This window comes from Trichocoleus sp. FACHB-591, assembly GCF_014695845.1.
Lineage (GTDB): Bacteria > Cyanobacteriota > Cyanobacteriia > FACHB-46 > FACHB-46 > Trichocoleus.
Genome location: NZ_JACJPA010000032.1, coordinates 1 through 112116, shown reverse-complemented (window position 1 = coordinate 112116; position 112116 = coordinate 1). Strand labels below are relative to the sequence as shown.

General features: G+C 48.9%; 113 protein-coding genes, 1 tRNA gene and 1 rRNA gene (1 of these 115 only partly in view). 50 read left to right on the top strand and 65 right to left on the bottom strand.

Annotated features, from left to right (window positions below):
* Positions 1 to 1303, bottom strand: partial view of an asparagine--tRNA ligase gene (asnS, locus tag H6F90_RS05700; protein WP_199295739.1) — the 5' portion only. Its footprint begins 92 nt before the window's first position; the window shows 1303 of its 1395 coding nt (coding positions 1–1303); the start codon lies at positions 1301 to 1303; its stop codon lies off the left edge, out of view.
* Positions 1304 to 1325: 22 nt separating this feature from the next.
* Positions 1326 to 1751 carry a TRAFs-binding domain-containing protein gene (locus H6F90_RS05695; RefSeq protein ID WP_190550984.1) on the bottom strand — a complete coding sequence of 142 codons (426 nt, stop codon included), beginning with the start codon at positions 1749 to 1751 and terminating at the stop codon, positions 1326 to 1328.
* A gap of 61 nt (positions 1752 to 1812) precedes the next feature.
* On the opposite strand from H6F90_RS05695, the gene H6F90_RS05690 reads away from it, so the two are divergent.
* Complete coding sequence (locus tag H6F90_RS05690) at positions 1813 to 2157, top strand: DUF6439 family protein (protein WP_190550981.1); 345 nt, start codon at positions 1813 to 1815, stop codon at positions 2155 to 2157.
* 45 nt (positions 2158 to 2202) lie between these two features.
* On the opposite strand, the gene H6F90_RS05685 is transcribed toward H6F90_RS05690, so the two are convergent.
* From H6F90_RS05685 to H6F90_RS05650, 8 genes are all read right to left on the bottom strand, one after another.
* Positions 2203 to 2475 carry a hypothetical protein gene (locus H6F90_RS05685; protein WP_190550979.1) on the bottom strand — a complete coding sequence of 91 codons (273 nt, stop codon included), beginning with the start codon at positions 2473 to 2475 and terminating at the stop codon, positions 2203 to 2205.
* 161 nt (positions 2476 to 2636) lie between these two features.
* Entirely contained in the window at positions 2637 to 3086 is a 450-nt protein-coding gene (locus H6F90_RS05680) for an ATP-binding protein (RefSeq protein WP_190550977.1), read from the bottom strand.
* Between the two features lie 386 nt (positions 3087 to 3472).
* On the bottom strand, positions 3473 to 4729 hold the full coding sequence (locus H6F90_RS05675; RefSeq protein WP_190550976.1) for a glycosyltransferase: 1257 nt from the start codon (positions 4727 to 4729) through the stop codon (positions 3473 to 3475).
* Positions 4730 to 4856: 127 nt separating this feature from the next.
* The gene (locus H6F90_RS05670) at positions 4857 to 5540 is read right to left on the bottom strand and encodes a PEP-CTERM sorting domain-containing protein (RefSeq protein ID WP_190431123.1); all 684 of its coding nucleotides are present in this window, start codon (positions 5538 to 5540) and stop codon (positions 4857 to 4859) included.
* Positions 5541 to 6280: 740 nt separating this feature from the next.
* Entirely contained in the window at positions 6281 to 7018 is a 738-nt protein-coding gene (nblB, locus tag H6F90_RS05665; protein WP_370587954.1) for a phycobilisome degradation protein NblB, read from the bottom strand.
* Between the two features lie 13 nt (positions 7019 to 7031).
* Positions 7032 to 7496, bottom strand: coding sequence for a CBS domain-containing protein (locus H6F90_RS05660; RefSeq protein WP_190550974.1), 465 nt, complete (start codon positions 7494 to 7496; stop codon positions 7032 to 7034).
* 219 nt (positions 7497 to 7715) lie between these two features.
* Positions 7716 to 9236 (bottom strand): S-layer homology domain-containing protein, encoded by a 1521-nt coding sequence (locus H6F90_RS31410; RefSeq protein ID WP_190550972.1) that lies wholly within the window; start codon positions 9234 to 9236, stop codon positions 7716 to 7718.
* 66 nt (positions 9237 to 9302) lie between these two features.
* Positions 9303 to 10823: a hypothetical protein gene (locus H6F90_RS05650; RefSeq protein WP_190550970.1), complete on the bottom strand. Its 1521-nt coding sequence runs from the start codon at positions 10821 to 10823 to the stop codon at positions 9303 to 9305.
* A gap of 198 nt (positions 10824 to 11021) precedes the next feature.
* On the opposite strand from H6F90_RS05650, the gene H6F90_RS05645 reads away from it, so the two are divergent.
* The gene (locus H6F90_RS05645) at positions 11022 to 11183 is read left to right on the top strand and encodes a hypothetical protein (RefSeq protein WP_190550968.1); all 162 of its coding nucleotides are present in this window, start codon (positions 11022 to 11024) and stop codon (positions 11181 to 11183) included.
* 308 nt (positions 11184 to 11491) lie between these two features.
* On the opposite strand, the gene bioF is transcribed toward H6F90_RS05645, so the two are convergent.
* The 4 genes from bioF to H6F90_RS05625 form a co-directional block, all read right to left on the bottom strand.
* Entirely contained in the window at positions 11492 to 12679 is a 1188-nt protein-coding gene (gene bioF / locus H6F90_RS05640; RefSeq protein ID WP_190550966.1) for an 8-amino-7-oxononanoate synthase, read from the bottom strand.
* Between the two features lie 22 nt (positions 12680 to 12701).
* Positions 12702 to 13151, bottom strand: coding sequence for a hypothetical protein (locus H6F90_RS05635; RefSeq protein ID WP_190550964.1), 450 nt, complete (start codon positions 13149 to 13151; stop codon positions 12702 to 12704).
* 126 nt (positions 13152 to 13277) lie between these two features.
* Positions 13278 to 13646 carry a DUF1823 family protein gene (locus H6F90_RS05630; protein WP_190550962.1) on the bottom strand — a complete coding sequence of 123 codons (369 nt, stop codon included), beginning with the start codon at positions 13644 to 13646 and terminating at the stop codon, positions 13278 to 13280.
* 250 nt (positions 13647 to 13896) lie between these two features.
* Positions 13897 to 14385 carry an orange carotenoid protein N-terminal domain-containing protein gene (locus H6F90_RS05625; RefSeq protein WP_190431115.1) on the bottom strand — a complete coding sequence of 163 codons (489 nt, stop codon included), beginning with the start codon at positions 14383 to 14385 and terminating at the stop codon, positions 13897 to 13899.
* A 233-nt stretch (positions 14386 to 14618) separates the two neighbouring features.
* Here H6F90_RS05625 and H6F90_RS05620 point away from each other — a divergent pair, with 233 nt between their 5' ends.
* The gene (locus tag H6F90_RS05620; protein ID WP_190550960.1) at positions 14619 to 14903 is read left to right on the top strand and encodes an acylphosphatase; all 285 of its coding nucleotides are present in this window, start codon (positions 14619 to 14621) and stop codon (positions 14901 to 14903) included.
* A 12-nt stretch (positions 14904 to 14915) separates the two neighbouring features.
* On the opposite strand, the gene ggt is transcribed toward H6F90_RS05620, so the two are convergent.
* Both ggt and H6F90_RS05610 read right to left on the bottom strand, forming a co-directional pair.
* Complete coding sequence (gene ggt / locus H6F90_RS05615) at positions 14916 to 16466, bottom strand: gamma-glutamyltransferase (RefSeq protein ID WP_190550958.1); 1551 nt, start codon at positions 16464 to 16466, stop codon at positions 14916 to 14918.
* A 3-nt stretch (positions 16467 to 16469) separates the two neighbouring features.
* Positions 16470 to 17711: a TetR family transcriptional regulator gene (locus H6F90_RS05610; protein WP_190550956.1), complete on the bottom strand. Its 1242-nt coding sequence runs from the start codon at positions 17709 to 17711 to the stop codon at positions 16470 to 16472.
* Positions 17712 to 17907: 196 nt separating this feature from the next.
* Between H6F90_RS05610 and H6F90_RS05605 the strand changes: the two genes are divergently transcribed.
* Positions 17908 to 18762: a fatty acid desaturase gene (locus H6F90_RS05605; RefSeq protein ID WP_190550954.1), complete on the top strand. Its 855-nt coding sequence runs from the start codon at positions 17908 to 17910 to the stop codon at positions 18760 to 18762.
* 117 nt (positions 18763 to 18879) lie between these two features.
* Positions 18880 to 19506: an HNH endonuclease gene (locus tag H6F90_RS05600; protein ID WP_190550952.1), complete on the top strand. Its 627-nt coding sequence runs from the start codon at positions 18880 to 18882 to the stop codon at positions 19504 to 19506.
* 50 nt (positions 19507 to 19556) lie between these two features.
* On the opposite strand, the gene H6F90_RS05595 is transcribed toward H6F90_RS05600, so the two are convergent.
* The 3 genes from H6F90_RS05595 to H6F90_RS05585 all read right to left on the bottom strand — a co-directional run bounded on the left by H6F90_RS05595 (position 19557) and on the right by H6F90_RS05585 (position 23503).
* Positions 19557 to 21029, bottom strand: coding sequence for a class I SAM-dependent methyltransferase (locus H6F90_RS05595; RefSeq protein WP_190550950.1), 1473 nt, complete (start codon positions 21027 to 21029; stop codon positions 19557 to 19559).
* Positions 21030 to 21171: 142 nt separating this feature from the next.
* Complete coding sequence (locus H6F90_RS05590; protein ID WP_190550948.1) at positions 21172 to 22338, bottom strand: pyridoxal phosphate-dependent aminotransferase; 1167 nt, start codon at positions 22336 to 22338, stop codon at positions 21172 to 21174.
* An 82-nt stretch (positions 22339 to 22420) separates the two neighbouring features.
* Positions 22421 to 23503, bottom strand: coding sequence for a class I fructose-bisphosphate aldolase (locus H6F90_RS05585; protein WP_190550946.1), 1083 nt, complete (start codon positions 23501 to 23503; stop codon positions 22421 to 22423).
* A 319-nt stretch (positions 23504 to 23822) separates the two neighbouring features.
* On the opposite strand from H6F90_RS05585, the gene H6F90_RS05580 reads away from it, so the two are divergent.
* From H6F90_RS05580 to H6F90_RS05545, 8 genes are all read left to right on the top strand, one after another.
* Complete coding sequence (locus H6F90_RS05580) at positions 23823 to 26045, top strand: phosphoketolase (RefSeq protein ID WP_190550945.1); 2223 nt, start codon at positions 23823 to 23825, stop codon at positions 26043 to 26045.
* Between the two features lie 75 nt (positions 26046 to 26120).
* Complete coding sequence (locus H6F90_RS05575) at positions 26121 to 26768, top strand: hypothetical protein (protein ID WP_190550943.1); 648 nt, start codon at positions 26121 to 26123, stop codon at positions 26766 to 26768.
* Positions 26769 to 26770: 2 nt separating this feature from the next.
* Positions 26771 to 28096 (top strand): four-carbon acid sugar kinase family protein, encoded by a 1326-nt coding sequence (locus tag H6F90_RS05570; RefSeq protein WP_190550941.1) that lies wholly within the window; start codon positions 26771 to 26773, stop codon positions 28094 to 28096.
* An 89-nt stretch (positions 28097 to 28185) separates the two neighbouring features.
* Positions 28186 to 29199 carry a septum site-determining protein MinC gene (gene minC, locus H6F90_RS05565; RefSeq protein ID WP_190550939.1) on the top strand — a complete coding sequence of 338 codons (1014 nt, stop codon included), beginning with the start codon at positions 28186 to 28188 and terminating at the stop codon, positions 29197 to 29199.
* Between the two features lie 190 nt (positions 29200 to 29389).
* Positions 29390 to 30196: a septum site-determining protein MinD gene (gene minD / locus H6F90_RS05560; RefSeq protein WP_190431103.1), complete on the top strand. Its 807-nt coding sequence runs from the start codon at positions 29390 to 29392 to the stop codon at positions 30194 to 30196.
* A 113-nt stretch (positions 30197 to 30309) separates the two neighbouring features.
* Positions 30310 to 30591, top strand: a complete 282-nt coding sequence (minE, locus tag H6F90_RS05555) for a cell division topological specificity factor MinE (protein ID WP_190431102.1) — start codon at positions 30310 to 30312, stop codon at positions 30589 to 30591.
* Positions 30588 to 31103 (top strand): ferredoxin, encoded by a 516-nt coding sequence (locus H6F90_RS05550; RefSeq protein WP_242024346.1) that lies wholly within the window; start codon positions 30588 to 30590, stop codon positions 31101 to 31103. Before minE ends, H6F90_RS05550 begins: the two co-directional genes overlap by 4 nt.
* A gap of 390 nt (positions 31104 to 31493) precedes the next feature.
* A complete protein-coding gene (locus H6F90_RS05545) occupies positions 31494 to 32141 on the top strand; it encodes a response regulator transcription factor (RefSeq protein ID WP_190431100.1) in 648 nt (215 codons plus the stop codon).
* A 107-nt stretch (positions 32142 to 32248) separates the two neighbouring features.
* On the opposite strand, the gene H6F90_RS05540 is transcribed toward H6F90_RS05545, so the two are convergent.
* The 5 genes from H6F90_RS05540 to H6F90_RS05520 all read right to left on the bottom strand — a co-directional run bounded on the left by H6F90_RS05540 (position 32249) and on the right by H6F90_RS05520 (position 36062).
* Complete coding sequence (locus tag H6F90_RS05540) at positions 32249 to 32608, bottom strand: NIL domain-containing protein (RefSeq protein ID WP_242024345.1); 360 nt, start codon at positions 32606 to 32608, stop codon at positions 32249 to 32251.
* Complete coding sequence (locus H6F90_RS05535) at positions 32608 to 32973, bottom strand: NIL domain-containing protein (protein WP_190550937.1); 366 nt, start codon at positions 32971 to 32973, stop codon at positions 32608 to 32610. The genes H6F90_RS05540 and H6F90_RS05535 overlap by 1 nt, the downstream gene beginning before the upstream one ends.
* 10 nt (positions 32974 to 32983) lie before the next feature.
* On the bottom strand, positions 32984 to 33865 hold the full coding sequence (cysW, locus tag H6F90_RS05530) for a sulfate ABC transporter permease subunit CysW (RefSeq protein ID WP_190550935.1): 882 nt from the start codon (positions 33863 to 33865) through the stop codon (positions 32984 to 32986).
* Positions 33855 to 34715 carry a sulfate ABC transporter permease subunit CysT gene (gene cysT / locus H6F90_RS05525; RefSeq protein WP_190550933.1) on the bottom strand — a complete coding sequence of 287 codons (861 nt, stop codon included), beginning with the start codon at positions 34713 to 34715 and terminating at the stop codon, positions 33855 to 33857. The genes cysW and cysT overlap by 11 nt, the downstream gene beginning before the upstream one ends.
* Before the next feature lie 153 nt (positions 34716 to 34868).
* The gene (locus H6F90_RS05520; protein ID WP_190550931.1) at positions 34869 to 36062 is read right to left on the bottom strand and encodes a sulfate ABC transporter substrate-binding protein; all 1194 of its coding nucleotides are present in this window, start codon (positions 36060 to 36062) and stop codon (positions 34869 to 34871) included.
* A 193-nt stretch (positions 36063 to 36255) separates the two neighbouring features.
* Between H6F90_RS05520 and H6F90_RS05515 the strand changes: the two genes are divergently transcribed.
* Positions 36256 to 36328 (top strand) — tRNA-Thr (locus H6F90_RS05515).
* A 78-nt stretch (positions 36329 to 36406) separates the two neighbouring features.
* On the opposite strand, the gene H6F90_RS05510 is transcribed toward H6F90_RS05515, so the two are convergent.
* Both H6F90_RS05510 and H6F90_RS05505 read right to left on the bottom strand, forming a co-directional pair.
* Positions 36407 to 37516: a PAS domain-containing protein gene (locus tag H6F90_RS05510; protein WP_190550929.1), complete on the bottom strand. Its 1110-nt coding sequence runs from the start codon at positions 37514 to 37516 to the stop codon at positions 36407 to 36409.
* A 281-nt stretch (positions 37517 to 37797) separates the two neighbouring features.
* Positions 37798 to 39012 (bottom strand): acetamidase/formamidase family protein, encoded by a 1215-nt coding sequence (locus tag H6F90_RS05505; protein WP_190550927.1) that lies wholly within the window; start codon positions 39010 to 39012, stop codon positions 37798 to 37800.
* A gap of 258 nt (positions 39013 to 39270) precedes the next feature.
* Here H6F90_RS05505 and H6F90_RS05500 point away from each other — a divergent pair, with 258 nt between their 5' ends.
* On the top strand, positions 39271 to 39981 hold the full coding sequence (locus tag H6F90_RS05500) for a DUF4397 domain-containing protein (RefSeq protein ID WP_190550925.1): 711 nt from the start codon (positions 39271 to 39273) through the stop codon (positions 39979 to 39981).
* A gap of 20 nt (positions 39982 to 40001) precedes the next feature.
* Here the strand turns inward: H6F90_RS05500 and H6F90_RS05495 are convergent, their stop codons facing one another.
* Positions 40002 to 41543, bottom strand: a complete 1542-nt coding sequence (locus tag H6F90_RS05495) for a SagB/ThcOx family dehydrogenase (protein ID WP_190550923.1) — start codon at positions 41541 to 41543, stop codon at positions 40002 to 40004.
* A gap of 424 nt (positions 41544 to 41967) precedes the next feature.
* Here H6F90_RS05495 and H6F90_RS05490 point away from each other — a divergent pair, with 424 nt between their 5' ends.
* Both H6F90_RS05490 and nfi read left to right on the top strand, forming a co-directional pair.
* On the top strand, positions 41968 to 42507 hold the full coding sequence (locus tag H6F90_RS05490) for a pentapeptide repeat-containing protein (protein WP_190550921.1): 540 nt from the start codon (positions 41968 to 41970) through the stop codon (positions 42505 to 42507).
* The gene (gene nfi, locus H6F90_RS05485) at positions 42504 to 43163 is read left to right on the top strand and encodes a deoxyribonuclease V (protein WP_190550919.1); all 660 of its coding nucleotides are present in this window, start codon (positions 42504 to 42506) and stop codon (positions 43161 to 43163) included. The genes H6F90_RS05490 and nfi overlap by 4 nt, the downstream gene beginning before the upstream one ends.
* A gap of 30 nt (positions 43164 to 43193) precedes the next feature.
* On the opposite strand, the gene H6F90_RS05480 is transcribed toward nfi, so the two are convergent.
* On the bottom strand, positions 43194 to 43484 hold the full coding sequence (locus H6F90_RS05480; RefSeq protein ID WP_190550917.1) for a hypothetical protein: 291 nt from the start codon (positions 43482 to 43484) through the stop codon (positions 43194 to 43196).
* 455 nt (positions 43485 to 43939) lie between these two features.
* Here H6F90_RS05480 and cynS point away from each other — a divergent pair, with 455 nt between their 5' ends.
* Complete coding sequence (gene cynS, locus H6F90_RS05475) at positions 43940 to 44380, top strand: cyanase (RefSeq protein WP_190550915.1); 441 nt, start codon at positions 43940 to 43942, stop codon at positions 44378 to 44380.
* A gap of 104 nt (positions 44381 to 44484) precedes the next feature.
* Positions 44485 to 45471: a cation diffusion facilitator family transporter gene (locus H6F90_RS05470; RefSeq protein ID WP_190550913.1), complete on the top strand. Its 987-nt coding sequence runs from the start codon at positions 44485 to 44487 to the stop codon at positions 45469 to 45471.
* Here H6F90_RS05470 and H6F90_RS05465 read toward each other — a convergent pair.
* Positions 45430 to 46416, bottom strand: coding sequence for a cyclopropane-fatty-acyl-phospholipid synthase family protein (locus H6F90_RS05465; protein WP_206756157.1), 987 nt, complete (start codon positions 46414 to 46416; stop codon positions 45430 to 45432). The genes H6F90_RS05470 and H6F90_RS05465 overlap by 42 nt on opposite strands.
* A gap of 230 nt (positions 46417 to 46646) precedes the next feature.
* Between H6F90_RS05465 and xth the strand changes: the two genes are divergently transcribed.
* Complete coding sequence (xth, locus tag H6F90_RS05460) at positions 46647 to 47453, top strand: exodeoxyribonuclease III (protein WP_190550911.1); 807 nt, start codon at positions 46647 to 46649, stop codon at positions 47451 to 47453.
* Between the two features lie 70 nt (positions 47454 to 47523).
* The gene (locus tag H6F90_RS05455; protein ID WP_190550909.1) at positions 47524 to 48411 is read left to right on the top strand and encodes an SDR family oxidoreductase; all 888 of its coding nucleotides are present in this window, start codon (positions 47524 to 47526) and stop codon (positions 48409 to 48411) included.
* 90 nt (positions 48412 to 48501) lie between these two features.
* Here H6F90_RS05455 and H6F90_RS05450 read toward each other — a convergent pair whose 3' ends face one another.
* Positions 48502 to 53124 (bottom strand): ELWxxDGT repeat protein, encoded by a 4623-nt coding sequence (locus H6F90_RS05450; RefSeq protein WP_190550907.1) that lies wholly within the window; start codon positions 53122 to 53124, stop codon positions 48502 to 48504.
* 418 nt (positions 53125 to 53542) lie between these two features.
* Entirely contained in the window at positions 53543 to 54319 is a 777-nt protein-coding gene (locus H6F90_RS05445; RefSeq protein WP_190550905.1) for a TIGR00297 family protein, read from the bottom strand.
* A 354-nt stretch (positions 54320 to 54673) separates the two neighbouring features.
* On the opposite strand from H6F90_RS05445, the gene H6F90_RS05440 reads away from it, so the two are divergent.
* The 3 genes from H6F90_RS05440 to H6F90_RS31400 all read left to right on the top strand — a co-directional run bounded on the left by H6F90_RS05440 (position 54674) and on the right by H6F90_RS31400 (position 56337).
* Positions 54674 to 55666 carry an FkbM family methyltransferase gene (locus H6F90_RS05440; protein ID WP_190550903.1) on the top strand — a complete coding sequence of 331 codons (993 nt, stop codon included), beginning with the start codon at positions 54674 to 54676 and terminating at the stop codon, positions 55664 to 55666.
* A gap of 229 nt (positions 55667 to 55895) precedes the next feature.
* Positions 55896 to 56156 carry a transposase gene (locus H6F90_RS31405; RefSeq protein ID WP_190550901.1) on the top strand — a complete coding sequence of 87 codons (261 nt, stop codon included), beginning with the start codon at positions 55896 to 55898 and terminating at the stop codon, positions 56154 to 56156.
* Positions 56157 to 56160: 4 nt separating this feature from the next.
* Complete coding sequence (locus tag H6F90_RS31400) at positions 56161 to 56337, top strand: transposase (RefSeq protein WP_190550900.1); 177 nt, start codon at positions 56161 to 56163, stop codon at positions 56335 to 56337.
* A gap of 71 nt (positions 56338 to 56408) precedes the next feature.
* Here H6F90_RS31400 and H6F90_RS05425 read toward each other — a convergent pair whose 3' ends face one another.
* From H6F90_RS05425 to H6F90_RS05410, 4 genes are all read right to left on the bottom strand, one after another.
* On the bottom strand, positions 56409 to 56597 hold the full coding sequence (locus tag H6F90_RS05425) for a hypothetical protein (protein WP_190550898.1): 189 nt from the start codon (positions 56595 to 56597) through the stop codon (positions 56409 to 56411).
* A gap of 55 nt (positions 56598 to 56652) precedes the next feature.
* Positions 56653 to 58044, bottom strand: coding sequence for a tRNA uridine-5-carboxymethylaminomethyl(34) synthesis GTPase MnmE (gene mnmE / locus H6F90_RS05420; protein WP_190550896.1), 1392 nt, complete (start codon positions 58042 to 58044; stop codon positions 56653 to 56655).
* Between the two features lie 57 nt (positions 58045 to 58101).
* Positions 58102 to 59895: an NACHT domain-containing protein gene (locus tag H6F90_RS05415; protein WP_190550894.1), complete on the bottom strand. Its 1794-nt coding sequence runs from the start codon at positions 59893 to 59895 to the stop codon at positions 58102 to 58104.
* A 140-nt stretch (positions 59896 to 60035) separates the two neighbouring features.
* On the bottom strand, positions 60036 to 60527 hold the full coding sequence (locus H6F90_RS05410) for a hypothetical protein (RefSeq protein ID WP_190550892.1): 492 nt from the start codon (positions 60525 to 60527) through the stop codon (positions 60036 to 60038).
* Positions 60528 to 60654: 127 nt separating this feature from the next.
* Here H6F90_RS05410 and H6F90_RS05405 point away from each other — a divergent pair, with 127 nt between their 5' ends.
* Together H6F90_RS05405 and H6F90_RS05400 are read left to right on the top strand one after the other, a co-directional pair.
* On the top strand, positions 60655 to 61740 hold the full coding sequence (locus tag H6F90_RS05405) for a mechanosensitive ion channel family protein (protein ID WP_190550889.1): 1086 nt from the start codon (positions 60655 to 60657) through the stop codon (positions 61738 to 61740).
* 6 nt (positions 61741 to 61746) lie between these two features.
* A complete protein-coding gene (locus tag H6F90_RS05400) occupies positions 61747 to 62853 on the top strand; it encodes a mechanosensitive ion channel family protein (RefSeq protein WP_190550887.1) in 1107 nt (368 codons plus the stop codon).
* Positions 62854 to 62875: 22 nt separating this feature from the next.
* Here the strand turns inward: H6F90_RS05400 and H6F90_RS05395 are convergent, their stop codons facing one another.
* Positions 62876 to 64312, bottom strand: a complete 1437-nt coding sequence (locus H6F90_RS05395) for a YdiU family protein (RefSeq protein WP_190550885.1) — start codon at positions 64310 to 64312, stop codon at positions 62876 to 62878.
* Positions 64313 to 64401: 89 nt separating this feature from the next.
* Positions 64402 to 66651: a bifunctional (p)ppGpp synthetase/guanosine-3',5'-bis(diphosphate) 3'-pyrophosphohydrolase gene (locus H6F90_RS05390; RefSeq protein ID WP_190550883.1), complete on the bottom strand. Its 2250-nt coding sequence runs from the start codon at positions 66649 to 66651 to the stop codon at positions 64402 to 64404.
* Positions 66652 to 67035: 384 nt separating this feature from the next.
* Between H6F90_RS05390 and patD the strand changes: the two genes are divergently transcribed.
* The 4 genes from patD (at position 67036) to H6F90_RS05370 (ending at position 70356) form a co-directional block, all read left to right on the top strand.
* Positions 67036 to 67407, top strand: a complete 372-nt coding sequence (gene patD / locus H6F90_RS05385) for a heterocyst frequency control protein PatD (RefSeq protein ID WP_190550881.1) — start codon at positions 67036 to 67038, stop codon at positions 67405 to 67407.
* Positions 67408 to 67480: 73 nt separating this feature from the next.
* A complete protein-coding gene (locus H6F90_RS05380) occupies positions 67481 to 68074 on the top strand; it encodes a zf-TFIIB domain-containing protein (protein ID WP_190550879.1) in 594 nt (197 codons plus the stop codon).
* A 196-nt stretch (positions 68075 to 68270) separates the two neighbouring features.
* Positions 68271 to 69995 (top strand): ABC transporter ATP-binding protein, encoded by a 1725-nt coding sequence (locus tag H6F90_RS05375; protein WP_190550877.1) that lies wholly within the window; start codon positions 68271 to 68273, stop codon positions 69993 to 69995.
* A 154-nt stretch (positions 69996 to 70149) separates the two neighbouring features.
* Positions 70150 to 70356, top strand: coding sequence for a hypothetical protein (locus tag H6F90_RS05370; protein WP_190550875.1), 207 nt, complete (start codon positions 70150 to 70152; stop codon positions 70354 to 70356).
* Between the two features lie 15 nt (positions 70357 to 70371).
* Here the strand turns inward: H6F90_RS05370 and H6F90_RS05365 are convergent, their stop codons facing one another.
* Together H6F90_RS05365 and nrtS are read right to left on the bottom strand one after the other, a co-directional pair.
* Positions 70372 to 71136 carry a class I SAM-dependent methyltransferase gene (locus tag H6F90_RS05365; protein WP_242024344.1) on the bottom strand — a complete coding sequence of 255 codons (765 nt, stop codon included), beginning with the start codon at positions 71134 to 71136 and terminating at the stop codon, positions 70372 to 70374.
* A 78-nt stretch (positions 71137 to 71214) separates the two neighbouring features.
* On the bottom strand, positions 71215 to 71484 hold the full coding sequence (nrtS, locus tag H6F90_RS05360) for a nitrate/nitrite transporter NrtS (protein WP_190550873.1): 270 nt from the start codon (positions 71482 to 71484) through the stop codon (positions 71215 to 71217).
* A gap of 304 nt (positions 71485 to 71788) precedes the next feature.
* Here nrtS and H6F90_RS05355 point away from each other — a divergent pair, with 304 nt between their 5' ends.
* The gene (locus H6F90_RS05355; protein WP_190550871.1) at positions 71789 to 72508 is read left to right on the top strand and encodes a methyltransferase; all 720 of its coding nucleotides are present in this window, start codon (positions 71789 to 71791) and stop codon (positions 72506 to 72508) included.
* 130 nt (positions 72509 to 72638) lie between these two features.
* Here the strand turns inward: H6F90_RS05355 and H6F90_RS05350 are convergent, their stop codons facing one another.
* Positions 72639 to 73763, bottom strand: a complete 1125-nt coding sequence (locus H6F90_RS05350) for an iron-containing redox enzyme family protein (RefSeq protein WP_190550869.1) — start codon at positions 73761 to 73763, stop codon at positions 72639 to 72641.
* A gap of 86 nt (positions 73764 to 73849) precedes the next feature.
* Here H6F90_RS05350 and H6F90_RS05345 point away from each other — a divergent pair, with 86 nt between their 5' ends.
* Positions 73850 to 74122, top strand: a complete 273-nt coding sequence (locus H6F90_RS05345) for a hypothetical protein (protein WP_190550868.1) — start codon at positions 73850 to 73852, stop codon at positions 74120 to 74122.
* Here the strand turns inward: H6F90_RS05345 and H6F90_RS05340 are convergent.
* Both H6F90_RS05340 and H6F90_RS05335 read right to left on the bottom strand, forming a co-directional pair.
* On the bottom strand, positions 74119 to 74262 hold the full coding sequence (locus H6F90_RS05340; protein WP_190550866.1) for a hypothetical protein: 144 nt from the start codon (positions 74260 to 74262) through the stop codon (positions 74119 to 74121). The genes H6F90_RS05345 and H6F90_RS05340 overlap by 4 nt on opposite strands.
* A gap of 136 nt (positions 74263 to 74398) precedes the next feature.
* Complete coding sequence (locus H6F90_RS05335; RefSeq protein WP_190431066.1) at positions 74399 to 74632, bottom strand: acetyltransferase; 234 nt, start codon at positions 74630 to 74632, stop codon at positions 74399 to 74401.
* A 368-nt stretch (positions 74633 to 75000) separates the two neighbouring features.
* Between H6F90_RS05335 and H6F90_RS05330 the strand changes: the two genes are divergently transcribed.
* Complete coding sequence (locus H6F90_RS05330; protein WP_190431065.1) at positions 75001 to 75171, top strand: hypothetical protein; 171 nt, start codon at positions 75001 to 75003, stop codon at positions 75169 to 75171.
* Between the two features lie 145 nt (positions 75172 to 75316).
* On the opposite strand, the gene H6F90_RS05325 is transcribed toward H6F90_RS05330, so the two are convergent.
* Positions 75317 to 75517 (bottom strand): chlorophyll a/b-binding protein, encoded by a 201-nt coding sequence (locus H6F90_RS05325; protein ID WP_190550864.1) that lies wholly within the window; start codon positions 75515 to 75517, stop codon positions 75317 to 75319.
* Positions 75518 to 75829: 312 nt separating this feature from the next.
* Here H6F90_RS05325 and H6F90_RS05320 point away from each other — a divergent pair, with 312 nt between their 5' ends.
* Together H6F90_RS05320 and H6F90_RS05315 are read left to right on the top strand one after the other, a co-directional pair.
* Positions 75830 to 76321, top strand: a complete 492-nt coding sequence (locus H6F90_RS05320; RefSeq protein ID WP_190550862.1) for a hypothetical protein — start codon at positions 75830 to 75832, stop codon at positions 76319 to 76321.
* A 188-nt stretch (positions 76322 to 76509) separates the two neighbouring features.
* Positions 76510 to 76665, top strand: coding sequence for a hypothetical protein (locus H6F90_RS05315; protein ID WP_190550860.1), 156 nt, complete (start codon positions 76510 to 76512; stop codon positions 76663 to 76665).
* Here H6F90_RS05315 and H6F90_RS05310 read toward each other — a convergent pair.
* From H6F90_RS05310 to H6F90_RS05300, 3 genes are read right to left on the bottom strand one after another with little or no spacing between them, the layout of a single operon-like run.
* Positions 76662 to 77804: a CO2 hydration protein gene (locus H6F90_RS05310; RefSeq protein WP_190550858.1), complete on the bottom strand. Its 1143-nt coding sequence runs from the start codon at positions 77802 to 77804 to the stop codon at positions 76662 to 76664. The two genes, H6F90_RS05315 and H6F90_RS05310, sit on opposite strands and share 4 nt — an antisense overlap.
* Before the next feature lie 4 nt (positions 77805 to 77808).
* A complete protein-coding gene (locus H6F90_RS05305; protein WP_190550856.1) occupies positions 77809 to 79377 on the bottom strand; it encodes an NADH-quinone oxidoreductase subunit M in 1569 nt (522 codons plus the stop codon).
* Positions 79378 to 79389: 12 nt separating this feature from the next.
* Positions 79390 to 81261 carry an NAD(P)H-quinone oxidoreductase subunit F gene (locus tag H6F90_RS05300; RefSeq protein WP_190550854.1) on the bottom strand — a complete coding sequence of 624 codons (1872 nt, stop codon included), beginning with the start codon at positions 81259 to 81261 and terminating at the stop codon, positions 79390 to 79392.
* An 824-nt stretch (positions 81262 to 82085) separates the two neighbouring features.
* On the opposite strand from H6F90_RS05300, the gene H6F90_RS05295 reads away from it, so the two are divergent.
* From H6F90_RS05295 to H6F90_RS05270, 6 genes are all read left to right on the top strand, one after another.
* Positions 82086 to 82394 (top strand): carbon dioxide-concentrating mechanism protein CcmK, encoded by a 309-nt coding sequence (locus H6F90_RS05295; protein ID WP_190431058.1) that lies wholly within the window; start codon positions 82086 to 82088, stop codon positions 82392 to 82394.
* A 78-nt stretch (positions 82395 to 82472) separates the two neighbouring features.
* Positions 82473 to 82820, top strand: a complete 348-nt coding sequence (locus H6F90_RS05290; RefSeq protein ID WP_190431057.1) for a carbon dioxide-concentrating mechanism protein CcmK — start codon at positions 82473 to 82475, stop codon at positions 82818 to 82820.
* Positions 82821 to 82826: 6 nt separating this feature from the next.
* Complete coding sequence (locus tag H6F90_RS05285) at positions 82827 to 83129, top strand: EutN/CcmL family microcompartment protein (RefSeq protein ID WP_190431056.1); 303 nt, start codon at positions 82827 to 82829, stop codon at positions 83127 to 83129.
* A gap of 160 nt (positions 83130 to 83289) precedes the next feature.
* Positions 83290 to 85368, top strand: coding sequence for a ribulose bisphosphate carboxylase small subunit (locus tag H6F90_RS05280; protein WP_190550853.1), 2079 nt, complete (start codon positions 83290 to 83292; stop codon positions 85366 to 85368).
* 85 nt (positions 85369 to 85453) lie between these two features.
* Positions 85454 to 86104 carry a transferase gene (locus tag H6F90_RS05275; RefSeq protein ID WP_190550852.1) on the top strand — a complete coding sequence of 217 codons (651 nt, stop codon included), beginning with the start codon at positions 85454 to 85456 and terminating at the stop codon, positions 86102 to 86104.
* A 92-nt stretch (positions 86105 to 86196) separates the two neighbouring features.
* Positions 86197 to 87036: a BMC domain-containing protein gene (locus H6F90_RS05270; protein WP_199295738.1), complete on the top strand. Its 840-nt coding sequence runs from the start codon at positions 86197 to 86199 to the stop codon at positions 87034 to 87036.
* A 33-nt stretch (positions 87037 to 87069) separates the two neighbouring features.
* Here H6F90_RS05270 and H6F90_RS05265 read toward each other — a convergent pair whose 3' ends face one another.
* Together H6F90_RS05265 and H6F90_RS31395 are read right to left on the bottom strand one after the other, a co-directional pair.
* Positions 87070 to 87678, bottom strand: coding sequence for a helix-turn-helix transcriptional regulator (locus H6F90_RS05265; protein WP_190550851.1), 609 nt, complete (start codon positions 87676 to 87678; stop codon positions 87070 to 87072).
* 374 nt (positions 87679 to 88052) lie between these two features.
* Positions 88053 to 89684 (bottom strand): mechanosensitive ion channel domain-containing protein, encoded by a 1632-nt coding sequence (locus H6F90_RS31395; RefSeq protein ID WP_190550850.1) that lies wholly within the window; start codon positions 89682 to 89684, stop codon positions 88053 to 88055.
* A 427-nt stretch (positions 89685 to 90111) separates the two neighbouring features.
* On the opposite strand from H6F90_RS31395, the gene H6F90_RS05255 reads away from it, so the two are divergent.
* Positions 90112 to 91212, top strand: a complete 1101-nt coding sequence (locus tag H6F90_RS05255; RefSeq protein ID WP_190550849.1) for a hypothetical protein — start codon at positions 90112 to 90114, stop codon at positions 91210 to 91212.
* A gap of 54 nt (positions 91213 to 91266) precedes the next feature.
* On the opposite strand, the gene H6F90_RS05250 is transcribed toward H6F90_RS05255, so the two are convergent.
* The 8 genes from H6F90_RS05250 to H6F90_RS05215 all read right to left on the bottom strand — a co-directional run bounded on the left by H6F90_RS05250 (position 91267) and on the right by H6F90_RS05215 (position 98647).
* Positions 91267 to 91971 (bottom strand): SMI1/KNR4 family protein, encoded by a 705-nt coding sequence (locus H6F90_RS05250; RefSeq protein WP_190550848.1) that lies wholly within the window; start codon positions 91969 to 91971, stop codon positions 91267 to 91269.
* A gap of 24 nt (positions 91972 to 91995) precedes the next feature.
* On the bottom strand, positions 91996 to 92475 hold the full coding sequence (locus tag H6F90_RS05245; protein WP_190550847.1) for a hypothetical protein: 480 nt from the start codon (positions 92473 to 92475) through the stop codon (positions 91996 to 91998).
* A gap of 150 nt (positions 92476 to 92625) precedes the next feature.
* Positions 92626 to 93213: an SMI1/KNR4 family protein gene (locus H6F90_RS05240; RefSeq protein ID WP_190550846.1), complete on the bottom strand. Its 588-nt coding sequence runs from the start codon at positions 93211 to 93213 to the stop codon at positions 92626 to 92628.
* A gap of 39 nt (positions 93214 to 93252) precedes the next feature.
* Positions 93253 to 95664 (bottom strand): PhoD-like phosphatase, encoded by a 2412-nt coding sequence (locus H6F90_RS05235; protein WP_190550844.1) that lies wholly within the window; start codon positions 95662 to 95664, stop codon positions 93253 to 93255.
* A 109-nt stretch (positions 95665 to 95773) separates the two neighbouring features.
* Positions 95774 to 96121, bottom strand: a complete 348-nt coding sequence (locus tag H6F90_RS05230; protein WP_190431046.1) for a DUF86 domain-containing protein — start codon at positions 96119 to 96121, stop codon at positions 95774 to 95776.
* Entirely contained in the window at positions 96118 to 96411 is a 294-nt protein-coding gene (locus H6F90_RS05225) for a nucleotidyltransferase family protein (protein ID WP_190431045.1), read from the bottom strand. Before H6F90_RS05225 ends, H6F90_RS05230 begins: the two co-directional genes overlap by 4 nt.
* Positions 96412 to 96555: 144 nt before the next feature.
* Entirely contained in the window at positions 96556 to 97353 is a 798-nt protein-coding gene (locus tag H6F90_RS05220) for a hypothetical protein (RefSeq protein WP_190550842.1), read from the bottom strand.
* An 88-nt stretch (positions 97354 to 97441) separates the two neighbouring features.
* Positions 97442 to 98647: an FAD-dependent hydroxylase gene (locus H6F90_RS05215; protein ID WP_190550840.1), complete on the bottom strand. Its 1206-nt coding sequence runs from the start codon at positions 98645 to 98647 to the stop codon at positions 97442 to 97444.
* Between the two features lie 318 nt (positions 98648 to 98965).
* On the opposite strand from H6F90_RS05215, the gene panB reads away from it, so the two are divergent.
* Complete coding sequence (gene panB, locus H6F90_RS05210; RefSeq protein WP_190550838.1) at positions 98966 to 99748, top strand: 3-methyl-2-oxobutanoate hydroxymethyltransferase; 783 nt, start codon at positions 98966 to 98968, stop codon at positions 99746 to 99748.
* A gap of 4 nt (positions 99749 to 99752) precedes the next feature.
* Here the strand turns inward: panB and H6F90_RS05205 are convergent, their stop codons facing one another.
* From H6F90_RS05205 to H6F90_RS05185, 5 genes are all read right to left on the bottom strand, one after another.
* Positions 99753 to 100130, bottom strand: coding sequence for a hypothetical protein (locus H6F90_RS05205; RefSeq protein WP_190550837.1), 378 nt, complete (start codon positions 100128 to 100130; stop codon positions 99753 to 99755).
* A 7-nt stretch (positions 100131 to 100137) separates the two neighbouring features.
* A complete protein-coding gene (locus H6F90_RS05200; protein ID WP_190431040.1) occupies positions 100138 to 100542 on the bottom strand; it encodes a helix-turn-helix transcriptional regulator in 405 nt (134 codons plus the stop codon).
* Between the two features lie 222 nt (positions 100543 to 100764).
* Positions 100765 to 101139, bottom strand: a complete 375-nt coding sequence (locus tag H6F90_RS05195) for a hypothetical protein (RefSeq protein ID WP_190550835.1) — start codon at positions 101137 to 101139, stop codon at positions 100765 to 100767.
* 108 nt (positions 101140 to 101247) lie between these two features.
* Complete coding sequence (locus H6F90_RS05190) at positions 101248 to 101526, bottom strand: hypothetical protein (RefSeq protein ID WP_190550833.1); 279 nt, start codon at positions 101524 to 101526, stop codon at positions 101248 to 101250.
* 82 nt (positions 101527 to 101608) lie between these two features.
* Positions 101609 to 101992 (bottom strand): hypothetical protein, encoded by a 384-nt coding sequence (locus tag H6F90_RS05185; RefSeq protein WP_190550831.1) that lies wholly within the window; start codon positions 101990 to 101992, stop codon positions 101609 to 101611.
* 278 nt (positions 101993 to 102270) lie between these two features.
* Between H6F90_RS05185 and H6F90_RS05180 the strand changes: the two genes are divergently transcribed.
* The 4 genes from H6F90_RS05180 (at position 102271) to H6F90_RS05165 (ending at position 107735) form a co-directional block, all read left to right on the top strand.
* Positions 102271 to 103842: a sodium:proton antiporter gene (locus tag H6F90_RS05180; RefSeq protein WP_190550829.1), complete on the top strand. Its 1572-nt coding sequence runs from the start codon at positions 102271 to 102273 to the stop codon at positions 103840 to 103842.
* 113 nt (positions 103843 to 103955) lie between these two features.
* Positions 103956 to 105233: an adenosylhomocysteinase gene (gene ahcY, locus H6F90_RS05175; protein WP_190431036.1), complete on the top strand. Its 1278-nt coding sequence runs from the start codon at positions 103956 to 103958 to the stop codon at positions 105231 to 105233.
* Positions 105234 to 105318: 85 nt separating this feature from the next.
* Positions 105319 to 105921 (top strand): DedA family protein, encoded by a 603-nt coding sequence (locus H6F90_RS05170; RefSeq protein WP_190550827.1) that lies wholly within the window; start codon positions 105319 to 105321, stop codon positions 105919 to 105921.
* 83 nt (positions 105922 to 106004) lie between these two features.
* On the top strand, positions 106005 to 107735 hold the full coding sequence (locus tag H6F90_RS05165; protein WP_190550825.1) for an ABC transporter ATP-binding protein: 1731 nt from the start codon (positions 106005 to 106007) through the stop codon (positions 107733 to 107735).
* On the opposite strand, the gene H6F90_RS05160 is transcribed toward H6F90_RS05165, so the two are convergent.
* On the bottom strand, positions 107736 to 108152 hold the full coding sequence (locus tag H6F90_RS05160; RefSeq protein WP_199295737.1) for a cytochrome c: 417 nt from the start codon (positions 108150 to 108152) through the stop codon (positions 107736 to 107738). It abuts the gene before it with no gap.
* A 192-nt stretch (positions 108153 to 108344) separates the two neighbouring features.
* Here H6F90_RS05160 and petG point away from each other — a divergent pair, with 192 nt between their 5' ends.
* Complete coding sequence (gene petG, locus H6F90_RS05155) at positions 108345 to 108458, top strand: cytochrome b6-f complex subunit V (RefSeq protein ID WP_190431032.1); 114 nt, start codon at positions 108345 to 108347, stop codon at positions 108456 to 108458.
* 175 nt (positions 108459 to 108633) lie between these two features.
* Here petG and rsmD read toward each other — a convergent pair whose 3' ends face one another.
* Positions 108634 to 109182, bottom strand: coding sequence for a 16S rRNA (guanine(966)-N(2))-methyltransferase RsmD (rsmD, locus tag H6F90_RS05150; protein ID WP_190550823.1), 549 nt, complete (start codon positions 109180 to 109182; stop codon positions 108634 to 108636).
* A 57-nt stretch (positions 109183 to 109239) separates the two neighbouring features.
* Complete coding sequence (gene hisH / locus H6F90_RS05145) at positions 109240 to 109884, bottom strand: imidazole glycerol phosphate synthase subunit HisH (RefSeq protein ID WP_190550821.1); 645 nt, start codon at positions 109882 to 109884, stop codon at positions 109240 to 109242.
* 62 nt (positions 109885 to 109946) lie between these two features.
* Between hisH and H6F90_RS05140 the strand changes: the two genes are divergently transcribed.
* Positions 109947 to 110459, top strand: coding sequence for a peptidase C15 (locus H6F90_RS05140; protein WP_190550819.1), 513 nt, complete (start codon positions 109947 to 109949; stop codon positions 110457 to 110459).
* 106 nt (positions 110460 to 110565) lie between these two features.
* Complete coding sequence (locus H6F90_RS05135) at positions 110566 to 111939, top strand: DUF3370 domain-containing protein (protein WP_190550817.1); 1374 nt, start codon at positions 110566 to 110568, stop codon at positions 111937 to 111939.
* A gap of 64 nt (positions 111940 to 112003) precedes the next feature.
* Here H6F90_RS05135 and rrf read toward each other — a convergent pair.
* Positions 112004 to 112116 (bottom strand): 5S ribosomal RNA (gene rrf / locus H6F90_RS05130); the annotation flags it as partial.

Below are 112116 nucleotides of genomic sequence, written 5' to 3'. Positions count from 1 at the left end.
CCAAACCAAAACCCGCATGGGGCACCGTTCCATAACGACGCAAATCGAGATACCACCAATAAATCTCTGGGTCTAATCCTTGGGCTTTAATCCGCCGCTCCAGCACATCTAGGCGCTCCTCCCGTTGCGAACCGCCGATAATCTCCCCAATCTTAGGGGCCAGAATATCCATTGCCCGCACCGTTTTCTCATCATCACTTAGGCGCATGTAGAACGCCTTGATCTGCGTTGGGTAATCCGTCAAAATTACAGGCTTTTTGAATACTTCTTCCGCCAAGTAGCGCTCATGCTCCGACTGCAAATCTAGACCCCACTCCACCGGATACTCAAATTTACGATCGCATTTCTCCAACAGGGCGATCGCGTCCGTATAGGTCAGCCGCTCAAACTGGTTATTGATGATGTTATCCGCCGTCGCCAGCACCGTATCATCAATCCGCTGATTAAAAAACTCCATATCCTCCGGGCAGCGCTCCAACACCGTCTTGAAGATATGCTTCAGGAACGCTTCGGCCAAATCCATATCGCCGTCTAGGTCACAGAAAGCCATCTCTGGCTCCACCATCCAGAACTCAGCTAAGTGACGGGAAGTGTTAGAGTTCTCAGCTCGAAACGTCGGACCAAACGTATAGACATTACTGAATGCCATTGCCATGATTTCGGCTTCGAGCTGCCCACTTACCGTCAAGTAGGCAGGTCTCCCGAAAAAGTCTTGGCTGTAATCAATTTCTTTCGCGTCCGTTAGCGGCACCTGTTTCAGATTCAGGTTCGTGACTGCAAACATTTCCCCCGCCCCTTCACAGTCACTCGCCGTGATCACAGGGGTATGGACCCACAAAAAGCCCCGCTCTTGGAAAAATTCGTGGATCGCAGCGGCACAAGCATTCCGCACCCGGAATACAGCCCCTAGGGTGTTCGTGCGAGGACGCAAATGACCAATAGTACGCAGAAACTCAAACGAATGCCGCTTCTTCTGTAAAGGAAAGCTCTCTGGATCGGCTTCTCCGTAAACCGTTACCGATTGGGCTTGCAGCTCAATTCGCTGTCCCTTGCCCTGAGAAGGAACTAGAACCCCAGAAATCTCTATTGAGGCACCCGTGTTGGCCTGCTTCAGCACTTCCTCATAGTTGGGCAAGTCTTGGTTCAGCACCGCTTGTAAGCTGGCTAAAGCAGAGCCATCGTTAACTTCTACGAAAGCAAAGCCCTTCAACTCTCGCTTGGTTCGCACCCAACCCTGAACGGCGATCGCTTCATTGGGTTCACCGCTGCGCAATACTTCTGCAATCCGTCGTGTCGCTATCATCGTTAAACACTAAAATCGGGGGCTAATTGGCACAGGACTTCAAAATCCAGCCTACAACAACGCCCAAACCACCAAAACGCACCGCTTGCCAAAAAACATCCTTCAAGCTGTTCCAGGAGAGTAACTGGCTTTCTAGGGCGACCTCCAAAGCATCTAACTGCTGCCGAATTTGCTTAAGTTCTGCTTGGAGTTCTTGGCGCACTTCCTGCGATCGCGTCTGTCGCAAGTCACGTTGCACTTGGTCCAAACGCTGTTGCAGATTGTTCTGACGGGATTGGTCGTCCTGAATTTGAGTGTAACGTTCTTTGAGAGATTGCAGCGATCGCTCTAGTTCCTGTACCGCCTCCGCAAACTCTTGATCGAAAGTCGCTGAAGATTCATCAGCATGAGTCAGTTCGGCATCTGGTTCAGGCGGTGAAGGCGATGATGATTCGGGCGGTAGCTTCATGACAACAATAGTAAAGTAGGGTTAGATGCCAACCCAGCTCACACGCCTTTAGGACTTGCTTATGCCGGATGCAACTTCCAAACCAGCAGCGATCGCTCAAGGTCTCACTGCCCCTCAGACCGCACATCTGCAAGAATTGAGCACTCTCGAACTTGCCCAAGCCCTAGCAGCCCGCTTGACCTTAACAGACATGGACTGGCATCGGCTAAAGTCTAACCGGAAAGTGCGTGCTAGCGAACAAGCCGCCGCCGCTTTAGTTTTTCTGCTCAAAGATCAGCCGGAAGAAGCTTTACCGCGTCTGCGCCAAGCCGCTGGATGGCTCGACCGTTCTGTGTCTGCGCCTCCGTGTCCGACGCATGGCCACCGTCAAGCCAGCCCATCACCCAGCCCTACTCCCGAAGTTTGAGCTTTCGAAGGCTGAAGCACCTGAGCAAGCTTTAACGAGAATGTTTTAACTCTGATCAGCTTCCGCGTCCTGACTGGGATCAAGCTTTCGCTCTGGCAACGTCAATTGAATTGCACTTGATCCCCGTGATTGAGTTTCCACAATGGCTGTAGTCGCTACCGAAGTCGTGCCTTTCACGATCGCTCCAGAGCTAGAAAACGCTTCGCCGACTGGTTGGTAAATCAGGGTCAAGAGGCAGGAGCAACCAGCCAACAAGAATAAATCGAGATTTTTTGAGCGAGATAACCAGTTGTGCGATCGCTTCACAGTTTTAACCATATTGTTCAACGAGAATCCTGACACCAGTGACTGAGTTTTAGGAGCACGAGTGCCTGATCACTCAAAAATAGTAGCCTACATTACTGAAGATGCTGCTTGAGTGAGTGGCATCTCACCTAGAATGCCCCAAATGAGGACATTGGATATAAAAGCCAAAATTATTAGCGAACCAGAGGCAACTTGAAACGATTGCTCACCTCTTTGCACAGTCTTAACTCAGTCCCAGAGGCGTTCCATTGCACTCGGTCAAACACTTGGTAAAGAATGTACAGACCCCGACCGCATTCTTTCTCGTTGTGAGGTAGGTGTTCTGAACAACTAGAGCTACAAGAGGTAGGAGGCGCGAACCCTGAGCCCTGATCTGAAATCACCCACCAGTACTGGTTTTCCACTACAGAGAAGCGAACTAGAACTGTCTTGCTAGGGTCTAGTTTGTTCCCATGCTTCGCCGCGTTCACTAGTGCTTCTTGTAGCCCTAGCCTAAGCTCTGCTTGCCACTGAGCTGGAACCTCTGCAAGCAGTAAATCTAGAACTGGATAGAGATAAAGGGTAGAAGCAAAGCTAACTGTGCCCCAATTGCGCCCTACAGGCCGAAGTGAAACCGAAATCACTTAAAAAACCCCGTAGTTTTCAGGTGGATAAACAAACATTGGTTTGTTAAGCAATCACCCTGAGAATAACCTAGTAACCTTCTTTCACTCAAGCCTGAGTTGGTTAGTGTCATGCCTTTAAACACTAGAAGGAAGTCGCCAGCCTAACACTACGGTAATTACTGAAACTTATTACAGAAGTTACTCACTAGATCAAGACTGGAACAAGTTGACTTTCTATAGCTCAATCTACGTTGCATGAAGGACAACGCTTCTCAGGCTTTTTAAGTTTTTAGAATTATTAATCTACTATTACCATTGTACCGAAACCTCACTCAAAAATATAGTCAGGAGCCTAATTTGAGCTCGTGCCAGTTCATTCGGGAGAGGCATCGCGAGCTGCAAGTCTAGGTTTGCGGTAGTTGTAAGGACTGTAATGATTGAGACAGGATGCGGCGAAATTGGGCAAACTCAAAATTCTCAATGGTTTTTTGACGAAGAATTTCTGGCTGACCCAGCAAAGAATTAGGGTGAGTTCCCTGGAGGATCTGTGTGAGATTTTCCCCGATCGCCTCTACATCATTGGGATCAACCAAGCAGCCTATTTCCCCATTGAGGAGGGGATCAACGGCTCCGTCTTGGTTTCCGGCCAGAACTGGTTTGCCGCAAGCTAAAGCCTCTAAGTAAACAATGCCAAACCCTTCTCCACGGCTTGGTAAGGCAAACACATCACAAAGATTGTAGTGATCGCAAAGTTCTGACTCGGGCACAAATCCGGTTAGGGTGACACAATCTTGAAGATTGAGCTGGTGCACCAATGCTTCTATGTAAGGCACATTGTTCCCCTTACCAGCTAGCACGTAGTGGGCATTGGGGATGTGATGCCGAATTTCTACCAATGCTTGAATAATTTGGTTGTACCCCTTGTAGCCAGTATTTTGATCAAGGCGAGAGACAGTCAAAATCACGGGTTGATCAGGAGTTAAACCGTAACGCTCTAGTAAATAGTTTGGTTTAGGCGCAATTTTAAAGCGGCTAGCATCAAAGGCGTTGGGCAACACAGTTACATGATCTGACGGCAGAGACTGTTCGCGTAACAAGCGATCGCGCGTGTAGTGGCTGACTGCCATCACTTGGTCAGCTCGCTGGAGCACAGCCTTGAGCGCTGCGTTCTCAACATTCCAAGCTTCCAAGCCATGTAAAACCACGCCGTACGGTACCCCCGTCAGACGCTTAAACCAATCAAAGACCACGCTGTAAAAATCTAAGTGGGTTGTCAAAATCAGGGTCGGGCGTTGCCAAAGCCCTAAGCCAACCATTTTGGCTGCTGCTAGGCTCGCCATCCCATACCGTCGCCATAGATTGCGATCGCCATGAGATTGCCCAAAGTAGTGAAACCGAGTCTGAGGCAAAAACTCCAAGTCTTGAAGGTTAACTTTGTCAGAGCGGTCATATTTTAGAAACACATCATATTCAGCTTCTGGATATAACTCCTGCAACGCCCGAAGTAGCACTGCAGAGTAAACTTGAATGCCACCCATGTAGCCAAAAATGTTGGGAAAGAGCAAATAGAAGTGAGGCTGCTTCACAGTGTCGTCCAAGGTCGCATGATTCAACTTACGGCGTAACCCATGTAGATCCCTGAAGTTTGGGTTAACAATCATGGTTGGTAATTGCTAAGTCCTGGCTACTAATTGCGATTGCAGCGATTTTTATGTAAACCATAGTAAAAAAAGGTGAACAGTTTTTCTAGCTGCTCACCTTTTTCTCAGGTTGTTAATTGCGGCTTATTTACGCTTTCTCAGCTGCACCTGCTTTGCGACGACGACCCATGAAACCAAGCGCACCAACTCCTAGCAATGCACCAATTGTGCCTGGTTCAGGTACAGATTCCGCAGTCACGATAAAGTCGTTATAATCTCTGTCCCCTTTCCAGGAATCATTTACAGCAATCAAGGTAGTTCCTGGTGCAGCAGTGATGGTTTTCTTGGTTCGTTGACTCAAGTCGGAGCCATTACCCTTGAAGTTTGTGTAGTAATCAAAGGTTTCACTACCGCTGACAAAATTGAAGGAGGTTTCAGCAGAATCTGTATAGACAGTTTTGGCTCCCTTGGCAGTCAAGCCGAGGAAGTAGCTGACACCTTTAGCGAATGTAAAGGTAGTTTGGCAAGGCTGTACGGATAAAGGACAGGTTCCTTTCGCATCGTTCTTGTTGCTGCTACCTGGGTCTTTGGCCTGAAGCTCTGTGAATAAGGTTGTCACGAACTTTTTGCTGGAGTCATAGACATTGAAATCAGATTGATATGCACCATGAGATGCAAAGAAGTCAAACTGAACATTAGTCGTGTTGGCAAAGGAGAAACTCCCGTCTGTATTAGAGGTAGCACCCGCGAAGCTAAAAGCTTGTGCAGGAGCAGAAACACTCATTAGGGTAGAAATAGCAGCTACAGCTACTAAAGATTTGCAAGGATTCATGTTGTGTCTCCGTAAGTAATGCGTGACGTAGGCGAAAGCCTTTCTAAGGTGGTACTAATTACCTTTGAAATTTTTGAGCTCCCAGCTGAAACAAGCTGGAGTCCTGAAGTCAGACTGATAAGGACCACACGATACGTGCATCGGATGGGGCGGTAGATGCTAAGGGCCGAACGGCCTAGAGCCTGGCTTGAGAACTGAGTCGGAAGACTGGATGTAGGAATTCATCCTTTTCCAGCCAGGTTACTGTAGCGATCGCGTAATTCAGACCAGGAACTACACTAAGTTTCAACAGTTTTAGCGACTAGAAGCTAAGTGTTAAAACGACTACCTACCTGAATGAAACTGTCTTTTGCTTGACCCTGCCGTAACTACTCTATACACGGCTAGTGGGAAGTACCATCGTGGCAGGGCAATCTTCACTCATTCTTTAAGTTAGAGGGTACTCAGCTGTAGAGAATTTAATGAGTACCTTCATGATTGGGTTAATTCCAATCAATTTAAGCTCGAACTATTGTGGTGATAACACGCAGGCAAGAAGCATGTTTTTTGACAAAATAAAACCCGCCCTATGACTAGGGTGGGCTTAGCTTAATGCCATATTTCTAAAATTTAGTCTGGGCTCAGCGATGGGTAATTCGCCTTGCCCAATATTATGGACTTAGCTGGACGACAAATTGTTCCTACTAACTGAACTTTAAGGAAAACCCATGTCCGCTTCGCAGTCGCTTGATACAGTTTCTTTAGACAGATTGCAAGGTTTCTTGGGCTTCCTGAGCTACTTGCGGCACTTGGTCTTGAGCTAACGTTGTCAACGCTGACTGCGCTTCGGCTCCACCGAGTCGTCCTAAAGCTTGCACCAACCGATGGCGGACTTGCCAGTCAGGATGAGAGGCGTAAGACACCAACAAAGGAATAGCACGGCGATCGCCTAATTCCCCGAGCGAACCGATCGCGGCCATTTCAACCAATTCATTCTCAGAAGTCAGGGCCGTTTCTAACAACTCAAAACCACGGGGATCACCGAGTTCTCCCAAGGCCGCAATGATACTGAACTGCACCAACCACTCTGGGGTTTGTTGATAAAGTTGCTGTAGATCTTCCAGTGCATCCTGTAGTTTCAAGGCTCCCAAGGAATCAGCAGCGGCAGCTTGCACGTCAGGCTCTGGGTCATTGTGTAAGCGATCGCGCAAAATCGTTGCGGTTTGAGCTAGATCGTGATGGCCCAGGGAGGAAAGCTGGCTGACCGCCGCGTAGCGAACTCTAGCACTACTATCTGCTACTGCGGTTTGAATCAGTTCAAAGGCAGTAGCAGGCTCCAGCTGGCGGAGTTGATTCACCCCTCGCAGGCGATCGCCAAAGTCTTCTGAGTGCAGTAAAGCTTGCACAGATTCGGGCGTAATACTCATATTGATTAATCTCGCTTTTGGTATGGAAATGGCGATCGCGGCATTAGGTGCCTGATCTATCAATGTTTTCAAGCAATTGGTTTTGTTAATCTTGGTGGGCAGCCATCGCTCGGACAATGTCACCCCGCGTTAAAATCCCAATGACCTGACCTGTGGCATCTAAAACAGGCAGGCGATGAATACTACGCTCGTGCATTAAACGAGCGGCCTCTTGCAGTGGTTGATCGGGATTTGTCGTCACCGGGTCGCGACTCATCACTTCCCCCACAGTTTGACCCAGGGCTTTATGTAAGTCCCGCTCGTAACGGGATGGATTTTCTAAATAGATCACACTATCTAAAATCATGATGTAGGCAGGGGGGGTGGCTCCAGTTTCCTGCCACATCAAATCTGTTTCGGAAACAACACCGATTAATTTGTCGGACTGATCAACGACTGGTAGGCCACTGATTCGTCGCTCTGCCAAAATCTGAACCACTTCCTGAAGCGGGGTTTCAGGCTTAACGGTGATGGGATTGCGGCTCATGACTTCCGCAACAGTTTTGGGCATAGCAAATGCCTCTCCTAATAGGGCTCTGGCCTCATTCTAGGCAATTCTGGGGATCAACCGAAGGAGTTTTAAGGAGATTTATTTTCCTGAGATTTATAGAAGGTGCTATAGCTGTCCTAAATAATTATCCGGTTGAGGTTTGTGAGAGGCGTGCCCTCAGGGGGTGCGGCTCTCACAAACCCTTCAGGATTGCTTAGGCTTAAAACAATGAGCCATCCTTTAAGGACCAGCTGGGCGAGGCGACGCAGTCACCCCTGACGGACTTTGCAATAACTCCAGCGCCGACAACCCTTCTCCCTGAGAGCCAAAGTACCAAAGGGTAGCAGCGGCTTCTGCCCGCGTCACTGATTTTTTGGGTTGAAAGAGCGTGGTGTATCCCAAAGCTCGACGAATATTGGCCAAATCCCCATTTTGAAAATCAGCCAAGACCGCTCGCAGCGCTTTCGGATCAATTTTCCCAGCATCTTGAAAGCCCCAAGTTTCTTTCACTGCATCCAAAGAAGCAGCGGGCAGAGCTTGGCGGGTATCGAGCGGCAACTTCCACAACAACATGACTTCGCGCGTCAATGGAGCATCGGGCCGAAAGTTGACCACAGTCGCCTCACCGGACAAGGGACTCGGAATAATACCTGCTTCAGCTAGCCCTTGAATCACTTCAAAATCTGGGTTAGTTTTCGGCACATCTTGAAATACAGGCTTGGTACCACTAGAACCCAAACGAACTTGTTGCCCAGAGCGATCGCTATAAATGCGGTTGTTGGCTGTAACTAGCCAGCGGGCATACTCACGGCGAGTAATGATTTTGTTTGGCTCAAACAGGGTTGAGCGATTGGCAGCAGCGCTTTTGGTGTCGCTAGAGCGGAGGGGTAAAACTCCTAACTGTGCCAGATCTTTGAGGTAAGACCGCAGTTCTTTTGGGGCTTTATCGAGGTCGGTGAACCCTTGAGGATTCGCCGTAACAGGTGTGGATGTGGCTGGGCTGGTTGTACCTGATGCGGTGGCTCCCTCTAAAACGGGACCGACAAACTCCGAATCACCGGGTTGGGGAGCCTCAGAATTGGGGTTAACCGCTTGAGACGAAACACTGCCACTTTCGTAGGCGTAATCAATTGTGAATACAGTGCTGGTGGATGAACTACTAGGGATGGGGGTTGAGCTAGGGGCAGGGCTAGCAGTATCAGGACTAGCAGTATCAGGGCGATCGCTGGGAGTAGGCAAGGCAAAAGTTGCCGTAGCTCCAATCGCCACTGTGATTTGTAAGTCATTCCGCCGTGCCACCAAGGTAGCAGGCAAATCTTGAGTCGCCTGACTTACCAATTGCCAACCATTGGTTTGCAACTGCTGTAAATAAAAGCTTTGTACAAAGTTACTCGGATCACCGCTGGTCCATTGGGCTTGACCAGTCGTCTTCTCCGTTGGGTTAGCGGTGGCATTCGTTGCAGCACCTGTCGGGGTAGGACTGACAGGAGTCGGACTAGCGACTGGAACAATGTCCTGTAATTGCGACTCTGGATAAATCGGGATTTCCGCCGGAAAGTCAGCGGGTCGGCTGGCATTCGTTGCAGTTTGCCCATCACCCCCTGGTTGCCCCACATTGCCAGTACTCTCTCGCAACTTAGAATCAGCCGCTAGAGAGTCCTTGAAAACATTACCTGTGGAGCTGTTGGCACAAGCCGTTAAGACAACGAGCAGCGAGGCAGCCAAGCCAGCCCGTACAGTGGGGCGTCGATTGGGTAGCACAGCAAACTAAACAGTGAACATCAATCCTACGCTAGCGCAGATTGGTCCCAACCAGAAATTGGTCCGTTAATCTAGATTGACGTACTTATCTAGATCCTGAATCTGCGGGTCTGGAAACTGCTGCAAGACTCGCCACAAGACAGTATAGGTGCCATCGGAGTGACGAATCACTGGCCGAAACGCTAGAAGGTGGTCACTACTAGGGGTTTCTAGTAATAGATCTAGGTAGCGGCGATCGCGACGAGACACAGGTTCTCTACTCATCACAATCTCTGGCATCTGGAATTGCAGCGATCGCATTAAATAAGTTTGGTTCAAGCTAATGGGGGCTTGGCTCATTAATAGCTGATTCAGCGCTAGGTTATTGACTTTTCCACTCAAGAAGCGGCGGCGATCGGTTTGAATCGCGTCGAGTTGATTGGGTGGCACATAAGTGAGAAAAAATTGCCGCAGATCAGGAGCCAACTCCACTTGCTGAGTCGGGAGTGTAGGTTGCAAAGCCTCTATCGGCACATCTCCCATCGGAGCCAAAAAACCGTAATTTAAGCCCGACTGCACGAGTTGAAAGCGCCCATTCTCAATCTCCAGCAGAAATCGAGGGGTAAATTTTGCCTCAGACTGCACCAAAGGGACAAATGGAAAGCGCTCAGCGACCGTGGGTTCTAAGCGATTTTGTAAAGCACTGGGTTGGGGGCGGTAAGCCTCAGACAATAGGACACGAGCAATACCAGTGTTGGGCTGCTCTAGAAACTTGGCATAAAGCTGACGTTCTTTGGGATAAAGCCCGTAGGCGTATTGATCTAGTGCTTCTACTTGCCGAGTGGGAGCGGAAAAGCTGGCTGCATTGGGGAAAGCGCTTTGGGTACGAGTCAACAGTTGCTTGATCGATTGCAGAACCGGAGCGACTTCTGGAGGCGGGGCGATCGCGGGTGAGATGGGTGGCACATAATCCGCGATCGCTGTTTTCGTAGCTTGACCAATTACAAGTGGCTTCTCAGTCGGCAAAGTGGGAGCGGTGCCATAGCGGTAGGTGGCTGGTTTACCTAAGTTAGGGCTTTGAGTGGGGGTGCCTGGGAGCGAGAGAGGTTGTTGTTCGCCTACGACTCGCAGTGGCTTCACTTCCGCGATCGAAGCCAACATAAACAGGCGGCGATCGAGTAAATCACCTAGGGACGCTAATTTTTGAGTTGATTGGTATAGATTGCAGTAAACGGTACCCTGCGACTGACTAAGGCCAGAGCCAACCGTGAACGGTTCTTCTGTATTGCCAACTCGGATTCTGGTAGGCGCACAGAGTAAGTTAGGCAGGGGATACTGGCTCTTAAGAAACCGGTCTACAGCCGCAGTCTGTAAAGTTAGTTGCCCTCGTGCCGCCCGCACTTGATTCGGATCAGGCTCGGCCACCGCCCGTTCTATGCGATTGACTAACAAAATTTGGGCTTGCAGCAGTTGCTGCGCTTGGGGCCAGAACCCTTGGGCTCGAATCACCTCAGTTGGCACAGCATCAGTTTCTGCGGCAACCGCTGGGGGCTGCATTAGCAAGCTCAGCACTGAAGACCCCAACAGCAATACGGAAAGACAGCGCATGGCAACTAACCCGGATATCTAGACGAGGACAGATCCTTTCTGAGTTCAGGGTGCCCGATTTAGTAAAAAAACTTAAACCTCAGTTGGCGATCGCGCTACAAAATCTCTCTCTAGACAGAAATTAACGCTGCCCCAACAAATTAAGGTAGCTCAACCACAAGCAATTATTATCAGATAGTTCAGCAGTTAGTCAGTTGGATGCGACTTTACGGCCAATTGGTAGGAGGACAAGCGATCGCTCAATCTTTGCAGCGCAATCCTTGCGGCCCAGTCCTTGCAGCCCCAGCCTTAGACTTTAGGGTGCGATTTTTTGACGCTCCAACCGACCACTGTCAGGCCAGCAGTCTTGGCCCTGGCTAAAGCTTCCTGGGAAGTTTCCCCTTCCAAAAGCTCACATTCAATAAAGTCGGGAGCCTCGAAAAACTGGTAGCCCAAGGGCAAGTGTGGCGGCAGATGAGAACAAGTGAAAATTATTTTTTGATTCATAAATAATCATAAGTTTTTGGAGATAGAGGTTCTAGATTAAAAATTCTGTCAGGTTAAAAAAACCGCCAAAGCGCTTATCTTTATGCACACTTTCAAGAAAACAGCAATACCTACCGAGAGATGTCTTAGCTCCAACATACCTTTCAGTGACTTTGAGACTTTGGTTTATGGATTCAGGCGACTCAGGTAGTAACCTGGCTTAAAGCAGCAGCCAATTGTTGCAAGTGCGCTGAAGTGTGAGTAGCCATCACCGTAATCCGAACTCGGCTAGTCGGCACCGTGGGGGGTCGAATTGCCGAGGCAAAAATTCCAGCTTGTTTGAGTTTTTGCCCTATCTGGAGCACCGTTGCCGCATCTGGCACTTGAAAGCAAAGAATCGGTGACGCAGAGGGTAGGGGCTTTAGCTCAAAAGCAATCGGAGCATCGCTCCAACTTTCCGCAATTAATTGTTGGAGATGAGCTACATTCTGCCAAAGTTGAGCCCGTCGCTGCGGTTCTTGCTGCACGATCGCGATCGCGGCTAAGGCTGCGGCAGTATCCGCCGGAGAAAGACCTGTGGTGTAAATCCAAGTGGGGGCGCGGTTGCGTAAGAAATCAATCAGAGTAGCAGAGCCAGCCACATAACCGCCTAAACTACCGAGCGCTTTGCTCAGAGTGCCAATTTGAATTAAGGGGTGCCCAGTACAACCGAAATGCTCAACGCAACCTGCTCCCGTCGCTCCCATTACCCCTGTGGCATGGGCTTCATCCAACAGCAGCATCGCCTCAAAATCCTTGGCGATCGCGATCAACTCTGGTAGGGGGCAGAGATCACCGTCCATACTAAAAACACTATCGGTCAGAATCAAGCAGCGACGGTAGCGATCGCGCTGTTGCGTTAGCTTGGTGCTTAAGTCAGCCACATCACAGTGGGTATAGTCCATTACTTTAGCTCCGCTGAGAATGGCTCCATTCTTCAAGCTGGAGTGGTTGTACTGATCCGACAAGATCAAATCGCGCTTACCGACCAAAGCCGCGATCGCGCCCAGATTAGCCAAATACCCAGAGCTAAACACCAACGCATCTTCGGTTTGCTTCAGAGCGGCGATCGCTAGTTCCAACTGCCGATGGAGTTCTCGATGCCCCGTAATCAGCCGTGACCCCGTACTCCCCGTACCAAACTCTTGGGTGGCCGCGATCGCCGCTTGAATTAGGCGATCGTCACTGGTTAGCCCCAAGTAATCGTTGCTCGCAAAGTTGAGCACTTCTCGCCCTGCTAAGCGCACCACAGGCCCAGCTTGGCTTTCAATTGTTTGCACCGAACGATACCAATCTGCTCGGTGAATGGTTTCTAGAGATTGTTCCAACCAGGCATAGGGATTCGTAGCCATCCTCAAGTACGGCTCCTAAAAATTAGCGCCGCCAAACTTCCATTCCATTGCGAACATCGCGATCGCCTAACCAAGCGCTAGGGTCGCCTTGGACATAAACACCATTTGTCTTAGAAAACACAACTCGCAACGTACCTGTACGACCAACATTCAGATAACCCGCCGACCAAACATCGTACTTAGTAATACCAGTCAGGACAACTCGATAGCTACCAGGAGCCAGATTCAACACCTGCCGACGATTATAAAGTTTGGGACGGTAGACTTCTTCGCCATTGATCCACACACTCCCCCAATCCTTGCCTAATGCATCAAACTCCACCAGAACAGGCGGCTGCACCTGCTGCGGCTGAACAATGATGATATTGCCGCCATGAGGATAGCCAGGATAGCCCCAAGGGTATTGATTCACCGGGACAGAAATATGAACTTGGCCAGATAGCACCAAAGACGAGAGTAGTGCAGGAAACATAGACCTTGCCCCATATGAGGGAAAACCTGAATCCCCTCGGTATCTATAGAGACAAGTCTAATGCCTACAATTGTTCCGCCAAGTACTTGTTTTGCCAAGGAATTATCCTGCCAAGCACTTGTTCCACTAATTACTGGCACTACGTAAATAACTAAGTAACCAATTCGCCATTGTAGCTCGGCGCGTCAGTCGAGGCACCAGTTCACCTACCTTGTAGCCAGTAAACCCCAACTGCTCCTTCAGCAACTGCTTATTTTCTGCTGGAATCGATCGCGTCAGCTTCACCGTTGCGGGGCGACTCTCAATAAAATCTGGAGGTTCAGGATACGCCTCTCGCCAATCTGGAGCCACATCCGTCGCATCCCAGCGCCCATTCACATCATCATAGCGATATCCCAAACAATGCCAAACCAAACCATTGGCGATCGCATCATCAATTTTGTCGTTAAGGATATCCCAGACAGTATCAGGATTGAGAGGAGGTAGATCAGACATAAACGAACCACAGAATTCGCAAAAACTTTTAGCCTGATCTAAAAAACTACCTCAATTTCACCCCAAAAACTCTCTTCTCTCGTCTATCAGTGCCTAACAGATACACTTAAAACTTGTCTGGAGGGGGTCTGGGGGACGCAGCCGTCCCTCAGCGGGGGTTTGGGGGCAGGTGCCCCCAAGCTCTTTTCTTATACAGATAGGTCAAACAACCACAAAAATCTTTTACAGACGGTTTAGTTCACCCAACACCTTAGGTGAAAACAGCGCCTTCTTTGGGCTCAGGACCAATGCAGGAAACCACATTCCGCATAAACGTAATTTGGTCATTAAACTCTAGCCCCTTAATCGCATTAAAGAACTCTTGAGCATCACCAGACATTTGATAGTCAGAAGGCACATTAACGATCTGACCGTTCTCCATGCCTTGAGCTAACAGATACCAGAAAGCCAATCTGTTGCTGGAGTTGAAGTCTCCATAAGAAGTACCAAACTCCGAGGGTTGGCCAGCTACGACATCCCGTTGAGCTTGAAGCTGTTGATCTTGAGGCAGTTGTTGAATGCGATCGACAACCCCTTGAGCGATCGCGAAACCGGAGGTGTCAGGACCACCTTTGGGCGTAAGAGAACCCTTCAGTTCCTCATAAATAAACCACAAAAAAGCAAGTTGAGTATCTGCATCAAAGGATTGGAAACTTTGAATCGCTTGCTTTTGGTTATTGGCAATGTCAGTGTATGTCATAGGAGCTTGAAATTAACAACCCCTGAAATTTAACAAGCGGTACAGTGGGCTTAACCCTGCTCAAGACATAAGCTTCTAATTAAAATAATCACCTTTAACCCGACTATGGACAGAGGTTAGTTTCTGGCAGCGCCATAAATGGAGAACAACATCCATAAGACTAATAGTCAAGCTCAAGCCTCGATTGTGAGCGCTGAGTTCCGCATTATGAGTTCGCATTAGAGGGTAGCTAAATGGCAAATGTTAACCACCCAAGAGCGCATGTTTGGATTTCTGGGCGAGTCCAAGGTGTCGGTTATCGCATGTCAACTTGCCAGGCCGCAGAAACCCTAGGAGTCAATGGTTGGGTCAAGAACTTACCCGATGGACGAGTAGAAGCAGTATTTGAAGGTCCACCAGAATTGCTGGAAGAGATGATTCGGTGGTGTCACAAAGGGCCACAGATGGCGATCGTCCAAGAAGTCAAAGTGGAGTACGAAGAACCAGAAGAAATTCAAGGATTTCATACGAGTCGCTGAACGAGCCCAAAATTAGCAGCTCATTACAACACCACTACGACGGCGATCGCCCGCACCCGTAATGGTTCCGTCTGCATCTCGTATCACAGTATGCACGCCACCAAAAAACATATTTTCCTGCTGCCACAACACCCACTCATCGTCCGGTGGGAGATGCAGTTTGCTCAGCTCAGCCTCACTAAATCCTGGTTCAACATTAAATACAGAGTTTTCCCAATGAATTCGTGGACTCTCCACTGCGGCTGCCACAGGCATTTGGAAATCTAAAATATTAGAAATTACTTGTAGAATTGCGGTTCTAATTCGATTGGAACCTCCAGAACCTAAAACAATCTCTGGCTGCTGATCTTTCAGCACAATCGTAGGAGCCATCATAGATGCAATGCGTGTATTCTCCTGCCATTGATGAAAGCCATTTGGGTTCAGATCTTCTTCGCCCAACATGTTATTCATCATGATGCCAGTGCCAGGAACTATGTAACCGCAACCTTCGCCATTAGAAGTAGTTACACTCGCAGCATTGCCTTCATCATCAATCACGCTCAGATGCGTTGTACTGCCCCATTTATTCACGGCATTCGATAACTGCGCCTGATACACTTCCACTTGAGCACCGTCTAGAAATGCTTGGGAATCCTGTTGAAAAAGCTGATGCGATTGCTCTCGACGCGCTGCATTCGTCAATCGCATCGTTGTAGCCAAAAGATCTAAATGTTGAGCACTGCCAAACTCAAAAGCTGTCAAATCGATCGCAGACAAAAGCTCCAAAGCAAAAGCAATTAAAGTGCCGCCAGAGCTAGGAGTAGGGTTGGTCAGTAGAATATTATCGCGATAATTAATCGTTAAAGGCCGACGTTCAATCACCTGATACTGCTGTAAATCTTCCAGGGTTAAATAACCACCAAAGTTTTCACAGTCTTGAGCAATTTGATGGGCAATATCACCTTGATAAAATCCCTTCGGTCCAGTTTTAGCTAAATAAGTTAATGTCTCCGCCAAGTCTGGCATCACCAAATCACTTCCAAGTGCGACCAAAGGACCGTCAGGAGCAAAAATTTGGCGTGATTCTGCCGTAGCGGTCAGAATTGGGCTGAGAATTTGAAAACAAAAATACTGGAAATCAGAAATTTCTACACCGTTTTTGGCATAGTGAATTGCAGGTTCTGCGATCGCCTGAAACGGCAACCTACCTAACCTTTGGTGCACGTGAAAAATGCCAGCCACATTTCCTGGTACTCCCATCGATCCCAAGCCAATGTGAAATTCTTGAATCGCCCCACCAAAGTTGACATCAACCGGGTAAAAATCCAGAGCAGATTGGGTCTTTTTCGAGCCAGGCGTTTGAGTAAAAAAATCAAATAAAATATCTTCTTGCTGAGACGTATGCGCTAAAAGAAACCCTCCTCCTGCTGGAGAAGTCAGCGTCGGCTCCACGACAAAAGCCGCCATTACCGCTGCGATCGCCGCATCAAAGGCATTACCCCCTAAGCGCAACATTTCCAGCCCTGCTTCGGCTGTTTTCGCATGTCCCGCAGCAATCACACCGTGAGTTGAATTTGGCATAATCTATGTTTTCTGATCGAGGCGAATCGCTTGTTCTAGAGCCGCTTTAGTTTTGGCTCGCTGCACGTAGGCTTGCAATTGAGTGATATCCCAACCAATTAGCATACTTAGGTCTTCTAAACTCAGCCCGCGCATCAGCATTTCCACACACCAAGTTGGTTGAGCTTGCTCAATCCGGGGTGGGTGCCCTTCCGGGGTCAACAAATTCTCTATCATCTGCTGCCATTGCGATCGCACTTCCACCTCTGAAATCGGTTCGCCCGTAGCCGAAAGAAACAAAGCAGACTGGGCATCTTTACGACTTTTGAGCCAGTGAGTCAGGGGATTGCGAGTATAGGAGCCATAGCGTTGCCCCAGAATCCACTGGTTGACTGGTACTTGTCTCACCCCATTGCGAAGCACTTGCAACCAATGTTGCTGAGTGGCACTAAACTGCTGCGATCGCTGCAAAGCACTTATTTCAGACACACTCAAACCCGCTGCAAACAGCACGTAGGCGATCGCATATTCTTGCAACCCCCGTTTTTTCGCTTGTTGCAAAATAGCATGAACTAAAGGAGCGGGAAGATCAGCTATAGATTCCGAGCCCAAAGGAGCGATCGCCTCCCAAGGATAAGCCGTCATTGCTTCTAGCTGCGCCTCTGACTGAAACACAGCTCCATGCAAAAACAGCTCCACCAAATTATCTAAAAAGTCATCTCGGCTTTCCCAGAGTTCGTGAAACTCACTCGTGAACTCGATCACGGCATACCCCAACAACATGCCGTTTAGTAAACTAGCCAACTTTTCTGCCGGAAGGAGAGTTCGCAAATGTCCCTGATGAATTACTGTGGCTAAATACTCGGCAACATAACGATTCGCCTCTGTGATGCCTTGCCCCAGAGCTTGGCGATTCTCGGCAGGATACTGACCCGCTTCCCCAACCACAGAGCGAACAAAGTCTGGCACACGCTCCAGCGCCTGAAGACAAGCGTTAGCATAGTCTTTAAGGGTTTGAGCAATATTGCTAGTTTGGTTGGCTTGCTGGATTAGAGACTCGCCGAGCTGAGTAAACATCCCAGAGTCCTCCAGCACCGCCAGCAGCAGGCCATGCTTGTTACCAAAATGCCGAAATAGCGTGACTTCATTGACCTCTGCTAGTTCAGCGATTTGTCTTGTTGTGGTTTCGGTGACCCCCTGAGCCGTAAACAGCTCAATGGCCGCGTTAATGAGGCGCTGTCGCGTCAGACTTCGTTGAGCAGACATAGATAAAATGCAAGTACCACTTGCAATTGCTGGATGGGATTGCTAAGCTATGTAAGTATGGCTTGCATCCTCCTACTGTAGCGGTCTTTTTTGACTTCGATCAAAACCAAGGCACAACCAGTGAACAGCGAGGGCGAGTTCACCAGTCCTGAAACTCCCCAGCACTGGTTAAGTACGGCATTCAAATAGGAAATTTATGACCTCTAATTCCATTGCGCCTGCTGCTACAGGTAGGCCATCCCTGTCGCTGAGTTGGTCTAATGTGCTCTTTTTCGGGAGCTTTCACGCCATCGCTTTGCTCGCACCTTGGTTTTTTTCGTGGTCGGCTCTAGGCGTTACCCTGTTCCTCCATTGGCTGTTTGGCAGCATTGGCATCTGCTTGGGCTATCACCGACTCGTCAGCCACCGAAGTTTTCAAGTACCCAAATGGTTGGAGTACATCATCATTACCATCGGAGCCTTAGCGCTACAGGGCGGGCCAATTTTTTGGATTGGAGGTCATCGCCAACACCACGCTTTTGCTGAGGATGTAGACAAAGATCCTTATTCCTCCAAGCGCGGTTTTTGGTGGAGCCACATGCTCTGGGTTTTGTACCCGCGTGACGAATTCTTTAATCCCGAGAAGTACTACAGATACGCTCCCGATCTGGCTCGCGATGCTTACTATCGCTTCCTCGATCGCTATCACGTGTTTCTGCAAATCCCGATGGGTCTAGGGCTATACGCGATCGGCGGTTGGTCGTTTGTGGTCTGGGGTTTGTTTTTACGCGCAGTGCTGTTGTGGCATAGCACCTGGTTTATCAACTCCATCACTCATTTGCGCGGCTATCGTACTTATGAAGTGGAAGATAACTCCCGTAATCTTTGGTGGGCAGCTCTGATCACTTACGGCGAAGGCTGGCACAACAATCACCACGCTCAACCGAATGTGGCACCCGCAGGCCGCCATTGGTGGGAAATTGATGTCACCTGGTGGGCAATTAAAGCGCTCAAAGTAGTCGGTTTAGCGAAGAAAGTGGTGATGCCACCTACAGCAAAAACAGCCAATTAGTTAATACTTACTCGCTTCATCAACAGGTATTAACTTACCTGTAAACCTCAAGCCTTTAGATCGCAGTTCAAGTCACCCTTGTCTCGGTTTAGAGGCTTTTTTGATGCAACTTAACTTATGGAGAAAAGGTTGAGCGATCGCCCCTGTTTTCGAAAGCCAATCCCTGAAATTGCAGATGCCGCACGTTATTTGGATGCAGCAGTATCAGCCCATCTTGTCGGACGATTTGATTTGGCTGAGGCTTTGATCTGTCTTGCCGATATTCCCACAGTTCGAGAGTGGACAGAATCTCTCTGGGGTGCCAACAGCCCTTGCACGCAGTACCGAGTTGTAGCGAATGCACCTCTGCACTTGCCGCAGGATCAACGGGTTCCGAATCGGATGCCAACAGTAGCCCAAAAACATTTTCTGCATCAACGGGACGGCTACCACTGTAGATTTTGCGGTATCCCAGTCATCGGAGGTGAAGTCCGCGATCGCCTCAGAAAGTTTTATCCAGATGCCCTGCCGTGGGGAAAAACAAACCCAGAACAACATGCCGCCTTCCAAGCTCTATGGTTGCAGTACGATCATCTGCTGCCTCACGCCAGAGGTGGCAACAATGATTTAGAGAATGTCGTGATTACTTGTGCACCCTGTAATTTTGGTCGCGGAAGTTACACATTGGAAGAGGTTGGTCTAGCTGATCCCAGACTGCGAGAACCTGTTTGCTCGACATGGGATGGATTAGAACGATTCTGTTGAGCAGTGCGATCGCTTTGGCGCTGAATATTGTCAATATTCAATCTCGAAATCTAGGCTTGATAGGCAATTTTACGAACAATCACTTGATGCCCTTTGTGCAAGATCTGGATTTTGTCCTCAAAAGCAGATAAGAAGGCATCAACTCCCACTTTAGTACTCCAACTGGGGTAGGAAGCTAACCCTTGAAAACTGTTTGATTGCGGGTTGTAGTAAGCACTACGAATAAAAATGTAATCATAGTCGTCAAAAATAATCAAACCACCTAGCTTGATTAAACGCCAAGAAATGACTCCATCCTCCAATACGTCACTGGCAACATGCGAACCATCAATATAAATAAGGTCGTAAGTATTTAAAGGTAGCGATCGCAGAACCTCCTGAGACTTGCCTGCTAATTTAGTCACTTTGTTCGCAGCCCCAGTTTTTGTGATATTGGCATCAAACAACCGATTGTATGGCGGTTGAAAAGTATCTAAACAGGTGAGGTGCGCGGCTTTATCACTCAGAATGTTGTCGAGCAACCAACAAGCAGAATGCCCCTCAAAACTGCCAATTTCAATTGCTTGTAAACCTGGCTTGTGAGCTAACGTTTGCAGATATTGCTGCCAAGTTGGAATACTCTCAGTAAAAAAGTCAGAGTTGAACTGATAACCTTTAGTATGAATTTCTTGCCAATGAGTTTTCACTAACGCCAACTTAGCTGACATATGAGCCAGATCTGGCTGTAGAGCGATCGCAGCTTGATAGTGCTCGATCGCTAATTCATACTCGCACTGTCTCAGAAAAATATTGCCCAACTCTACGTGAGCTAGAGCATAGGTTGGTGATATTGCCAAAGTTCGTTGCAAATAGGCGATTGCATCTTCGGTTTGCCCTTGGGCTGACCAGGCCAAACCAAGTTTGTAATAAGCTTCAGCAAAGCGAAGTTCTACACGCATTAGTTGCTGAGCAGCCACCGTAAATGAGTCTAGTAAGGTAACTTTAGCTGTCAAATAAGCTTCGAATAAATTTAGCGAACTACGATCTAAAGGATTAAGCGCTTCTAGAGTAGTGAGTAGAAGTTCTAGTCTGAGCGAAGGCATAACTCCAGACTGTAGCAACGTGGCAGCGTCAGCCAATGCTTGTTTTCCTTCAGTCCAAAAACTCCCTAGTTTTGCAGGCAGGAGCGCCATTGCAAGCAGATTATTAGCATCCTGTGGTGTTAATTCGTAAATTTGTTGGCGAATTGCCCAAACTTGATGCCAATTTTCTTTCGCTTCTTGCTTCAGCACTTCACTGCTTAGGAGGCCTAAAAGTTCTAGAGTACTAGCTTCCACTTGCTCAGGCTGAACCTCTGCAATCGCAGATAACCAAGTTGCTTGTGCTTCAGACTCTCTGTCCTGCAAGAGCAGCGCTAAGCCAAGATACCAATAAGCATAGGTACTGGTGGAATCAGTAGCGATTGCCTGCTCACAAAGCGCGATCGCTTCGTCGTAGTTCTGTTGTGCTAGGTAGATAGTAGCTTGCTGAAGAGATGATGACATCAGAGTTAAACTTCACCCATGTAAATTCATGATGTGAAAGGGCCTCATCTCAGGCAAAAGCTACTAATGGTAGGCAGTCTCTTACCTGCAATTGCCGCTTGTCTGAAGGCCGTTTCATCGGGTCGCCTCCAGTATGCCCAGATCAAAGACGACTGGTGACAAATTGCGCTAAGCGTTCCATACCTGTTTCGATCGTGGGCATGTCGGTGGCGTAGGAGAGACGGATGTGCTCATCTGCACCAAAGGCAACGCCTGGAATTACCGCGACCTGTTGAGTTTCGAGCAACTTATCGCAGAACTCTAAGGACTTGAGGCCAGTCTTGCTGATATTGGGGAATAGGTAGAAGGCTCCGTCTGGTGGCGGGCAGCTCAGACCAGGAATCGCGTTCAGGTGGTCTAGCATCACTTGGCGGCGTTGGGCAAAGGCTTGCCGCATTTCTTCCACGCAGTCTTGAGAGCCTGTATAAGCTGCGATCGCCCCGTATTGAGCAAAGGTGCAGACATTAGAAGTGCTGTGGCTTTGCAGCGTACTGACTGCCTTGATTAAATCCGTCGGGCCTGCCAGGTAGCCAATTCGCCAGCCTGTCATGGAGTAGGCTTTGGCGAAACCGTTACTGATAATGGTGCGCTCAAACACTTCTGGGCTGACCGCACCAATGCTGAGATGTTCTGCGTCGCCGTAGATCATCTTTTCGTAGATTTCGTCCGAAACCACTAGGATGTCCTTCTCGACGATGACTTGAGCGATCGCGCGAATTTCGTCGGGTGTATAAACGACTCCAGTGGGGTTGGAAGGCGAGTTGAGAATAAACAGGCGGGTTCTAGGCGTGATGGCTTGACGCAGTTGGTCGGGGGTGACTTTGAAATCGCTGGCAGCATCTGTTTCGAGAATTACAGGCACTCCTGCGGCCAACTTCACCATTTCTGGGTAGCTGAGCCAGTAAGGGGCAGGAATAATCACCTCATCGCCGAGATTCAACAGGGCCAGCATGAGATTGAACAGAGAATGCTTACCACCATTGGTGACGACAATCTGTTCGGCTCGGTAGGACAGGTGATTCTGGCTTTGCAGTTTTTGGGCGATCGCTTCTCGCAGCTTTGGTTCCCCTGCCGCTGGGCCGTATTTGGTTTTGCCCTGATCCAGCGCTTGCTTGGCAGCTTCTTTAATATGCGTGGGGGTGTCAAAGTCAGGTTCCCCAGCGCTGAAACTACACACATCAATGCCCTCGGCCTTCAGAGCTTTCGCTTTTGCGGCGATCGCCAATGTCAAAGAAGGTGATACCTGCCCCACTCGTGCTGCCAGCTTCATTACGCTTTCAGGTTTGTTAGATGTCAGATTCCTAGATTAATCCAAAATCTCAAATCGCAAAGCGTCAATCACAAAGAAATCATCAGGCGATCGTCACATCGGGTGACAAGTAAACGTCTTGAATGGCGTGAAAGAGTTGCACTCCTTCCTCAAACGGACGCTGGAAGGTCTTACGACCTGAGATTAAGCCAGAACCCCCGGCGCGTTTGTTCACCACAGCAGTCCGGATGGCTTCGGCAAAATCATTTTTACCAGAAGCACCGCCAGAGTTGATCAGACCAGCTCGTCCGGCGTAGCAGTTGAGCAACTGATAGCGGGTGAGGTCGATGGGATGGTCGGTGGTGAGTTCAGAGTAAACTTTCTCATGGGTTTTGCCGTAGCTTTTGCCTGTGGCTTGGGCGACTGCTTTATAGCCGTTGTTAAGTTCGGGCAATTTTTGCTTGATGATGTCGGCTTGGATGGTGACGCCGAGGTGGTTGGCTTGGGCGGTGAGGTCGCCCGCTAGATGATAGTCTTTGTCTTGCTTGAAGGCGTCGTTGCGTAGGTAACACCAGAGGATCGTGGCCATGCCGTATTCGTGAGCGAGGGCAAAGGCTTGGCTGACTTCTTGAATTTGGCGATCGGATTCTTCAGAACCGAAATAAATGGTGGCTCCCACGGCCACGGCTCCCAGGTTCCAAGCTTGCTCGACTGAGGCAAACATGATCTGGTCGAATTTGTTGGGGTAGGTAAGGAGTTCGTTGTGGTTGAGTTTGAGGATGAAGGGAATTTTGTGGGCGTATTTGCGCGAAACGCTACCTAAGACTCCTAAGGTGGTGGCAACGGCGTTGCAGCCTGCGGCGATCGCGAGTTTAATGATGTTCTCGCTGTCGAAGTAGATGGGGTTGGGGGCAAACGAGGCACCCGCAGAGTGTTCAATGCCTTGGTCTACGGGCAGAATCGACAAGTAGCCTGTGTTGGCTAGGCGGCCATAGGAGTAGAGCTGTTGGAGGCTCCGCAAAACTTGGGGGGAGCGATCGCTCTGGGCAAAGATGCGCTCGATCCAATCGGGGCCAGGCAAATGTATAAGGTCTTTGGAAATTTTGGCTTTGTGGGTTAGGAGGTCTTGGGCTTCTTCGCCAAGCCAAGATTCGATGGACTGCGGCACAGATAATGTAGCGGTCATAGTGCTTGTCCTCTGCTTCAGAACGGTGATCGTCTGTTGTTCTCTCTATGGTAGTTAGCTTGTCTAGGAAGTGGTGTAAGTGTCTGTATCTACAGAATCATTTGGGAATCCGAGCCTTGGGGGTACTCGCCCCCAAACCCCCGCTGAAGGACGGCTGCGTCCTCCAGACCTCCTCCAGACGAGTTTAGGTGTTAGTGTTTCGACTTCTTAAATTCTTTTAGCTCCTGCCTTACCTTCCAACCCTCACCCCTCACTCCTCCCTGTACTATGGGAAAGGGTTATTTGACCTGATCCGTTTTTGCAAATAGGTGTCTTCAGCATGACCGCAGTCACTCCGAATCCTATGTCCGCTGTTCCTGCTTTCTGTGAGGGCATTCAGTATTTTGGTGATACGGTGCCTGGGTTTGATGCCTATGGCCAAGCTCCAGCGATCGCGGAGGGGCAAAAGGCGATCGCGAGTTCGACGGATCAGGCAGCGGTTTATCAGACGATGCTGGCGGCGGATGCGTTGCGCTATCTGATTTTGCAGGTGACGGCAAGTAAGGCTTCGGGGCATCCGGGTGGGTTTGCTAGCCAAGCGGAGGCTTATGCGGCGCTGGTGATGTTGGGTCACAAGAACATCATTACGGAAGTGGGGCACCACGCGCCTGGGTTCTACAGTGGGATGTTTCTGGATCGCTCGTTGGAAGCAATGGGCATCAAGACGGTGCAACAACTGCGCGATCGCTTCCGGGAGAAGCATGGGTTATTAGGGCACTTGTCGGGTTATATTCCGGGCATTTTGGCTCCGGCGGGACCGTTGGGGCAGGGGCAACACTTTGCGATGGCGGCGGCGCTACTGCACCGGAACACGCTATTTCCTTACACGGTGGGCGATGGGGGCTTGGGTGAGCCTTACGTTATGAGTTCGATGGCCCATTTCCACACGGCTTACCCGGAAGCAACCAATTTCCTACCCGTGTTGGTTTGGAATGGCTTTAGCCAAGAGCACCACAGCATGGTGTCGCTGAAGTCTAACGAAGAAATGCTGGCTTTCTGGCGCGGTAATGGGTTTGAGGAAGTAATTTTGGTGGATGCCAAAGCCTTCGATGACCAGAACCAACCTGGAGATTATGTCGATAGCACTGCTTTTTCGTTTGAGCAGCGGTTGGCGTTTACACAGGCGGTATTGGCAGGAGTAGATCAAGCAGCTCAGTCAGCGTTGGGCGGCAAGCTGACGGTATTTATCATCAAGCAACTCAAAGGGGCTGGGGTGCATGCTCGCGGTGCGAAATCCCACAACCTCTACGCCCATCACACCTTAGACAACCCCGATATTGTGGCAGCACTGCAAGCTCGCGCTTTGCCAAGTAAAGCTTGGGAACTGGTGCGGACCAATTTTGAGCGATCGAATGGGGGGCCATCCGCTAAGACTGCGGTAACTGAGTCGGAACTCCCCTTGCCTGAGCTAGGCAAATTACCGCTAGAAGAGTACTCGGTGGGTGGTGATCCTAAAGTATCTACGACAGCGATGGGGCACTTGGTAGCTGCGGTCGGGCAACGCGATCGCAACTACATCGTGACCAATGCAGACGGCAACGAAGCTTCGGGGATTGCCAACATCAACCAAGCCCTCAAAATCATTCATCCCACCACCGACGACCTCTACAACCAAAGCCCCACAGGTCAGGTTTATGAGCCTTTGAGCGAAGATGCTTGTGCAGGACTGGCCGCAGGTTTGGCGTTAATGGGGAGCCGTACGCTCTGGTGCTCCTACGAATCATTTGCCATCAACGGCTTACCGATTTGGCAAACGGTGACGCAGGCCATGTCTGAGCTGCGCCGCCCCACGCCTTCCACCGTGACGCTGTTTACGGCTGGAGCCTTGGAGCAGGGCCGCAACGGTTGGACTCACCAACGCCCTGAAGTGGAAGCCTACTTTGCCGCCATGATGCGGAATGGCAACGTTTTCCCGCTGTTTCCACCCGATGCCAACAGCATCCAAGTCTGCTACGACTGGGCCTTAACGACCAAAAACAAAGGCATTGTGATCACAGCCAGCAAATCACCTCTGCCGATTCGCACCACGTTCGCCCAAGCTCAGCAAGGGTTAGAGCAAGGAGCCGTCACGCTCCAAGAAATTGCAGGGACAGAAGGCGGCAAGCTCGTGGTCTTGGCCGTGATTGGCGACATGACTCTCATTCCAGCCTTGGAAGCCGCTACCTTCTTGGAAACAGAAGGACTAGCAGTGCGTGTTGTCTCCATCGTCAACCCCCGTCGCCTCTACCGTGCCTCTGATGTAGCTTGGGACACCTGCTCTGAAGCTGACGGCACTTTCTTGGATGATGCTGGCTTTGCAGCCCTATTTGGCGGCGATGCCCTGCTCGGCATTACAGGCGGTGCCAGCGGCATGCTAGAGCCGATCATGCTCCGCAGCACCAGTAAGCGGGACACCTTTGCCTGGAAACGTGGTGAAACTACAGCCAGCGCCGGAGAACTGATGGCTTTCAATGGCTTGACTGCGGAAGCGATCGCCAAACGTGCGATCGAACTCGTTCATTAAGGCTGGAGCATAACTCTGCCCCTATCCGTCTCTTGCTAAGGTAGGGGCACAGCAGGTTTCGAGGAGCATCGACTGATGCGATCGGATTTACAGAGCTTGGAGATTACTAAAGGCGAGCTACGGCGGCTAAGTGGGATGCGTCGCGGCGACTTGCTGATTCCTCCCACCAGAAGGCAAGTGAGTTGGGAAATTCTCAGGACTCTGCTCGCGATCGCCCTCCTCGGTCTCAGCTATTGGGTTTTAGCCCTAAACTTTGCCAACCACACTTTTCTGCTAATCGCGCTGCATCTCAGTGCGGTGATAGGGCTGATTGTAGATGATGTGCAAACGATTCTCTTTAGTCAGAAAAATCGTCATCTCATTAATCTAGTGATGGATGTCGATCGCTACAACGCGGTGATCAAAGCGATCGACATTAATGATCAAATTGAAGCGGCAGGCAACTCAGAAGTAGCTCTGAATAATCGTGAGCAGGTAATTGAGGCTTTGGGACTGACCAGAGCTGATTTAGTTCGGGCGCTGAAAACAGAAAGGATTTTGCGAACAAATCAACGCTTTATTGCTCGTCATTCGGATTTATTTGACAATAACTTGACAGCTCTAGCAACTTTACAAGTTAATGATCAAGCCAGCGAGCATGGACGATTGCTGAATCAGGCATTGGACATCGCAGTCGATGTGCAAGCAGAAATGAAAAAGTTGCAAAATCAGCGATTCAGTTAAGCATGACTACCAAGCCCAAAATTATTGTTCTAGATGACGACCCCACGGGTTCGCAGACTGTGCATAGCTGTTTGCTCCTGACTCGCTGGGATGTAGAGACGCTGCGGGTCGGCTTAGCTGATGAGTCTCCCATCTTTTTTGTTCTGACTAATACTCGTGCCTTGTCACCCGAAGAAGCCACAATCGTGACGCGGGAAGCTTGCCAGAACTTAAAGCAGGCGATCGCCCTCGAATCCATCCAAGATTTTCTAATTGTTAGTCGCTCTGACTCCACGCTACGTGGTCACTACCCCGTCGAAACCGATGCGATCGCGGAAGAACTTGGCCCTTTTGATGCTCACTTTCTCGTCCCTGCTTTCTTTGAGGGCGGTAGATTCACGCGAGACAGCATCCATTACCTGGTGGTGAACGACGTGCCCACTCCAGTCCATGAAACCGAATTTGCCCGTGACTCTGTGTTTGCTTACCACCACAGCTACTTGCCTGATTATGTGGAGGAGAAAACTCAAGGGCGCATTACTGCTGATCAAGTTGAGCGCTTCCTCACCGCTGACATTCAAGCTGGGGTGCGCGATCGCTTGCTGCAACTCACCAATAACCAATGCGGCGTAGTCGATGCAGAAAACCAAGCTGACTTAAATCAATTTGCGACTGATATTTTGGCAGTAGCGGCAGAAGGAAAGCGGTTCTTGTTTCGTAGTGCGGCCAGTTTACTCACCGCGCTAGCTGCTCTACCTCCCCAACCCACTGCGCCAGAAGATATGGCCCAGTACGCCAGAGATGGCAAGTCAGGTGCTGTCATCGTGGGTTCTCATGTTAAGAAAACCACGGAACAGTTAGAGCTACTCCTGCAAGAACCAGGCATTGTGGGGGTTGAGGTGGCAGTCGCTCGGTTAAGAGATAGTGATGCGGATAGCCGCGCCGCTCTCTTAGACGAAACGTTGCAAGCAGTCCGTGAGGCTCATGATGCTGGTAAAACGCCCGTGGTTTACACCAGTCGCCAAGAACTCACCTTTGAAGATGTGCAGGTACGGCTAGACTTTGGTACAGCCGTTTCAGCGTTGCTGATGGATGTCGTACGAGGATTACCTCGTGAGATTGGTTTTCTCATTAGTAAAGGAGGCATTACCTCCAACGATGTGCTGAGTACAGGCTTAAACTTGCCCACAGCTCGACTCTTAGGCCAAGTTCTGGCAGGCTGCTCAATGGTTTGCACTCCTGCCAACCATCCTCTCTTCCCCAACTTGCCTGTGGTGCTGTTTCCTGGCAATGTAGGTGATGCCGATGCCTTAGCTACGGTTTATCGTCGGCTCAACAAACCTAGTTAAAATACAGTCCTACCCTCTCCATGAGGGGAAATGAATCTGCAAAGTCCCCCAGAATCGTTTCAGGTTCTAACCGCTTAGGCACGTTTCGCATGACCTCTGATTCCTCCAACAATCCTATTGCTGCTCCATCTGCTGCCCCCACTCAAAGCAACGCAGTTGTAACTCCTAACCCTGCATCTGCCGGAGCCACAACCACAAGTACAGCGACACCTCTCAATCCAACGGCACCTGCTGAGTCTGCTGCGGAAAGTTCTGTTACGGCTGGTGACGCAGTTCCTGATGCCGCTCCCGATGCGGCTGCTCAGCCTACAGAGTCAGCTTCTGCTCCAGAACAACCTCTGATCAAAGACCTCCAGGTGCGGTTTAAGAGTGAAGAGGGGCAATTACTTTTGATGTTGCCTCCCGAAACGGAGACGACAGATCCGCCTTCCCCGACTGCGCTAACTTGGGCGGACTTGTGGCAACAACTCAAGCAACGCTTATCGGGAGGCGATCGCTTTTGGCAACCCGGAACCGTTGTGCATCTGATGGCACGAGATCGTTTACTGGATGGGCGACAACTGCAAGCGATCGCCGATGCCCTCTTGGAAGTGCAACTGCAACTCAAGCGGGTCTCCACAAGCCGTCGTCAAACTGCTGTTGCCGCAGCCACCGCAGGCTACTCAGTTGAGCAACAAGCTCCTGTGGCTCACCTCAGCCAACCGACTGCTACTCCACCGCCCGCCTTAGCTGATCCGCTCTACATTCAGACCACGGTGCGTTCTGGGGTCGAGATTCGCCATCCCGGTACGATTGTGGTGCTCGGAGACATCAACCCTGGCAGTTCTCTGATTGCAGACGGCGATATTTTGGTTTGGGGGCGGTTGCGGGGTGTGGCGCATGCGGGCGCGAGTGGGAATACCCAGTGTCGGATTATGGCGCTGCAAATGGAGCCGACCCAACTGCGGATTGCTGAGTCTTTAGCTCGCGCTCCTGAAAAGCCACCCGCCCAGTACTATCCAGAAGTGGCTTATGTTACCAGCGAAGGAATACGGATCGCCCGCTCTGCCGATTTCGCTAAAACTCAACTGCTGATCTCTGTCCAGTCAGGCCAAACCTCCTGACATTTTGACGGGAGAATGGTTGAATGAAGAATTCTAGGTTCTGCGTCAGTTTCACCGATATTGGTTCTGGTGCATTAGAAGCGGCGATCGCAGACGATTAATAAGTCTCGCTGAATTAATTTCGGTGAAAATGCGGTTTAAGTTAAAGTTAATTGAAAGTTGAAGTAAAGTTCATTCGTCTAACCACCTCATGAGTCGCGTTATTGTTGTTACATCTGGAAAAGGAGGGGTGGGCAAAACCACCACCACAGCCAACTTGGGCATGGCCCTGGCTCAACGAGGTCGCAAAGTTGTGGTTGTGGACGCAGATTTTGGCCTGAGAAATTTAGATTTGCTGTTAGGCCTAGAAAATCGCATCGTTTATACAGCGGTGGAAGTGTTGGCGGGTGAATGTCGGCTAGAGCAAGCGCTAGTGAAAGATAAGCGCCAAAGCCGTCTCGCCTTGTTACCCGCTGCCCAAAACCGCACCAAGGACGCGGTGAGTCCTGACCAGATGAAGCAGGTGGTTAGCGCCTTAGCTAAAGCTTACGATTACGTTTTAGTAGATAGCCCTGCTGGGATTGAGATGGGCTTCCAGAATGCGATCGCCGCCGCTCAAGAAGCTTTAATCGTCACCACCCCAGAGATCGCCGCAGTCCGAGACGCAGATCGAGTCGTGGGCTTGCTCGAAGCCAATAACGTCAAGAAAATTCGTCTGATCGTCAATCGCCTGAAGCCTGCAATGGTGCAGGTCAATGACATGATGTCAGTGCAAGACGTGCAAGAAATTCTGGCCATTCCCCTCATCGGTATTATTCCCGACGACGAGCGGGTGATCGTTTCCACCAACCGAGGGGAACCCTTAGTTTTATCCGAGACTCCTTCGACCGCAGGCACTGCTTTCAGTAATATTGCCCGCCGTTTAGAAGGCGAAACTGTAGAGTTTTTAGACCTCACCCCCAACAACGGCAGCGTTTTCTCCCGCATTCGTAGATTTTTTTCCACCAAGATTCTCTAAACCGCTTTCCCTAGGTCAAGGCTTTTACTCAGATTGCATTTACCGCATCGCTAGCCTTTAGCCTCTCTTTCTATTCCATGCTTTTGCCAGACTCTTGACCCTCCCCAAGCTCCATGATCAATGAACTGTTAGAACGCTTATTTCCCCGTCCAGGCAACGAAAGTAGCCGCCAAGAAGTGAAGCGCCGTCTGCAATTTGTTTTGGCTCACGATCGCGCTGACCTTAGCCCTGAGTCGATGGATCAAATGCGGCGAGAAATTCTAGACGTGGTATCTCGTTACGTTGAGATTGACGCTGAAGGTCTGGAATTTTCTCTGGCTAACAATGAACGAGTCACGGCTCTAATTGCTAACTTGCCCATCCGTCGCGTCCGGCAAGAGCCTGAGGAGTCATGAGCGCTAGTGCTTCTCCTGATTGCAACTCTCTTGCCAGTTGTGCTCAAGCCCTAAAGCTCGACCAAATCCAGCGGCATGTCTTTATTTGTGCCGACCAAACGGTGCCCAAGTGCTGCGACAAGCAATTGAGCTTAGCATCCTGGGACTATCTCAAGCGGCGCTTGAAGGAACTGAAGCTCGACACCGCTCCTGCTGCTGGGGCGATTTCTAAGGAGGCGATCGCGGATTCAACCTCGACTGCATCTCCTTACGTCTTTCGGACCAAAGCCAACTGCCTGCGCGTTTGTCAGCAAGGCCCCATCTTAGTCGTCTATCCGGATGGAGTTTGGTACCATAGCGCCACGCCAGAAGTGATTGAACGCATTATTCAAGAACACTTGATTGGCAATCAAATTGTGTCAGAATTTGCCTTTTTGACTCATCCGTTGCCGGATTCGTCCGAGACCACCACTACAATCGACCTAAAAGTTGGTGATGCAGCCGCTGAAACCCTGGCAGTAGCGCATGATTGAGCGATCGCAACTCTAACTTTGTGTAGAGGAAAAACCGCTAGCATCATGGCTTAACGATTAAGCGAACCTAAGGTTATTTCTCGCTTCAAAGCACCGATGGCTACTCTTGTTAAAAAATACTAATCAACTCGAATTAAGCCTATTTTGCCAACGATACTTTGATAATGAAAAAACTTGTTAAGTCTGCTGCCAAAATCACCTGCCATTCTTAAAGTAGGTAAATAATTGATGAAGTCAGCAACCTACTAGACTAACTGTCAATTCCTGATCAGGCACTATATTAATGAAGGGATACGTAGCAGACAGTGACAGGTCTAGTAGAATGTGACAACAATACAAAAAGTTCTATCTACAAACTTTAATTAATCCAGGCATGGCGAGTGACAAAGCATGAAGGAAGCGAGCGTGGGAGATCATAAACGGCTACTGCTAATTGATGACGACCCTAATTTAATTCTGTTAGTTAAGGATTACCTGGAATTCCGCGGGTATGAAGTAGTAACAGCAGAAAATGGCCGTGAAGCGCTAGAAATTCTGGAGCAAGATATTCCAGACATGATTATTTGCGATGTGATGATGCCAGAGATGGACGGCTATTCACTCGTAAAGCATGTGAGGGAAGACTCTCGCACTAGCTGGATTCCAGTTCTATTCTTATCAGCCAAGGGACAAAGCCAAGACCGCGTCAAAGGGTTAAACACTGGAGCCGATGTCTACATGGTCAAACCCTTTGAGCCTGAGGAATTGGTGGCTCAGGTGGAGTCCTCGCTGAAGCAAGCATCCCGGATGATGCAGCATCAAACCAAGGGCGTGGATAATGGCCCCAAAATCCAGGTACCCTTTGATGTCGAGCTGACTCCAACCGAGTTAAAGGTAGTGCAGTTTGTGGCCCGTGGGATGGCCAATCGGGAAATCGCTGACGAATTAAACGTTAGTCAACGCACGATTGAAAGTCACGTCAGCAACATGCTAGGCAAAACAGGTTTACACAACCGCACAGAGTTAGCACGCTGGGCGATCGAGAACAATATGGCCTAGTGGTGGTTCTCAACCACGACGAAGAGAAAAAGCAAAAAAGCAGGGTAGAACGAATTGATTTCAGTTCTACCCTGCTTTTTTGTCTCCTGTCTCCTAGTTCCTATCCCTCACAACCAACCGTCTCCATCTGGATTGGGTTTACCCCAAATTGTGATGCTCAGGGATTGCAGATAGGCTAACGCTTGCTGAAGTTGCTGAGGAGTCCCCCGCAGTTCTAGGTCGAACCAGCCATCTTCTTGAGGGTTGGGGCTGAGTCGAGCCGCAGTAATGTTAACGCTGAGGCCATGCTGGGCTGTCAGGTGAGAAATAATTGGTTCTTGACGACGTTGGGCTGGAATCCGCAATTTGATGCGAACTTGGGTTGCGCTTTCAGTGCATCGAGGCAGACGCGATCGCCTAGCACCGAGCACTGTCTGGGGTTTCTCAATCCCGCTAGACCGCTCTTGCTCCAGCATGGGTGCCCGCATCACCAACCATCCTCTTGAGCACTCGAATCATGCCAAATTTCCAGGTCTAGCTCATTTAAGTAGAGCAAGGCACTATCAATTTGGGCAGCGGTGCCTTGAAGTTCTAGGTCAAACCAGCCATCATCTCGCGCGTTCGCCCCCAGCAGAGCCGCTGTAATGTTGACCGTGAGGCCATGCTGAGAGATTAAGCGAGAAATCACAGGTTCTTGATGGTAGTTCTTAGGGATACGAATTCTAATGCGGGTTTGAGTGTATCTATGATCCGCAGCAGAGTCCTGTCCCGATGGCTGGGATGCGTCAAGAGCCGTTGCTTCTTGGTTTTCGCGCTTTAGGGGAGCATAGCGATCGCTGTCATCCGTCAACATGATCTGCCTCCTATTCAATATCTTTGATTTTGGTTTTACGTTCCAAAATTTCCTTCAGTATCAAAGTCACAACCGCCAGAAAAGCGAGCAAAACTGCCGCAGAAAAGGCCGATTGCGTAGCGTATTGCTTATACGCTTCTTCCACAAACAGGGGCAGGGTTTGAGTTTGGCCAGCAATGTTGCCCGACACCACAGAAACCGCCCCAAACTCGCCCATGACTCTGGCATTGGTCAAAATCACGCCGTAGAGCAAGCCCCAGCGAATATTAGGAATCGTGACTCGCCAGAAAATCTGCCAATCATTAGCGCCTAAAGTTCTGCCTGCTTCCTCTTGGTCACTGCCTGCCTCTTCCAGAACTGGAATCACTTCACGAGCGACAAAAGGCAGGGTAATAAAGGCACTGGCTAGCACCATCGCAGGCATGGCGAAAATAATTTTGATATTGCCCGATTCTAGCCAAGAGCCAAACCAGCCATTGCGTCCGTAGAGCAACACAATCATGAGGCCCGCTACGACTGGAGAAACCGCAAAGGGCACATCCAGCAAGCTAATGAGAAAAGTGCGTCCCCGAAACTGGTTGCGGGCAATCACCCAAGCCGCACAAAGCCCAAACACCGTATTGATGGGCACGACAATCAGCGCAATTAAAAGCGTGAGCTTGGCAGCATGGAGGAAATTGCGCTCCGTCAAGTTGCCTAAAAACGGCCCTACTCCATCCTTAAACGCTTGCATGAAGACGTTGAAAGCGGGAATAAACAAGACCAACGCTAAGTAAAAGAGCGCAATGCCAATTAAAACTCCCTTCACCCAAGTTCTTTGCTGAGTTGGAGTTGGAGCTTTCGGCTGGGAGATTTCAGGATTAAAGGATTTACCTGCCAAACTAGAGCTCATACCGCCGTCCCCAAGCTTGCAATAAATTAATCGCCAAAAGAATTAGGAGCGAAATGCCCAACAGAACTGTGCCAATCACAGTGGCACCCGAATAGTCGTATTGCTCCAGGCGTTGAATAATCAGCACGGAGGCAATCAAGTCTTTGAACGGGACGTTAGAAGCCACAATGACTACAGAGCCATACTCACCAACTGCTCGGGAGAAGCCCAACGCCACGCCAGTCAAAATCGCTGGCATTAAAGGCGGCAATACCACCCGTCGGAAGGTTTGGAACTGAGAAGCGCCTAAAGACCAAGAAGCTTCTTCTACTTCCTTCTCCATATCCTGCAATACAGGCTGGAGAGTCCGCACCACAAACGGTAGGGAGATAAAGATCATCGCCACCGCTACCCCCAATCGAGTAAAGGCGACCTTAATGCCAAAAGGCGCTAGCAACGAACCGATCCAGCCGTTGTCGCTATAAACTGTGGCTAGAGTCAAACCTGCTACTGAGGTAGGCAGGGCAAAGGGTAAATCGATCGCGGCATCAATGATGCGTTTGAAGGGAAAGTCGTAGCGAACCAAAACCCAGGCAATTAAAACCCCAAAAACGGCATTGATCAGGGCTGCAATCAAAGCTGTGACAAAGGTGACGTTATAGGTAGCCAAGGCGACAGGGCTAGTCGCAATTCGCCAGAAGTCAGCAGGTTTTTCGGTACTTGCCTTAGCAATCAGCGCTGCCACAGGCAACAACAGCATAATTGTGAGATACCCCAGCGTGATCCGCCAAGGCCAAGACAACCCTAAGAGCCGTTGAACCGGATTTTTAGGTTGGGGGGAAGCAGATGGAGAAATAGTTGAGACAGCCATAGAGCAATTTAAAGACAGCAGCCTAGGTCAAGCTAGGAGATCAAAAATAAATCGGGGCAGATGCTTTTAGCCGTTGATCTTGAACTCATCAAGTATCCCAAAAGCCTGCCCCGATCGCCCGCACAGAGAGGAGAGTCAGCGAGTGACTACTACCTATTTGCCTTGAATCTGGTCGAAGATAGCACCATCATCAAAGAATTTCTTCTGGACTTCGCTCCAGCCGCCGTAATCTTTTACAGTGGCCAAATCTTTCACTTGGGGATACTTGCTTTCCAGAGATTTCGCTTGGGCACCATTGAGGTCGCTCAGACGGAAACCTGTATTGGCAAATTCTTGCTGGGCTTCTGGAGAGAATAGATACTGCACAAAGGCTTCTGCAACTTCGCGAGTCCCGTGCTTGTCTACGTTCTTGTCGACTACTGCCACTGGGTTGTCAATCGAGACGTTGACTGCGGGGATGACGAAGGGGAGTTTTTCGCCGTTTTCAGCGGCTAAGAGAATTTCGTTCTCATAGTTGATCAAGGCATCTCCTTGGCCCTGCTTGAAAAAGATGTCGCTGGCTTCCCGCGCATCTCTGGGCAAAACAGGCACATTTTTATAGGCTTTAGCCACAAATTCTTGGGCTTTGGCATCATCCGCACCTGACTTCACAGCAGCATTCCACAGCGCCAAGAAGTTCCAACGGGCACCACCGGAAGTTTTGGGGTCAGCGGTGACGAAGCTTATGCCATCCTTACCGAGATCTGTCCAATCCTTAATGCCTTTGGGATTGCCTTCGCGAGTGACGATCGCGGCGACAGAACGGCTAGCGACAGCATCGTTAGGGGCTTCTTTGTCCCAACCCGCCTCGATTAGTCCAGCCTTTTCAATCTTTTGCACATCAAAGCCGAGGGCTAGATGCACCACATCTGCTGGTAAGCCATCGATCACAGCGCGGGTTTGGGAACCAGAGCCACCGTAGCTGGGCTTGAAAACCACAGTTTGGTTGTGTTCTTTCTGCCACTTCTCCACAAACTTAGGAATAATTTTGTCGTGGGCGGCTTTGGTGACGGCAAAAGAAACTAGAGTCAGTTCAACTTCTTTTTTGGCAGCACTCCCACCTGTAGCACCTGGAGAGCTAGCAGTAGTAGTGTTGCCACCATCGCCAGAGCAAGCGGCGATCGTTACACTCAAAGTCATGCCGACTAGGAACAGTGAGACAAAGCCTCTCAGGGAGCTGAATTTCAACCCATTGAACATTTGCGGGCCGCAGCAACGCAGTATGTTGGTCCAGAACTTGAGCGCATTACTAATTACCCGTTGAGCTGGCTCTTCTCGTCGTTTCGAGCCACGTTGCCACAGACCCATAACCTTTAATCTCCTTTCAAACCCCACTTAGTCGGTCGGGATACCGGATTTCCATCTGAACATAGATAGTACCGAGAGATTTGCAAAAACGCAAATAAATTGTCAGGGGATGAAGCGATCGCTGATTTTCAATTCAATTAAATTTGGAGTGAGGAGTGTTGCAGAATTTGATATACTGACTTTTAGCCAATGTGCTGGTGTAGCTCAGTTGGTAGAGCAGCTGATTTGTAATCAGCCGGTCGCAAGTTCGAGTCTTGTCACCAGCTTTTAAATTAGAAATATTTTTAGCGTGCTATTGCTTAACCGCGATCGCCTGCATCAAGCAGTCCCGATTAAGTAGCATTTCAGTATTTAGCCGCTAATTCCCGAAGAGTGAGTACTGCGGCAATTTTTCTACTCTGCTCATCATAAATGGGTCGGGCATTCCCTTCTACCAGCACCTCCGTCCCATCCAGTCGCCGGATGCGCCAGCGAGCTTCAGTCACGATCTCGTCTCGCAGTGCAGCGCGGCTCAGGGGGAGTTCTGCTGGAGGGTAGGGTTTACCATCCACTGTATAAAGGTGATACGTATCGGTATAGCCTTCAGGCAGTACATCTAACTTGGCAACTCCGTGGAGCCGAGAGGCTGCCTCGTTGACAAAGGTGATACGTCCCTCGGCATCTGTGACAATGACTCCCTCAATCAGTTGTTGCAGAATGGCATCTCGCTCTGTGGCAATCCGGGCAACACGCTGCCGTTCCAGCACTTCTTTGGTCACCTCAATATTGAGGCTTAAAATCCCGCAGACTTGCCCAGTGGTATCTAAGAGGGGCTGGTAAATGACATTGAAATAACCCTCATACATTTCCCCGGTGCCATGGCGATCGTAGCGGACTAGCAATTCCTTGCCCTCGTAGGTCTCGCCGGTGGCATATACCTGATCTAGCAGCTCAAAGAAGCCCTGTGCTTCCAGTTCCCGAAAGGCATTTCGCATCGTTAGACCTTCAAAGTTGCGAGCGCCAATTAGTTGCTGGAAGCTGCGGTTATGGATCTCAATTCGATGCTCTTGCCCTCGCATAATACAGATAGGTACGGGGGCATATTCGAGCATATTCCGAATTTCCGCCCGTACTGCTTCCTCTCGGAGCACACGAATGCGATCTGAGATGTCGCGGCTGAATAGGATTAACCCCTGTTCAGTGGGGACAGCCCGCACTTCGTGCCACGCATACAACCCTGGAAGAAACAACTCAAATTTGACAGCAATAGAACCTGTGATGGCGCGTCTTAGTTCTGCTTCTGCTGGTGTATTAAGCAGTTCGGGAAAAACCTCCCACAGAGAGCGACCCAGCAACTCAGCTCGTTTACGCCGCAGCAGGAGTTCCGCACTATAGTTAACGCAGGTATAGTTCCAGTCTTTATCTAGTTCGGTAACTGCATCAGACGTATATTCCAATACTGTCTCAAGATCCAAATTATTCCTCCGTTCCAGGCCAGTCGTATATCAGTAGCATTTGTTAGAAGATGCCCTTCATACATCTAGCGATAGCCTGATCTAAAGTCGCCCGGCTTTTCAGAGATAGTTTTGGAGGCTGAAGTTCGGGTAGTTGAAGTGAGACTCTTAGGTATCAGTCAAAATAAATCTGCTTTGAATATCCAAAGTGACTGAGCTGGGATATTCAAAGCAGATTTAATGTTTGCTGTTAGTTGTTTGCTCCTATTTAGGCCCTGGAGCGTGGGGTGCGACTCTGCGGGTTATTTAACTCGATTCACCTTGATCAGATCTTTCATGATCACTCCATGAATTCCCTTGACGATATCCACAACTTGAGTGACCTCAAAATCTACTGCGGCACTGCTCAGTTGTAAAGCTTCTTGCCCATTGAGGGGTGTAACTTCTGTGATAAAAGTCAGGCTTTTACGCACTGCATCCTTCATCGCTTCATCCAAATCTTGATTCAGCCCAATCGGAACAAAGGCGATCGGAGTTTCTAGGAACGGTGCGGTAAATGTTTTCTTAGCAGCAAGATCTTTGCGTAGAGTAATCCGAAATGTTGGCTTTAGAGAACACTCGATCGCGGTTAAAGCAACCTCTCCATCTCCTTGAGCACAGTGAGGATCACCCGTATACATCAGGGCACCAGGAACTTGCACAGGGAGATATAGCGTAGTTCCCGCTGTGATTAAATTCAGGTCAATATTGCCACCATAACGGCCTGGAGGCACAGAGTTTACGGTTTCAGCATCATTTTCAGGAGCGACACCAATTAGCCCCATGAATGGTTTTAAGGGAATTTCATAGGAAGGCGAACCAGGCGTGTCAGGTTTCAGGATTCCTAATCCGGTAATTCCTTCTCGCTTGAAATTGGCGTACTGGAGTGGAGAGGCAGTCTGTCCTTTGCGCGTTCTGAGAATCGCCTGAACGGCTTGGGGATCGGTCACGATTTTGATGTATTTGCTATCAGCAACCTTATCCCCTACAGGATATTCTCCGGGTAGTGCACCTTTACCCTTACGGCTACTCACAAACCCATAGGAGGCACGGTGCTCAATCTTGAGAGTTTCAATCTGCAAGACATCTCCGGGCATGGCTCCTTCAACATAAATAGGCCCAGTCACGACATGAGGCCCTTTGCCATCATGAGGGACGTTCGCTCGGATAGTTAGTTGATCTTGCAGAATCTCTTTTTCGGGTACTCCTTTTTGAGTCAAAAACTCAATGGCTCCAGCAGCCGTGCCATCCCGTGACTGGTCTTCTAAAATGCCTTCATGGGAGACGGTCTCAATCGTTACAGTGTCTCCGGATCGAATACGTAGAGCAGGCTTAGCCGTCTTGCCATACAAACGTCCCCAAATTACAGTTTCCGGGGTGGATTTAAGCAGATACTCTTTTGCCCAAGCGGGGGAGTTGGAACTCCAAATACCTAGAACCAATCCAGCCAATAACCAGGTGTGGTTTTGCCTCACCATCCCGCTCACGCCTCACTTGACGACTTCAGCCGTACCATAGCTTCCCTCATCCGTATTATTTGTAAGCTTAGCTACATTCTCTTGCCGAAAAATCAGCGAAATTGTCCTTGAATCAGGCAATTTTTAGCAAAAATTACTGCGTTGTTGGTTCTAGATGCTGAGGGTAAAGCGCATAGAGACTGGCACGAAATTGCTTTAATTTTTTAACGATCGCGCTCATTGGCAGTTGTTTAGCATCAAGGGTTAGGAGAATCATCAATGTCACTTCATCATCAAGGCTGGATGCTGCTATCAGTCCTCGCGACTGGGGTGGGACTAGCGATGCCATCTAAAGCCGAGAACTTGGCTTACGTGAACTACTGGCTACTGGATGCTAAACCAACCGTCAAGACGTTGCACTTAAACCAGCAACCGATTCATGCCTCTTACTCTCCAGAGCAAATCATTCCATCCCAACGTATTCCTGCGGGAAAGTACGCCCTCTCCCTCAATTCCATCTCGTCTCAGCCAGAGTCTCAGCCAAAACAGAGCTTTAATTTAGAAGCTGAGCAGTTTTATACCGTAGCTCTATTTCAGAAAGGCCAGGTACTCCAAGGGCTAGTGCTGAATGACAAGCTGAGTCGTCCTGAACCTACAGTAAGACTGGTGAATCTCATGCCTGAGCCTGTCCAAGTGACGATCAATCAAGCTCAGCCGAAAGGATTGGAGCTGCAATCGGGCGAGCAAAAGGATGTAGCGATCGCCCTTGATAGTCCCTCGAAAGTTGGTCTAGTTACAGTGAAGACAACTGCTAAATCTAATCCAAGTCGCTCTGCAACCAAAGTCTTTGGCGTTGGGCCTGACTATGCTTCTGTGGTCGTGATTAGCTCCCAAGCAAACTCACTCAGACTAACTCGTTGGCAGTACGATCGCTGTGCTGTCCGCATTGAAGCCTACCAATACGAAGATGCCTGTGGCCATTCAGACTAGGCAACCAGAATAGCCAACAGCTAGCGGGGGCGACCCAGGGTGGTGATATAGAGAACGGCTTCATCCACCGGAATGCCTAACACTTCATTCACCTGATTATCAAAGAAGCCACCAATGCCACTGACACCCAAACCCAGATGGATGCCAGCCAGGTTGAGTTTCTGCCCCAAGTGTCCCGCATCCATGTGGAGGTAGCGGTAGACGCGATCGCCATATTGAGCCACCGCAGTTCTCAGGTCCGCCGTATGAAACACCACTGCTGCGGCATCACGACCCAAATCTTGCCCCAAGCATAAGTAGTGCAGTTCTCGCCGGAAGTTTTTGAAGCGGATTTGTCGTAATTCCTGAGAGTGGGGGGCGTAGTAGTAGCAGCCTTCTTCTAAGCCAATCACACCAGAAACTGCAATAAAGGTCTGAATCGAGTTCAAAACAAAATAGTCTGGATACCCATCCAATCCCTGTTCAATATAGTGCTCAGGCTGGTAAGTAAAGTCCAGCAACGCTTTCAATTCTGCTAGGGTAATTGACTCTCCGCTGTAGGCGCGGGTAGAACGACGGCGGAGCATGGTCTCTTGCATAGCCCCTAAGTTCTCTCCCCAAACAATCGGCTGGGACAGCGTAGAAACTTTTAGGCAAAACGGAAAATTGTATTGATCCGACTGAGCCTTTTCTCGATTGGTACGTGGTGGTATTTTGGGGATCTTTTTGAAGGCTGCGTTTGGCTGAATCTGAGTAGCTTGATGGAAATAGCTCAGCAATTCTCCATCAGGAATGCTGGGATACTCGGTCTGAGTCGCCGAAGGTAAGGCTGTTACCGAAAGTGGCAGATTTTCTTGCACTTCTAGCAAATCGGCCACCGGAATCACTGCGATCGCTCCTTCTTGGTCCGGATCGAGGTAGAGCAACTGATTAAGCGCCTCGTCAGCAAATCCACCAATCAAATGCGGTCGATAGTCATTGAGAGCGCAGGCTAACTCAATGTTGCCCAGCAAGTGCCCAGCATCCAAAAAAATGCGGCGGTAGGCGCGGTCCTGATAGCGCCATGCCGAGCGAGCAAACACCGCAGTCGTGACCAAAGCCATCTGCGTGTCATCTAAAATAGGGTGCCAAAAGCAAGCCGATTGCAATTTCTGCCAAACATTGCTGTCCCAGAAATGCCACAGCGAGTGATTTTTAGACTGATAGTTATACAACCCAGCGGGTAGGAATGGGGTCCCACGGGAAACTAAATACACTTCTGCCGGATACAGACCCCCCGCTGAAGGCGCAGCCCGTAAATAAACTGGACTTCCGGTTGTGGGAATCATGCCTGTTAAGCCGTAGCTGCAAAATAGCAGGCGCGACAACCGTTGCCACCAAGCAGTCTCTGCATCTTCAGCCAAGACTTCTTGTGGGTCAGTTAAATAAGGCTTGAGATCGAAGGTAGTGCCGATCTTGTATTCCTTAAACGGAACAGGCTGACTCTCCCAATCCAAGCGATGGCTTTTACTGGCAAGGGTTTGCGGATCGTATTTGGTCCGCTCGTGGTAGTGCTGAGCGATCGAGACTCGAAGTTCTGGCATAGAGATTTCTGGGCAGTGCAGTTACGTCTCTATTTAGATCTTGACATCTCTCAGGGTTAAAGTGTCTGTTTGTGCAGAAACGCAGCCTGGCATCTGAATTGATCCTATATTTACCCCCTATTCATAGTCTGTTCATGACTACAGCGAGAGTATCCCCAAGGCGACAGATGTGGCTAAAGTTTTAATCTGGCACAGTTGGAGGATAAAACAATGGCAGCAAGCTTGGAGGTTCGATGTAAATAGGTTAAGTAGATAGGTTAATAAGTGCGATCGCAATCAGGGATTCTTAAAAAAGCGTTAAAGCAACGGTATTTTTTGTCACACTATTTTACATTTTAATTACAAGTTAAGTATAAATGCTTAGTACGTATCTCGCGTCAATCCTGAAAAGAGTTTGACGAAGATACTGTCGGGAATGGTTACCATGCAGAGGGTCAGCGCCAAAGAAATACTATCTTGCTATGCCGAAGGGCAACGAGATTTTAGTAACATTGATGCCGGGGAAGTTTTTCTATTTGAAGCTGAGCTACCTAACATCAATTTACAAGGAAGCAACCTAGCCACCGCTCATCTTCCCTACGCCAATCTCACTTATGCCAACTTACAGGCAGCCCAGTTACCAGCAGCGGAAATGAGCAATATTCAGCTTTATCAAGCCGATTTAGCTGGAGCCAATCTACAAAAGGCAAATCTATCGCGAGCGAATCTGCGCCATGCCAACTTGCAAGGGGCAAATCTCGCTGGAGCCGATCTATCTGGGGCAGATTTGTATAATGCCGATCTGAGTCAGGCAAATTTATCCTCTGCAAATCTTAGCCGCACCAACCTAGAAAAGGCCAAACTTCAAGCAGCCCAGCTCGCTGGTTGTAATCTCTATCGCGCTCAGCTCGTGAATTTAGAAACAGCCTATATCGATCGCACTACTATTCTGCCCGATGGTCATCGCGACAGTCATTCTCTATGAAGATCCAACAACAGCATGCTTGGCCCGCCACCGCTGAAGAAGCCACTATAATTCAGCAGCAACTGCGTGGTGACATCATCAAGGAAGACCAACTAGGAACGGTGCAGCGCGTCGCTGGAGTGGATGTGGGCTTTGAGGCAGATGGAACTATTACTCGTGCCGCGATCGCCGTCTTAAGTTTTCCGGAGTTGCAACTGGTGGAACACGCGATCGCCCGTCGCCCCACCACCTTTCCTTACATTCCAGGCTTTTTGTCTTTCCGAGAAATTCCTGCTGTCCTAGATGCGCTAGAACAAATCGCCACTCCCCCTGACTTGTTGCTCTGTGATGGTCATGGCATCGCTCACCCTCGACGGATGGGGATTGCTGCTCATTTGGGGCTACTAGTGAATTTGCCTGCGGTTGGGGTTGGTAAGTCTTTACTAGTCGGAAAACATGATGAGGTGCCAGAAGAGCGAGGCGCTTGGCAACCGCTTCAGCATCGGGGTGAAACGGTTGGAGCCGTGCTGCGAACCCGTGTTGGCACTAAACCTCTCTACATTTCGTTAGGGCATCGCATTAGTCTGCTGACTGCGATCGATTATGTGATGCGCTGCACCACCAAGTGGCGGCTGCCCGAAACCACGCGCCATGCCCACAAACTGGCGTCGGGTTAAGAGTTAGTCCTTCTAGCCAATCCTTCGGCTCTACCTAACTTCGTGTTGTTGGGCGATCGCGATGGTTTGGTCAATCAGAATTCGTACAATCTCTAAAGCTTGATTCAAACTTTCCCGAGGACGAATTTGATAGGTGTAGCGTAGACCTCCCTGTCCTTGATCAGCGGGATGCTGCCACTGCAACACAGGATATTTTTGGCCAAAGCCCGTTTGGCGTTTGATCCGCACATGCACTAGCCAAATCGGCCAGTCCCGATAGGTAGCAATAAAGTGAGTTTTGTTTTTGTCAAAGTCACTCCGTTGAGGGGCCAAACTAGACATACTAGAACCAGACCCAGACAAGGGATAGCTTGCCTGTACAGTCCTATGGGTAGATGGAACACTTGCTCTAGAAGGAGATAAGGATTGTGGAAATGACCTCGATCCGGTAGTCATGTTCAATTGGCCCCCTGTTGCTTACAATCCCAGTTCTCTTCAGTAGTCTCTACTCAATGCAGGTCAGTGATGAGAGCGACTATCTAGATTACCATCAGGTATGAAAATGCCGCTCCCGCCGCGCAACACTCAAACTGTGAGTGAAAAATACTGATTCTTGGGATACCAGAGCATCCTCCTTTAGAGTTATCTCTGAAGCTAGAATCATTAGACTTGGCTTAAGCGGTAAATGTTCCTGAGGTGACGTTAACACCAAACTGGATGTACCCGTAACTTTAGTTACAACTACGTAGTGTAGTTTTAGTTACTAGTGGAATCGATGAATATTGAGTGAATTTTTCATGACGATTCCAGCAATTACCCAGAAACTACTAGCTGCGAAGCAAATGCAAGGATTGAGTTTTACAGATTTAGAAAAAATTCTGGGACGCGATGAAGTCTGGATTGCCGCCTTGTTTTATCGCCAAGCGAGTGCTTCTGAGGATGAAGCTAGTAAATTAGTGGAGGCTTTAGGATTAGGGCCAGACGTAGCATCTGAGCTGACTGAATATCCCCTCAAAGGCCTAGGGCCAGTAGTACCAACCGATCCGCTAATTTATCGCTTCTACGAGATTATGCAGGTCTATGGCATGCCGTTGAAAGAAGTGATTCAGGAGAAATTTGGAGACGGCATCATGAGTGCGATCGACTTCACGATGGATGTAGAGAAGGAAACAGACCCGAAGGGCGATCGCGTCAAACTCACGATGTCTGGGAAATTCTTGCCTTACAAAAAGTGGTAGATCGGCAGTTTTCGGGAAAATTGTGATTATATGGGGAGCTTGCATCAGAGAAATTGCATCTACTCTAGAGTAGATCGCTTTAAGGCTCCCTGTTTCCTCAATTAATGCTTCACCATCATCACTCCTCGCATTGCGACCACTCCCTCCCCACTGCCTCTCTAGACCCAGGCAGCACCCCGATTCAGAAGCTGCGCTTACTGTGGATAGCGCTCATCCTGACGGGTTGTTTTTCGCTAGCGGAGTTAGTCGTGAGTCATCGCAGCCATAGTTTGGCATTGCTGGCTGATTCAGGGCATTTGTTCTCCGATACGCTATCACTCGCTTTAGCACTGTTAGCCACCTGGATTGCTCGTCTACCTGCTTCTGAACAAGCTCCTTTTGGCTACCGTCGGGTGGAGATTTTAGCGGCTTTAGCCAATGGGTTGAGTTTAGTCGCGATCGCCTGCTGGGTCGGATGGGAAGCGATCGCCCGTCTACAATCTCCCCCGACTGAAATCCTCAGCTTGCCCATGCTGATCACGGCTGTGGTGGGTTTAGGCGTGAATAGCTTAAATGCCTGGTTCTTGCATCACGACAGTCACCACGACTTGAACCTGCGGGGAGCCTTTTTGCACATGGTGGCCGATGCCATTAGTTCTGTGGGCGTCATCTTGGCAGCGATCGCAGTTGGCAAGCTGCACTGGCTCTGGGCCGATGGTGCGATTAGCTTACTTGTGGCTGGATTTATTGCCACTGGAGCCATTCCGCTGATTCAGCAGAGCTTGAATATTCTGCTAGAACGCACCCCTCAGCAGATTGATGTCCCAGCCTTAGCAGCAGCTTTAATGCAGCACGAAGTGGTGGTTAGCATTGACGCTCTGAAGCTTTGGACGGTCGCTCTGGGACAAGAAGTGCTGTGTGTGCAATTACAGGTGAATTTAAGGGATGGGTTAGCCCGCGATCGCTTGTTGCAGCAAATTCAAATCCAAATACAGCAAGAATTCGGTATTCGAGATGTGATGGTGCAAATGACTCTAGCTCCTGGTCAGCAGGCGATCGCGACGCAACTGTCACCGACGCTGAGCAACCAAATTGTACTTCCCAGTCAGTAAACCCGCCCCCTGGACCGTGGCAATTCCTTTCAGGGTGTTGCCCTCTACCCGCCCTGTGAACTGAATCGTTGCCGCTTGACCTTGCACTTTTTTGTTAGTGGTGAAGCTAATTTGATTGCCGATCAATTTGGCATTGCTAATGGCCAACGTGGCATTTCCGGCTGTCGCTGCACCAGTTACTTGCTGAAATTGCTGGCGCAATAGCAAATTGACTGGCTGCCTTCCCAGCGGAGTAGCTAGCGTTCCTTGCCAATTGCCCGCTACCTGCGCTGGCACTACCCAATAGTAAACCGCATGAATGCGGCCCGTTTTAGGCACTTTCACCGTTAAGGTTTTATCGGGTTTCCAATCGCCCAGATCAAAGGCATGAGAAACCACTCGCGACCCCGGTTTCAGTTCATTCAAGAGCTTAGGCTGCAATTTAAGGTTAACGGCAGGCAACAAATAAAGAGTGACCACGCTGGCATCGCGGAGGTTGGTTTGAAACAAATCCTGCTGCAAAAACTTGACGCGATCGCCCAAACCCGCCTTTTGAGCGCTGGCATTACTCTCTTGAATCAGCTTCGGGTCGAGTTCTACTCCAACCCCACGAGTGCCGTACTTCTGAGCTGCGGTCAATACAATCCGCCCGTCACCGGAGCCTAAGTCATAGAGCTGATCTCGATCTGTAACTCTCGCCACCTTGAGCATTTCAGCCACGACTTCATTCGGCGTCACCACATAAGGCACCTCCTTCTCCACGGCTGGGGCACCAGGAGATACGCTAGGAGCCGGGGTAACGGCAGGAGCCTCAGCCACTGGAACAGACGCAGACAAAACCGCCGGACTAGAAGCTGAGACGGGAGAGTTTGAGACGAAAGACTGAGTACAACTGGCCAAGAGCGCGATCGCGATACCTAAACCGATGCCCTTAACTGCCACAGCCATCCGGCGCTGAATTTCCATTTACTCGCCTCCTAACTCACAAGGGTCACAGCCATTATTAACGCGCCATACCACCCTACGCTGCATTCTCCAAAACGAGAGGGAACCAAAGTTTAAGGTTCTCCTCTATATCTCTGCTCAAACTGATCTCGCATTTCACCAAGCCGAACTAGTCAAAGCATCTAGCCTGTGGCATACTCCCCAAGGGAGACTGAAACACCCTAAAATTAAAGACCGATCGCTGAGCCTGCATGAAGATTGCCACCTGGAACGTCAACTCCATTCGCACCCGTCTAGAGCATGTCCTCAACTGGTTGCAAACCAATCCGGTTGATGTGTTGTGTGTGCAAGAAACCAAAGTTATAGATGCTGACTTTCCGCGATCGCCCTTCACCGATTTAGGCTACCACCTCTACATTTCTGGGCAAAAGTCTTACAACGGTGTTGCCCTAATTAGCCGGACCCCCTTAGAAGATGTCACCGCTGGATTCACCCCAATTTTAGGCGAAAGCTTAGTAGGTGAACTCGATGCCCAAAAACGAGTGATTACAGGGGTTTTAGATGGCATTCGCATCGTCAACCTGTACGTCCCCAACGGCTCCGAAGTGGGCAGCGAAAAGTATGTCTATAAACTGCGATGGCTCCAGGTTCTCCACGAGTATCTCGAAGCTCTCTGCCTCAAAGACAGCAATCCACCCAAAATTTTAGTCTGTGGCGACTTCAACATTGCTCTAGAAGACCGAGACATCCACAACCCCAAGGGCCGTGAGAAACACATTATGGCCTCGGATCATGAGCGTGCCGCTTTGCAAACCGTTCTGGATCTGGGCTTTGCAGATGCCTTTCGCAAATTTACTGAGGATGGGGGTCACTTTAGTTGGTGGGACTACCGCTCTGGCTCGTTTCAACGTAACAGTGGTTGGCGGATCGACCATCATTACCTGACTCCAGCCTTGTATGAACGGGCGATCGCTTGCAGCATTGACGTTGCCCCCCGCCAATTAGAGAAACCTAGCGACCATGCGCCTGTAACTGTCGAACTGGAGGTCGCACTTTAGATAGTTGCAAACTCTTCAACTGAACTTGCTACACTGCATCAGATAGTTCACCTTCCAGTTGAGTACCCCTATGTTTTTAGTCACTGGAGCCACCGGAGGGCTAGGTCGCAAAATTGTTCACACGCTGTGTGAGCAAGAAAAAACGGTACGAGCGTTTGTGCGGCTAACCTCCCGCTATGCCGAACTAGAACATCGTGGCGCAGAGATCTTTATTGGCGATTTGCGACAAGAACGCGATATCCAAAAGGCTTGCCAGGGTGTGCAATACGTCATCAGCGCTCACGGCGCTACTGGCTCTAGTGATGGTGATGCCCAAACGCTGGACTACCGCGCCAATATTGACTTAATTGATGCCGCCAAAGCAAATGGCGTGCAGCACTTTGTCTTTATTTCGGTGCTGGGAGTCGATCGCGGTTACGAGGACTCACCCACTTTCAAAGCCAAGTTTGCCGTGGAGCGGTATCTGCAAAATAGTGGTCTCAGCTATACCATCCTGCGACCTTCTGGGTTTTCGTCCAACTTGCTTCCCTTAGCCGAGCAATTTAGCAACACTGGCATCTATCTCCTGATTGGCGATCCCCACAACCGTTCCTCTATCGTCAGCACCGACGACCTCGCCAGAATTAGCGTTGATGCTGTTTCTAACGAAGCTGCTCACAATCAAATCTTTGCTGTAGGTGGACCCGAAATATTAAAGCGATCAGATATCCCTGCCATCTTTGGCCGCATCTTTGATCGCGAACCCATTATGATTAATCCTCCCTTATTCCTATTCGACGGTGTGAGAACCGCAGTTGGACTAGTCAACGCCAGAACCCAAAAGGCTTTGGGCACTCTCCGCACGCTCCTTGCTAATGAGTTTTTCTGCACTTCCAAGGAGATCGAGCGTTTAGAATCTACCTTCCACATCAAAATGGAATCCCTCGAAACCTTTCTCCGGCGCTATTTGAGCGTTTAACTACTTACAAAAAGAGAGTGGGGAATAAGCTCACTCTCTTTTTAGCTTTTTTAGGTCAAGTCAATGAGGGCGATCGCTAAAACACCACTCTTACAAAGCCCACAGTTCTCTCCCATTGATACCATCATCCGCTACAAAGTAGAGCGTACCATTGACATTAGTCAGGCTAGCAGGAGACGAACCACTTAGTCCACCATAGATATCTTTCACTAACGTTGTGCCAGCAGTCGTACCATCACTTCTCCACAACTCAGTTCCCTCGATACTGTTGTAGGCAGTGAAGTATAAGATGCCATCAACATTGACAAAGTTACCATCATTAAAGCCTACGGAACTATAAGGAGTAGAACTGGCTGGGCCTGCGTTAATATCTTTCAATAACGTTGTACCAGCGATTGTGCCATCACTCTTCCACAACTCTTTGCCGTTGATGCCATCATCCGCTGTAAAGTAGAGCGTGCCATCCACATTCGTGAGATTGCTGGGTGCAGAGCCTCCTACCCCTGGATTGATATCCTTCACCAAGGTAGTTCCACCAGCAGTTCCGTCACTCTTCCACAATTCTGTGCCATGAGTACCATCATTTACTGTGAAGTAAAGTGTGCCATCTACATTCGTGAAATTACTCTGTGCAGACCCTCCTGCACCTGGATTGATATCCTTCACCAAGGTAGTTCCACCAGCAGTTCCGTCACTTTTCCACAATTCTGTACCAGCAGTAGGAGTATAAGCCGTGAAATAGAGCGTACCGTTGACATTAACAAAATTAGTCAAAAAAGAGCTATCCGTACCGATGTTAATATCTTTCACCAGTGTGGTTCCACCAGCAGTTCCGTCACCCTTCCATAGCTCTGTACCAGCAGTAGGAGTATAAGCCGTGAAATAGAGCGTGCCATTAACGTTGGTGAGAAAATCCGGTTGAGAAGCACTCGTTCCTACACTAATATCCTTCACCAGTGTAGTACCAGCAAGAGTTCCATCACTCTTCCATACTTCTGTGCCGTGAGCGCCATCATCCGCCGTAAAGTAAAGCGTATTATTCACGTTCGTTAATCTGGCTGGAGCAGCACTTCCAAATCCTAGGAAGATATCAAAAGGTACTGTCCCATCAGCAGTTCCATCACTTTTCCACAACTTGTGACCAGAACTATAATCGGTGGCTGTGAAGTAGAGAGTGCCATTCGCATTCGTGAGGTTGCTGAGAGTTGGGCCATGCCACCCATTCTGAAAGGGCTTGACCGGGGTTGTGCCAACAGCCGTACCATCACTCTTCCAAAGACCACTAACAGTGCCATACCCTGCGATGAAGTAGAGCATACCGTTCACATTAGTTAGCCCATAGGAGAAAGAACTACTAGCGCCTGGATTGATATCCCTAACTACGCTTGGTAGGCCACCGCTGTCTACAACTTCTAGATCAAAGCTACTGGTTAGTGTAGTCATCCCGTCAGTAACACTAAAGTCGAAGCGATCGCTGCCAGCCTCTCCGCTCGTATTTTGATAACTTAGACCACCATTGTTAATGTCATCTTGCGTGAAGGTTTGCCCAGTACTCAAAGAAGCATTGTTGAGTTTAAGAATGCCATTGGTCGGCAACTGGTTGAGCGTATAGATAATCTGAGAGGCAAGAGATTCCTCATCGGTCACGAATAGAGAAAAGTTACTGATTGTGACCGTTTGACCTAGTCTTACCGCGCGTTCTGCGTTGTTAGTAATGACAGGCGCATCGTTTACAGAATTGACAGCGATCTCGAAGCTATTGTCACTCAGCGCATTCCCTGCTGCATCCACCACACTAAAGCTGAAGCGATCGCTGGTCACCGGATTACCATTGTGCGTATAGCTGAGGCGATCGCTATCAATATCATCTTGCGTAAAGGTTTGGTTCGTACTCAAAGCAACTCCATTGAGCTCCAAAGCGCCATTGGCAGGAGCTTCCTTAAGCGTGTAAGTCAATTGGGTTGCACTATGGTCTGTATCCATCACTTGCAGTTGACTTTCAGTCAAGGTAACAGAATCGCCTTCATTCAGCGTTATACCTTGATTGACACTGAGCGTTGGTATAGCGTTGGCTGCAAAGTTAATATTCTCAACTATCTGGTCAGTACTTAAGCTGACAGTGTAAGTGCCAGGACGACCCAAGTTAAACATCCGTACACCTGAAGCTGTGGACATGAACAAGAACTGCCCATCATCACTCACAGTCATCATGCCATTGCCATAAGGTACAGAGTTATGACCGTAATAGTCAGGAGCAATATCCTCACCGATATTTAAGCGGTACAACTCTTTCCAGGTTTGAGTATTAAAAGCAATGATCTGATCTGTAGCAGAACTAGCCGCATATAAAACATCTCGAACTGAATCAAAGGCTACTCCACTATCAACACCAGACAAAATCTCAACCCCAGTCAAATTTTTATCCAAAATGGAAACTCCGTTCCCCGACTCCAACGCAATTAGCGAGCCATTCTGGTTGACAGCAGACAAACTACTACCGAGAAAACCATTTGTCCATTTTTCTGTGGAGATCTGATTAGTGACAGCATCGTAAGTAGAGATAGGACCACTGGAAATGCCATCTTGGGTGATGAATAGTAGAGAGCGGTCTGCACTACGGGTGATTTGAGCACCCCCGTGGTAAGACCATATGTCGGTTCGTGAAGTAATGGTGTCCGTACTCAAGTCTAACTGGCGAAGAGGCCCCCACTCCCCAAAAGACCTGACAATACCCAGTCCATTACTACCAATGGCTACATCGCTGGGGAGGTCATCGTTGTTCAAATCAAAAATCAGATTGGCAACAGTCCCATCATTAAGGTTCACCTTACGAATGAAGCCTTGAGCTGCACCTTGCTCGCCTTCTGCTACATACACGGCGCTACCATCTGCGGTAATATCGCCACCAATGAGAGAGTTACCCACATCAAAAGGTGTCAACAGGGTACGAGTAGCAACGTCAAAGCGTTCTAGATCTCCATCGTCAGTGGTGATATAGAGATAGTTACGCTTTGGATCAAAGATCAGATCGTTATGATTAGTGATAGGAATCAGTAAGGTTTGATCGGTTGGGCGAGTGCTTGGGAATGTTTGTCCCCATCCAGCTTGAGGCACCTCAGCCACGGTGTAGACACCCGCAGCTAGGGCAACAAAGCTGTAATCACCGTTAGCATCCGTCGTGGTAGAAAGCTCATTAGTATCCAGTTGGTTGTTTTGGTTCTGGTCAAGATAGATCGTCCAGCCTGCTAGACCCGGTTCATCGGTATTTTGAATACCATCCCCATTGCGATCGCTCCACTTTGTACCTTGAATCGAAGCAGTGGCGGGGACAGGATTGGGGGCAGGTGTAACTGAAAGATTGAGGTTGTAGTTGATATATGTGTATTCTGTTGCAGGCGCAACTTGTAAATAGTAGGTGCCTGGTGCTAAAGTTTCGACAAAATCTGGCACGACAGTATCGGAAGTCGTAGTTAGGATTTGAAGAACTTCATCCTCATCCACCACCCCATTGTTGTTAGCATCCTGAGCCAGCTTCAAACTGACTCCCCCACCGCCCCCAGTGAAACTAAGTGATTGCCGCCATTCTTGAGCCGTTGACAAAGTGAACTCATACCAGTCAGAACTGTCGCTGGGGCCTACGAAATCAGTCAAGCTCAGCGATGTTGAACCAAGCGCGATCGCGCGAGCACTAGCTTCAGAACTTCCCGCATAGTCGCTGCCTGGACGACCTTCTCCTTGACCAAACGCTAGGTAGTGTTCATAGGCTTGCTGGTAATTGAAGCCTGCTGAAATCAGGTCGAGATTATTTGCTAGATAAACTTGAACGTCAAAGTTAGGAGAAGCTAGCCGTCCTTCTGCCAAACCATAGCGCTGGAAGTGCTCATATATGCCTCGTTCATCAAGCCCAGCCGCCACTAAATCTGGATTGAGGGAGCGATAGTAGTTCAAGTCAAAGGCTGGCGCAAAAACTCGGTTCTCCCGCAACCCGTACATCTGAAAATGCTGTAGCAACTGAGTATTGTTCAGCCCAGCATCAATCAAGTCTGGGTTGTTCGCCTTATAGTAGTTGAGGTCAAAAAAGGGAGTGAACTTTCGGCTTTCATTCAGCCCATAAGTTTGCAAGTGTTGTAAAGCCAAGTGGCGGTCGCCTGCAAAAGCTTGATTCACATCTGGGTTATTCGCCAAGTAAAAGTTGAGATCTACAAACGGAGAAAACGCTCGGCCTTCATTCACCCCATACATCTGTAAGTGCTGCAATACTCCAAATCGGTTATTGCCATAGAAGGCAGCTACGTCTGGATTATTGGCTAGATAGAAGTTGAGGTCTACAAAGGGAGAGAAAATGCGAGCTTCGCTCAAGCCATAGGTCTGTAAATGTTGGAGAGCCTGCTCGCGATTCCCTGCAAAAGCTTGGTTGACATCTGGGTTGTTGGCGAGATAAAAGTCAAGATCTAAGAACGGAGAAAACGCTCGGCCTTCTGCGACACCAAAATCTTGCAGGTGCTGGAAGAGCTGCTGATTGCTAGTTAGACCTGCTGCTGCCAAATCAGGATTACGAGCTTGATAGAATTGGAGGTTGACAAAGGGAGAGAAGATGCGACCTTCACTCAAGCCGTAGGTAAGGAAGTGAGAAGATGCCTGCTCATCTGTAAGTCCAGCCAAATCAGGATTAAAGGCACGATAAAAATTAGCATCGAATAGACTAGCGGGCATGAATCATCTCCCTTGCAACTAACAACAAACTGTAATACTGGCAGCAAACTCTAACCGATCCGCGCTGTTAAATTCAGATCGAGTAGGCTCTATTAGCAGAAAATTCGCGGCTGATATTGCTCAGTCCAGGTATAGCCCTCGCCTCCAACTGAGGCTAGTAGAAATACACAACTTCATTTAGACTTTGCCGAAGCGTTAAAGAGCTTTAATAACATGTTGAGACACAGCTGTATTTCAGAGCCGACCGCTTGTACGTTTCTCAGTCCCTAGCCAAAAACTTATCTGGAATTTTGTAAAAATTTACAATTAGCTTTCAGTTTTAGAGGTTGCATTTCTCAGGTATAATCCCTGATTTTTGGTCACCACTAGTTGATAGTTTTTAGCCAACGATCGCCCCAGTCCGCTTTTTTGTAAGGAGCTAAGGGGAAATTAACCAAGATAGTGAAATTGCTGCAACTGCCCCAATCAAGGTATTCAAGATATTCACCACTTCGTTGGTGAGCCAATCATATTTAGATTGCAGTGTTGCCCCGATCACACTTTCTAGATTAGTGGCAATGAAGGCTGCAATAATGCACAAAGCAACGCCTAACAAACTAATTAAACCCACGCCCCATCCGACAAGGGCGATCGCGGCAGAAGCTACAATTCCTGCTAAAGTGCCTTCTAAACTGACAGCACCTTCAGTTCCGCGCGGTACGGCTTGTAAAGTGGTAATCAAGAAAGTGCGCTTACCGTACGCTTTGCCTACTTCACTGGCTGAGGTATCTGAGAGTTTGGTGCTAAAGCTAGCTACATAACCGAGGAGGAAGAGAGGGATAAAGAGACGATCGCTATTAGCATGATTCAAAAGAGGAACAAGAAACGCTCCTAACGCACATATAGCACCCACTAAGGCAGAACCCCAGACATTTTCTGGACCTCTTGCGCCAGAACGTTTTTCAGCAATTCCTTCTGCCTCCTTTTGGGCCATGCCAACCCGAGTTGCAGCAGAGCCAACTAGGAAATAGAACATCACGACTACATATCCCTGCCAACCCAATGTTCCCCAAATTAGAACACCCAAGAACCAAGCATGGAGTAGACCTGCTGGGGTGAGAAGTTTCTTGGGGGAGAACCAGGCGATCGCCGCGAGAACAGAGTTAAGAGCCAGGGCAATCAGCCAGGAATCAAAGGAGGCGAATTCAACAGGCATAGGTTAGGTTACATCAAGTGGGATGTAGTCATTCAATCAAAAATTGCTTACTATTATAATGATTGTTGCTTTGTCTTCTGAAGTCCCAATTTAGCTAACACTGCTTCTTTAAATAGCTATTTTACCCCAGACCTCAAAAAATTTCCTATGACATAAACTGTCAGGCTAACCTTAAAAATGTAGGCTTAATAACTTGCACAGAATCAAATAGCCATAAAGTCCAACCAACCGCAAACATAGTGCAAGAAGAATGTAAAATTATTACATTTTTTCTTAAAGTAGCATTAATACTACTTCTAGGGCATCGCAAATAAGAGTTTACTCCGTCTTGAGTATTTAATATCTTGAATTAGTATGTCTTACTTTCTTTCCAATTTAAGGCGCAGGGGTCACCTAAATCAGATTTCTGTAACGGTTGGCATTATAGGATCCCGAAAGTTATCAAACTTTAAAGATCAGATAGACGCTGAGCAGGAGTGGAGTATTTTTTCACCCAATTTAACTATCTATGGTTTTGATGCTGATAGAGTTGCTTGCGAACAAATGAATTCTGCGATTGCAGCTCAAAGAGTCAATTGGAACGAAAAACATTTTCCGGTTGCTCTCTGGAACTCTACAAAAGAATCTGAAATATACATAACCAGAGATCCAGGATGTATCTCGCTTCATCCACCTAGTGAGGAATATCGTAAACGTTTTACATCGGGCGTCAAGGCAATGGAGTTGATGTCTACAGAAATGATAGAAACTGTCACTCTAGATAGTTTTTGCAAAGCTGAAGAAATTAATGCCATCGACGTTCTTCAGATTGATGTTCAAGGTGGGGAATTTCAGGTTTTAGAAGGGGCCACAGAAATTATAGAACGTAGCACTCTAGCTATTATTGCCGAGGTTGAATTTATGGAGTTGTATTTAGGACAGCCCTTATTCGGTGATGTGGATAGTTGTCTTAGGAGGCAAGGCTTTACGTTGTTTGATTTAGCAAATATTCAGAGAGACCAGCGCCGAAATATTCCCATTGCTTCAGGCCATCATCCAGGCCCTTTAAGTTGGGCTGACTCCTTTTATTTCCGTGACTTAATTTCAGATAGACCCAACACGAGCTTGAAGACGCCTAATACGATTTTGAAGCTCGCCTGCATTGCAGATGCCATGAACTTTCCAGACTATGCTCTAGAGGTTTTAGAGTATCTAACTGTCAATTATGGATCTGACAAACAATATAACTTTGCTGAAGTTATTATTGAAAGCTTATCTCAGATTCCACAGTTGCTAGCGTTACCAGAGATAGTTGAAAAAGGTTTTGAATCTCTACCTATCATTTCCAAGATGCACAATTATCTTTGATGATATGTTAAAGGCTTGCTTAAGAAATTGTTTATAAAAGGGTGTTAGGCAGAACGAATTCAGACCATAAAATGAGTGATACCTAAGGAATTCAAGCTCTTGGGAACGAAATCATGAGCCAACCCTACTATGACAGCGACCTCAGGGATGAGGAATAGCAACGCATCACCCCCCCTTATTACCACCCCAAAAACCCGTCGGCAGACTCCGAGAAGTCAGCTTGCATTAGGTGTTAAACGCTATCTTCTACCGGGCAGACAATGGCACCAAATGGCGCAACTTGCCAAGTGATTTTCCTGCGTGGCAAACAGTCTATGGCTACTATCGCTTATGGGTGAGATTGGGGTCTTTGGGAGCAAATCATCAGACCCTTATGCAGCAAGTGCGCCTTCACGAAGGACCCGATGCCCAACCAAGTCTAGCCATCATTGACAGCCAGTCGGTCAAACTAGGACAAAAAGGGGGAAGAACACGGTGTCGATGGCACTAAACAGGTGAAGGGGCGCAAGCGCCATCTTGTCGTCGATGTGCTGGGACTGGTCTTAGAATGCTATGTCACTGCCGCCAACACAGCTGATGTCAAAGCGGCCCCTGCGGTGCTCCTGTGGGTGTTGGATCTCCGGCGATTCTTCGTTAATCGCCGCAGCATCAATCGAATCATAACCACATAAATCATGCCTTCGTGATTCTCGGGTAAGCGTTCGTAATCGCGAGTGAGGATATGAGCATTCTCTAACCAGGTTCAAGGGCGCTCCACAATCCATCGCTTGGGTTCGACTTGAAAGCCTTTGCTCTCCTCAGGACGTTGGCTAATTTCGAGATCTACTGGCCGCTCCCCGAAGGCTCGCTGAATCAGGGTTGCTAATTCACCTCGATACCCTTTGTCTGTCAGAACTTTGGCAATTCTTTCATAGAGGTGGAAATCAAGCACTGCTTAACGACCTTTTACAAACACTTTCTAAGGCCTTCTCATTCGTCAGTATTACTTACTTACCAATACAAAAACGGCTAAAGATGCGATCGAGAACGGATTCGGTGACTTCTTCGCCTGTGATTTCTCCTAAGGCTTGGATGGCTCCCCGTAGGTCAATGGTCCAGAAGTCAAGGGGGAGGCGATCGCTCATCGTGGCTTGGACCTGCTGGAGGGCAGTTTTAGCGCGAGTGAGAGCGGCGGCTTGGCGCTGATTAATGGCTAAATCTAGATTGGCAGCTTGCAGGTTTTCGGTTTGGACAGTGGCGAGGATGGCTTGCTCCAAATCAGAAATTCCTTGGTTTTGGGCGGCGGCTGTCCTCACAACGCGCCGAATCGGTTCAGGATAAGTGATGGATTCTAGATGGGAAGTGGCGACTAGATCGATTTTGTTGATGACTAAAATTAGCGGTCGGTGCTGCACTTGGTCGTAGATGGTTTGGTCGGCCTCTGTCCAACCTGCTTGAGCATCGATGGTAAATAGCACCAAATCAGCGGCTTGGGCTGCTGATCGCGATCGCTCTACACCAATTTTTTCTACTTGATCCTCGGTATCGCGGATTCCTGCGGTATCCAACACTTGTACGGGGATACCACCGACTACTAGCTGAGACTCGACCACATCACGGGTGGTGCCAGGGAGATCGGTAACGATGGCGCGATCGCTGCGACTCCAAGCATTGAGCAAGCTGGATTTACCGACATTGGGACGACCGACGATCGCCACTTTGAGGCCAGACCGCAGCAGTTCTCCTTGTTCGGCAGTGGCCAGAATCCGAGTCACTTCAGCCACCACTTGATGCAGTTGGGCTTGAATTTCGGGCTCATTCAAGGGTGGGAGGTCTTCTTCGAAGTCAATCCGGGCCTCAATTTCGGCCAAGATATCTAAACAAGTGGTTCGGAGTTGACGAATAGGATGGGCGAGTTTGCCTTGCAAGCCTGCTAGAGCGGTTTGAGCGGCTTGAGGCGATCGCGCTCCGACTAAATCGGCAATACTTTCGGCTTGAGTCAAGTCGAGTCGGCCATTCAAGAATGCTCGCAGGGTAAACTCTCCCGGTTGCGCCAGTTGCGCTCCTTGTGTTAGGCAAAGCTGTAATACCTGCTGTACGGCCATGATGCCACCGTGACAGTGAAACTCCACGACATCTTCACGGGTGTACGAACGGGGAGTCAGCATTAGTAGTAGTAAAGCTTCGTCTACTACTTGTTGCTTTTCGGGGTGGCGCACATAGCCATAGAGAATTTGGTGACTCTGCCAAGTTTGCTGCCCAGGAGCATGAAAGAGGGTTTTGGCGATCGCGACTGCTTCAGCTCCAGACATACGCACAATACCGACGCTACCTTGTTGCGGCACAATGGCGGTGGCGATCGCCGCGATCGTTTTCCCCTGTGTGACTCCCCTTGTCATGGTTGCTCCGTAACCTTAAAGGCTTTGCCTACTTGCCTACTCTACTGGCTAGCCTACCTACAAATCCATTTTGGCAAAATGGTCTTGCAGTAGCTTGTGCATAAACCGATAGCGGCCGCCAATGCGCTGTAACAAGAGCCGCTCGGTGCAGTAGTTGAGAAGCAGATCATAGCGAAACGGGGCGTAACGATTCCAGGCCAGGACGATACGGAGAGCCAAATGTTGGATTAGTGCTTGCCCACCCCCTTTGTGGGAACTAAACAAAACTAGACAAAAGATAGAGCCTGAGACAATGCCGGGGATGTTTTTCACATCAACCACGCCTATCAAGAATTTTTCTAAGAAAATCTTAAAAGGTAAGATTGTTGCAACGGCAATCGCACTTACAATCACCATATTTTTGAATGAGTTTTTGATACCTTGATTCGGCTCAGTCCGAATTTGAATATCTGCCTTGAAGCCATCAATCAGCCCACCGATGAAGGAGCTAACCAGTATAGGAATTAGCGTACCAACAAACAGAGTAATTAGCATACCTATTGGTACGAGAATTAGAACACTAATCAGCACACCAACTAGTATAGAAATTAGTACGGGAGTTAGAATGGCAATTAGCCGAATGATCAAGTGTCTCTGGATCGAGCGTAAAACTTCTCGCCATGCTTCAAGAGACATCGAAATTGAGATTGCTTCTATAGGTTCAATAGTATGTAACCTACCAACGAAACCAGCAATCAAGCTACCATGCAATCCAAGAATCAGGCCGCTAGTTATGTTAATAACCAATCCGGAAATCAGCCCAACACTTAGTCCAAAAATTATCCCAAGAACTAGTTGGTATGACCATTTTTGCTGTTGGGTGAGCAGTACAGTAGGTTGTATCTTTTCAATTAATAGCTCGGTGCTAGAGTCATAGTTCAGCATTTTGGCAGCAAAGACCAAAGAGCGCCGCACTTCCTGACGACTTGGTAGCACGTTGATACCGTAGGTTTTGCTGCGAATGCCTCTTTGCCGTTCAACCGGATCGAGAATTAACTCTCGCTCGATTGCTGCCTCCCAGTAAGTATCAAATAAATATTCAATTTTTTGCTCAGATGTTGTACGAGCTTGCCAATCGCTAATCGAAAACTTTAGCTGAGTAGCAACTAAACCAAACATTGATAAAAACAGAGGTTTAGTCAGCAACTCTTGTAATGCAACATCTTGATGCACGGTTTGCCATACATCTTGCAGCTCAAATTGTGCAAAGTAGTGTTCAATTTGCTGAGGATTTAATGCTTGTAAATAAATCGCCCCATACAAGCTCAACGGTTGCTGCACGACTTGCTCAAATTCTTCTCGCCGACAGCAGACCAACACCCCGCAAGGTTGCTGGGCTAGCTCTCCTGTTAGCCAGGTATTTAGTGCTAAGGCACATGCTTTTTGATGCTGCGGTGCAACTTCATCTAATCCATCCAGCAATGGCAGCATTTGATGTTTTCTAAGCCATTGTAATGCTAGAGCTTGGTTCAGACCGTGCTTGGTTCTTAGCTCACTCAACAACCATTCAAAAATGGATTGCTTTGGATTTTTCCAAGCAGACAGATTGAGTAATACAGGAATTGGTTCCGCTTTATCTGTCCTTGCTCGGTACAGCAAATCCTGTGCCAACTCCAGCATCATTGTCGTCTTGCCAGCTCCTGGCTCTCCCAAAATTAGCAGTTGCCGAGCAAGTTCGGGGCGATCGAACACCTCAATAATCCGAGTTCCAGTTTCTACAACTTCCCCCGACTGTTGTGTTTGCACTACTGTTGCTGACCAAGGCCGCTGCACGCGATAGTCTTGCCGCTCCATGCCTAGCGTTAACCACACTGCATTGTGCAACGACTGGGCTAACCGTTCCTCGACTTCTGTCGTGACGGCTTGCAGCAGTTTTGCCTGGGTGGGTTCTCGCTTAGCAGGTGGTAAGTTGAGTTTGGGATGCGCCCCTACAACCAGATCGCGATCGCGGGCTATGACTTTTTTGCTAGTTCCTGAGCATACCTAATCAACTTGCGGAAATGAGTTCGCAACAATTTTCCGGGCTCTACCTCCGCTTCATAGGACACATTCACAAACGGCGGCAAGAGTGACAACGCCCCCTTTAATTTGGCTGTAGCAGAGGGTTCTGGCTTGGTAACTTCAGCATAAATTTTCTGGAGCCATTCCAGCACCTCATCAGGATATTGCTGGCTCGTTTGCAACTGCCCGACCTGCTCGATAATCTCAGCAACTACAACTTCTGGCGCTGGTTCGGCGATCGCTACACTTCCAGACTGCTCCGCCAAAATCTCCCAATACTCTCTTTCAAACGGCTGCATCTCTGCCTTCAAATCAGCAATCTGAAGTTTGATCCGGGCTCTCTCTTCTGGGGCGATCGACGTTAACGTATCTTCTTTCCCCTCTAACTGGATACGTAAACGATTCAGATTTTTTTCAACTTGGCGCAGGCGATCGCTCGACATCCGTAAGCTCCAGAACCAAAAGTTACTACCTCGGTTTTACCCGATCAGCAGCACAATGCCGACAGGTTTTTGTTGAAGTAGGTGTTTCAGAGTTCTTCTAAGATAGGAACACCAAGAGGAATTATTAATGTTGGATTCTTTGAGTATTGGTACAAGCATAGAGTTAGGGTTGCTCACATTGATGGTGCTACTACTGGGGTTTGGCGGTCGCCGGATTCCTGCTTGGGTCAACTTACTGCTCGATCGCTTTGCCTCGCCAGGGGTGAAAGAGTTTTACCAAAAAGTCGTGGAGCCACACCAAGAACTGGGATGGATAGTGGCAATTTTGGGATTGGTAGAACTTCTAGCACTATTGATTCCTGAAAAGCGGGAGCAGGCGTTTGTTGAGGTGCCTGTCAGCCTGGGTTTAACGATTACAGCCAGTTGGTTTGTCTCCCGTCTATTCAAGCAATTCTTTGAGTTTTATATTTTAGAAGCTGTTATTAAAAGTGGACGGAAGTCGAATAGTGAATTTCTAATTTTGATGCAATTGCTGGTGAATATCGGCATTGTCATCATCGCGATCGTGCTCTTTGCCCAAACGCACCGCATTAACATCGTTGGTTTAATTGCCAGCTTGGGCATTGGCGGTTTATCGGTGGCCTTTGCTGCCCAGAAAACACTAGAACAACTCTTAGGAGGAATTGTTTTATATCTCGATCGCCCCTTTGTCGTAGATGATTATATTGGCTTACCAGATGGCGTATTTGGACGAGTAGAATCGATTGGCTTGCGCTCAACTAAAATCCGCACATCTGGTAAAGGAACGCTAGTGATTGTGCCAAATAGTTCTTTAACACAGTTAACGATTGAGAATTACACAGGCGGTAAGAAAGTGATGGCTTTGGTTTACTTGAATTTCTATCAAGTCATTGCGATCGCTGACCGAGCTTTAGTTCAGAAAATCATTATTGATAGTACAGATGATATTTTTGGCATTGATACCCAAAACACAATTGTCACATTTAAGGATTTCACCGATGCTTTAGGACAAGCGCGATCGCAAGCTCAAGTTACCTTCTTTATTTTAGGCTCAGAAGAAGTTTCGATGACGCTGCGGCGGCAACTTCTTGACATTGCCAATCAAACCATTACAGAAAAACTTAAAACCTACGGCATTACATTTGATATCGAAGAGCCAACCATTTATGTGGATGCTCCCATCACCATCTAAATCTAGATGAACATTGCTAATTCAGTTTCTAGCTTCCTGCAAGTTGATGTTGCCAGAGCAATATTGCAAAGAGCAACCGTTTTCTTATTATTTTTGCTGCTCTCTTTACTGGTTGGCCGCTACACTCCTGAAATTGTCAAGTCAGTAATTCGACGGTTTTCGCCAGAGCAAGTTGCGGAAATTTACGATCATTTAATTGAACCAATTAAACCAATTTTCAAGGTTGCTGGCACGTTCGTTTTAATTTCCTGGTCCCTAGCTTGGATTCGAGTCTATCCTGCGTTTTATGGCTTTATTAAGCCGTTTGTTGATTTAGCAGTCGTTATAAGTTTAGCTTGGCTTGCTTCTAGGTTATTTCGGCAATTTGTTCGCACTTATGGCATTGATTTAGTGCGGAAAGTGGGGAGAGAAGTCGATGAGCTGTTGCTGGTGGTAGAAACGTTAGCCAATGTCTTGATTGGATTTATTGCTGTCTTTGCTTTTGCTCAGAGTCAGCAGTTTAACTTAATTGGCTTGATGGCGAGCTTAGGTTTAGGGGGGTTGGCGATCGCCTTTGCTGCCCAAAAAACCCTGGAGCAATTGCTAAGTACTGTGGTGTTGTATCTCGATCGCCCCTTTGAGCCAGGTGATTATATTCGCTTGCCAAGCGGGTTGTTTGGTCGTGTCGAATCGATTGGCTTGCGATCGACTAAAATTCGCACTGCGGCTAAAAGTACGCTGTTTATTGTGCCAAATTCAACACTGGCCAACCTAGAGATTGAAAATATTACCAGGGGCAAGAAAATCATGGTCTTGCTCTATCTAGATTTTTTGAATAATCTGCAAGATCGAGAGCAAGCTTTAGTACAACAGGTAATTATCGAAAGTACAGATTCAGTGTTTGGGATTGACCCAGGCAGTACCAATATTACTTTTACTCAGCAAGCTCCACCTCAAGCGACGCAAGCCAGAGTCACATTTTTTATCTTGGGTTCTAGCGAAAATTCCCTGCAACTCAGGAAGCGGTTGTTAGAGGTTGCCAACACCAAAATCTCTCAGCAATTGAGGAACTTTGGGATTGAGTTTGTGTTGCAAGAACCCACAATTTATATTGAATCTCCCATCACCATATAGGGCAGCTTAGAAGCGATCGCCCTTAATTTCCAGTACGAATTTTGGTTAGCAAATCATAGAAGGGTTGCCAATTGTTTTCTTCGGTGATCGGTGCCCAAATCGCTTCAATTTCAGGGCGGATCAACGGCGTGGTGGGGTTATGTTGGTTGAGCCTTTGGGCGATGTTCTCCATTTCCTCAATAGACTGGCTAATTAGGAGGGTGTGATAATATTGCCGCCAACGGTCTAAACAGGTTTTTTGCTCATCGGTGGTGGCGAAGTCAGCGTTGTTGAGAATGCCGCCATCTTCTCGCCAACTGGCGTTGAACTGTTGTTTTAACTCACGAAAGAAAGCGTGGTATCCCACTTCACACACTTCCAGCAATTGCAGCGTCCGTTTAATGAGTTCATCGGTCTCGGCTTCTGGTAGCTCAGCGAAGCCGAGTTTATTGAGCATGCGTTGGCGATAGACAGCATAGTAATAGTCACCAAACTTCGCTAAGCCCGCTTCCATATCCGCGATCGCCATCACCGCAGATAAAGGTGTTTGTAGCATCTCTAGATTGAGCTGACAGATTCCCGGTTGGTTGCCGTAGCAATAGCGCCCAGAATAGTCGAAATATGCTGCCGTAAACCGCAGATCGTAGCGATCCATAAAGGCATAGGGGCCGTAGTCGAAGCTTTCTCCGGTGATCGACATATTGTCCGTGTTCAGCACCGCATGACAGAACCCTACGGACATCCACTGCGCTGCTAGTTCCGCCACTCGTTGCACTAACTCGGCATAGAACAAGGCATAGCGATCGCTCTCTCCTTGCAGGTGAGGATAGTAGTACTCGATCACATGGTCTAGCAGCTTTTGAATCAGATCTTTGCGTTTCAAATAGTGCAGACGCTCAAAGGTACCGAAGCGGATATGCGATCGGTTGAAACGCACCATTACCGAGGAGCGAGTGGGGGAGGGTTCATCACCACGCCACAAATTTTCTCCGGTTTCAATCATGCTCAAGCACCGGGAAGTCCGCACGCCTAAATAGTTGAGTGCTTCTGCTGCTAAGACTTCCCGCACGCCACCTTTTAGCGTCAATCTGCCGTCGCCACCGCGAGAATAGGGTGTGGTGCCAGAGCCTTTGGTGCCAAAGTCGTAGAGTTCACCATCAGTACCGCGCACTTGACCGTAAAGGAAACCGCGACCATCCCCCAAAAAGGCGTTATATTCACCAAACTGATAGCCGTGGTAACGCATTGCCAGCAGCGGTTGGCGACCCTCAAATCTCCCAAACGCCTCAATGAAGTCTTCGTCTGTCACCGCTTGCGGGTCGAGGCCGATTTTGGGCAGGAGGTCATCGTTGCGCCACCGCAAAATTTGGGCAGGAAACGCAGCGGCAGCGACCACATCAGAGTAGTCTTCCCCCAACGATTCAAACGCAGGTTCGTAGTTGAGGGCAAGGAAGGGATTGGTACGAGCAGCGGGGGTCATGCAAGATCACAGGTAGTCGTCCGAACTCCTTCATCCTGCCACTGATTCACCTGACTTGTGTGCTGGGTTAGTAGCGCGATCGCCTTGGCTTAATCTTCAATTTGGTTCAGGCGACGAATATTGAGCACATCGCTGAGCTTCTTAACTTGACTGAAGGTACGCTCTAGCTGAGCATGGTCGCGAATATCGATGCCGAGGTTGATCGTGGCGGTTTGATCGGGAAAGGTCTTCACCTGAGCATTGCGGACGTTGATGTTGTTGTCGGTCAGGCGAGACAGAATATCCTTCAGCACCCCGACGCGATCGATCACATCAATTTGAATATCCACTGGATAGTTTTGAGGTCTGGCCCGCTCCTCATCAATGGGGTTCCAACTCACAGGAACGAGGCGATCGCCAGGGATTTGGTCGCTGTTTTGGCAGCCTTGGCGATGGATCGAAATGCCATGACTCCCGCGCGTCACTACCCCAATAATGCGCTCTCCTGGAACGGGGTTACAACAGCCCGCCAAGTGATACAGCAACCCTTCCACTCCGGCGATCGGAGACTTGCTGGTGGGGGCAACAGGGACAGGCCGAGTGCTGGTATGCAGTGGCAACACTTCTGGCACAGGTACTACAGGTTGTTGAGCCTTGACCGTTTCTCGTAAACGGTTGACCACCAAGCTCAGCGTGACTTCTCCATAGCCCAAAGCTGCCAGCAAATCTTCTACACTGTGATAGTTGCAGCGCTCCGCCGTCGCTTGCATGGGTTGAGACTTGAGTAGGGCATCAAAGCCACTCTTGCCCAATTCTTTTTCTAATAGTTCTCGACCGCGCAATAGATTCTCATCTCGGTGCGATCGCTTGTACCACTGACGAATGCGGTTTCTAGCGCCACTAGTCACTACAAAGTTGAGCCAGTCGAGGCTAGGATGCGAGTTCTTCTGGGTGAGAATCTCGACAATGTCGCCGTTTTGCAATGGCGTATCCAGCGTGACGATGCGACCATTCACCTTGGCACCTGCACAATGATTGCCTACTTCGGTATGGATGCGGTAAGCAAAATCCACCGAAGTTGCGCCAGGACAGAGGGGCACCACATCACCCTTGGGCGTGAAAGCGTAGACATCGCCATCAAACAAATTATCTTTGACGCTTTCCAAGTACTCTTGAGCGTCTTTGAGGTCACTTTGCCACTCCAGCAACTGCCGCAGCCAAGTGAATTTCTCATCCGAGGCAGTCAGCAGCGTACTACTGCCCCCTGTTTCCTTATATTTCCAGTGGGCGGCGATCCCGTATTCCGCCACATGATGCATTTCGACGGTCCGAATCTGGACTTCCAACGGACGTCCATTCAGGCCGATGACGCTGGTATGCAGAGATTGATAGCGGTTGGACTTGGGCAAGCCGATGTAGTCTTTGAAGCGACCGGGGATCGGGCGAAACGAGTCGTGAACCACGGCTAAAGCGCGATAGCACTCATCGTTGTTTTGCATAATCACCCGCACCGCAGCCACATCGTAAATCTCGTGGAATTCTTTTTGCTGCCGCTGCATCTTTTGATAAATGCCGTAAAGATGCTTAGGACGACCACTAATCTCCGAATGCTGCACCCCAATTTGTTGGAGGCGATCGCGCAGAATTTCTGCTACCTTGTTGAGCCGCTCTTCGCGATCGGTGCGTTTTTCAGACACCAATTGCTGCATCTCGCGGTAAGCTTCTGGCTCTAGGTACTTAAACGATAAATCTTCCAATTCCCACTTAAACCGACCGATCCCCAGGCGGTTGGCAAGCGGTGCAAAGATTTCTCTGGTTTCCTGGGCAATGCTACGGCGCTTGGCATCAGGCAGGTGCTCTAGGGTTCGCATATTGTGCAAGCGATCGGCCAGCTTCACCACAATCACCCGAATATCTTGAGCCATCGCCAAGAACATGCGGCGGAAATTTTCAGCTTGACGTTCCCGCTTGCTAGAGAAATTAAATTTTGACAGTTTGGTGACTCCCTCTACCAACCGCCTCACCTCTGGGCCAAAACGTTCCTCAATTTCCTCGGCTGTCACTTCGGTATCTTCTACCACATCGTGCAAGAAGCCCGCTGCAATCATGGCGCTGCTGCCTCCCAAGTCTCGCAGTAACCCCGAAACGGCAACAGGATGAGCGATGTAAGGTTCCCCAGAGGCGCGGTATTGCCCTTCATGCAGCTGATAGGCAAACTCGAATGCCCGACAAATGAGGTCTGTTTCCTCAAAATGACCAGTTGCATTGGCCTCAGAACCTTTTTGCTGTGTGAGCAAGCATTCCTGAAGCCAGTCAGGAACGACAAAGGGGGTAGTGGGAACTGTTGCCGTTACGTTCATGCTGTGGAAGTGAGGGAAGAATAAGGGGCGGTAGAGTATGGCTGATTCTACTGCATCTAAATGTGTTTAGATATACAAGCATGCCCAGCCAATAGGCAATTAGCTATTGTGATAGAGGTTGTATAAAGATGCGATAGCTGTTGCAATAGAGGGGACTTGCGGTGCAAATCCACGGAAAATAATCGAAAAACCGTGATCCCCGCCTCGCTGAAGCCAAATCACGATGATATTTGAGTTAGAAAATACTAACGAATATAAGGTTGATTTAATTAAAGTTGGTAGCTTGCCTTTAAACCTTAAGGTCGCAGCCTCAAAGCTGCATCAAACCTTAGGTTTAATAGTAGGAACAAACTCTTATTCTAATCTTAACTAAAGACGCGCCGAATGTTGCCAGAGGCTCATCGCCAAATCTATCAAGAATTTCTGCGATCGCTCGAGCAGCTTCAAGTAAAAGCGACTCAAGCGAAGCCTGATCCCGCTGCCTTAATCGTGGCATTTCAAGAGATCCAGCAGTTTTTTCAGCGCCAAGTTCTAACGCTCAGTTGGGAAAATCATCCTGATACGACGGTGGAACAGCGCGTACAGTCTTATCAAATTGAAATGAATAAACAACTCAAGTTGATGGGAACGGACGTCATGTTCTTGCAAGCAGCTCGCCAATCGAGTACGGCTCAGCAGCGCCAGGTGCAGATTAGCGATCGCCTGAATTTGCTGATTGGTTACTGTAATGTGCTGTTGCAGGTGGATGAGGAGTGACGTTTACCCTGATTCCCCAACCTGATACCCTAATCGTTAAATCGGCAAGTTCTACTGGAGGGGAAGCTAGCCTGTGCAATGTCCCAAAGATCGACGAGTAGAGCTGGTAGATAGTACGCTGGCTCCTGCGTTGGCAGCGAAGTGCTGCCCTGATTGTCAAGGTACTTGGATTCCAGCGACGGAGTATGAATCTTGGCAAGCTCATCAACCTCAGCCAACGGTTGATGCACTGCCGAAGGTGCTGGATGTGGAATTTGTCCAGTCTCCGTTTGATACGAAGGCTGCGTTGTGCCCGGAGTGTGGTCGCTACCTGTCGCGGGCGAAGGTGGGGGTAAGAATTCCTTTTTATGTGGAGCGCTGTTTAGATTGTGGCGGCATCTGGTGCGACCACGGGGAATGGGATGTTTTAGAGAAGATGGGGCTGCATACGGTAATTCAGCAGCTTTTCTCTAGTGAGTGGCAAACTCGCATTCGAGAGAAGGAGTATGCGATCGCGGAGCAACAGGCGACAATTGATAAGTTGGGGCCAGAGTTGGCGGCGCGGGTGTTTGAGTTGGCGGAATATTTGCAGGCACATCCAAATGGGGATTTTGGGGTGGCCTATTTGATGCGGCGGTTTGATAAGCCGGAGCCGTTAAAGAAGATTTCTATGAGTCAGGGGCCTTAGTTTTTCCAGAACCAAGTCTTTCTAAAACCAAGCCTTTGGTGGCGCTTGCCCCCAAACCCCCGCTGAGGGACGGTTGCGTCCCCCAGACCCCCTCCAAACGAAGCTGGGTGTAAGCGTTTCGATACCTTTACTTCTTCTGCTCCCTGGCTCCTAACTACCTTTCATCCTTCATCCCTCCTCCTTCATCCTTCCTCTTATGCCCTCTGAAGCTTTGTTCTCTGTAGAAAACCTCCGAGTTGCCTATCCTGCCTCAAGCCGGGGGCAGAAGGCTGATGGGGGAATCGATTGGGCGGTGGATGATGTGTCGTTTACGCTGCAACCGGGCGATCGCTTGGGGTTGGTGGGGGAGTCGGGTTGTGGCAAGTCTACGTTGGGGCGGGCGGCGATGCGGTTGTTGCCTCCTAATAGTCAGGTGGAGGGGCGGGTGACGTTTCGGGGGCAGTCAGTGTTTGATTTGTCTCCAGGAGAGTTGCGGCGGTTTCGGGGTGAGGCGGTGGCGCTGATCTTCCAAGATCCGATGACTCGACTTGATCCGTTGATGACGATTGGAGAGCATTGTCTGGAGACGCTGCAAGCTCATCAGCCGCAGTTGTCGCGGCGAGAGGCAAAGGAGCGGGCGATCGCGACGTTGGAAGCGGTGAAGATTCCGGCGAGTCGGTGGGCGCAGTACCCACATGAGTTTAGTGGGGGAATGCGGCAGCGAGTGGCGATCGCGTTGGCGCTATTGCTTGACCCGAAGCTGATTGTGGCGGATGAGCCGACGACGAGTTTGGATGTGACGGTTTCGGCACAGATTTTGCAGGAACTGACGCGACTATGTGCAGAGCGGGAGATGGCACTACTGCTGATTTCGCACGATTTGGCGATGGTAGGCGAGTACTGCGATCGCATTGCGGTGATGTATGACGGCAAGATGGTAGAAACAGGGCCGACTGCTACGGTGCTGGAAAAACCTCAGCATCCTTATACCAAAGCTTTATTAGAGTCGGCGCTGCATATTCAGGCGGTTCCGGCGGATGCACCGATTCCGTTGCCAGATTCCTCGGTTATCGAGTCTGCGAGTGACGAAACCTTTGGCTCAGGAGCGATCCCCGACCCTTGGGCCTCACCAGATGCGTTGCTGCGGGTAGAAGATTTGAAGCAGTACTACACGCTGGAGCAAAATTTCATCGCGCGTCTGTTTAACAAAGAAGAGCAGACGATTAAGGCGGTGGATGGGATCAACCTGGATCTGTACTCAGGTGAAACGCTGGGCTTGGTGGGTGAGTCGGGTTGTGGCAAGAGTACGTTGTCACGCACGATTTTGCAGTTGATTCGGCCTACGGGCGGCAAGGTGGAGTTTCTGGGGCAAGACCTCACTCGCCTCTCTAAGGAAGCGATGCGGCAACAACGGCGACAAATGCAAATGGTGTTTCAAGACCCACGGGCTTGCCTCAACCCGCTGATGACGGTAGGTCAGAGTATTGGCGATCCGCTGGTGATTCACCAGTTGGCAAACTCGGTTGAGGTGAAGCAGCAGGTTTTGTACATGCTGAAGCGGGTGGGACTCACGCCTGCTGAGGAATTTTACCAGCGCTACCCAGCAGATCTCTCTGGAGGCCAGCAACAACGAGTGGCGATCGCCCGTGCCCTAATTACTCGCCCGAAGCTGCTAATCTGCGATGAGCCTGTGAGTATGCTGGATGCAACGGTGCAAACGCAAGTATTGGAGCTGATGCGGGAGCTAAAGCAGGAGTTTGAACTCACCTATCTCTTCATCACTCATGATCTCTGGGTGGCGCGTTTCTTCTGCGATCGCATTGCGGTGATGAATGGCGGCAAGATTGTAGAAATCGGCTCAACCAAGGAGATTTTTACCAATCCGAAGCACCCCTACACTCAAACGCTACTGGGGGCGGCTCCGCTACTAGCTCGACACTAATCGCTTGGCACCCAGTAACGCAACTTGTGAGGAAGCATTGCAATTTAGGCTAGTGACCTCAATCGTGATCTAGCTTGAAGGTAAGCTCTGCGATCGCAACATAGGCAGAGTTGGAATAGATCGTAACCGGGCGTTGCGATCGGGAGCAAAACCTATGACAGAACCGGAAGTGTTGGACTGTCCCAAGTGTGGCAAGAAGGGCTTGGTGCGGTGCTTGCACAGCGAGGATGATTTGTTTCAGTGCGTCTATTGTGACTACAGCCACGACTTGACGAAAGCTAAAGACGCTGATGGAGGGACAGGCACAGTATTCCTAGCGATCGCATCTGCTCTTCTAATCGCTTTACTCTTGCTGGGTTAAGGATAGAAGCTAGGTTTAAGGCTTGAGGGCGATCGCGCGAATCCGGCGGTAATCGGTTACCCAAGTGCCGTTTTGGTAGAGTTGGGGACGGATGCGTTCGGCAATTTGGGCGAGAAAGGTTGTTTGTTGCTCAGTGGGAACGGCTTGCAGAAAAGACTGGGCAAACATCTTGATCCAATTTTGGATGCCGTCTGCGTCGGTGAGGGGCGTAGGGCGATCGAACAACGCCGCAAAACAGACTTCAAAGCCTTGCTTTTCCAATAGGGCTGTATATTCGCCAATGCTAGGGAAGTACCAAGGGTTGAGGGCTTCGGGGTTGGGATGGCCGCTCTCTTTCAAGCCTTGCTCTAAGGCAGAAGCGATCGCTTGCACATTGCCTTTCCCTCCAAACTCCACCACCAAGCGACCTCCTGGTTTCAGTGCTTGCCACATACTAGCGATCGCAGCTTCAGGTGGCTTGACCCAGTGCAGCACTGCATTAGAGAAGATGGCATCAAACTCTTCTATAAAAGGTAGGTTGCTGGCATCAGCGACTTCAAAGCGTAAGTTGGGATAATTTTGCTGGGCTTGGGCAATCATGCTGGCAGCACGATCAATGCCAAGAACTTCAGCACCACGATCGCTAATCTTTTGAGTGAGTGACCCAGTGCCACAGCCTAAATCGAGAATCTGTTCCTCTAGTTGCGGATTGAGTAAATCCAGTAATGCCGCACCATACTCAGCGACAAAACTATGTTTGCGATCGTATAGGTCAGCGTTCCACTGATGAGTTGTCATCATCTTCATTCCCCAAAACTGCTGCTGGTTCAGTTTATTCGTGGGGGCATCAATTCAAAGGAGAGCCGAGATAATTCTTGTTTAAATCTCCTGTGTACTGACTTCAATCAAGGGCCTGCTTTGCTGCCCTCGACAGCGGCTAGTATGTTGCCCGTAGACATTGACGAGATAGGGCATGAGATAAGTCAAAGCTCCAGAAATCCAGCGATCGCGGGTCATGTTACCTCGGAGCGTCGCAGAACCGTGATTGATCACAAACAAGAGAGAGCCAACAAATAAAGCTGTTTTCAGGCCAGTGGGAATAAACTCTTTGTCGAACAAGCTAGCCAGATAGCCTTTGATTCCCTTCATCGCCAATGAGCCATCACATCTAATGCTCAAGCTAAACTATTTCGCCTATTGAAGCTGTGAACAAATAGCAAACATTTTGAGCAAAATGTGTTATGAGCAGCGATATAACTGCTTTAGTTAGTAACTAGTTGAGCTAAGGGAGCGATCGCCTCTTGAAGCTAGAAATTATCACTTTCTTTACTTTGAGAAACAATGATCCCAATCACAAGCAGACAAACCAAACCTTTAGATATAGAACTGGTGGCAGAGGTTACAGAAATGCTGAGCAACTATCTTTTGGATAGGTGTTTAGTTAAAATACTTCATGCTTCTCTCATCTAGACCGCTCAAAGATATATTCTTCTGTCCTGAAGAGTCAAACTTTTATTCAAACTGTATAGAAAATCTAGTTCTCAAGCATTGCGTTGGTTCAGAATCTATTATTGAATTTGGCTCAGGTGACGGTAGTCCCGTAATCCAAGCTTTACTCAGAACTGAATTTGAAGGCACTGTTCACGGCTTTGAAATCAACCCTTTAGCTTCTGACGTTGCCAACGAAAAGATTAGCGAACAAGGATTAAGCGATCGCTACCAAGTGCACTGCAAATCCTTCTTCGATTCCCTTAAGTTTCAGGCGGATTACTTAATCTCAAATCCCCCTTACTTACCCGCTGTAGACAACAAACTTTATCAGCCTTTACTACATGGCGGCGTTGATGGAATCACTATCACCAAGAAGCTACTCTCTTGTAATCATAAAAATGTCTTAGTCATGGCCGCTAGCTATTCCGATCCTCAAGGATTGGTAGACTACGCCAGTGAGCAAAACTATTTTGTTTCCGACTTCATCATTTCACCCTTATCCTTCGGCTACTACAGCTCTGACCCTAAAGTGCAAAGTAGAATCGCTGAAATGCGTCGAGAGAAGCGCGCCTTCTACTCCGATAACCTATATCTCTTAGCCGGAGTGCTATTCACCAAGCAAGAAACCACCGATCAAGAAGATGTCTCCCCGGAACTCATGCGGTTGATGACAGCGCTGTAAAACTTACACTGTGGTACCTCTCCCCAAAACCCCTCTCTTTTTAGGAGAGGGGTTTTTAATATGTTTTTGCAATATATTTTCTAACTCCCCTTCCCTAGGAGGGAAGGGGCCGAGGGTTAGGTCTTATATCTCAATCTAACGTCGCTGCCGTATCTGCTTCTCGTACCGATCGCACCATTGCATCTCCCGCGCGATCGCCAATCAGCTTCTCTTGATCGTATCCCAATACAATCTGCCAAGCCTCATTGGGATAGCGATCGGCCAGAGGCAACGCTACATCATCAATCATCCAGCGACCATGACGCTCGTCCTCACGGATATGTAGCTCCCAGTAACCAGAGGCCGTATCCGACAGGGTCAAGCGTTGTGCCGCCGTCATGTAATTACGATAAATCCAAGGGCCAGCAATTTCAAAATAAGCCAAGCCACCGTTGTAGCGTAGATAGTGCTGCTTACACTCGGTTAGCAAGAAGTTATGGTTAATGCTCGCCAACACTTCCCAAGGCACCAAGTCAAAATACGCCTCTGGCTCTGTGCTCAAGCCCAACTCAGCCATCATGTTGGCAAAGAAAGTTGAGTGCTTGCGGTTCAGTCGTCCGTTGCCGTATTCCTCCAGCAACACCCGAACTAATGTGCAATGCACCTCATTGCTGGCACCACCCAAAATTCGCACCAAACGACTCGCTTCCACCAAGCCGTCAAAAGACGCGATCGCTAACAAACGACGATACCCCGCCAAAGTCGCTTCTTCCCGGAGATAACGGCTACTCGCATTCAGAGGTGGATCGAGGTCAGCATCAGAGCGCTCGATCAGCGCTTGCTTCACCGCCGACAGATCCAACTGCCGCAACGCTGCCACATCCAACTGTTGGCCTTCCCAAACCTGCCAAACCGACTCAATCCGGTTGCGAATTTGTTGTAGATAGAACGATCGCTCATTGATGTAATGGCGCAGATCGTCATACCAGAAAAACTTGAGGCGATTAATCCGATACAGCACTCGCTGCACAAACCGATGAGCCGCTTCTGCTTCAGGCTGCTCATTTACATAAGCTGCATCTAAAGCGATCGCCAAAACTCGCTCAAAATCCTGAACCAATCCTGGCTCCGCTTGCACTCTCTGGTCCAGATCTTCTAGTTCCAGTAACCGAACAAATTGTTGCTCCGATTCCAAGTAGTTGGGAGCTACTTGAGCTTCGGATACAACGCTGACTCCAGCCTTCGGGTTCTGGAGCATCATCGTACTGCTCTGCATGAAATCTTCCTTTGTGTTGAAAACAGCTAATCGCGATCGCTCAAAAGCTCTCCGCTACGAAACCTCAGGACACGAGTGCCAAAGCAGTGCCAGAAGTTTACTGTCTTCAAAGTAACGAAACCACACAAACTCTCCGTCCATCCCCAGAAGGACAGCGACTTCTACCTTTTGACGTGTCGGAAAGAATGAAAGGTAATGAGCTAGAAGCCAAAGTATCGAAGCGCTCACACCTTAAACCCGTCTGGAAGGGGTCTGGGGGACGCAGCCGTCCCTCAGTGGGGGCTTGGGGGCGAGTGCCCTCAAAGGTTCGGATTTACCAGAAGCTAAGCGTGGCAAACCTAAACGTGACAAAACCCTAAACCACCACTCCCGCAAAGAAAACCATCATTACCAGCCAAATCCCCAAACCACAAGCCAAAACCACCATCACTTCCCAGGCCAACGAATGACCCGATGATCCTGGCACACCCTCATGCAACAATTTATTATGGCTAGCCATCTGACTACCCTCCTAAATCTAATTGCCTATCCGAAAACTCAGAGCCGTCTGAGACGCTCAACCCTGACGAATTGTCTTCGGATAGAGTCTTCAGCGTTTAGCCTACATAGATCATAGCAACACCATAAGACCTATGTTAGGAAGCCATTGCCGCAGGAGAAGTGTTCTCCCGATAATGACTATCTAACCAGCAGCGCGGCAAAGATTCACCTGAAGGAAAAATCAGCTCTGTTTTAGCAAAGGATTTTGGATCTTGCTCCTCTTGACCATCTTGAATACGACCCTGCACCTTATCGTGCATAGGATTAGCCAAGTCTTCAACGGAAATCACTTCAATCAAAGCGTCATCATTTTGTTGCTTAAGAAACATAGATAATCTCCTAAATTTAAGTTTCAACCTGAAGATAACTAAAGTGACGAAACCGTTAGATCTTGCAAGCTTGGCTCAGGCTAATGCAGAGATGCCTAGCTCAACGCCCCCCTTTAGCTATATCTTCGACTTTATAGGGCTTGGCAACCCATTAAAGTCTAAGTTTTAACCGTTCCACTACACAAATACTTTCACTACACGAATAAGTCGTGATTAAAGCGTCACTAGCCAACCAGTTTGCATTAAGAAAGCTGAACGATCGTCAACCTTAATTACAAGATCTCCCTAGCAAAATCAGCAGCTCAGTCTTGAGTGGTAGATTGATTGGAATTAGCAGGTTCTTGCCATCAACCTATCAGCTAGGAAATATGTACGATAAGAATTCCAAGAAAGACTGGGTGAGTGCGGGTGCCACTGCAACCGTAGGAGCAAGCCTTGCTGCAACCTTTTCTGTGCTTCAGGGACGTGATCCGTTCGTTGCCTTTGTCATCCTGGTTTTTGCAGTTGCAGTTGCCTTAGTCATCGATCACTATTTGTAAGATTAATAGTCACAGTCACTAAAGTTTGAACATGAAAAAACTTCGCACCTTCTGGGGGAGATGTGAAGTTTTTTGTATTGATTATTTAATTTTTGTAGCTGAAACCTAAATTTGTTTTTTGCTTTCAAAAAGAAGCAAGCGTTGATTAGTGGATTAGGTTAAGAACGTCACGGACAACACTGAATCCAGCTAAATCCCAAAGCAGATAAGCAGCAAAGCCGATCATTGCCAGACGTCCATTCCACAATTCTGCTTGAGGCTTCCAGCCCAAAAGAAATGCGTTGCGGTCAATGCCGTTATATGCGGGGGCTACAGGAGGTAGTTCAGTTGCTTTGTTGGTCTGCATGTTTACATTCCTTAATAATCAAGGGATGCCTCCATGCTATGTCCGGGTTCAACTTCTGAGGTCTGCCATTAGAGCTATCTATCGTCTCTACCTAAAAGTAGACCTTAAGAGCAATTCCCAATCTCACTCCTAGAACTGTGCGATCGCGTGCCACATTCCTCAGAGAGTCATCCAATCGGGTGAAAGTTAGGCAAACAACCAGTAGGTTTACGGAAAAGCGATCGCTGATCGAGATGTTTCAATCATCGGGTTGGGTCAGTCAATCTGACAACTACTGCCCCCTTGCTCCATTGACCAGAGGAAGACGTTGCCATGATTCATCACATTTCTATCCCCGTTGAAAATCCACTCCACGTCGCTCAAGTTCTAGATGAGCTGCTCAACGGTAAAGTTGCTCCTTTTCCCTCTAACCCCAACAGTTACATGGTGATCGCGGGTGATGCGTATGGCACCATGATCGAGCTTTACCCTGTAGGCACCGAGTTAATGCCAGGAGGCTCCACCAGCCCTGTGACTTTTAGCCAAAATGCCTTTACTTCTCCCTTCACTGCGGTACATGCGGCGATTTCTGTTCCTGCCAGCGAAGAGCAAATTGTTGAAGTCGGCGCAAGAGAAGGGTGGCACACGGTCTGTTGCGATCGCGGTCCCTTCCAGGTAATCGAGTTTTGGATTGAGAACAAACTGATGCTAGAACTTCTCCCCACACCTCTAGCTACCTGCTATCTCAATTTCATGGAACCCGAAAACCTAGCGCAGTTCTTTGCAGGTGCCCCAATTCCCAGACCTGTCGCTGCCACTGTTTAACTTGTTAAAGCCATTGCCTGATTCTCCCCGCTAGCCGCGATCGCCACCTTCCTTCAGAGCGATCGCGGTTTATTTCATGGAGGGAATGTGATGGCTGACTCAGACGACATCAATTTGTGATGCCAAGTTCATACATCATCCAAAGCGATTGGCTAGCATACAGTTGCAACTGACATCCTGAAACTGCTATGAGACGCTTCCGACAAGGGCTGCTGATTCTGACCTGTCTTTATGGGCTGTATCTCATCAAGACAGCCTTGGGAATTGACATTTCTCAGCGCTACACAGCTTGGGAGGTCTTCAAGTTACCAGTCAAATCCTTGATCCATCGCTCCTCTGGCTAATACCGATCTGGAACGTTCACGATCTCCAAACGAGAGGGAATAAAGCGATCCATCCACTTTTCTAGATAGGCTCGATTAGCTTGGCGTTGCTTCGGGTCTTCTGTATCGAGTGGGTGAGGCATCAAGCCCCGAATCGCTGCCGTGGTCACACAGAACATCGACTTTTGGAAGCTCTCACAAATTTTCACCCGCAGATCATCTTCCCCCCGGAGTCCCTGCCGATAGATGTCATGCAAGTAATCTGGCAAGAAATGCCGCATGTCTTGCATCAGTAGCGTCGGAGGGATGCCAGCCCCACCAATCGGTAGTGGGTCGGCATACAGCGCTCCATAGATAAACTGGTCCTGAAACACTGGAATTTGTTGAGCTTGAGCGTTGTAAGATACCGTGCCGAGGAAAGGGGTGCCTCGGAAGAAAATGGTATCTACATAAGGAACCGCTGCATCCATCAAGAACGTCAGCCCTGCCGACTCAGGAATAATGTCATACACCTGACCTTTCACTTCGACGGCGTAAACCAAAGGTTGATTGGCAGCAGCAACCAAAGCATCTTGCACATGTTGCACCACCTCGGCGATCGATTGAACTTCCTTGCGATCGAAGCGATCCGAGAGGTCAATGAACATATCGCTCATTACCCGCCAGAACAGTCCCAACACCTTGTAATAGGCAAGTTGTCGAATCTGTTCTGGCAAGAAATCTGGAAACACTCGCTGCAAACCACTCACCAACCAATTATTTTTGGTCTTGGCTTGCATTACCCGCTGTGCCCGTTCGAGAAATTCCGGTGAGTCTAGGTAAGTGTCCAAATCTCCACCGCCATGCCATAACATGGTTTTCATCACGTACTCGGCATACTCGTAATTAATCCGATCGTGATTCCAAAATTGCAGCAGTTTCCCTAGAGAAACTTCCCCATTGAAATATTTGAAAAACGGGAAGAGTTCTAAAAACTGATGGTCAGCAATATAGATCAAGTTTTTAGAGTAGGCATCCAGCACAATGCCATAGCTCTTGAGGATACCTACGACTTCTAAGACATTGACCTGACTATTGGCAAGGAGTGCTTCTCCCGCTTCTAGCCGATGCACATACTCTGCCAAGGGATGATTAGAGGGTTGCTGGATAGTACTGACCATCGGTTTAGTTTGCCTCCAGAGCGATCGCCGCTGAACTAGTTAGTAGAGCTTCCTTTAGCAGCTTTTCAGTCGGATCAGCTACTTCAGGGATAGGTGTTGCTTTGACCACCACAGTTTCGGGGACAGGTGCCATCGCTGTAATCGTCGCTTCACCCCAAACTGTCAACCATTTAGGTTGAATTCCTAAAACCACGATCAAGATTGCCAGAAAAATGGCGGGAGCGCGATCGCGCCATGTGACAGGGGGTAAGTTCTCCACTGCTTCTGAGAGCCGCCCGAAGAAAGCTCGGTTCATTAACAAGAGAAAGTACACCGCCGTCAAGCCAGTTCCCACCATACAGAGCAATGTCTGTACCGGAAATACCGCGAAGCTAGCCCGGAAAACAATGAATTCAGAGATAAACCCGACCATGCCAGGAATGCCAGCACTCGCCATCACTCCCACAATCATCAAAGTGCCGATTAGGGGCAAGCCGCGCTCTGGATTCAACAAACCTCGGACGACGTTCAAGTCGCGCGAACCTGCTTTGGTGTAAACCACACCCACCAGCAAGAACAGCATGGCGGAAATTAAGCCGTGGCTGACCATTTGCATTAAAGTGCCGATCAAGCTCAAAGGAGTCGCCGCTGCCATCGCTAGCAGCACGTAACCCATGTGAGCAATGGAGCTGTAAGCCACCATTTTCTTCATGTCGGTTTGGGCGATCGCCGCTAATGCCCCATAAAGCACACTCACAACCGCCCAGCTCGCTAACCAGGGCGCAACCACTTGCCAAGCATCGGGAAATAGACCATACCCAAACCGCAGCAAGCCATAAGTGCCCAGCTTGAGCAATACACCCGCCAGCATTACTGAAATGGGAGTAGAAGCTTCTACGTGAGCATCGGGCAACCAAGTATGGAAAGGAAAGAGAGGAACTTTGATGCCAAACCCTATCAAAAGCAGGCTTAGCAGCACCACCTGTTGTCCCAGTGGGAGCGTATGGGCAATGACGGTTTCGTAGTCGAAGTTGAAAGAGCCGCTCAGCCAAGCTAGGCCGAAGTAGGAAGCCAGAACTAACACCCCAGAAATGGCGGTGTAAATCAGGAATTTGGTAGCCGCATAACCCCGACGAGCCCCACCCCAAATGGCAATCAGCAGGTACAGCGGAATCAGTTCTACCTCATAGAACAGGAAGAACAGCAGCAAATTCTGCGCTAAAAACGCCCCAGTCACAGCAGCACTGAGCAATAGAAGCAAGCCATAGTAAAGTCGGGGCCGCTGAATTTCCCCATCAGTGCTGTAAATAGCAACACCAGTGAGGAGACAATTCATCACGACCAAGGGCAATGACAAACCATCGACTCCCAGGCGATAGGTCAGTCCTAAGTTATCTAGCCAGGGTAGTGCTTCTTGAAACTGTTGTCCTGGTTCGAGCTGGATAAACTGACTCGCCAATGCCACCGACAAACCTAAGGTGATAATGGCAAACACCAAAGCCAGGGTCCGATAACGATGGGAAGCCAAAGTTTGAGGCCAAAATGCCACCAAAATTGCTCCCAAAACAGGTATCCAGATTAAGCCACTGAGCATGATCTCTCCTCCTTACGCTGCTGAACCCATCAGAAAATTGATGATGCCATTCACAAGAGACCTGTTCATAAACAAGCCCAAGAAGGTAATGCTCAGAAAAACAATCAGAGCATAAAACTGGCTTTGGCCCGAAGCACTGTACTTCAGCGTCTCACCACTAAAGATGGAGGCGATACCCACAAAGTTGACAAAGCCATCAACCACGTAGCGATCGAACCAAGAGGTAAGCCGCGATAGCACATCCACACTCAGCACCACGCTGACGCGGTACAAGCGATCGACGTAGAAATCGTAGGCCAGCAAGTCTTGCACAAATCTCAATGGAATCAAAATTGGTCTGGACAAAGTTCGGGTCAAGCCAATCGTTGCTCCGATCCCACAACCGATCGCACCTGAAAGGACTAGTAGGAGGACCGCCCCTAGGTTCAAGTAACTCCAGTCAGGTAGCAACAACAGCTTTTGCATCATCAGGGGTACGAGCAGCGTCAGGATGGTCAAGCTCACCATTGGCACTGCCATTTGCCAAGGTACTTCTGGAGCTCGTCGAGATTTAGGCTGCGCAGCGCCTAAAAACACCAGGCGAAATACCCGCGTCAAATTAATGGCACTCAAGGCATTGGCAATCAACAAAATTGCTACGATCCACGGGTGCTCTGTCCAGAAAACATCCACACCCCGCTCTAGTGCCCAAAAGCCTCCCAGGGGGAATAAGCCAACTAAGCCTGCAATTCCCACCAAAAAAGCGATCGTGGTCGCTGGCATCCGGGACCACAAGCCACCCATTTCTGTTAGGTCTTGGCTGTTGGTGGTGATGATTACCGAGCCGCCACTCATGAATAGCAAGGCTTTGGCAATTCCATGCGTAAACAGCACCAAGAGGGCAAACCCGCTCCACTGCATACCCACTGCAATGAACACCAAGCCCAAATAAGCACTCGTGGAATGGGATAAGGCCCGCTTGATGTCTATTTGGGCGATCGCTACTAAAGCAGCCCCAATCGCCGTTACTGCCCCCAACACCACCAACGTGGCTAGTACCACAGGGGACAAGCCCAAAATGGGTTGTAACTTGATCAAGATATAAGCGCCACAACCGACCACTAAAGAATTTCGTAGCACCGAAGCGGGGTTCGGGCCTTCCATCGCTTCGTCTAACCAAAGGTGCAGCGGAAACTGAGCGCACTTGCCCGCAGGCCCTGCAATCAAAGACAAACCGAGCAACGTTGCCGTTACAGGTGATAAATTTGCTGTTTCAGCCCATTCATATAAATCAGAAAAATTTAAGCTGCCCGCCATGTTGGAGAGAGCCACTACCCCCATCAACAGCAGCAAATCCCCTACCCGCTTAGTTAGAAAAGCATCACGAGCCGCAGTGACAACCAAAGGCTGGGCATACCAAAAACCTACTAGCAAATAGGTAGACAGCGTTAGGAGTTCCAAAAGCCCATAGCTGAGAAACAGCGAGTCACTCAGCGCCAAGCCACTCATCGCTGCCTCAAAAAATCCCATCAAGGCAAAGAAGCGAGCCAAGGCCCAGTCCTTCTCCATATACCCCAAGGCAAAGAGCTGCGAAAGGAAGCTCAGAATTGTGATCAATTCCATCGCCCCGACACTAACTGAAGAGATGTCGAGGGCAAAGGACAAGTCTAAATCAGCCACACTCAGCCAATGAACTATGTACTGCTGTGGCGCTTGGTTCCAAGTCGCTCGGAAGAGCAACGTGCCATGGACCAAGGCAACAACCGTCATCAAAATATTGAGGTAAGCGGCTGGTCGGGGACCGGTGCGACGCACAATGCCGGTTGACCACGGCAGGGTAACGAGCGCACCCAGTAACCCATAAAAGGGAACCCACCAGCTGGACTGGAGGAGAAACTGGTTCATTGAAATCGCCCTTGAAACTTCACCATCTAGTGCTGCTTAGAAACTCCCCAGAGTCAGCGAACCAACCCCAGAGAGCTCAGTTAAAAGTGGCCTATTAATCAGTGGATTAAATCTTTATTAATATCCAGCTTAACGCCTCAACCCCGATAAATCTAGGGTTTATTCGCTAAAAAATCATCAAAGGCAATCCTAACTTTTACTTATATAAGTAATCATAACTTGGCCTTTTAGCAACGCGATCGCAGCGTATCTGCCGCTATGGTGAGGGGTGATTCGACTATTACGTCGCCCCGTTCATTGCAGCAGAGATCTCAATCCCTTATTTAATCCATCATCTCATAAGGGCATCCATAATTCTTGCTAGATTTCTCTCCAGCACCCGACTAAATTCGTTGGTCTAATTTATAGTTAGCTCAAGATTCTAACCCAGGGCAGATTTCAATTTCAGCCTTTACTGAGCACTTTAGCAAACGTTCAGCGGCGCAGCTTGCCAAGCTAGTTGCCATCATCAAAAAGCCTAAAAATTGTCTGAGAAAGTAAGCTTTTTTGCTAAAAAACTTTCAGATGCACAAAATTGCTCTTTAAATTGATTATTTAAAGAAAGCTAATATTCAATGGAGTTTGCACTTCAAGCAGAATTAATTAAATTTAATAATAAGCGTTATTAGATAATATCATTTTGTCTTATATTGCCAATGAATAGACCGTCCTCTATTCTTTAACACAGGATGTTAAAAGATCCGCTGAAGCTGAAACAATGACCCTTTCCGTGAATTTTTCAGCTCAGTTCATTCCAATATTTTATCTAATCCGGGAGATAAGCGATGCCAATTGCAGTGGGCATGATTGAAACCAGAGGCTTTCCAGCTGTTGTAGAAGCCGCAGATGCAATGGTTAAAGCCGCTCGCGTAACCTTAGTCGGCTACGAGAAAATCGGTAGCGGTCGCGTTACTGTCATCGTGCGGGGTGATGTGTCTGAAGTTCAAGCTTCTGTAGCGGCTGGTGTAGAGTCTGTGAAGCGGGTCAACGGTGGCGAAGTGCTATCGACTCACATCATTGCTCGTCCCCACGAAAACCTAGAATATGTGTTGCCCATGAGCTACACCGAGGCGGTGGAACAGTTCCGGACCTGATTCCGGGTGCCAAGGCTATAAAGCTTTGGTTCAGTATTTTTTAATCCAGCGCTCAAAGAGAGAAAGGAGTCAAAACTCATGGCAATTGCAGTGGGTATGATCGAGACCTTAGGCTTCCCAGCGATTGTGGAAGCCGCAGACGCAATGGTCAAGGCCGCTCGCGTCACCCTAGTTGGTTACGAGAAAATTGGTAGTGGTCGTGTCACCGTCATTGTGCGCGGCGACATTTCTGAAGTCCAAGCATCTATAGCAGCAGGGATTGAATCTGTGAAGCGGGTCAACGGGGGACAAGTGTTGTCTACCCACCAGATTGCTCGCCCTCACGAAAACCTGGAGTACGTGTTACCCATCCGTTACACTGAGGCAGTGGAACAGTTCCGCGAGAGCGTAAATGGTCCTCGCTCTCTCCCCTACACCAGACCCTAGGCATGAATGCTAATTGCTAAAGTTCGCGGCACGGTTGTCAGTACACAAAAAGACCCTAGCTTACAGGGTAGTAAATTCCTCTTGTTGCAACTGATCGATGAAAATGGCAACCTTTTACCAGAGTATGAGGTAGCAGCAGATTGTGTCGGGGCAGGGTTGGATGAATGGGTACTGATCAGCCGAGGAAGCGCAGCTCGTCAGCCTTCTAGCCAAGAAAAGCGCCCGATTGATGCGCTTGTAGTGGCAATTATTGACACGGTTACGGTTGACAATTCCCGGCTTTATAGCAAGAACGAGGTCTATCGTTAGTCGCCCACTAACAGTTGCTTAGCAGCCAACTGGGTCATGAATTGTTGGCTGTTCTTGCAAGTCTGAGCCAGCAGTTCTCGTCGGGGCGGGTCTAAACCTGCCCTAATCAACCATTACTGCTGAGAGCCAGCATGGCTATTTCAGTTAGGAGATATCAGTTATGGTAGTCCGCAGTCCTGCGGCCCCTCCCACTCCGTGGTCCAAAAGCTTGGCCCAACCGCAGATTCATGAGACGGCTTACGTCCACTCTGTCTCCAACATTACTGGAGATGTTCATATTGGTGCCAATGTCCTTGTTGCTGCTGGAACCCATATCCGAGCGAATGAGGGCAGTCCGTTCTATATCAGTTCGGGTACCACTATTCAAGACGGAGTGGTGATTCATGGTCTAGACAAGGGCCGAGTGCTTGGGGATGACCAGAATCAATACTCTGTCTGGATCGGCAGCAATGCTTCGATTATGCACAAGGCTTTGATTCATGGGCCAGCCTATGTTGGAGATGACTGCTTTATTGGTTTCCGCTCCACAGTGTTTAACGCTCGGATCGGCAAAGGCTGCATTGTCATGATGCATGCTTTGATCCAGGATGTGGAAATTCCGCCGGGTCGGTACGTGCCCTCCGGTGCAGTCGTTACCAATCAGCATCAGGCCGATCGCCTCCCCGATGTAGAACCTTCGGATATTGAGTTTGCGAGGCACGTGGTGGGCATCAACGATGCACTGCGTTCTGGTTATCTCTCTGCTGAAGATATTGCTTGTACCATACCCATTCGTAATAAATCAACGGAGCCTCATACCTCTGGGCTTGATACCCCTAAGGTAGATCAGGGTTCTGGCAATCGCAACCATCAAGAGTCAACTATGCAACTAAGTTCAGAAGTACTGCAACAAGTGCGCCAACTTATGGCTGGGGGTTACCGAATTGGAGCTGAGCACGTGGATCAGCGTCGCTTCCGTACCAATTCCTGGCAAAGCTGCACTCCCATTCAGGCGAATAGCGAATCTCAAGCGATCGCGGCACTACAAGCTTGCCTAGCCGAGCATCAGGGGGAATACGTCCGTCTGTTCGGCATCGACACCAAAGGTAAGCAGCGGGTTTCTGAATTAATTATTCAGCGTCCTGGTGATCCGCAAGTAACTGCCTCTAGCAGCGCCACCAGCCGTAGTAGCAATAACGCCAACCAGAGCACTTACCAATCCAGCTACACTGCTAGCGCTAGCGGTAGCAAGCTCCCTGCTGATGTCCAACAGCAAATTCGTAGCTTGATCAACCAAGGCTATCAAATTGGTACGGAGCACGTGGATGCACGTCGTTTCCGGATGAACTCTTGGACGAGCTGTTCTCCGATTCAATCCACCCATGAAGGTCAGGTATTTGCTGATCTAGAAGCTTGCCTCAACGAGCATCAGGGGGAATATGTGCGACTGTTCGGCATTAACCCCAAAGGCAGACAACGGGTAGGCGAAATCATTATTCAACGCCCTGGCGAGGAGTCTGGTACTCAGACCCATAGCACCAGCCGCAGTGTCGCGACCTCCAGTGCCTCTAGCTCAGCATCAAGTGCTAGCTCCAACGTAAGTGGAGATCTACGCGATCAAGTTCGCCAACTGCTAAATCAAGGCTGTCGCATTGGCACCGAGTACGCTAATGAGCGCCACTACCGCACTAATTCTTGGAAGAGTGGTCCTTCGATTCAAGCCAGCAGTGAATCTCAGGCGATCGCAGCTTTGGAAGCCTTCTTGGCAGAACATGCAGGCGAGTATGTCCGCTTAATTGGTGTAGACCCTCAGGCCAAGCGTCGCGTGGTTGAGCAGGTGATTCAACGTCCTGGCGATAGCAGCCGGAATAGTCAGCCTAGTAGTCAAGCCAGCAGTCACAGCAGCAATGGTGCTAGCAGCTACAGCAGCTCTGCAAGCAACGGCCATAGAAGCGCTGCAACTAGTTCTGGTTCTAGCAGTGGTTTGCCTGCGGAAGTGCAACAACAAGTTCGTCAACTGTTAAATCAAGGTTGCCGCATCGGTACTGAGTATGCAGATGAGCGCCGTTATCGCACCAGTTCTTGGAAGAGTGGCCCCTCCATTCAAAGCAATAACGAATCTGAAGTGCTCGCTTCGCTCAGGGCGATCGCGGGTGAGCATGAAGGGGAGTATGTGCGCTTAATTGGCGTAGACCCCAAAGCTAAGCGGCGGGTGTTGGAACTCTTGATTCAGCAGCCTACCGCAGTCGCTCAGCGTTGATGATGTAAATTCCGGTGGAGGTTCTGATCTGCCAAGGTCACCTAATACAGCCGATTCTTGTTTGACCCTAGAGGTGCCCACGCTCATGTCTTTGCCACCACTTCACCCCCCTGCAAATCCTGAAATCTATGTGCGGGGTGACGTGACAATTCATCCAAGCGTTGCGATCGCACCGGGAGTGCTGATTCAAGCAGAATCTAACAGCCGGATCATCATTAATGCGGGAGTATGTATCGGCATGGGCAGCGTCCTGCATGCTTACAAAGGAACTTTGGAGCTGCAAGAAGGCGTGAACTTGGGTGCAGGTGTTCTAGTCATCGGTGAAGTGACCATTGGCGCGAATGCCTGCATCGGTTCCTCTGCTACCCTCTTCAATTGTGCAATTGAGGCAGGACAGTTGTTACCCTCTGGCTCTTTGTATGGAGATTCCAGCCGTCAAGTAGCTGTGGAGAATGGTTCAGGAGCGAGTGCTCAAACACCTCCTGAACCTGCATCTGCCAAATCTGAGCCTGTTACTGCTGCAACTACGACATCGGCACCGAGCGAGACCACTGCAACATCAGAGGCAGCCTCGAAGCCGACCCCAGATCAATCCGCCCTAGCAACAAAATCTCCGGAGCCGCCACCGACTCAAGTTTATGGGCAGGCTTATATCAATCGGCTGTTGGGAACGCTTTTACCCCATCGACAAGCGCTCAATCAACCAATTAATGATGATTTAGCGAATGATGCCTAAGGAGGGCGGAGAATTCGGCTAACGACTTCTACAATTTAAGGAAGAATCATGACCCGAATACTCCGCTTCTATAGGTTCTGATTAAGGTTTAGATGATGACACCTCCGAACATTCCTCCTGCCTCTGAACGGCTCCGTCGCATCCAAAGCCTCAAGGAAAGCGCTCTCGGTCTCGTCTGTACCCAGAGTTTTCCTGCCATCATTGGCACTGCCGATATGATGCTCAAGTCGGCGGGTGTGACCTTAATTGGCTACGAAAAAACAGGCAGTGGTTTTTGCACTGCGGTGGTCCGGGGCAGAATTGCGGATGTCCGCCTGGCGGTGGAGATGGGGGCGGAAACTGCTGAGAAGTTTGGGGAACTGGTGTCTGCCGTAGTCATTCCTCGACCCCTACCCAACCTAGAAGCCGTATTACCTATTGGTACTCGCCTAGCCGAGTTAGCTTTAGAAAATTCCCAAAGCCGTTTAAGTAACTTAGCCGTAGGTCTGCTAGAAACTAGGGGCTTTCCGGCGATGGTTGGTGCGGCAGATGCCATGCTCAAATCGGCGGATGTGCAGTTGGCTGCCTACGAGACAACTGGGGCTGGCCTGTGTACGGCAATTATTCGCGGCTCTGTAGCAGATGTGGCGATCGCGGTTGAGATCGGGATGCAAGAAGCTGAGCGGATCGGAGAATTGCACGCCGTCATGGTGATTCCCCGACCCTTAGACGACTTGGAAGCAACGCTGCCAACGGCGGCTTGCTGGATCGAACAAAAACCTGATCCTTTACCAATCCTGCTCTCAATTCCAGTCAAGGAAGAAGAGAAAGAACTGGTCGAGCTAGAGCGAACTGAGGTCCAGCCTCTAGCCCTTCCTGCCCAAGCGCCTGAACCAGATTTGTTAGAACTTCCTGATCTCCAAAAGCTACCGAAGCGATTAGAAGAACTTTAACCGTACTGGCTAGTTTTTTAGAGCGATCGCCTGCTAGGATTCTATTTCTAAAACTCCTTTTCTTTTGGCATGAATACTTTTCATATGCCGCTTTACGGTGTTGACTGTGATGTATAGCTTTGTGGCAATTTCTTTATAGGAATAGTTGTCTTGATACAGTAACCAAACTTCTGCTTCTCGGGGTGTGAGACGATATTGCTGAACTTCCGCGATCGCTTTATTGTGCATCGCTTGATACCGATCTTCAAGGGTGACTAATACAAATGGAGATTCGCTGTTCTCAGGCTTCAGCCAACTAGCCCGCACCCGAATAGTATTGAAATTAGGCGTAGTAACTTCTGACTCCACAACTAAGGCTGAGCTACCTCGTTGGTGATTTTTCACTAGAACCTCACAAACCAGCCAAATTTGCTGAGGGGCACGATGGGGTTGGGTTAAGTTCTGAGTTAGCTGACCACAAACTTGGCGGGCGTAAGAATTGCCATGCACCCAGTCACCAGCGGGTGTTAAGAGCAAAATGCCATCCATAAAACATTCAATGGCTTCTTGCAGCAGAGCAGGTTTTAATCTTGAGGTTAGTCGTCGGTCTAAACCTTGAATGGATCGATCAGTTCTTTCAGGGGCATTGATTAAACTGTTCATTTCGGGGTTACTGAATAAGTATTTTGAAATTTGAACCTACAGAGTTTTAGTTAGGCTTATTTCAGATCACTCAATAGGTTAGGCTTCATTTTTTTATGCGCTTAGCTCATAATTTCGAAAGGAATTACCTTAAAAACGCAAAGCGTTATAAAAATTAAAATTGTCAGCAAAAATCTATTGACTCTCTCTAAAAAGACCTATCATTCTGGCAGTATTACCGAAAAAATTAGCTTTTCACCTAATACTGAGTGTCGAAAAGTTCTTTCTAAGCGATCGCCCTTACTACCCTTCACCCACAAGGGCGATCGTGCATCTCCTTGCTATGATTCAAGGCTCGATTACGGATTTAGCTTGAGCATTAAGGATCTTGTTTTCTAATCATGGTTGCCATTATTTGCAGTCTCAGGTTCACCGAGAGCGTCCACCTGCAACTTAGCTGACAGTTGTAGAATTGCTTTTTGCAGTTGAGGAGAAAGTTCTAGCGAGCCAGAACGGATATGCAGATCTCGTTGTGGTAAGGGAACCTCGATCTGGCGTTGCCGTAATAGTGCTTCTATACGGAAGTAAAGCTCACTCTTTAGGAAAAACTGTTTGCTCGGCTCCGCTGTCCACACCAACAATTCAAAGTTGAGTGCATGTTCGCCAAATCCTTGAAACCAGACTTGGGGCGGCGGCACAGTTAGAACTCCCCGATGAGCCTTGGTCGCTTCTAGCAGCGTGAGGCGCACCAGATTAGGCTCTGAGTGATAGGCCACATGCACAGGCAGGTGCAAACGAACAATGGAGCTATGGTAGGTCCAGTTTTTCACCTCTCCTTCTAGCAAGCGCGAATTCGGCACAATGATCGAGATTTGGTCAAGGGTACGAATAATCGTGCTGCGGGCTCCAATGCGCTCAATCGTGCCCTGATATTCCCCGACTTCAACAAAGTCACCCACCTGCACGGGTCGCTCAAACAGCAGCACTACGCCACTACCAAAATTCTTGGCAATGTCTTGAAAGCCAAAGCCAATCCCTACGCCCAGGGCGCTAGCCACGATCGCTAGTGAGGTGATGTCCAAGCCCCAAATTTGCAACAGTACAATGGAGCCAATGAAGATCAGCGTGTACTTGGTGATGATAGCAACTGCTTCTTGAGCACTGCGGTTGATGCCAGAGACACTCAAAATTCGCGATCGCAGGACATTGGTAACGGCTCCCGCTAAACCGACTAAACCTAGCAGCAAACCGACCAGAATCAGCAAATCGATGATCGAATAGGCTTGCTTGCCCAAGCTAATGATGGGAGCGGTAAAACTCGTCATCAACGCACTGACAGCGCTGTAGGTCCATCGCCGGGACACCGGAAACAGATTCATGACATAGAAGACTGACCCTAGCCAGAGAATGCTGCGAGCGATCGCCAAGCTTAGATAAAGCAGCAGATCGAGCAAACGAGGTTGTCCCTCAGGTACTGCATTCAAGTTGGGAAACAGTCGCTGGAATCCAGGGCGCAGGGAGTAGTGCCAGAAACGCCCTAGCAACAAATGCAGGATCAAGTCAACTAGCAGAACACTAGCCGCAATTAACAATGCCTTTCGAACAAACTCATCGCCACGCTCAGTCTGGGATTCGTGGACTAAGGCCTGAATTTGTTCTGCCCAGAGCAATGCTTGGTCCATCGGCGTGCGAGCCAGAATCGTATCTCGCTCCGTCACTGTCAGCAGATAGCGATCGTTGATGACAATGGTAGGTAACTGATTGCGCTCTTCCACCTCAACGACTGCTGGTTCTAAAGTTTGAACCACTTCTCGCAGTTGCAAGTTGATTAAATCGGCTCGGTCTTGAGCGCTAAAATCTCCTGAAGCACTGACGCGAAACACGGTGCGGCCATCTAGAACTACAGGTGCTTTTGCCGTAGATTGCGCCTGAGCTAAAGTCGGACTCAGCACCAATAAACAGATTAAGGCGATCGCTACTCCAGCCGTCCTGAGTAGCTGAGAGAAAGCTGCTAAATACCGATTCACGTAGCTATCACGGATAGAAACACAATGAAGAGTCAGAGGGATGGCATGACTTAAAGGGCCAACACTCGTAACGTTTTAGCAGCTATTAGTTGTTGCTGTCGTCTCCCCGTTGGTAGGCAAATTTAGATAATAACCAAGGTCAGTGTAAAACGATCGCCCAAAAATAGCACCGCTCGTCAGGGTAAGAGGGGTGGGCAGTCAAATAATTGGCTGTGTGTGAGCAAGCAGTAATTGCGATAGTGCGATCGCAACGTCTCCCAGTTTTCCTGGTCCTCCATCGCTTATTTCTCTTCTATGGGAACTTCAGATCAGCGAGTGTGCCAGATCTTTTTTTGGTATTAATTAGCGGATGGTTTCAGAAACTCCTGGGACAGGCGATGAAGCTTGAATCATCAACCTGAAAATTGTCACTGCCTAGGAGATTTTTATGCGTCAGCTAATTCTCAAACAAATGAAGTGCTATGAATCAGAAGATTGGGGTGCCGACGAGTGCCGCCTCGAAGTCTTTGCCGATGGAGCACTTCAGCCTTATTTAAAGACCAGCCTGAATAACGGCCAAGCTTGGACCCTCAATCGAACTTACAACTTTAGAAACAACATCGATATTAAGCTGTGGGACGAAGATTCTCCAGACGGAGATGATTTTTTAGGCTCAGCCAGAATTGAAACAGGGATAACCGATAGCGCTGTATCTTTTACTCAAGACGGCGCAAATTACAAGCTCTGGTATCAAGTCGTAGAAGTACCAGATGTTGACCCCGTGCAAGCGGCGATCGCAGCCTTTGAGCGATCGCCTCAGCCTGGTGTTTGGCCCTACATCGAAAAAGCCGCTCTCCTAGCCGATATTCGGGCTACGGTGCTCAATCCCTTCGCTGTCAACCAGAGCTACACACCCTTTTGTGGGCCTACAGCGATCGTATATGAATTAGTGGCTAAGCAGCCTGCTCGCTATGTTTCTATCTGTCAGGCTTTGTATGAAACAGGGCAGTTTCAGAGCCGCACAAAAGTGGTTAGACCTGCGGATGGATTACGGAATAGCAAAGTCCGTGACGGTATTTCGGTTGCCGATTGGATGTTGATTGCCACGCTGCGAGACACTGAGAACCTGGTCTTTCCCGTTGATGCTAGCTCTAGCGGACTGGTGAATAATATTGCAGGTATCACCACTCCTTGGGAGATGAAAGGCTGGATCTACGAAATTCTGGGCTATGACCAGGTGAATTTTGAATCAACCTTTATCTATGGTGAGTTCGATGCCATGCGCAGCGCTCAAGCGGCTCGAAAGCAAGGTGGTGTTGCCTTCTTATTGATTGACGCTTCCATGCTGCAAGGCTCTGCCCCTGCGATCGCCTACCCCAACCATTGGGTGTCCTATTTGGGCAACTTGCAGATCGATGATGGGGTTTGGTATCAACATGATAGTGGCCATATTCGCTTCGACTGCTATAGCTGGGGCCGCAAATACTCGGTTGATCTAGGTGAAGGCCCTTTTGAAGACTACATGTGGGGTGTCGTCACTGGATATTAGAGTTCTTGTAAATCAATTGAGGTAGACGAAGCACCTACCTCAATTGAGCAAAATTTAGTTGCCGCCAAACAGCAAAGGGACGACATCCAAGAAATGCTGATTTGGCGGGTCTTGAAGCGCTAGCGATCGCTCGTTGGCTTGATAATTGCCTGATTGATATTGATCGAGCATCCAAGCTATAAAGCCTGTTAGCGAAGGAGCCAGCACAAACTTCCTATCTTCATCAGCTCCGAAGTTGATCACCTGCCCAAATGTACCTGCAGGACCAGGGTCTAGATCTATGCCTAGATGATTGCCTGTCCAATCACGGGCGATCGGAATCCATTTCAAGTTGATGTATAAAGTTTTAATAGCATCCTGCGGGAAAGATTCACTCTCAATCGCAGTTGCAAGCTCCTCATCTTCTAAAGCCAGGTCACGCCAAGCGAGCCACTCACTATAGATGTTGTCCGTATCCAAGAATTCCAGTCCTAAAAATAGTCCTGTAGTGTTCCCCTTTTGTCCATTGTGATGTCTATAAAAAGCTTTAAAGTCTTCAGGGAGATTGCAATCTAAGCGATACTCCAACTCACTGAGTTGTTCACTAGAGCAACCAGAATTGAGATCTGCCAGCACTTCAGGGAGGTGCTCGCTCAGCCAATGATCTAAATCCAACCAAAGTTCATCCATTTTTGTGGCTGATTGGCTTTGTCTGTAGTTGATGCCTGCTGGCGCTAGCACGCTACCGCTGAACAAGGTGAGAAAAGTTCGCCGTTTCATTCGCACTGCTGTACTCGTAGAACTCTAGGAGCTACTGACACAGGAATATTGCAATTCACTAAAATCTTTGGGATTGAAGACGGAATTTGATCCCGTAAAACCTTGACCTCGCCCAAATTGATTGCGGGGTAGCTGTCCAGATTGAAGCTGGTAGACCTGACTGGCGATCGGTAAATTGTTGACCCCTGGTTTCACAATTGGGGTGACAATTAGTTGCACCGACTGTCCGCGATCTGGCTCGTCATAATAGAGGGCTTGAAACTCAAAATTATTGAGTGTTACCTTAGCAGGCTTGCGATCGCGCCGAATCGTCAGCTTAGCTTGCTGCTCTGGACGATAGCTGAGGGTAATACTAGGTCTGTAAACCAAGGTGCATTGGGCGATCGCCGCAGGGGTTGGTTTTGGTGTAGATGCAGCGGTAGGTGCTGGTGTAGAGCCATCAACGAGTAAACCAACCAACAGCATCGGCGAAATGATCGGTTCTAGATGTCGAAAGAGTGCCATTGTTCTCAACTTAAGCAGGGTTGATCTAGTTCTAATCTGCCACTTTCAACGACCCAAGCTAAGGTTGTTACAGTTTTAGATCTGCCTATACACTCAAGCACTGTGCAATGTTAGATGCTCATGCTTAATCATCTTGGAGTTAGAGTCCAGCTACCAACCATCAGAATAGAGAGCGGCAACAGTATCTGGATTGTATTTGCGGCGAACTTCACCAAATCGCACCACATCTGCAACTTTTAACTCTCCATTGATGTGGGTGTAAATTCCTGTTTCATAGCATTCCGCGATCGCCAACATCATGTTTGTCAGACTGCTGAAAGCAAAGCTAAGGGAGCCATCATCGCAACCGATATGAAACACAGGCGTATGAGGACTTGAGGCATCTCCCCCAGGAACCGCAAAGTACTCCCCATCAAAGTCCAACACCGGAAACAGATATTGCGGAGCTCCGTCCTGTTCTCGCACTTCCCGCCAATAAGATTCATTAATTGCCGCTGCGCACTCCAAGGCACTGTCTAAGCCGAGTAAGTGGTGATAGACGAAGACTCCATCGTACGGGTTGCCATTTCGCCATTGATACAGTTCATAGACTTCCTGGGATACCCGAAAAGGTAACTGGCTCAGCTTGGTTTCAATCTCTACCAGCGGCAACCCTGGTGCGAAACCTGATATAGCATTAGGACTATACTGTTGCAGCCAATGCAGAATCCGGTTAAGAGCTTCGGTCAACGCTGACATACACCACTTCTCCCAAACATATCTACTCCGCGAAAAGACTCAATCAAGACTGTTTACAGGATGATGTGGAGGCTGCATCTTTGCCAGCAACGTTTGATTCGGAGCAACGGAGCTAACAAAGGAGCTATAAACAATTTGAGTTGGCTGCCAAGGCGAGAACCAGTAGAGATACTGAGCGATCGCATAAGCTCCACTGCTAGCCGTAGGCTCAAACTGAATCACTGCTAAGTTATTCAATCCCACGACTTCTCGGCCATCCTGGAACCAGCGATATCTCCAAAGCAGGAGAGGTTGTAGCCAGTGGTGTCTAATGTTCCTTGCTCGTCTCCAAGGAGGTAGCAACCACGGCACCTCAACGCCAAAGGGAGAAATTTGCGTCTGATCTCGTGGCACCCATTCTAAAGCACAGGTCCAATCGGGTTGGGTAGAGGGAAGATTATCTTCTTTTAGAGAGGCGATCGCCTTGCTAGAACGTTTTTCAGTTAGAGAAAAGGCTCCACGTCGGAGGCGGGGCAATTGTTTGGTTGAAAGCTCTACCATATCGGGCGAGTTGCTCCACCCCATCCAGTAACGTGTCTTTTCTGGTAGGAGCCAATCCTTTAACCGTGTGTGAATCAGTCGAGTTATGGTTTCTTCATTCTTCAGCGCACTACAAGTCAATTGCACCAAGACAGAGGCTGGAGCAGCAGAGGGTGGATTGCTTTGATGAGATAGACGCACCACTGAGCTGTAATGGATATCCCCAGACATCACGATCACTTGTTGACGCTGCTCAAATAAGGTAGTGAGGAGTTGCGCTAAAGCTTCAGTATTGACGTTCCAAGCATCGCCGACATCTGTAGCAAATACTTTATTCTTACTTAACTGCCACTGGTGAATCCAGTCAATCACTTTCATCCCAAACACATTGGTTGGGGCAATGATAAAGGTAGCTTGGAGCTTGTTTGTGTTTTGCAGGGGTAGAGTGAGTTGCCGCTCGAACGCTTGGGGACACAACAACATGGGTGGGGCGATCGCTTTTTCATCGGCGGGATAACCTCGCCAAGTGCGCGTATCCAACACCAAAACTTCGTGGCAAGCACTCCGGACCGTATAGTGCCAAGTGATAGCTTCCGGATGCCGTTCTAACACCAGCACAGGTCCATCGGAGACGAAGGTGGGTAAGCCTGTGAGGGAGTCGCGACTAGGCATTCCCACATGACGAGCGATCGCCTCATAGGCTGTTTTGTCCGTTCCCTCCGAAGCAGACCAAGCTTGAGCCGCAGCTAATAATTTTTCGCCTGAGCTTCCTGCGGCAAACTGCTCTGGTGTGTTGCCCCAAGCTTGGAACACAGCATACCCCAACAGAGAATTTTGCACCGCTCGTCGCCCTAACGGTCGGCCCAACACCCGCAAACACCAAGCTTGATTCAGGTTCCAGTCATCACTAACATCATGATCATCAAAGATGGTGTACATCGGAACATTGGCAAGAGCCCGCCGCACTTTCCAGAGGGTATGAATAAACTGCCGCATATCCCTAGCTTCTCGGTCCCAAGCTCGAATTGCCTTGCGATCGCAAGGCATCTCTTTGCCCAAAGGGATAGGATTTGGCCAACAAACCGGAGACCAAGCGAGAATATAAGATGCGTAGTACTCGCCCAAACTCAGGAGATGGCTCGTTGTCTTAGCACGTTGATTTCTTAACCCCGCTGTAAAGCCCGCCTGGGTAGTCGCCACCTCAGCGCGTTGTCCAACGGGTAGTTCGTTAGGTGTGCGATAAACTACGTCATTCGGTTCCCTCCGTCCTATGGGTAGCTTCTCTTCCCACCCCAGAAGCGCATCGCCGAGATGACTGGCTACCCACAACAAGGGATCTGCCACATCATCTCCATAAATTTGATCTCCAGTCAAAAACAACTGATGGGGGCGATGCCGAGGTTGGTTTGCCGTCTCCTCAATCAGACAGTCGAGTAACGGTAGGGCATCGAAGCCATTGCCATGAGGTTTGCGGCAGGAGCCTTGTACTATTCGCAGGTCTTGCAGTTGAGCTGGAGGCAAAGCAAAAGTTGGTTTCTCATGGGCAAAGTAGCTGATGCTGACCGCAGGAAAATTGTCAGCACATAAGGCTTGTTGCAGCGTATAGGAAATAGGTGTTGGCTCCAGTGTCTCAAACTGGAGATCGTAAGCATAGATGCGATCGCTCGTGAGCTGCTGCTTAGTAGCATGAGCTGTCACTGCCAGGACATGCAGGAACTTGCCCAGCGCTACCGTAGAGCGGCTTCCTTCTAACAAGCAGTCGCTTAAAACTTCACCTTGATCTGTCGTTTCGTATATCTTGAGTGCTACTTGACACGGCTGTCTCAGGGCTAACCAAACTGTGACTGATTCTGAGTCTGTATGTTGCAGAATTGGCCCTGCTAATATCAGGGGCAGTTCACTCAAAAACTCGTCCCAGGCTTGGTCTTTCATCGCAAACTACCGAATGATTTCCGTAGTCTAGCCGAAAATTGTAGTCTTGCTTACAGGACAAGCACTGAAAGAGGCGATCGCGAGAATTAGTTCGTCTGCAAGCAGGAGATTATCTCCTTAAATCTTCTAGAACGCAAGAAATCATAGTTCGTAGCTCTGGAATATCCTCCTGAACCGCTCTCCAAATGATTTCTACATCTGTATTGAAGTAGTCATGAATCAGCTTATCCCGCATTCCTGCAATGTCCCTCCAAGGAATATTAGGATATTGACTTCTGACAGGCTCGGGAATTCGCTTCACAGCCTCACCAATAATTTCAATTGCTCTTGAAACCGCAAAAATTTTTTCTAGATTTTGTGAGAATGCGTCAAACTCAATATTTGCTGTAAATTGCTCAATAGCGACAATCGCGTCCAGAATATCCTGTAAATAGTCTTCAAGTTGCCGTCTGGTCATAAATAAACCACTTCTCTCAAAATCCGCTCTCCGATTCGGGGTTTGAGACCAGCTTTGTGTACCAGATCAACTCTAACTCCCAAATTATCGCTGAGATAATTCTCCAAGTTAACAAACTTCAATAAACTAGGAATTTCTGAAAATTCTACTAATAGATCAACATCACTGGTTTCTGTTTGCTCTTGCCGCACATAAGAGCCAAAAATTCCCAATTCGCTAACTTTATATCGCTCTTGTAATACAGCCTTATGCTGTACCAACCACTGTCTAATTTCTTCTAGCGTCCTCATGCCATCAACACCTCATTCTCGACCCAAGTTAAGGTATTTATTCTGGCTTTATGGGATCGTTACTCAAACAAAGCTTTTAAAAAGCGATCGCCAAGAGTAATTCCTTTAAAGCTTCTTTGACTAATTTCATAGCTAAACCAGCCGCTATTCTGGAAAAATCAAAACTTTGATATTAAGATTTTCCGGGCTTCTTTTCTCCAAATCTGCCGCAAGTCTTTTAGGGTTACCAATACGAAGTTCTGGATCATATACGAAGCAGATCAGTGTATCAACATCGGGATGCTCACTGTATCGTGAGGTATCAATAATTAATTGCTCTCCAACTTCCTTAGCCTCTAATGACTTACGTGTTTTTTTAACTTCTAGCATTACACGTTGTGGTTTCAGCAGGAAATCTACTCTTGAGCTACTACCTGCACAGCTAGGACATACTTCTTCTGGCCTTATGTCATCAAAATATAGTTTAAGCAGTGAGTGCAAAAGATCTTGTACATCATATTCATCTTCTATTTGAAGAGTAGAACGTTCACCATGCCTCTCTTTTAGCTGTCTTGCAACTAAATGAAATCTTTTTAATAAACGTTCGATAATTTCGAATGTGGAAACGGAAATATCTTGATGGGTCTTTGGCAAGCCATACTCGTTTATTTCGTGTACAAACGATTCAAAAGTTGCCTGGGCAATAGATAAACTATCAATCCATTTCTTTTGAACGTCCTGTTCTGAAACTGGGCTAAAGCTAAACGAATAACTGATACTACTGAAATCAGCTATATGACGAGACTCAACACCAAAAGTATGCTCTAGAAAAACTTGAACATCTCTATGCCATTTCTTCCAAGAGGGGCCGTATCGTTGATGCGATAATTTCTTGAGTTCTTCTGCTCTTGCTTTGAACTCTTCTATCTTGATTATCGCTTTAGTGTTCGGCTCAGAAGACATATACGTTCAAGAAATATCCACCAGTTATTCACTAAACAGCAATGAGTATGGCTTACCTTAGCTAACCATTTCATACATACTATCAATGCTAATGTCTAGCTAGTTGTGGCGATCGCCCCGTTTGACCTGTCATCAATCGCAAAGCGAAGTACTTAAGGGGGCGGAGGGTTCGCATCAGCCAGAGACCTAAGCGGCGGATGATTACCAAGGGCAACCAATTAGTTGAGAAACAGCGATCGAGGAAATCGGTAAAGCCTAGGATTGTTAGGTTTTCGAGTTTGCGCCAGCGTTCGTAGCGTCGCAGCACTTTCAAGTCACCAATGTCTTCTCCTTTTTGGTGCGCCTGCAACAACACCTGGGCCAATGCTGCCGCATCTCGAATTCCCATGTTTAAGCCTTGACCACCTACCGGATGACAACAGTGGGCCGCATCTCCCACCAATGCCAAACGCGATAACGTATAGCGATCACTCTGCATCAACTGCACCTGAAACACATAGCGATCGCTAACCAGAGATAACTCGCCCATTTGGTCGCCATAGCGCCGAGAGAGTTCTGTAAGGAAAGCTCCATCGTCTAAATCAGCCATTGCCTTCGCTTCTGCGTGGGGAGCTGTCCAGACAATCTGGCAACGATTTCCAGGCAGGGGCAAAATTGCAAACGGGCCACTTGGCCAGAACCGCTCATAGGCAACACTGCCGTGCTCCTTTTCCGGCTGAACCACACAAGTAATGCAGGACTGCCAATATTTCCAGCCACGAGTGCGAATTCCAGCCTCTTGACGAATGGGCGATCGCGACCCATCCGCCGCTACCAGCAAACGGGTGCGAATGAGCCGAGTTTCTCCCTCAACCTTAACTTGCAACTCCACCCCATCCGGTTGATAGTGCGCCTGCACAACCTCCGCCGGACACAATTCCGTAATGTTCGGGCTGTTGTCTAAGCACTCATACAACGCCTGCATGATGACGTTGTGTTCTGCCACATAGCCCAGCGCCTCCGTACCCAAATCCTCCGGCAAAAACCGCACCGTGTGAGGGTAGTCTGCATCCGAAAGACGAATTTGGCAAAACGTCGTAATCTTCGGCAGAATCTCTTGCCACAACCCCAACCCCTGAAAAATCTTGCCCGATAGCAACGTCACCGCGTAAGCCTGCCGTCTGCTCAACCCCGCCGTCCGAGGTCGCGCCTCAATTAGCGCCACCCGCAACCCCGAATCCCGCAACGCACAAGCTAGCAGCGTCCCGACAATCCCGCCACCCGCGATCGCCAAATCATAGTCAAACCCAGCCATGCTTAACCGTCTTTAATAAAACAGCCTGAGAAATTGTGATTTTTCTTAATTGTTACGCGAACCGCCCAGAGGAGCAAGGAGAAGTAAGGATGGAAGAGGAGGGATAAAGGATGAAAGGGGTGAGGAATGAGGAGCAAGAACAGAAGACCAAAAGTATCGAAACGCTTATAGCTAGATTCGTCTGGAGGAGGTCTGGAGGACGCAGCCGTCCTTCAGCGGGGGTTTGGGGGCAGGTGCCCCCAATTTCTTAGTTTTAGCGTCTAGTTGCGATCGCACACATAAACAAGTGAGACTAGAACTTCGTTCAGCAAAGTAAACATGACAGTCAAAATCCAGCAGTTGAGCCAATGGAAACAGCAAGGTCGTCCCATCGTCGTACTTACCGCTTGGGACTACGCATTCGCTCAAATTCTGGATCAAGCAGGTGCCGATATTCTCCTCGTTGGAGATTCCCTCGCAATGGTGGCACTAGGCTACGAAACCACATTGCCTATTACTCTCGAAGAAATGCTGCACCATGCTAAAGCAGTTCGCCGAGGAGTCAAACAAGCACTAATTGTCGTTGACCTACCATTTTTGAGCTATCAGGAGAGTTGGCAACAAGCCATCCAGTCAGCAGGGCGAGTCCTCAAAGAAACAGGTGCTCAAGCCGTGAAACTAGAAGGCGGATACCCAGCGATGGCGGATACCGTCACTCATTTAGTCCAGGTTGGCATTCCAGTCATGGGGCACGTCGGTCTGACCCCACAGTCAGTCCATCAACTTGGCTACCGTCAACAAGGCAAATCCGTAGAAGCCAAAGAACGAATTTTGGCAGAAGCGATCGCCCTCGAACAAGCGGGAGCCTTCGCGATCGTCTTGGAACATATCCCTGCTGATTTAGCTCAGCAAATCACCCAGAAACTCACTATTCCTACTATCGGCATTGGCGCTGGCCCGCACTGCGACGGTCAGGTGCTCGTTACAGCAGATTTGCTAGGGCTTTCCAGTTGGCAGCCTCCTTTCGCCAAAACCTACGCCAACTTACGAGAGAGTATTACCCAAGCAGTGCAGGGCTTTGCCAGTGAGGTGCGATCGCAGGAGTTTCCGCCTAAACCATAAAAGCCTACAGTTTTTCTTCCAGCGGCTTGCAAAAATCGTCAATTCCAGCTTTAGCGGCATAGATACTCACGAGAGTTGCCAGTTCCCAAGGTAACGCTTTGGTCTCGACTAGCTGTGTGATGGTAGTTGCCAGGCGGTTGTCCACCAAATCGGCTCGTAATTCTGCCTGGCATAGCCTGGGCCGCCAGCGCTTCGCTAAACTTGTAATCCAACCCTCAGAGGTGGTAGGTTGTTGCCCAACCTGGATTGCTAGGGCGATCGCCGCATCCTCCAGATCCCCCTCACAGTCCTCAATCACATCTAAAGCGACCAAAGCTTGAGGATAATCGCTCAGTTCAGCGCGAAAATCAGAAATTTCTGTCGGCGTAAGAATTGTATCCATAATCAAACTAACTAGACGAATGAATAGAAGCTGATGGCCGCTTTACTTCAGGCTGGCTAAGGCGTAATTCTTGCACCAATCCTTCAACAGATCCCCGGAGTTGGTCCACCGTCAGCTTTAAATCTGCAAGCTCTGTATCTAAGTGATCTAAACGCCCTTCTATCGCTTTAAAGTCGAAATTTGTCTGAGAAGTCGTCAATTGCCAGAAGGAACAATTGAGGGCAGAAAGCACTTTTTGAACGGTAGAAAAATTAGGATCGTAGTCCGAATCATTCAGAATTCGATTAATTTGCTGAGTATAGCCTAAAGCACTGCCTCCATGCTCTTTAGCAATTCGCGCGGAAATTTTGCGAATGCTCATCTGCTGAGTTTTCATCAGCTCTCGAATTAATTCCACCACATTTTCTTGCATAAACCTCCTTCATCTACTAGGCTTAAATTAAGAACTTGAATCACTAAGTGACCTTCACCTCGCGGCGGGGGCCACTTTTTTATTTCTATTTATTTCTATAAGTAATTAAGTGTAGAAATACCGCTTGATTTTCAAGAAAAAAGCAGCAGGACAAGGGTCCTACTGCCACTACATTGCTCTCAAAAACAGATTTGAGAGCAGAGAAGCTGAACGGTTAAGTGACTAAAGCCCAACGAACTCGCGAGTTTCTAAGCCAGTGAGCTGCTGAGCGATCGCGAGACGAGTTTCCAGCTTGGCAACGCTAAACTCGTTCCGCAAATGCTCTAGATGAGCCAAGGCATTAGATTTCTCGGTGCTCAGGCGCAGCAGGGCATCCATCGCATGCTGATACTCAGGATTTACTTGCAGCACTTCAAAACGGCGAGCCTTACGCTGATTGTCATTCTTTAGGTTGGTTTCAAACGCCACGACCATATCAGCATTGCCTTCTAAGCGAGCAATATGCTGGCGGGCTTCCCCAATTTGGTGCTCTAGCTCATTCACTGCTTGAGCAGCTTGAGCGATCGCGGCAGGATACTGGCTGATGCTGAATTTCATAAATATCTTCCCTAAGCAAACTAAGAACTTGAATGTAAGGGTCAGGAATCAATAGGAGGCTGAGTAGAACAGCAACCCAGCCTGGAGAGCAATAGGCATCAGCCTAAATTACGCAGCTAGTTCCTCTAACTGCACTCGCTGCGATCGCACTGCCGCATCCAGATCGCTGGGAAGCAGACGCTTCGCTTGAGCATTGGGTGCGGTCTGCTCCAATACCTGAACTTCAATATTGACCGATACCAAATAAGAGCCAGCTGCTTCCCCGACTGCCTCGGCAATTAGCTCAGCCAGGTCAGGGCGATTGGCGGTGATGGGGTCGCGGAGAGTGCAACGGTCCCAGTCATATTTGGCGGTTGGGTCCACGCTGAGAATGTAGTGCTTAGTCATGGCGCAAGAACTTGAATCACTGTATTTATTGTAGTGTATTACCACCACATTTTCAAGGAAAAACAGGCCCGTTGTACACTGCTTAAGCAGCCAAAACTGGAGGTGCAACCTGTAAGGCGCGATCGTGAATATTGGCTTGGCTAGTGCTCAAATTGGGCCGTTTTACGTCCATCCGATCCCAATAGGCTAAGACCTTTGCGAGGTCAGTATGCTCCCGCAAAGCGATCTCATAGGTGTACTGAGACAGCATCTTTCCACGCCGGAGCTGATAGGTATAACCCAGACCAGATAAGTACTTAGCGAAAGCTTGAGCCTTGCTCAACTTGTCGAAACCGAAGTAGCAAGCTGCGGCAGGTCCACCCGATTTAGGCAACTTCTGAAAGGGGCTGCGTACGACCAAAACTCGGGGTGACAGGTATTGACCGACGCGACCTTGCTGTAACGAAAAAAAGCGACCGATCTGCATATTTAGAACTTGAATCTCACTAGATCTATTGTAGTTTATAAGCACTACATATAGAGCCTATGTAGACGTCTTATTTTAGGGTGATAACCACCCTGGAAGCGCTGAAAAATCGACCATTTTTGCGACCAAAACTGAGCAGCTAGCCTTCGATACCATTATAGTATTTCTGTACTAACAGCGTCTTGGTTCAATCCAATAGCCTCTAGATAGCATCCGGGGTGAGTATGTCACTATGGCAGCAAGTCACGATTGTGATTTGTTGTTCATTCTTAACAACTATGGCTATAGAAGCAGTTACAGAGGGAGTAGCCATTGAGCAAAATCTCAAGCAATTTCTCTTGGTGCTCTCTGTCTCCTTAAGCGTTGCCACTCTACCCCGGATCATTAGTTGGTTTCGCCAAATTCCCTACACGCTGCTGTTGGTGATTGTGGGGCTAGGGCTGGCGTTTATTGATATTCGCTTAGTGAATCTTTCGCCAGAGCTAATTCTGTCTATCTTTTTACCACCGCTGTTATTTGAGGCAGCTTGGAATATCAGGTGGTCTAACCTCAAGCAAGACTTGATCCCGATTAGCTTATTTGCAGTCCTAGGGGTGGTCATTTCGATCGCCGGAGTCGCTTGGGGGTTGATCTACTTAGGAGGTGTCTCCTTGACCACAGCCCTGCTAGTCGGAGCTAGCTTATCCGCCACTGATCCGGTGTCTGTAATTGCTTTATTTCGAGAGCTAGGCGCAGGTAAACGGTTGACCACCTTGATGGAAGGCGAGAGTCTATTTAACGATGGCATGGCTGTGGTTGCCTTTGGGTTTCTGGTGGGCCTGCCCCTCGGCACTAGCAACTGGGACATCTCAGCTCTGCTCGCCAGTTTAATTGGGGTGGTTGGGATTGGGATTGGCGTGGGCTGTCTGATTGGCTTTGGCATTTCCTATCTGACCCAGCGGTTTGATTTACCCTTGGTGGAGCAATCTCTGACCCTTGTTTCAGCCTACGGTACCTACTTGATCACCGAGGACTTGGGTGGTTCTGGCGTGATCGGCGTCGTCACGACTGGCATCATTTTGGGCAACATCGGCTCTCGGATTGGCATGAGTCCTCGAACTCGGCTGGTAGTGACTGAGTTTTGGGACTTCTTAACTTTTTTCGTCAACTCAATCGTGTTCTTGCTGATTGGTGATCAAATTCATTTTTCGGTGCTCGGTGCGAACCTAGGCACGATCGCCATCACGATTGGAGCCATGCTGCTCTCCCGCGCGATCGCCATCTATGCTTTAGGTGCCCTGAGTAATGGGGTAGCCAAATCTGGCATTTCCTTACCAGACCAGACGGTGTTGTGGTGGGGCGGGTTACGGGGTTCGGTTTCCATTGCACTGGCCCTGAGTGTGCCCACGATTTTGGGAGAGCGAGAAGAAATCATTGCCACTGTCTTTGGCACGGTTCTATTCACCCTCTTAGTCCAAGGACTTACGGTCAAACCGTTGCTAGAGCGTCTAGGACTCCTAAGCGATCAACCCATCCAACAAAAATATGTAGAGACGATCGCTCGTTGGGTGGCGATTAATCGAGTCAAAAAACACCTGACGCAAAGCGATCGCCCAGAAATTGACCCAGAGTTCTACCGCTATCAAACTGCATTGGTCAAAGGTCAGCTCAGCGATTTGCAAAGTGAGATTGACCAACTCCACAATGAGTATCCGGATCTGCGCGATTTTAGCCACGAGCTTTTATGGGAAGAACTAACAGCGATCGAAGCTGACACCTATGCAGAATTTGTGCGAGCAGGTCGCCTGAATAGCAAACTCGTTCCTCTGCTGGCAGAAAACTTAACTCAGGTTGAAGAGAAACCCCTGTAGTCTTTACCGCAGTCTTTGCCGCCAATCAGACCTGCTCCCAGGTGTTAGATCATCAGCAAATGCGGTTAGTCTAGTTTAAGTCAGTGAGTTCAATATTCTAAGGAAGCAATTTCATGACCGCGACTCCCATCCGGCTGAAGCACGAAGTCAAAGATTTATCACTTGCACCCCAAGGCAGACAGCGGATCGAATGGGCTGGGCGGGAAATGCCTGTTCTACGTCAGATCCGCGATCGCTTTGCTCAAGAAAAGCCATTTGAAGGGCTGCGTCTCGTTGCTTGCTGCCACGTTACCACGGAAACTGCGCACTTGGCGATCGCGCTCAAAGCGGGTGGAGCCGACGCCATCTTGATCGCCAGCAACCCCCTCTCTACTCAAGATGACGTGGCTGCTAGCTTGGTTGCCGATCACGACATCTCTGTATATGCCCAAAAAGGCGAAGACAACGACACTTACCACCGTCACGTCCAAATCGCGCTAGATCATCGTCCCAACATCATCATCGACGACGGTAGCGATGTGGTTGCAACTCTAATTCAACAGCGCCAGCACCAAATCGCTGACCTGATTGGCACCACCGAAGAAACCACCACCGGGATCGTGCGCCTGCAAGCCATGCTGAGAGATGGCGTGCTCACCTTCCCCGCCATGAACGTCAACGACGCTGACACCAAGCACTTTTTCGATAACCGCTACGGTACAGGCCAATCCACCTTAGACGGCATCATCCGCGCCACCAACATTCTGCTGGCTGGTAAAACGCTGGTGGTCGCTGGTTATGGTTGGTGTGGTAAGGGCACCGCTATGCGCGCTCGCGGCCTTGGCTCCAACGTTGTCGTGACTGAAATCGACCCCATCAAGGCGATCGAAGCAGTCATGGATGGCTTCCGCGTCATGCCCATGTCTGAAGCTGCCGCGATCGGCGATATCTTTGTTACCGTCACAGGCAACAAGCATGTCATCCGGGCTGAGCACTTTGCAGCTATGAAAGATGGTGCGATCGTTTGTAACTCTGGTCACTTCGACATCGAAATTGACCTCAAATCCTTGGGTGCTAAAGCAACCGAAGTGAAGGATGTTCGTAACTTTACCCAGGAGTATCGCTTGCAAAACGGCAAATCGGTTGTAGTTCTGGGTGAAGGCCGCTTGGTCAACCTAGCTGCGGCAGAAGGCCATCCTAGCGCCGTAATGGACATGAGCTTTGCCAACCAAGCCCTCGCTTGCGAACACTTGGTGAAGAACAAGGGTAACTTGGCTCCCGGAATTCACTCCATCCCCACTGAAGTCGATCGCGAAATTGCGCGTTTGAAATTGCAAGCAATGGGTGTGCAAATTGATACGCTCACCCCTGAGCAGATTGAGTACATTAACTCTTGGACTGCTGGAACCTAAACCAAGTTTTTAGCATTCTCTAAATTGGGGCGTTCTCAGCGCCCCATTTGTTTATGTTCTAAATCACCAGTGAGGAATTGAGCAGATGGCTGAGTGGATTACCAACACCATGAACTCCCTAGGCTACGTGGGTATTGGTCTATTGATGTTTTTGGAAAATCTCTTTCCACCCATTCCATCCGAGCTGATCATGCCGCTGGCAGGCTTCACAGTTTATCAAGGCAAAATGCAGTTTTTCTACGCTGTTTTAGCAGGGGTGCTGGGCACAGTGTTGGGAGCCTTGCCCTGGTACTATGCAGGCAAATTACTGGGCGAGGAGCGGTTAAAAGCTCTAGCCGATCGCTATGGCAAATGGTTATCTATTTCTAGCAAGGACATTGACCGAGCCGATGACTGGTTCGATCGCTACAATGCCAAGGCTGTCTTTTTCTGCCGTCTCGTCCCCGGTGTTCGGACCTTAATTTCTCTTCCTGCTGGCATTAGCGGCATGCCGATGGTACCGTTTCTGATCTACTCCACCCTAGGCACCACTTTATGGGTGAGTCTGTTGACTTATGCAGGCTACGCCCTTGGTCAAAACTATCATGTGGTGGATAAATACATTGGTCCGCTCTCTAAAGTAGTCCTCTGCATTCTGATTGCAGCCTTCATTATTTGGGTGGTCAAAAAGAACTGGAAACGCGCCTAAGTTCCCTGAAGTTAAGTTATTCAGAAACTGCCAAAAGCTGGTAGCGTCAGACAAAGGAGAGAACACTTGCTGGACGCTATCCCTTGAAGACACGATCGCACTATTGGCAGTTACTGCCTTATCTCAAACCTCATTGGCGTACAATCGCTTTAGCTTTTGCTTGCACCCTGGTATTTACTGCTTTTTGGCCCGTCTTGGCCTCGCTAGCAGGGAAGCTGCTGAGTCTCACCGCTAAAGGAGACATCAGGGAGCTGGCTCAAGTAGCCGGGGTGGTTGCTGTCGGGTTTCTGGTGCAGAAAACGGCTCAGTATGGGCAAGATTCGCTCATGGCTAAGGCTGCTTTGGCGATCGCCTATGACCTGCGGCGACGAGTCTATAGTCATCTGCAAACCCTCAACCTCAGCTATTTTGAAACCGCTCAAACCGGAGACTTAACCTACCGCCTGACCGAAGATATCGATCGCATAGGGGAAGTCGTGAATAAGATCTTTCATGACTTCATTCCTTGCGTGTTGCAACTCGTGGTCGTGTTGGGCTACATGATCTATCTTAACTGGCAACTGACCCTCGCCACTTTTCTCGTTGCTCCCCTGATGGGAGTTTTGATTAGCTGGTTTGGTCAAAAAATGCTGCTTTTCTCTCGCAGCAGTCAAAATCGAGTCTCTAACTTGTCCTCACTGCTCACCGAAGTATTTAGTGGCATTCGTTTAGTGCGAGCTTTTGCTGCCGAGGACTACGAAATCGAGCGCTTCAGCCGCGAAGCCGAGCGCAATCGTCAGGCTAAGTATTTAGCAGCTTGGTTAAGGGCGGTGCAGTTTCCGGTCGTAGGGTTTCTCTATGCACTGAGCGTGCTGTTTTTGCTGCTGCTGAGTGGTTGGCAGATCTCCCAAGGCAATCTAACTGGCACTGAATTTGGCAGTTATGCAGCGGCTGTGGGCTTTTTAATTGATCCGATCGCCCACATCCCCGATAACTACAACGAATTCAAACAAGGTGAAGCCTCGGTTGATCGGATCTATGAATTGTTTGCCATTCAACCTGTGGTCACGGAGAAATCGAATGCTCAACCCATGCCTGCGGTGACTGGCAAAGTAGAGTGCCGCGACATTGGTTTTAGCTACCAACCCGATCAGCCTGTGCTGGAAAACCTCAGCCTCCTCGCTTTGCCTGGAGAAGCGATCGCCCTAGTTGGTGCTTCTGGAGCGGGAAAAACTACCTTGGTGAATCTCCTGCCGCGTTTCTATGACCCTCAAGCAGGCCAAGTGCTGATTGATGGTGTAGATATCCGTGATGTCACCTTACGGAGCTTACGGCAGCAGATTGGCATTGTCCCCCAAGAAACGATTTTGTTTTCCGGGACGATCGCCCAAAACATTGCCTTTGGTCGCGCTAAGTTCGATCTGGATGCTGTGGAAGCCGCTGCCAAAGTTGCCAATGCCCATCAGTTTATTAATCAGCTTCCAGAAGGTTATCAAACTTGGGTGGGAGAACGTGGGGTTAATTTATCGGGAGGTCAGCGCCAACGAATTGCGATCGCCCGTGCAGTACTTCTAAACCCCCGCATTCTCATCTTGGATGAAGCCACTTCAGCTCTAGACTCCGAATCTGAAGCCTTGGTGCAAGAAGCACTAGAGCGGCTGATGCAAGGTCGTACTGTGTTCATCATTGCCCATCGTCTTGCGACTGTCCGGCGCGCCGATCGCATTTTGGTGCTAGAAAAAGGCCGTGTGGTAGAGTCCGGAACTCACGCTGAACTTTTGGAGCAGGGCGATCGCTATGCCCGCTTCTACGCCCAACAATTTCAAATTGGCTAGTTACAGCGTTTCCAGGTAGCTCAGCAAATCTGTCATTTCCTGCGGGCTAGGTTGAAATTGTGGCATTGGGGGTGTTCTGCCACTAATTACTTGATGGATCAGCTTTAACTTTGACTTTCGCCCAGAGATATTTCGCAAACTTGGACCCACGCGACCGTCTGCTTCTAGCCCATGACATCCAGCACAATTCATTTGAAAGATGGCATGCCCCAACACTGGGTCTCCTCTGAGAGACAACACACTCTTGACGTAAGGATCAGAAACCTGCCATTGGTGGACACCCAGAATCACCAACAAGATTGACAGCAAAATTGACAGCGCAATTAAGCTGACCTTCTGAATTAAAATTTCGGGCTTAATCGTCTGGTTATCCAAAAGATTTCTAACTGTAAAGGAGATATACAAAGAATTTTTCATTCAATAACATAGCTTAAAAGTTTCAAAGCGTGCAGGCAACCGGGGAGAGTTTTCTCAGATGGCTAACCAAAGTCAACAATCTCGTGACCTCACATAACCTCAACCAACAAAATCAACTTGGTGAAATACTAGTAGTATGAGAAACAGGCAAGAAACGTTAACGTACTGCAAACGGTCATAAGGAGATTTGACGTGGTAGAGCCTTTGCTTTCTGGGATTGTTCTCGGTTTGATTCCCATCACCCTAGCTGGATTGTTTGTTGCAGCGTACCTACAGTACCGTCGCGGCAACCAGCTCGGCCTGTAAAATCCATAAAATCTAGCCCTGGCCTTTTCGGAGTTTTCCTCCTAGGTCAGGGCTAATTTTTTTGACTAGGATCTGCGATCGCGCCAAGCTGCCTTTGCCCTGAGATATGGCCCAACACAAGGGTTAACCTGCCTTTGCTTACTAGATTGCCCAAATCGGTTTCTAAGGCTGCAAATCAAGTCGTAGCTTGACAGTAAAACGTTAAGGCAGTGTTGCTATAGTTTTTCTCACGGCAAACTTCCAGCGTGGGTATTTGACCGATTGTCCAACCTTGAGGGTCATGTTCCACAGCTACTTCGCCTCCTGGCGCTAGAAGTTCATAATGAGCGATCGCCTCTAAAACAGGTTGATACAAATCGCTGGCATAAGGTGGATCAAAATAAATGCAGTCAAACTTCTGGCCTGCTGCTCCTGGCAAGCGCTGCAAGATATCTCCCCGCCACACCTGAAATTGCTGCTCTGGTTTGGCTACCTGCTGCCAATTTTGCCGAATCAAGCTACAAGCTCGACTCGATTGCTCAATTCCCAGTACTGAAGCAGCTCCCCGACAGAGGGCCTCTGCTCCCATCGCGCCGCTACCCGTACACAAATCCAGCCAACGGCAGCCTTCCACCTTTCCCTGCCACATGTTAAACAAAGCCTCGCGAACCCGCGCTGAAGTCGGGCGAGTGGCCTGTCCAGGTAAAGTTTTCAGTTGGCGATTGCCATAAATCCTTAGACTCATGAATCAATACAGCGATCGCTTACCATAGTCATCTCGCAGGGAAAAATATAATTGAAATTATCGTGATTCAACTAAACTGGCAGTCCGAACCTGACTGACAAAGTTCGCTAAAATCTGTAAGCCTGCATCAGAAGACTTTTCAGGATGGAACTGTACCGCCATCAAATTGTCTCGGGCGATCGCCGCTGTCACGATTTGGGAACCATGCGTCACTGTGGCAGCCCGCACTTGAGGATCAATAGGATCAACATAGTAAGAGTGGACAAAATACACCCAAGGCTGAGCAGGCAAGCTTTGCCAGATAGGTAATTGGGGTTGCGTTAAGTTGAGCTGATTCCAACCCATGTGGGGAATTGTAATTTCAGGTTCACGACCGAAATGCCGTACCACTCCAGGTACAATCCCTAAGCCTGGTTCTTGGCCTTCCTCACTGCCGTCAAACAAAATTTGCAAGCCTAAGCAAATGCCTAGAAATGGTTGACCACTGGCGATCGCCTGTTTGATGGGTGCTTCTAAATGGCGCGATCGCAGATGTTGCATTGCTGGGTCAAAGGCTCCCACGCCAGGGAGGACAACTGCATCCGCTTGGGCGATCTCATCAGGGCGATCGGTAATTTGAGGTGTGGCTCCTGCTCGCTCCAAGCCTTTGCAAACCGAGTGCAAGTTGCCCATGTCATAATCGACCACTGCAATGACTGCCATTAACCCACTTCCCTGCGCTGATTCAAAGTACTTTCATTGTAGTTGGTTGTAGATTACCTCTCATGCCACAAACCATCCTCCTCACTTCTTTTGCCACCTGGCAACCCCACCAACAATCGAACTCTTCTGATGATTTACTGGAAATAGTCTCCTACCAAAATCCTTACCCCCAACAACTGCATTTCCTCCGCCAAATTCCAGTCGATTTTCATATCGCCCCAGCTCAGCTTCTAGCCAAAGTAGATGAATTACAACCCAGCATCATCCTTTCTTGTGGTATGGCAGAAAGCCGCTGTCTGCTCACAGTGGAGTCCAATGGCAAGCATGGCGATGAGGTTATCACCACACCTCTAGACTTAGAATCTTTAATTGCAGCCCTACGCATAACAGCCATCAGTCACGATGCCGGGCAATTTGTTTGTAATTGGCTTTATTACTCTCTCTTGAAATACCACAGAGAGCAACAACTCCAGAATCATTGCCTCTTTGTTCACGTACCAGTTTTGACTCCACAAAACCTAGAACTCGTCGTGCCCGATTTCTTAACAATTATGCAGCGCTTGCTGAGCCTGTAACCGATCGGATTCACTCCAGACAAATCAATTTTCTCGAAGGCAAATATAAAAACTTACTGCACCCCGTAGACTTCTTATTATTGATACGTTTCGAGCAAACTGCCACATGTTCTCGTTGTTGCCCCTCTTCACTCTGGCTCAAGCCACTCCTACGCCTTCCCCACCGCCTTCGGAAGAATTTGTGCGTCCGCAAGAAGTCAGGGCGTTACCTGGTCAGTTAGATGATGTTCTAGTCTTCAATAGCAATAGCCCGGAAGTAGTGCAGAAAGAAGGGATTCTACTTTCGACCTTTCCTTCTGCAAATAAACGCTTTCCTGCGGCTCATCTTAATGTCCCCCTTCAGGGCCGCTTCGACCTCTTCGCACATCACATCGCTAAAGCGACTACCCCTGAAGATCTGAAGACACTCTATTTGGGTGCAATTCTCCACAACTCCAGCAGCCAAGCAGTCACCGTTGATATTCTGCAAGCCGCAAGTTACCTTAGCCAACCAGATGCCCCCTTTATTGAGCTACCTCCCTACATTGAAAACCCAACTGGGAGCGTCTACGCAGGCCCAGGCGATCGCGCCATGAATGATATCTTGCGAGGCAGAAGGCAAGCTGACTTTCCAGCACAACTGGTAATCCCACCAGGAGAGAGCCGCATGCTCCTCAATCTCCCAATTCCAGTTAAAACTCTCGATCCGCCTATCAATGGTCGCTCTACATTAATGCGCTTAAGGAGCAACGGACCAGTCTATCTGGCTACTTTAGGGATGTTTGCGCGGACCAATGCGGATGGTAATGAACGGCCTCCCACACTAGAGGAATGGGAAAACCTCTTAAACAATGGTGAGTTATCAGGACCACGCGATCGAACTCCTACACCTCCAGATATCAAAACAGGCCAAGTAATTTACAGTCGAGTCGCTGGAGTCGCTCAAGGATCTACCTGGCAGTCTCAACTTGTCGATAGCCCCACTAACCAATTCCTAACCATTCCAACGGCAAGACAAGCATTCTCCTATGGCCTCAGCACATTACTAGCTGGCACTTTAGGGACGAATCAAATCCAGAGCGCTCCGATACAAGCTCGTTATTCGGATACAGCATACCAAGCCCACGGCAACTACGCAGTTCAGTACAACTTGACTCTGCTGCTCCACAATCCCACTAGCCAATCACAGAGAGTTACCGTTTCACTAGAGACACCCCTCAAAGAAGATACGCTCAGCAAGCAGGGCCTACGCTTCCTAGAACCACCCGCTCGTCAAGTCTTCTTTCGGGGTAGCGTTCGGGTCCGTTATAACGATGAGGGCGATCGACCGCTCACTCAATATATCCATTTAGTACAACGACGGGGCCAAGAAGGTGAACCACTCGTCACCTTAAACATTCCTAGCAACCAGCGTCGCCTCGTTCAGGTTGATTTTCTTTATCCTCCTGACTCTACTCCACCCCAAGTTCTAACAGTCAAAACCCTAGACACCACCAATTGAGCCTAAAAACCAAAACAAAAAGGCCCCTTTGTACTTAATCAAAGGAGCCTTTTTATAAATATTACCCTGGCATCGAGCTATTGTCCCGTGGGGCTGCCCCCAAAGTATCGTCGCCGCTACAGCGTTTCACCTCTGAGTTCGGGATGGGTCAGTGTGGTTCCACCGCGCCATGAACAC

What these genes read in the sequence shown, in the direction of transcription:
- H6F90_RS05695 (WP_190550984.1), bottom strand. Translation starts at nt 1,751, where the DNA reads ATGAAGCTACCGCCCGAATCATCATCGCCTTCACCGCCTGAACCAGAT.
- H6F90_RS05690 (WP_190550981.1), top strand. Translation starts at nt 1,813, where the DNA reads ATGCCGGATGCAACTTCCAAACCAGCAGCGATCGCTCAAGGTCTCACT.
- H6F90_RS05685 (WP_190550979.1), bottom strand. Translation starts at nt 2,475, where the DNA reads ATGGTTAAAACTGTGAAGCGATCGCACAACTGGTTATCTCGCTCAAAA.
- H6F90_RS05675 (WP_190550976.1), bottom strand. Translation starts at nt 4,729, where the DNA reads ATGATTGTTAACCCAAACTTCAGGGATCTACATGGGTTACGCCGTAAG.
- H6F90_RS05670 (WP_190431123.1), bottom strand. Translation starts at nt 5,540, where the DNA reads ATGAATCCTTGCAAATCTTTAGTAGCTGTAGCTGCTATTTCTACCCTA.
- H6F90_RS05660 (WP_190550974.1), bottom strand. Translation starts at nt 7,496, where the DNA reads ATGCCCAAAACTGTTGCGGAAGTCATGAGCCGCAATCCCATCACCGTT.
- H6F90_RS05650 (WP_190550970.1), bottom strand. Translation starts at nt 10,823, where the DNA reads ATGCGCTGTCTTTCCGTATTGCTGTTGGGGTCTTCAGTGCTGAGCTTG.
- H6F90_RS05645 (WP_190550968.1), top strand. Translation starts at nt 11,022, where the DNA reads ATGCGACTTTACGGCCAATTGGTAGGAGGACAAGCGATCGCTCAATCT.
- bioF (WP_190550966.1), bottom strand. Translation starts at nt 12,679, where the DNA reads ATGGCTACGAATCCCTATGCCTGGTTGGAACAATCTCTAGAAACCATT.
- H6F90_RS05635 (WP_190550964.1), bottom strand. Translation starts at nt 13,151, where the DNA reads ATGTTTCCTGCACTACTCTCGTCTTTGGTGCTATCTGGCCAAGTTCAT.
- H6F90_RS05630 (WP_190550962.1), bottom strand. Translation starts at nt 13,646, where the DNA reads ATGTCTGATCTACCTCCTCTCAATCCTGATACTGTCTGGGATATCCTT.
- H6F90_RS05625 (WP_190431115.1), bottom strand. Translation starts at nt 14,385, where the DNA reads ATGACATACACTGACATTGCCAATAACCAAAAGCAAGCGATTCAAAGT.
- H6F90_RS05620 (WP_190550960.1), top strand. Translation starts at nt 14,619, where the DNA reads ATGGCAAATGTTAACCACCCAAGAGCGCATGTTTGGATTTCTGGGCGA.
- ggt (WP_190550958.1), bottom strand. Translation starts at nt 16,466, where the DNA reads ATGCCAAATTCAACTCACGGTGTGATTGCTGCGGGACATGCGAAAACA.
- H6F90_RS05610 (WP_190550956.1), bottom strand. Translation starts at nt 17,711, where the DNA reads ATGTCTGCTCAACGAAGTCTGACGCGACAGCGCCTCATTAACGCGGCC.
- H6F90_RS05605 (WP_190550954.1), top strand. Translation starts at nt 17,908, where the DNA reads ATGACCTCTAATTCCATTGCGCCTGCTGCTACAGGTAGGCCATCCCTG.
- H6F90_RS05600 (WP_190550952.1), top strand. Translation starts at nt 18,880, where the DNA reads ATGGAGAAAAGGTTGAGCGATCGCCCCTGTTTTCGAAAGCCAATCCCT.
- H6F90_RS05595 (WP_190550950.1), bottom strand. Translation starts at nt 21,029, where the DNA reads ATGTCATCATCTCTTCAGCAAGCTACTATCTACCTAGCACAACAGAAC.
- H6F90_RS05590 (WP_190550948.1), bottom strand. Translation starts at nt 22,338, where the DNA reads ATGAAGCTGGCAGCACGAGTGGGGCAGGTATCACCTTCTTTGACATTG.
- H6F90_RS05585 (WP_190550946.1), bottom strand. Translation starts at nt 23,503, where the DNA reads ATGACCGCTACATTATCTGTGCCGCAGTCCATCGAATCTTGGCTTGGC.
- H6F90_RS05580 (WP_190550945.1), top strand. Translation starts at nt 23,823, where the DNA reads ATGACCGCAGTCACTCCGAATCCTATGTCCGCTGTTCCTGCTTTCTGT.
- H6F90_RS05575 (WP_190550943.1), top strand. Translation starts at nt 26,121, where the DNA reads ATGCGATCGGATTTACAGAGCTTGGAGATTACTAAAGGCGAGCTACGG.
- H6F90_RS05570 (WP_190550941.1), top strand. Translation starts at nt 26,771, where the DNA reads ATGACTACCAAGCCCAAAATTATTGTTCTAGATGACGACCCCACGGGT.
- minC (WP_190550939.1), top strand. Translation starts at nt 28,186, where the DNA reads ATGACCTCTGATTCCTCCAACAATCCTATTGCTGCTCCATCTGCTGCC.
- minD (WP_190431103.1), top strand. Translation starts at nt 29,390, where the DNA reads ATGAGTCGCGTTATTGTTGTTACATCTGGAAAAGGAGGGGTGGGCAAA.
- minE (WP_190431102.1), top strand. Translation starts at nt 30,310, where the DNA reads ATGATCAATGAACTGTTAGAACGCTTATTTCCCCGTCCAGGCAACGAA.
- H6F90_RS05550 (WP_242024346.1), top strand. Translation starts at nt 30,588, where the DNA reads ATGAGCGCTAGTGCTTCTCCTGATTGCAACTCTCTTGCCAGTTGTGCT.
- H6F90_RS05545 (WP_190431100.1), top strand. Translation starts at nt 31,494, where the DNA reads ATGAAGGAAGCGAGCGTGGGAGATCATAAACGGCTACTGCTAATTGAT.
- H6F90_RS05540 (WP_242024345.1), bottom strand. Translation starts at nt 32,608, where the DNA reads ATGCGGGCACCCATGCTGGAGCAAGAGCGGTCTAGCGGGATTGAGAAA.
- H6F90_RS05535 (WP_190550937.1), bottom strand. Translation starts at nt 32,973, where the DNA reads ATGTTGACGGATGACAGCGATCGCTATGCTCCCCTAAAGCGCGAAAAC.
- cysW (WP_190550935.1), bottom strand. Translation starts at nt 33,865, where the DNA reads ATGAGCTCTAGTTTGGCAGGTAAATCCTTTAATCCTGAAATCTCCCAG.
- cysT (WP_190550933.1), bottom strand. Translation starts at nt 34,715, where the DNA reads ATGGCTGTCTCAACTATTTCTCCATCTGCTTCCCCCCAACCTAAAAAT.
- H6F90_RS05520 (WP_190550931.1), bottom strand. Translation starts at nt 36,062, where the DNA reads ATGGGTCTGTGGCAACGTGGCTCGAAACGACGAGAAGAGCCAGCTCAA.
- H6F90_RS05505 (WP_190550927.1), bottom strand. Translation starts at nt 39,012, where the DNA reads ATGGTGAGGCAAAACCACACCTGGTTATTGGCTGGATTGGTTCTAGGT.
- H6F90_RS05500 (WP_190550925.1), top strand. Translation starts at nt 39,271, where the DNA reads ATGTCACTTCATCATCAAGGCTGGATGCTGCTATCAGTCCTCGCGACT.
- H6F90_RS05495 (WP_190550923.1), bottom strand. Translation starts at nt 41,543, where the DNA reads ATGCCAGAACTTCGAGTCTCGATCGCTCAGCACTACCACGAGCGGACC.
- H6F90_RS05490 (WP_190550921.1), top strand. Translation starts at nt 41,968, where the DNA reads ATGCAGAGGGTCAGCGCCAAAGAAATACTATCTTGCTATGCCGAAGGG.
- nfi (WP_190550919.1), top strand. Translation starts at nt 42,504, where the DNA reads ATGAAGATCCAACAACAGCATGCTTGGCCCGCCACCGCTGAAGAAGCC.
- H6F90_RS05480 (WP_190550917.1), bottom strand. Translation starts at nt 43,484, where the DNA reads ATGTCTAGTTTGGCCCCTCAACGGAGTGACTTTGACAAAAACAAAACT.
- cynS (WP_190550915.1), top strand. Translation starts at nt 43,940, where the DNA reads ATGACGATTCCAGCAATTACCCAGAAACTACTAGCTGCGAAGCAAATG.
- H6F90_RS05470 (WP_190550913.1), top strand. Translation starts at nt 44,485, where the DNA reads ATGCTTCACCATCATCACTCCTCGCATTGCGACCACTCCCTCCCCACT.
- H6F90_RS05465 (WP_206756157.1), bottom strand. Translation starts at nt 46,416, where the DNA reads ATGGAAATTCAGCGCCGGATGGCTGTGGCAGTTAAGGGCATCGGTTTA.
- xth (WP_190550911.1), top strand. Translation starts at nt 46,647, where the DNA reads ATGAAGATTGCCACCTGGAACGTCAACTCCATTCGCACCCGTCTAGAG.
- H6F90_RS05455 (WP_190550909.1), top strand. Translation starts at nt 47,524, where the DNA reads ATGTTTTTAGTCACTGGAGCCACCGGAGGGCTAGGTCGCAAAATTGTT.
- H6F90_RS05450 (WP_190550907.1), bottom strand. Translation starts at nt 53,124, where the DNA reads ATGCCCGCTAGTCTATTCGATGCTAATTTTTATCGTGCCTTTAATCCT.
- H6F90_RS05445 (WP_190550905.1), bottom strand. Translation starts at nt 54,319, where the DNA reads ATGCCTGTTGAATTCGCCTCCTTTGATTCCTGGCTGATTGCCCTGGCT.
- H6F90_RS05440 (WP_190550903.1), top strand. Translation starts at nt 54,674, where the DNA reads ATGTCTTACTTTCTTTCCAATTTAAGGCGCAGGGGTCACCTAAATCAG.
- mnmE (WP_190550896.1), bottom strand. Translation starts at nt 58,044, where the DNA reads ATGACAAGGGGAGTCACACAGGGGAAAACGATCGCGGCGATCGCCACC.
- H6F90_RS05410 (WP_190550892.1), bottom strand. Translation starts at nt 60,527, where the DNA reads ATGTCGAGCGATCGCCTGCGCCAAGTTGAAAAAAATCTGAATCGTTTA.
- H6F90_RS05405 (WP_190550889.1), top strand. Translation starts at nt 60,655, where the DNA reads ATGTTGGATTCTTTGAGTATTGGTACAAGCATAGAGTTAGGGTTGCTC.
- H6F90_RS05400 (WP_190550887.1), top strand. Translation starts at nt 61,747, where the DNA reads ATGAACATTGCTAATTCAGTTTCTAGCTTCCTGCAAGTTGATGTTGCC.
- H6F90_RS05395 (WP_190550885.1), bottom strand. Translation starts at nt 64,312, where the DNA reads ATGACCCCCGCTGCTCGTACCAATCCCTTCCTTGCCCTCAACTACGAA.
- H6F90_RS05390 (WP_190550883.1), bottom strand. Translation starts at nt 66,651, where the DNA reads ATGAACGTAACGGCAACAGTTCCCACTACCCCCTTTGTCGTTCCTGAC.
- patD (WP_190550881.1), top strand. Translation starts at nt 67,036, where the DNA reads ATGTTGCCAGAGGCTCATCGCCAAATCTATCAAGAATTTCTGCGATCG.
- H6F90_RS05375 (WP_190550877.1), top strand. Translation starts at nt 68,271, where the DNA reads ATGCCCTCTGAAGCTTTGTTCTCTGTAGAAAACCTCCGAGTTGCCTAT.
- H6F90_RS05370 (WP_190550875.1), top strand. Translation starts at nt 70,150, where the DNA reads ATGACAGAACCGGAAGTGTTGGACTGTCCCAAGTGTGGCAAGAAGGGC.
- H6F90_RS05365 (WP_242024344.1), bottom strand. Translation starts at nt 71,136, where the DNA reads ATGATGACAACTCATCAGTGGAACGCTGACCTATACGATCGCAAACAT.
- nrtS (WP_190550873.1), bottom strand. Translation starts at nt 71,484, where the DNA reads ATGAAGGGAATCAAAGGCTATCTGGCTAGCTTGTTCGACAAAGAGTTT.
- H6F90_RS05355 (WP_190550871.1), top strand. Translation starts at nt 71,789, where the DNA reads ATGCTTCTCTCATCTAGACCGCTCAAAGATATATTCTTCTGTCCTGAA.
- H6F90_RS05350 (WP_190550869.1), bottom strand. Translation starts at nt 73,763, where the DNA reads ATGCAGAGCAGTACGATGATGCTCCAGAACCCGAAGGCTGGAGTCAGC.
- H6F90_RS05340 (WP_190550866.1), bottom strand. Translation starts at nt 74,262, where the DNA reads ATGGCTAGCCATAATAAATTGTTGCATGAGGGTGTGCCAGGATCATCG.
- H6F90_RS05335 (WP_190431066.1), bottom strand. Translation starts at nt 74,632, where the DNA reads ATGTTTCTTAAGCAACAAAATGATGACGCTTTGATTGAAGTGATTTCC.
- H6F90_RS05330 (WP_190431065.1), top strand. Translation starts at nt 75,001, where the DNA reads ATGTACGATAAGAATTCCAAGAAAGACTGGGTGAGTGCGGGTGCCACT.
- H6F90_RS05325 (WP_190550864.1), bottom strand. Translation starts at nt 75,517, where the DNA reads ATGCAGACCAACAAAGCAACTGAACTACCTCCTGTAGCCCCCGCATAT.
- H6F90_RS05320 (WP_190550862.1), top strand. Translation starts at nt 75,830, where the DNA reads ATGATTCATCACATTTCTATCCCCGTTGAAAATCCACTCCACGTCGCT.
- H6F90_RS05315 (WP_190550860.1), top strand. Translation starts at nt 76,510, where the DNA reads ATGAGACGCTTCCGACAAGGGCTGCTGATTCTGACCTGTCTTTATGGG.
- H6F90_RS05310 (WP_190550858.1), bottom strand. Translation starts at nt 77,804, where the DNA reads ATGGTCAGTACTATCCAGCAACCCTCTAATCATCCCTTGGCAGAGTAT.
- H6F90_RS05305 (WP_190550856.1), bottom strand. Translation starts at nt 79,377, where the DNA reads ATGCTCAGTGGCTTAATCTGGATACCTGTTTTGGGAGCAATTTTGGTG.
- H6F90_RS05300 (WP_190550854.1), bottom strand. Translation starts at nt 81,261, where the DNA reads ATGAACCAGTTTCTCCTCCAGTCCAGCTGGTGGGTTCCCTTTTATGGG.
- H6F90_RS05295 (WP_190431058.1), top strand. Translation starts at nt 82,086, where the DNA reads ATGCCAATTGCAGTGGGCATGATTGAAACCAGAGGCTTTCCAGCTGTT.
- H6F90_RS05290 (WP_190431057.1), top strand. Translation starts at nt 82,473, where the DNA reads ATGGCAATTGCAGTGGGTATGATCGAGACCTTAGGCTTCCCAGCGATT.
- H6F90_RS05285 (WP_190431056.1), top strand. Translation starts at nt 82,827, where the DNA reads ATGCTAATTGCTAAAGTTCGCGGCACGGTTGTCAGTACACAAAAAGAC.
- H6F90_RS05280 (WP_190550853.1), top strand. Translation starts at nt 83,290, where the DNA reads ATGGTAGTCCGCAGTCCTGCGGCCCCTCCCACTCCGTGGTCCAAAAGC.
- H6F90_RS05275 (WP_190550852.1), top strand. Translation starts at nt 85,454, where the DNA reads ATGTCTTTGCCACCACTTCACCCCCCTGCAAATCCTGAAATCTATGTG.
- H6F90_RS05270 (WP_199295738.1), top strand. Translation starts at nt 86,197, where the DNA reads ATGATGACACCTCCGAACATTCCTCCTGCCTCTGAACGGCTCCGTCGC.
- H6F90_RS05265 (WP_190550851.1), bottom strand. Translation starts at nt 87,678, where the DNA reads ATGAACAGTTTAATCAATGCCCCTGAAAGAACTGATCGATCCATTCAA.
- H6F90_RS05255 (WP_190550849.1), top strand. Translation starts at nt 90,112, where the DNA reads ATGCGTCAGCTAATTCTCAAACAAATGAAGTGCTATGAATCAGAAGAT.
- H6F90_RS05250 (WP_190550848.1), bottom strand. Translation starts at nt 91,971, where the DNA reads ATGAAACGGCGAACTTTTCTCACCTTGTTCAGCGGTAGCGTGCTAGCG.
- H6F90_RS05245 (WP_190550847.1), bottom strand. Translation starts at nt 92,475, where the DNA reads ATGGCACTCTTTCGACATCTAGAACCGATCATTTCGCCGATGCTGTTG.
- H6F90_RS05240 (WP_190550846.1), bottom strand. Translation starts at nt 93,213, where the DNA reads ATGTCAGCGTTGACCGAAGCTCTTAACCGGATTCTGCATTGGCTGCAA.
- H6F90_RS05235 (WP_190550844.1), bottom strand. Translation starts at nt 95,664, where the DNA reads ATGAAAGACCAAGCCTGGGACGAGTTTTTGAGTGAACTGCCCCTGATA.
- H6F90_RS05230 (WP_190431046.1), bottom strand. Translation starts at nt 96,121, where the DNA reads ATGACCAGACGGCAACTTGAAGACTATTTACAGGATATTCTGGACGCG.
- H6F90_RS05225 (WP_190431045.1), bottom strand. Translation starts at nt 96,411, where the DNA reads ATGAGGACGCTAGAAGAAATTAGACAGTGGTTGGTACAGCATAAGGCT.
- H6F90_RS05220 (WP_190550842.1), bottom strand. Translation starts at nt 97,353, where the DNA reads ATGTCTTCTGAGCCGAACACTAAAGCGATAATCAAGATAGAAGAGTTC.
- H6F90_RS05215 (WP_190550840.1), bottom strand. Translation starts at nt 98,647, where the DNA reads ATGGCTGGGTTTGACTATGATTTGGCGATCGCGGGTGGCGGGATTGTC.
- panB (WP_190550838.1), top strand. Translation starts at nt 98,966, where the DNA reads ATGACAGTCAAAATCCAGCAGTTGAGCCAATGGAAACAGCAAGGTCGT.
- H6F90_RS05205 (WP_190550837.1), bottom strand. Translation starts at nt 100,130, where the DNA reads ATGGATACAATTCTTACGCCGACAGAAATTTCTGATTTTCGCGCTGAA.
- H6F90_RS05200 (WP_190431040.1), bottom strand. Translation starts at nt 100,542, where the DNA reads ATGCAAGAAAATGTGGTGGAATTAATTCGAGAGCTGATGAAAACTCAG.
- H6F90_RS05195 (WP_190550835.1), bottom strand. Translation starts at nt 101,139, where the DNA reads ATGAAATTCAGCATCAGCCAGTATCCTGCCGCGATCGCTCAAGCTGCT.
- H6F90_RS05190 (WP_190550833.1), bottom strand. Translation starts at nt 101,526, where the DNA reads ATGACTAAGCACTACATTCTCAGCGTGGACCCAACCGCCAAATATGAC.
- H6F90_RS05185 (WP_190550831.1), bottom strand. Translation starts at nt 101,992, where the DNA reads ATGCAGATCGGTCGCTTTTTTTCGTTACAGCAAGGTCGCGTCGGTCAA.
- H6F90_RS05180 (WP_190550829.1), top strand. Translation starts at nt 102,271, where the DNA reads ATGGCTATAGAAGCAGTTACAGAGGGAGTAGCCATTGAGCAAAATCTC.
- ahcY (WP_190431036.1), top strand. Translation starts at nt 103,956, where the DNA reads ATGACCGCGACTCCCATCCGGCTGAAGCACGAAGTCAAAGATTTATCA.
- H6F90_RS05170 (WP_190550827.1), top strand. Translation starts at nt 105,319, where the DNA reads ATGGCTGAGTGGATTACCAACACCATGAACTCCCTAGGCTACGTGGGT.
- H6F90_RS05160 (WP_199295737.1), bottom strand. Translation starts at nt 108,152, where the DNA reads ATGAAAAATTCTTTGTATATCTCCTTTACAGTTAGAAATCTTTTGGAT.
- rsmD (WP_190550823.1), bottom strand. Translation starts at nt 109,182, where the DNA reads ATGAGTCTAAGGATTTATGGCAATCGCCAACTGAAAACTTTACCTGGA.
- hisH (WP_190550821.1), bottom strand. Translation starts at nt 109,884, where the DNA reads ATGGCAGTCATTGCAGTGGTCGATTATGACATGGGCAACTTGCACTCG.
- H6F90_RS05140 (WP_190550819.1), top strand. Translation starts at nt 109,947, where the DNA reads ATGCCACAAACCATCCTCCTCACTTCTTTTGCCACCTGGCAACCCCAC.
- H6F90_RS05135 (WP_190550817.1), top strand. Translation starts at nt 110,566, where the DNA reads ATGTTCTCGTTGTTGCCCCTCTTCACTCTGGCTCAAGCCACTCCTACG.